Source organism: Herbaspirillum sp. NPDC101397 (assembly GCF_044767325.1).
Classification (GTDB): domain Bacteria; phylum Pseudomonadota; class Gammaproteobacteria; order Burkholderiales; family Burkholderiaceae_D; genus Herbaspirillum.
In genome coordinates this window covers 53,670-166,034 of sequence record NZ_JBIWNS010000006.1, presented here as the reverse complement: position 1 = coordinate 166,034, position 112,365 = coordinate 53,670, and the positions used below count along the sequence as shown (strand labels likewise).

The 112,365-nt window shown below is 61.4% G+C and carries 108 protein-coding genes, 1 tRNA gene and 1 riboswitch (2 of these 110 running past the window's edge); of the genes, 49 read left to right on the top strand and 60 right to left on the bottom strand.

Annotated features, from left to right (window positions below):
• Together ACIROW_RS15865 and ACIROW_RS15860 are read left to right on the top strand one after the other, a co-directional pair.
• Nucleotides 1-433, top strand: partial view of a LysR family transcriptional regulator gene (locus ACIROW_RS15865; RefSeq protein ID WP_402277269.1) — the 3' portion only. Its footprint begins 452 nt before the window's first position; only the last 433 of its 885 coding nucleotides appear in the window; its start codon lies off the left edge, out of view; the stop codon is at nt 431-433.
• Nucleotides 434-905: 472 nt separating this feature from the next.
• Nucleotides 906-2,774, top strand: a complete 1,869-nt coding sequence (locus ACIROW_RS15860; protein WP_402277267.1) for a phosphoenolpyruvate carboxykinase (GTP) — start codon at nt 906-908, stop codon at nt 2,772-2,774.
• 55 nt (nt 2,775-2,829) lie between these two features.
• Here ACIROW_RS15860 and ACIROW_RS15855 read toward each other — a convergent pair whose 3' ends face one another.
• Complete coding sequence (locus ACIROW_RS15855) at nt 2,830-3,270, bottom strand: acyl-CoA thioesterase (protein WP_402277265.1); 441 nt, start codon at nt 3,268-3,270, stop codon at nt 2,830-2,832.
• Nucleotides 3,271-3,599: 329 nt separating this feature from the next.
• Here ACIROW_RS15855 and ahpC point away from each other — a divergent pair, with 329 nt between their 5' ends.
• Nucleotides 3,600-4,163 (top strand): alkyl hydroperoxide reductase subunit C, encoded by a 564-nt coding sequence (gene ahpC, locus ACIROW_RS15850; protein WP_402277263.1) that lies wholly within the window; start codon nt 3,600-3,602, stop codon nt 4,161-4,163.
• 172 nt (nt 4,164-4,335) lie between these two features.
• A complete protein-coding gene (gene ahpF, locus ACIROW_RS15845) occupies nt 4,336-5,931 on the top strand; it encodes an alkyl hydroperoxide reductase subunit F (protein WP_402277261.1) in 1,596 nt (531 codons plus the stop codon).
• Nucleotides 5,932-6,061: 130 nt separating this feature from the next.
• On the opposite strand, the gene ACIROW_RS15840 is transcribed toward ahpF, so the two are convergent.
• The 4 genes from ACIROW_RS15840 to ACIROW_RS15825 form a co-directional block, all read right to left on the bottom strand.
• Nucleotides 6,062-7,207 (bottom strand): D-alanyl-D-alanine carboxypeptidase family protein, encoded by a 1,146-nt coding sequence (locus tag ACIROW_RS15840; RefSeq protein ID WP_265214746.1) that lies wholly within the window; start codon nt 7,205-7,207, stop codon nt 6,062-6,064.
• Nucleotides 7,208-7,406: 199 nt separating this feature from the next.
• The gene (locus ACIROW_RS15835) at nt 7,407-8,042 is read right to left on the bottom strand and encodes an alpha/beta hydrolase (RefSeq protein WP_402277259.1); all 636 of its coding nucleotides are present in this window, start codon (nt 8,040-8,042) and stop codon (nt 7,407-7,409) included.
• Between the two features lie 25 nt (nt 8,043-8,067).
• Nucleotides 8,068-8,406: a (2Fe-2S) ferredoxin domain-containing protein gene (locus tag ACIROW_RS15830; RefSeq protein WP_402277257.1), complete on the bottom strand. Its 339-nt coding sequence runs from the start codon at nt 8,404-8,406 to the stop codon at nt 8,068-8,070.
• A 42-nt stretch (nt 8,407-8,448) separates the two neighbouring features.
• Nucleotides 8,449-9,654: a VanZ family protein gene (locus ACIROW_RS15825; RefSeq protein ID WP_402277256.1), complete on the bottom strand. Its 1,206-nt coding sequence runs from the start codon at nt 9,652-9,654 to the stop codon at nt 8,449-8,451.
• 53 nt (nt 9,655-9,707) lie between these two features.
• Between ACIROW_RS15825 and ACIROW_RS15820 the strand changes: the two genes are divergently transcribed.
• The 4 genes from ACIROW_RS15820 to argB all read left to right on the top strand — a co-directional run bounded on the left by ACIROW_RS15820 (nt 9,708) and on the right by argB (nt 13,205).
• A complete protein-coding gene (locus ACIROW_RS15820) occupies nt 9,708-10,559 on the top strand; it encodes a biotin--[acetyl-CoA-carboxylase] ligase (protein ID WP_402277254.1) in 852 nt (283 codons plus the stop codon).
• Between the two features lie 4 nt (nt 10,560-10,563).
• On the top strand, nt 10,564-11,325 hold the full coding sequence (locus ACIROW_RS15815) for a type III pantothenate kinase (RefSeq protein WP_402277252.1): 762 nt from the start codon (nt 10,564-10,566) through the stop codon (nt 11,323-11,325).
• A 37-nt stretch (nt 11,326-11,362) separates the two neighbouring features.
• Nucleotides 11,363-12,157, top strand: a complete 795-nt coding sequence (locus tag ACIROW_RS15810; protein ID WP_402277250.1) for a hypothetical protein — start codon at nt 11,363-11,365, stop codon at nt 12,155-12,157.
• A 148-nt stretch (nt 12,158-12,305) separates the two neighbouring features.
• Complete coding sequence (gene argB / locus ACIROW_RS15805) at nt 12,306-13,205, top strand: acetylglutamate kinase (protein WP_016834869.1); 900 nt, start codon at nt 12,306-12,308, stop codon at nt 13,203-13,205.
• Nucleotides 13,206-13,292: 87 nt separating this feature from the next.
• Here argB and ACIROW_RS15800 read toward each other — a convergent pair whose 3' ends face one another.
• Nucleotides 13,293-14,210 (bottom strand): TraB/GumN family protein, encoded by a 918-nt coding sequence (locus ACIROW_RS15800; protein ID WP_402277248.1) that lies wholly within the window; start codon nt 14,208-14,210, stop codon nt 13,293-13,295.
• Nucleotides 14,211-14,235: 25 nt separating this feature from the next.
• Between ACIROW_RS15800 and ACIROW_RS15795 the strand changes: the two genes are divergently transcribed.
• The gene (locus ACIROW_RS15795; RefSeq protein ID WP_402277246.1) at nt 14,236-14,964 is read left to right on the top strand and encodes a pyrimidine 5'-nucleotidase; all 729 of its coding nucleotides are present in this window, start codon (nt 14,236-14,238) and stop codon (nt 14,962-14,964) included.
• Nucleotides 14,965-14,994: 30 nt separating this feature from the next.
• On the opposite strand, the gene ACIROW_RS15790 is transcribed toward ACIROW_RS15795, so the two are convergent.
• The 4 genes from ACIROW_RS15790 to ACIROW_RS15775 form a co-directional block, all read right to left on the bottom strand.
• Nucleotides 14,995-15,576: a Fur family transcriptional regulator gene (locus ACIROW_RS15790; protein ID WP_402277244.1), complete on the bottom strand. Its 582-nt coding sequence runs from the start codon at nt 15,574-15,576 to the stop codon at nt 14,995-14,997.
• Between the two features lie 128 nt (nt 15,577-15,704).
• Nucleotides 15,705-16,673: a tyrosine recombinase XerC gene (gene xerC, locus ACIROW_RS15785; protein WP_402277242.1), complete on the bottom strand. Its 969-nt coding sequence runs from the start codon at nt 16,671-16,673 to the stop codon at nt 15,705-15,707.
• A 26-nt stretch (nt 16,674-16,699) separates the two neighbouring features.
• Nucleotides 16,700-17,368 (bottom strand): DUF484 family protein, encoded by a 669-nt coding sequence (locus tag ACIROW_RS15780; RefSeq protein ID WP_402277241.1) that lies wholly within the window; start codon nt 17,366-17,368, stop codon nt 16,700-16,702.
• A gap of 234 nt (nt 17,369-17,602) precedes the next feature.
• Nucleotides 17,603-18,823: a porin gene (locus ACIROW_RS15775; protein ID WP_402277239.1), complete on the bottom strand. Its 1,221-nt coding sequence runs from the start codon at nt 18,821-18,823 to the stop codon at nt 17,603-17,605.
• 369 nt (nt 18,824-19,192) lie between these two features.
• Here ACIROW_RS15775 and ACIROW_RS15770 point away from each other — a divergent pair, with 369 nt between their 5' ends.
• Complete coding sequence (locus ACIROW_RS15770) at nt 19,193-20,785, top strand: hypothetical protein (RefSeq protein ID WP_402277237.1); 1,593 nt, start codon at nt 19,193-19,195, stop codon at nt 20,783-20,785.
• A gap of 80 nt (nt 20,786-20,865) precedes the next feature.
• On the opposite strand, the gene dapF is transcribed toward ACIROW_RS15770, so the two are convergent.
• From dapF to ACIROW_RS15755, 3 genes are read right to left on the bottom strand one after another with little or no spacing between them, the layout of a single operon-like run.
• Nucleotides 20,866-21,717, bottom strand: a complete 852-nt coding sequence (dapF, locus tag ACIROW_RS15765; protein WP_402277235.1) for a diaminopimelate epimerase — start codon at nt 21,715-21,717, stop codon at nt 20,866-20,868.
• A 23-nt stretch (nt 21,718-21,740) separates the two neighbouring features.
• Entirely contained in the window at nt 21,741-22,619 is an 879-nt protein-coding gene (locus ACIROW_RS15760) for a lipid A biosynthesis acyltransferase (RefSeq protein ID WP_402277233.1), read from the bottom strand.
• Nucleotides 22,616-23,500, bottom strand: coding sequence for a lysophospholipid acyltransferase family protein (locus ACIROW_RS15755; RefSeq protein WP_402277689.1), 885 nt, complete (start codon nt 23,498-23,500; stop codon nt 22,616-22,618). The genes ACIROW_RS15760 and ACIROW_RS15755 overlap by 4 nt, the downstream gene beginning before the upstream one ends.
• Before the next feature lie 138 nt (nt 23,501-23,638).
• On the opposite strand from ACIROW_RS15755, the gene metK reads away from it, so the two are divergent.
• The 4 genes from metK (at nt 23,639) to metF (ending at nt 27,823) form a co-directional block, all read left to right on the top strand.
• The gene (gene metK, locus ACIROW_RS15750) at nt 23,639-24,802 is read left to right on the top strand and encodes a methionine adenosyltransferase (protein ID WP_402277231.1); all 1,164 of its coding nucleotides are present in this window, start codon (nt 23,639-23,641) and stop codon (nt 24,800-24,802) included.
• Between the two features lie 108 nt (nt 24,803-24,910).
• Nucleotides 24,911-24,987: riboswitch (S-adenosyl-L-homocysteine riboswitch) on the top strand.
• 45 nt (nt 24,988-25,032) lie between these two features.
• Nucleotides 25,033-26,445, top strand: coding sequence for an adenosylhomocysteinase (gene ahcY, locus ACIROW_RS15745; protein ID WP_402277229.1), 1,413 nt, complete (start codon nt 25,033-25,035; stop codon nt 26,443-26,445).
• 136 nt (nt 26,446-26,581) lie between these two features.
• Complete coding sequence (locus ACIROW_RS15740) at nt 26,582-26,932, top strand: phage holin family protein (protein WP_402277227.1); 351 nt, start codon at nt 26,582-26,584, stop codon at nt 26,930-26,932.
• 48 nt (nt 26,933-26,980) lie between these two features.
• Nucleotides 26,981-27,823, top strand: a complete 843-nt coding sequence (gene metF / locus ACIROW_RS15735; RefSeq protein WP_402277225.1) for a methylenetetrahydrofolate reductase [NAD(P)H] — start codon at nt 26,981-26,983, stop codon at nt 27,821-27,823.
• Nucleotides 27,824-27,882: 59 nt separating this feature from the next.
• Here the strand turns inward: metF and ACIROW_RS15730 are convergent, their stop codons facing one another.
• Nucleotides 27,883-28,518, bottom strand: a complete 636-nt coding sequence (locus ACIROW_RS15730) for a 5-formyltetrahydrofolate cyclo-ligase (RefSeq protein WP_402277223.1) — start codon at nt 28,516-28,518, stop codon at nt 27,883-27,885.
• 26 nt (nt 28,519-28,544) lie between these two features.
• Here ACIROW_RS15730 and ACIROW_RS15725 point away from each other — a divergent pair, with 26 nt between their 5' ends.
• The 7 genes from ACIROW_RS15725 (at nt 28,545) to ACIROW_RS15695 (ending at nt 39,003) form a co-directional block, all read left to right on the top strand.
• Nucleotides 28,545-30,497, top strand: coding sequence for a transglycosylase SLT domain-containing protein (locus tag ACIROW_RS15725; protein WP_402277221.1), 1,953 nt, complete (start codon nt 28,545-28,547; stop codon nt 30,495-30,497).
• Nucleotides 30,498-30,538: 41 nt separating this feature from the next.
• On the top strand, nt 30,539-31,507 hold the full coding sequence (locus ACIROW_RS15720; RefSeq protein WP_402277219.1) for a complex I NDUFA9 subunit family protein: 969 nt from the start codon (nt 30,539-30,541) through the stop codon (nt 31,505-31,507).
• Nucleotides 31,508-31,531: 24 nt separating this feature from the next.
• Nucleotides 31,532-32,230, top strand: coding sequence for a glutathione S-transferase family protein (locus tag ACIROW_RS15715; protein WP_402277217.1), 699 nt, complete (start codon nt 31,532-31,534; stop codon nt 32,228-32,230).
• Nucleotides 32,231-32,237: 7 nt separating this feature from the next.
• Nucleotides 32,238-33,464 carry a multifunctional CCA addition/repair protein gene (locus ACIROW_RS15710; protein ID WP_402277215.1) on the top strand — a complete coding sequence of 409 codons (1,227 nt, stop codon included), beginning with the start codon at nt 32,238-32,240 and terminating at the stop codon, nt 33,462-33,464.
• Between the two features lie 12 nt (nt 33,465-33,476).
• Nucleotides 33,477-34,184 (top strand): GNAT family N-acetyltransferase, encoded by a 708-nt coding sequence (locus tag ACIROW_RS15705; RefSeq protein WP_402277213.1) that lies wholly within the window; start codon nt 33,477-33,479, stop codon nt 34,182-34,184.
• 96 nt (nt 34,185-34,280) lie between these two features.
• On the top strand, nt 34,281-35,168 hold the full coding sequence (phhA, locus tag ACIROW_RS15700; RefSeq protein WP_402277211.1) for a phenylalanine 4-monooxygenase: 888 nt from the start codon (nt 34,281-34,283) through the stop codon (nt 35,166-35,168).
• Between the two features lie 238 nt (nt 35,169-35,406).
• Nucleotides 35,407-39,003, top strand: coding sequence for an indolepyruvate ferredoxin oxidoreductase family protein (locus tag ACIROW_RS15695; protein ID WP_402277209.1), 3,597 nt, complete (start codon nt 35,407-35,409; stop codon nt 39,001-39,003).
• A gap of 87 nt (nt 39,004-39,090) precedes the next feature.
• Here ACIROW_RS15695 and prmC read toward each other — a convergent pair whose 3' ends face one another.
• The 17 genes from prmC to ACIROW_RS15610 all read right to left on the bottom strand — a co-directional run bounded on the left by prmC (nt 39,091) and on the right by ACIROW_RS15610 (nt 55,350).
• Nucleotides 39,091-39,942: a peptide chain release factor N(5)-glutamine methyltransferase gene (prmC, locus tag ACIROW_RS15690; RefSeq protein ID WP_402277207.1), complete on the bottom strand. Its 852-nt coding sequence runs from the start codon at nt 39,940-39,942 to the stop codon at nt 39,091-39,093.
• Nucleotides 39,943-39,948: 6 nt separating this feature from the next.
• Entirely contained in the window at nt 39,949-40,419 is a 471-nt protein-coding gene (locus tag ACIROW_RS15685) for a disulfide bond formation protein B (RefSeq protein ID WP_116434367.1), read from the bottom strand.
• 418 nt (nt 40,420-40,837) lie between these two features.
• Nucleotides 40,838-41,917 (bottom strand): peptide chain release factor 1, encoded by a 1,080-nt coding sequence (prfA, locus tag ACIROW_RS15680; RefSeq protein WP_402277204.1) that lies wholly within the window; start codon nt 41,915-41,917, stop codon nt 40,838-40,840.
• A gap of 102 nt (nt 41,918-42,019) precedes the next feature.
• Nucleotides 42,020-43,321: a glutamyl-tRNA reductase gene (gene hemA, locus ACIROW_RS15675; RefSeq protein ID WP_402277203.1), complete on the bottom strand. Its 1,302-nt coding sequence runs from the start codon at nt 43,319-43,321 to the stop codon at nt 42,020-42,022.
• A 119-nt stretch (nt 43,322-43,440) separates the two neighbouring features.
• Nucleotides 43,441-44,352, bottom strand: a complete 912-nt coding sequence (locus ACIROW_RS15670; RefSeq protein WP_402277201.1) for an alpha/beta fold hydrolase — start codon at nt 44,350-44,352, stop codon at nt 43,441-43,443.
• Nucleotides 44,353-44,358: 6 nt separating this feature from the next.
• Complete coding sequence (locus ACIROW_RS15665) at nt 44,359-45,042, bottom strand: DNA-binding response regulator (RefSeq protein ID WP_402277199.1); 684 nt, start codon at nt 45,040-45,042, stop codon at nt 44,359-44,361.
• A gap of 87 nt (nt 45,043-45,129) precedes the next feature.
• Nucleotides 45,130-45,396, bottom strand: coding sequence for a cell division topological specificity factor MinE (gene minE / locus ACIROW_RS15660; RefSeq protein ID WP_050476381.1), 267 nt, complete (start codon nt 45,394-45,396; stop codon nt 45,130-45,132).
• A gap of 1 nt (nt 45,397) precedes the next feature.
• Nucleotides 45,398-46,213 (bottom strand): septum site-determining protein MinD, encoded by an 816-nt coding sequence (minD, locus tag ACIROW_RS15655; protein WP_402277197.1) that lies wholly within the window; start codon nt 46,211-46,213, stop codon nt 45,398-45,400.
• Between the two features lie 52 nt (nt 46,214-46,265).
• Complete coding sequence (minC, locus tag ACIROW_RS15650; protein ID WP_402277195.1) at nt 46,266-47,057, bottom strand: septum site-determining protein MinC; 792 nt, start codon at nt 47,055-47,057, stop codon at nt 46,266-46,268.
• A gap of 140 nt (nt 47,058-47,197) precedes the next feature.
• A complete protein-coding gene (locus ACIROW_RS15645) occupies nt 47,198-47,599 on the bottom strand; it encodes an SRPBCC family protein (protein WP_402277193.1) in 402 nt (133 codons plus the stop codon).
• 124 nt (nt 47,600-47,723) lie between these two features.
• Entirely contained in the window at nt 47,724-48,869 is a 1,146-nt protein-coding gene (locus ACIROW_RS15640) for a BMP family ABC transporter substrate-binding protein (protein ID WP_402277191.1), read from the bottom strand.
• A 94-nt stretch (nt 48,870-48,963) separates the two neighbouring features.
• Entirely contained in the window at nt 48,964-49,884 is a 921-nt protein-coding gene (locus tag ACIROW_RS15635; RefSeq protein ID WP_402277189.1) for an ABC transporter permease, read from the bottom strand.
• Nucleotides 49,885-49,890: 6 nt separating this feature from the next.
• The gene (locus ACIROW_RS15630; RefSeq protein WP_402277687.1) at nt 49,891-50,979 is read right to left on the bottom strand and encodes an ABC transporter permease; all 1,089 of its coding nucleotides are present in this window, start codon (nt 50,977-50,979) and stop codon (nt 49,891-49,893) included.
• Between the two features lie 4 nt (nt 50,980-50,983).
• Nucleotides 50,984-52,558, bottom strand: a complete 1,575-nt coding sequence (locus tag ACIROW_RS15625; protein ID WP_402277187.1) for an ABC transporter ATP-binding protein — start codon at nt 52,556-52,558, stop codon at nt 50,984-50,986.
• A 112-nt stretch (nt 52,559-52,670) separates the two neighbouring features.
• The gene (locus ACIROW_RS15620) at nt 52,671-53,453 is read right to left on the bottom strand and encodes an ABC transporter permease (protein WP_402277185.1); all 783 of its coding nucleotides are present in this window, start codon (nt 53,451-53,453) and stop codon (nt 52,671-52,673) included.
• Between the two features lie 23 nt (nt 53,454-53,476).
• Nucleotides 53,477-54,271: an ABC transporter ATP-binding protein gene (locus ACIROW_RS15615; protein WP_402277183.1), complete on the bottom strand. Its 795-nt coding sequence runs from the start codon at nt 54,269-54,271 to the stop codon at nt 53,477-53,479.
• A 47-nt stretch (nt 54,272-54,318) separates the two neighbouring features.
• Nucleotides 54,319-55,350, bottom strand: a complete 1,032-nt coding sequence (locus ACIROW_RS15610; RefSeq protein WP_402277181.1) for an ABC transporter substrate-binding protein — start codon at nt 55,348-55,350, stop codon at nt 54,319-54,321.
• A 710-nt stretch (nt 55,351-56,060) separates the two neighbouring features.
• Here ACIROW_RS15610 and ACIROW_RS15605 point away from each other — a divergent pair.
• A complete protein-coding gene (locus tag ACIROW_RS15605; RefSeq protein WP_402277179.1) occupies nt 56,061-56,897 on the top strand; it encodes an outer envelope protein in 837 nt (278 codons plus the stop codon).
• Nucleotides 56,898-57,033: 136 nt separating this feature from the next.
• Complete coding sequence (locus ACIROW_RS15600; RefSeq protein WP_402277177.1) at nt 57,034-58,248, top strand: urate hydroxylase PuuD; 1,215 nt, start codon at nt 57,034-57,036, stop codon at nt 58,246-58,248.
• Nucleotides 58,249-58,316: 68 nt separating this feature from the next.
• Here the strand turns inward: ACIROW_RS15600 and puuE are convergent, their stop codons facing one another.
• From puuE to ACIROW_RS15585, 3 genes are read right to left on the bottom strand one after another with little or no spacing between them, the layout of a single operon-like run.
• Nucleotides 58,317-59,255 carry an allantoinase PuuE gene (gene puuE, locus ACIROW_RS15595; RefSeq protein ID WP_402277176.1) on the bottom strand — a complete coding sequence of 313 codons (939 nt, stop codon included), beginning with the start codon at nt 59,253-59,255 and terminating at the stop codon, nt 58,317-58,319.
• 29 nt (nt 59,256-59,284) lie between these two features.
• Nucleotides 59,285-60,016, bottom strand: coding sequence for a GntR family transcriptional regulator (locus tag ACIROW_RS15590; RefSeq protein ID WP_402277174.1), 732 nt, complete (start codon nt 60,014-60,016; stop codon nt 59,285-59,287).
• A gap of 17 nt (nt 60,017-60,033) precedes the next feature.
• Nucleotides 60,034-60,282 carry a hypothetical protein gene (locus ACIROW_RS15585; protein ID WP_402277172.1) on the bottom strand — a complete coding sequence of 83 codons (249 nt, stop codon included), beginning with the start codon at nt 60,280-60,282 and terminating at the stop codon, nt 60,034-60,036.
• A 220-nt stretch (nt 60,283-60,502) separates the two neighbouring features.
• Between ACIROW_RS15585 and ACIROW_RS15580 the strand changes: the two genes are divergently transcribed.
• The gene (locus ACIROW_RS15580; protein ID WP_402277170.1) at nt 60,503-61,759 is read left to right on the top strand and encodes a M20/M25/M40 family metallo-hydrolase; all 1,257 of its coding nucleotides are present in this window, start codon (nt 60,503-60,505) and stop codon (nt 61,757-61,759) included.
• A 68-nt stretch (nt 61,760-61,827) separates the two neighbouring features.
• Here the strand turns inward: ACIROW_RS15580 and ACIROW_RS15575 are convergent, their stop codons facing one another.
• Complete coding sequence (locus tag ACIROW_RS15575; protein WP_402277168.1) at nt 61,828-62,880, bottom strand: adenosine deaminase; 1,053 nt, start codon at nt 62,878-62,880, stop codon at nt 61,828-61,830.
• 271 nt (nt 62,881-63,151) lie between these two features.
• Here ACIROW_RS15575 and ACIROW_RS15570 point away from each other — a divergent pair, with 271 nt between their 5' ends.
• The 3 genes from ACIROW_RS15570 (at nt 63,152) to ACIROW_RS15560 (ending at nt 65,704) form a co-directional block, all read left to right on the top strand.
• On the top strand, nt 63,152-63,697 hold the full coding sequence (locus ACIROW_RS15570) for a hypothetical protein (RefSeq protein ID WP_402277166.1): 546 nt from the start codon (nt 63,152-63,154) through the stop codon (nt 63,695-63,697).
• 130 nt (nt 63,698-63,827) lie between these two features.
• Entirely contained in the window at nt 63,828-64,688 is an 861-nt protein-coding gene (locus ACIROW_RS15565) for a GyrI-like domain-containing protein (RefSeq protein WP_402277164.1), read from the top strand.
• Between the two features lie 5 nt (nt 64,689-64,693).
• Nucleotides 64,694-65,704: an alpha/beta hydrolase family protein gene (locus ACIROW_RS15560; protein WP_402277162.1), complete on the top strand. Its 1,011-nt coding sequence runs from the start codon at nt 64,694-64,696 to the stop codon at nt 65,702-65,704.
• 80 nt (nt 65,705-65,784) lie between these two features.
• Here ACIROW_RS15560 and ACIROW_RS15555 read toward each other — a convergent pair whose 3' ends face one another.
• From ACIROW_RS15555 to ACIROW_RS15530, 6 genes are all read right to left on the bottom strand, one after another.
• Nucleotides 65,785-66,513: an amino acid ABC transporter ATP-binding protein gene (locus ACIROW_RS15555; protein ID WP_402277160.1), complete on the bottom strand. Its 729-nt coding sequence runs from the start codon at nt 66,511-66,513 to the stop codon at nt 65,785-65,787.
• The gene (locus ACIROW_RS15550; RefSeq protein WP_402277158.1) at nt 66,494-67,150 is read right to left on the bottom strand and encodes an amino acid ABC transporter permease; all 657 of its coding nucleotides are present in this window, start codon (nt 67,148-67,150) and stop codon (nt 66,494-66,496) included. Before ACIROW_RS15550 ends, ACIROW_RS15555 begins: the two co-directional genes overlap by 20 nt.
• Nucleotides 67,147-67,818, bottom strand: a complete 672-nt coding sequence (locus ACIROW_RS15545; RefSeq protein ID WP_402277157.1) for an amino acid ABC transporter permease — start codon at nt 67,816-67,818, stop codon at nt 67,147-67,149. Before ACIROW_RS15545 ends, ACIROW_RS15550 begins: the two co-directional genes overlap by 4 nt.
• 89 nt (nt 67,819-67,907) lie before the next feature.
• Nucleotides 67,908-68,690: a transporter substrate-binding domain-containing protein gene (locus tag ACIROW_RS15540; RefSeq protein WP_402277156.1), complete on the bottom strand. Its 783-nt coding sequence runs from the start codon at nt 68,688-68,690 to the stop codon at nt 67,908-67,910.
• A complete protein-coding gene (locus ACIROW_RS15535; RefSeq protein WP_402277155.1) occupies nt 68,690-69,496 on the bottom strand; it encodes a GntR family transcriptional regulator in 807 nt (268 codons plus the stop codon). The genes ACIROW_RS15540 and ACIROW_RS15535 overlap by 1 nt, the downstream gene beginning before the upstream one ends.
• 295 nt (nt 69,497-69,791) lie before the next feature.
• On the bottom strand, nt 69,792-70,787 hold the full coding sequence (locus tag ACIROW_RS15530) for a 5'-nucleotidase (protein ID WP_233526637.1): 996 nt from the start codon (nt 70,785-70,787) through the stop codon (nt 69,792-69,794).
• 295 nt (nt 70,788-71,082) lie between these two features.
• On the opposite strand from ACIROW_RS15530, the gene ACIROW_RS15525 reads away from it, so the two are divergent.
• The 6 genes from ACIROW_RS15525 (at nt 71,083) to otnI (ending at nt 77,168) form a co-directional block, all read left to right on the top strand.
• A complete protein-coding gene (locus ACIROW_RS15525) occupies nt 71,083-71,778 on the top strand; it encodes a FadR/GntR family transcriptional regulator (protein ID WP_402277154.1) in 696 nt (231 codons plus the stop codon).
• Between the two features lie 107 nt (nt 71,779-71,885).
• Nucleotides 71,886-72,779, top strand: a complete 894-nt coding sequence (gene ltnD / locus ACIROW_RS15520; protein WP_402277153.1) for an L-threonate dehydrogenase — start codon at nt 71,886-71,888, stop codon at nt 72,777-72,779.
• Between the two features lie 21 nt (nt 72,780-72,800).
• Entirely contained in the window at nt 72,801-74,087 is a 1,287-nt protein-coding gene (gene otnK, locus ACIROW_RS15515) for a 3-oxo-tetronate kinase (RefSeq protein ID WP_402277152.1), read from the top strand.
• Nucleotides 74,088-74,094: 7 nt separating this feature from the next.
• The gene (locus ACIROW_RS15510; protein WP_402277151.1) at nt 74,095-74,733 is read left to right on the top strand and encodes an aldolase; all 639 of its coding nucleotides are present in this window, start codon (nt 74,095-74,097) and stop codon (nt 74,731-74,733) included.
• Between the two features lie 236 nt (nt 74,734-74,969).
• The gene (locus ACIROW_RS15505) at nt 74,970-76,295 is read left to right on the top strand and encodes an MFS transporter (protein ID WP_402277149.1); all 1,326 of its coding nucleotides are present in this window, start codon (nt 74,970-74,972) and stop codon (nt 76,293-76,295) included.
• A 66-nt stretch (nt 76,296-76,361) separates the two neighbouring features.
• On the top strand, nt 76,362-77,168 hold the full coding sequence (gene otnI / locus ACIROW_RS15500) for a 2-oxo-tetronate isomerase (RefSeq protein ID WP_402277148.1): 807 nt from the start codon (nt 76,362-76,364) through the stop codon (nt 77,166-77,168).
• A gap of 128 nt (nt 77,169-77,296) precedes the next feature.
• Here otnI and ACIROW_RS15495 read toward each other — a convergent pair whose 3' ends face one another.
• Complete coding sequence (locus ACIROW_RS15495) at nt 77,297-77,449, bottom strand: hypothetical protein (RefSeq protein WP_016834768.1); 153 nt, start codon at nt 77,447-77,449, stop codon at nt 77,297-77,299.
• 233 nt (nt 77,450-77,682) lie between these two features.
• On the opposite strand from ACIROW_RS15495, the gene arr reads away from it, so the two are divergent.
• Nucleotides 77,683-78,129 carry an NAD(+)--rifampin ADP-ribosyltransferase gene (gene arr, locus ACIROW_RS15490; protein ID WP_402277685.1) on the top strand — a complete coding sequence of 149 codons (447 nt, stop codon included), beginning with the start codon at nt 77,683-77,685 and terminating at the stop codon, nt 78,127-78,129.
• An 87-nt stretch (nt 78,130-78,216) separates the two neighbouring features.
• Here arr and ACIROW_RS15485 read toward each other — a convergent pair.
• A tRNA-Phe gene (locus ACIROW_RS15485) sits at nt 78,217-78,292 on the bottom strand.
• A gap of 195 nt (nt 78,293-78,487) precedes the next feature.
• Here ACIROW_RS15485 and ACIROW_RS15480 point away from each other — a divergent pair.
• Both ACIROW_RS15480 and ACIROW_RS15475 read left to right on the top strand, forming a co-directional pair.
• Nucleotides 78,488-79,756: an FAD-dependent monooxygenase gene (locus tag ACIROW_RS15480; protein ID WP_402277147.1), complete on the top strand. Its 1,269-nt coding sequence runs from the start codon at nt 78,488-78,490 to the stop codon at nt 79,754-79,756.
• A gap of 94 nt (nt 79,757-79,850) precedes the next feature.
• Complete coding sequence (locus ACIROW_RS15475; RefSeq protein ID WP_402277146.1) at nt 79,851-80,588, top strand: DsbC family protein; 738 nt, start codon at nt 79,851-79,853, stop codon at nt 80,586-80,588.
• Nucleotides 80,589-80,633: 45 nt separating this feature from the next.
• Here the strand turns inward: ACIROW_RS15475 and pth are convergent, their stop codons facing one another.
• A complete protein-coding gene (pth, locus tag ACIROW_RS15470; RefSeq protein WP_402277144.1) occupies nt 80,634-81,215 on the bottom strand; it encodes an aminoacyl-tRNA hydrolase in 582 nt (193 codons plus the stop codon).
• Between the two features lie 215 nt (nt 81,216-81,430).
• On the opposite strand from pth, the gene ACIROW_RS15465 reads away from it, so the two are divergent.
• Complete coding sequence (locus tag ACIROW_RS15465; protein WP_402277143.1) at nt 81,431-83,782, top strand: Tex family protein; 2,352 nt, start codon at nt 81,431-81,433, stop codon at nt 83,780-83,782.
• A 109-nt stretch (nt 83,783-83,891) separates the two neighbouring features.
• On the opposite strand, the gene ACIROW_RS15460 is transcribed toward ACIROW_RS15465, so the two are convergent.
• The 9 genes from ACIROW_RS15460 to pilM form a co-directional block, all read right to left on the bottom strand.
• On the bottom strand, nt 83,892-84,626 hold the full coding sequence (locus tag ACIROW_RS15460) for a DUF5610 domain-containing protein (RefSeq protein WP_402277142.1): 735 nt from the start codon (nt 84,624-84,626) through the stop codon (nt 83,892-83,894).
• A gap of 264 nt (nt 84,627-84,890) precedes the next feature.
• A complete protein-coding gene (locus ACIROW_RS15455) occupies nt 84,891-86,042 on the bottom strand; it encodes an ABC transporter substrate-binding protein (RefSeq protein ID WP_402277141.1) in 1,152 nt (383 codons plus the stop codon).
• A 154-nt stretch (nt 86,043-86,196) separates the two neighbouring features.
• Nucleotides 86,197-87,348, bottom strand: coding sequence for a deoxyguanosinetriphosphate triphosphohydrolase (locus tag ACIROW_RS15450; RefSeq protein ID WP_402277139.1), 1,152 nt, complete (start codon nt 87,346-87,348; stop codon nt 86,197-86,199).
• Nucleotides 87,349-87,423: 75 nt separating this feature from the next.
• Entirely contained in the window at nt 87,424-89,118 is a 1,695-nt protein-coding gene (aroKB, locus tag ACIROW_RS15445; protein WP_402277137.1) for a bifunctional shikimate kinase/3-dehydroquinate synthase AroKB, read from the bottom strand.
• Between the two features lie 160 nt (nt 89,119-89,278).
• On the bottom strand, nt 89,279-91,342 hold the full coding sequence (gene pilQ / locus ACIROW_RS15440; protein WP_402277135.1) for a type IV pilus secretin PilQ: 2,064 nt from the start codon (nt 91,340-91,342) through the stop codon (nt 89,279-89,281).
• Nucleotides 91,339-91,872, bottom strand: a complete 534-nt coding sequence (locus ACIROW_RS15435) for a pilus assembly protein PilP (protein ID WP_402277133.1) — start codon at nt 91,870-91,872, stop codon at nt 91,339-91,341. Before ACIROW_RS15435 ends, pilQ begins: the two co-directional genes overlap by 4 nt.
• Nucleotides 91,869-92,474 (bottom strand): type 4a pilus biogenesis protein PilO, encoded by a 606-nt coding sequence (locus ACIROW_RS15430; RefSeq protein WP_402277131.1) that lies wholly within the window; start codon nt 92,472-92,474, stop codon nt 91,869-91,871. The genes ACIROW_RS15435 and ACIROW_RS15430 overlap by 4 nt, the downstream gene beginning before the upstream one ends.
• Nucleotides 92,471-93,040: a PilN domain-containing protein gene (locus ACIROW_RS15425; RefSeq protein WP_402277130.1), complete on the bottom strand. Its 570-nt coding sequence runs from the start codon at nt 93,038-93,040 to the stop codon at nt 92,471-92,473. The genes ACIROW_RS15430 and ACIROW_RS15425 overlap by 4 nt, the downstream gene beginning before the upstream one ends.
• A complete protein-coding gene (gene pilM / locus ACIROW_RS15420; RefSeq protein WP_402277128.1) occupies nt 93,037-94,047 on the bottom strand; it encodes a type IV pilus assembly protein PilM in 1,011 nt (336 codons plus the stop codon). Before pilM ends, ACIROW_RS15425 begins: the two co-directional genes overlap by 4 nt.
• Nucleotides 94,048-94,519: 472 nt before the next feature.
• Here pilM and ACIROW_RS15415 point away from each other — a divergent pair, with 472 nt between their 5' ends.
• Nucleotides 94,520-96,835 (top strand): penicillin-binding protein 1A, encoded by a 2,316-nt coding sequence (locus ACIROW_RS15415; protein WP_402277683.1) that lies wholly within the window; start codon nt 94,520-94,522, stop codon nt 96,833-96,835.
• Between the two features lie 96 nt (nt 96,836-96,931).
• On the opposite strand, the gene queC is transcribed toward ACIROW_RS15415, so the two are convergent.
• The 3 genes from queC to ACIROW_RS15400 form a co-directional block, all read right to left on the bottom strand.
• Entirely contained in the window at nt 96,932-97,660 is a 729-nt protein-coding gene (queC, locus tag ACIROW_RS15410) for a 7-cyano-7-deazaguanine synthase QueC (protein ID WP_402277127.1), read from the bottom strand.
• 53 nt (nt 97,661-97,713) lie between these two features.
• Nucleotides 97,714-98,496 (bottom strand): DUF3108 domain-containing protein, encoded by a 783-nt coding sequence (locus tag ACIROW_RS15405; protein ID WP_402277125.1) that lies wholly within the window; start codon nt 98,494-98,496, stop codon nt 97,714-97,716.
• 145 nt (nt 98,497-98,641) lie between these two features.
• Entirely contained in the window at nt 98,642-99,724 is a 1,083-nt protein-coding gene (locus ACIROW_RS15400) for a DUF3108 domain-containing protein (protein WP_402277123.1), read from the bottom strand.
• Nucleotides 99,725-99,839: 115 nt separating this feature from the next.
• Between ACIROW_RS15400 and ACIROW_RS15395 the strand changes: the two genes are divergently transcribed.
• The 3 genes from ACIROW_RS15395 (at nt 99,840) to rfaE2 (ending at nt 102,131) form a co-directional block, all read left to right on the top strand.
• Nucleotides 99,840-100,565 carry a PhaM family polyhydroxyalkanoate granule multifunctional regulatory protein gene (locus ACIROW_RS15395; protein WP_402277122.1) on the top strand — a complete coding sequence of 242 codons (726 nt, stop codon included), beginning with the start codon at nt 99,840-99,842 and terminating at the stop codon, nt 100,563-100,565.
• Between the two features lie 140 nt (nt 100,566-100,705).
• Entirely contained in the window at nt 100,706-101,563 is an 858-nt protein-coding gene (locus ACIROW_RS15390) for a ferritin-like domain-containing protein (protein ID WP_402277120.1), read from the top strand.
• Between the two features lie 94 nt (nt 101,564-101,657).
• Nucleotides 101,658-102,131 (top strand): D-glycero-beta-D-manno-heptose 1-phosphate adenylyltransferase, encoded by a 474-nt coding sequence (rfaE2, locus tag ACIROW_RS15385; protein WP_116434312.1) that lies wholly within the window; start codon nt 101,658-101,660, stop codon nt 102,129-102,131.
• A gap of 87 nt (nt 102,132-102,218) precedes the next feature.
• Here the strand turns inward: rfaE2 and ACIROW_RS15380 are convergent, their stop codons facing one another.
• Together ACIROW_RS15380 and ACIROW_RS15375 are read right to left on the bottom strand one after the other, a co-directional pair.
• Entirely contained in the window at nt 102,219-102,725 is a 507-nt protein-coding gene (locus tag ACIROW_RS15380) for a copper chaperone PCu(A)C (protein WP_402277117.1), read from the bottom strand.
• A gap of 50 nt (nt 102,726-102,775) precedes the next feature.
• Complete coding sequence (locus ACIROW_RS15375; RefSeq protein WP_402277115.1) at nt 102,776-103,126, bottom strand: DUF2946 family protein; 351 nt, start codon at nt 103,124-103,126, stop codon at nt 102,776-102,778.
• A 278-nt stretch (nt 103,127-103,404) separates the two neighbouring features.
• Here ACIROW_RS15375 and ACIROW_RS15370 point away from each other — a divergent pair, with 278 nt between their 5' ends.
• The 4 genes from ACIROW_RS15370 (at nt 103,405) to ACIROW_RS15355 (ending at nt 107,282) form a co-directional block, all read left to right on the top strand.
• A complete protein-coding gene (locus ACIROW_RS15370) occupies nt 103,405-104,382 on the top strand; it encodes an ABC transporter substrate-binding protein (RefSeq protein ID WP_402277113.1) in 978 nt (325 codons plus the stop codon).
• A gap of 98 nt (nt 104,383-104,480) precedes the next feature.
• A complete protein-coding gene (locus tag ACIROW_RS15365; protein WP_402277111.1) occupies nt 104,481-105,455 on the top strand; it encodes an ABC transporter substrate-binding protein in 975 nt (324 codons plus the stop codon).
• Between the two features lie 137 nt (nt 105,456-105,592).
• Entirely contained in the window at nt 105,593-106,486 is an 894-nt protein-coding gene (locus tag ACIROW_RS15360) for an ABC transporter permease (RefSeq protein ID WP_265211753.1), read from the top strand.
• A 1-nt stretch (nt 106,487) separates the two neighbouring features.
• Nucleotides 106,488-107,282 (top strand): ABC transporter ATP-binding protein, encoded by a 795-nt coding sequence (locus ACIROW_RS15355; RefSeq protein WP_402277108.1) that lies wholly within the window; start codon nt 106,488-106,490, stop codon nt 107,280-107,282.
• A 61-nt stretch (nt 107,283-107,343) separates the two neighbouring features.
• On the opposite strand, the gene trmL is transcribed toward ACIROW_RS15355, so the two are convergent.
• Entirely contained in the window at nt 107,344-107,826 is a 483-nt protein-coding gene (trmL, locus tag ACIROW_RS15350) for a tRNA (uridine(34)/cytosine(34)/5-carboxymethylaminomethyluridine(34)-2'-O)-methyltransferase TrmL (RefSeq protein WP_402277106.1), read from the bottom strand.
• Nucleotides 107,827-107,851: 25 nt separating this feature from the next.
• Nucleotides 107,852-108,595, bottom strand: coding sequence for a phosphoribosyltransferase family protein (locus ACIROW_RS15345; RefSeq protein ID WP_402277104.1), 744 nt, complete (start codon nt 108,593-108,595; stop codon nt 107,852-107,854).
• Nucleotides 108,596-108,749: 154 nt separating this feature from the next.
• On the opposite strand from ACIROW_RS15345, the gene ACIROW_RS15340 reads away from it, so the two are divergent.
• From ACIROW_RS15340 to ctaD, 4 genes are all read left to right on the top strand, one after another.
• The gene (locus ACIROW_RS15340) at nt 108,750-109,685 is read left to right on the top strand and encodes a methyltransferase domain-containing protein (protein WP_402277102.1); all 936 of its coding nucleotides are present in this window, start codon (nt 108,750-108,752) and stop codon (nt 109,683-109,685) included.
• A gap of 241 nt (nt 109,686-109,926) precedes the next feature.
• Nucleotides 109,927-110,385, top strand: a complete 459-nt coding sequence (locus ACIROW_RS15335; protein WP_402277101.1) for a DUF2244 domain-containing protein — start codon at nt 109,927-109,929, stop codon at nt 110,383-110,385.
• Nucleotides 110,386-110,427: 42 nt separating this feature from the next.
• The gene (gene coxB / locus ACIROW_RS15330) at nt 110,428-111,600 is read left to right on the top strand and encodes a cytochrome c oxidase subunit II (protein WP_402277099.1); all 1,173 of its coding nucleotides are present in this window, start codon (nt 110,428-110,430) and stop codon (nt 111,598-111,600) included.
• A gap of 61 nt (nt 111,601-111,661) precedes the next feature.
• Nucleotides 111,662-112,365, top strand: the 5' end (the start) of a protein-coding gene (ctaD, locus tag ACIROW_RS15325) for a cytochrome c oxidase subunit I (protein WP_402277098.1). 916 nt of this gene lie beyond the right edge of the window; the window shows 704 of its 1,620 coding nt (coding positions 1-704); its start codon is at nt 111,662-111,664; the stop codon falls past the right edge of the window.

Sequence of the window (112,365 nt, the reverse complement as noted above, 5' to 3'; positions counted from 1 at the left end):
CAACCTGATCGCCAAAACCGTCTTCAAGACCAGCTACATGTGCTGCGCCTCGCCTGAATTCGTCGCGCGCCATGGCGTGCCGAAGACGCCGCAGGAGCTGGCCGATTTCCCTTGCCTGGGCTTCCTCAATCCGAAATCGCGCATGGTGCGGCCCTGGCAGTTCAGCAAGGGCAAGGAAAGCCATAGCTACGTGCCCAAGGGCGCGCTGGCGATGGACCACGTCGAGTCGCTCATCGAAGCGGCCAAGGCCGGTTGCGGCATCGTCCAGCAAATGTCGGTGTCGCTGATCCCGCCGGTGCGCAGCGGCGAACTGGTGCCGTTGTTGCCGGACTGGCTGGCGCCGGGGCCGGATGTCTCGGTGCTGGTCCAGCAAAAGAACCATCGCGCGGCCAAGATCAAGGCTTTTGTCGATTTCGTCGCCTGCGTGTTCTAAGGTGATCTCTACAGCGGAAAATTGTTGCCGGAGGTCCAACTTTCGGGGCTGCTGCGCAGCAATGTCGGTGAATTGCTGACGCCATGTCGGCCGTTTGTCCTGTGGCACTTTGACCCGCACGAAATGTCCATTCAGTAAGGCTCAGGCAAGCAAAGCCCTTTTGCTGCGCTGCTTCGTAATGAAAAAACACAATCGCGTTAAAAGCGTATTTCCTACTACATTAGTCGGTTACTTTTCACTACAAACAAGCAGGGTACGGGTGTACAATCGCCGCCTGATTTTCATAAAGTCGGCTGCTGCGGAACAATCTTTCGCGCCTGATTTTATGGATGGTTTCAGGCGAGGCCTGAAGCATTCGACAAGACCGCCGTACCACCGGCTGATGGCGCCACCCGCCTCGCCGGCTGCATGCAACGACGATCCTGCCGTGCCAACGAATTCGATTTAACTTTAGGCATTGGAGGTAGTGTTTATGAATCAACCTGTCATGGAAGGCGTCGCCGCATTGAACGCCCCCGCTTTCGTCAAACACCAAAAACTGATCAACTGGGTCGCCGAGATCGCCGCGCTGACCAAGCCGGAAAGCATCTACTGGTGCGACGGTTCGCAGGAAGAGTACGACCGCCTGTGCGCTGAAATGGTCGCCGCCGGCACCATGAAGAAGCTGAACCAGGACAAGCGCCCGAACAGCTATCTGGCCTGTTCCGATCCGTCGGACGTGGCGCGCGTGGAAGACCGCACCTTCATCTGCTCCAAGAACAAGGATGACGCCGGCCCGACCAACAACTGGACCGACCCTGCCGAAATGCGCACGACCCTCAACGGTTTGTTCGATGGCAGCATGCGCGGCCGCACTTTGTATGTGGTGCCGTTCTCGATGGGCCCGCTGGGTTCGCCGATCGCCCACATCGGCGTCGAGCTGTCCGATTCGCCTTACGTTGCGGTGAACATGCGCATCATGACCCGCATGGGCAAGGCCGTGTATGACGTGCTGGGCGCCGACGGCGATTTCGTACCTTGCGTGCATACCGTTGGTGCACCATTGCAAGCCGGCCAGAAAGACGTCGCCTGGCCATGCAACCCGACCAAGTACATCGTCCATTATCCCGAGACTCGCGAAATCTGGTCCTACGGTTCCGGCTACGGCGGCAATGCGCTGCTGGGCAAGAAATGCTTCGCGCTGCGCATTGCGTCGACCATGGGCCGCGACCAGGGCTGGCTGGCCGAACACATGCTGATCCTCGGCGTCGAATCTCCTGAGGGTAAAAAGCACTACGTCGCAGCGGCTTTCCCATCGGCCTGCGGCAAGACCAACTTCGCCATGCTGATTCCGCCGAAGTCCTTCGACGGCTGGAAAGTCACTACCATCGGCGACGACATCGCCTGGATCAAACCGGGTGAAGACGGTCGCCTGTACGCGATCAATCCGGAAGCGGGTTATTTCGGCGTGGCCCCAGGCACCAATGAAAAGACCAACTTCAACTGCATGGCTTCGCTGCGCGCCAACACCATCTTCACCAACGTCGCGCTGACCGACGACGGCGACGTCTGGTGGGAAGGCATGACCAAGGAAGCGCCTGCGCATCTGGTCGACTGGCAAGGCAAGGACTGGACACCGGAAATCGCCAAGGAAACCGGCCGCAAGGCAGCGCACCCGAACGCGCGTTTCACCGTCGCCGCGACACAAAACCCTGTGATCGACACAGCCTGGGATGACCCGGCCGGGGTGCCGATTTCGGCCTTCATCTTCGGCGGTCGCCGTTCGACCACCGTGCCGCTGGTGACCGAAGCGCGCAACTGGGTCGAAGGCGTCTACATGGCTGCGACCATGGGTTCTGAAACCACCGCAGCCGCGGTCGGCCAGCAAGGCGTGGTGCGCCGCGATCCGTTCGCGATGCTGCCGTTCGCCGGCTACAACATGAGCGACTACTTCCAGCACTGGCTGAACCTCGGTCGCAAGATCGCCGCTTCGCCCGCCGAACTGCCGAAGATCTACTGCGTCAACTGGTTCCGCACCGACGCCGACGGCAAGTTCGTCTGGCCAGGCTTCGGCGACAACATGCGCGTGCTGAAGTGGATGCTGGAACGCATCGAAGACCCGCAAGGCGTGCGCGTCGGCGGCGTTCCACACATCTTCGGCGTGTCGCCGCGTTACGAAGATCTGCAATGGGACGGCATCGATTTCACGCCGGAACAGTTCGCCACGATCACCTCGATCGACAAGGCGGCCTGGGCCAAGGAAGTCGAGCTGCACACCGAGCTGTTCGACAAGCTCAAGCACAATCTGCCGCGCGAGCTGGTGGAAGTGAAGGTGGCGCTGGAGAAGAAGCTGGCGGCGTAATCAGTGACGTTGTGCACCGCCAAGGAAAAACGGCCATCTTTCGATGGCCGTTTTTTTATGTCCGCAAGATAGTGTGCAGCACCGCGCGCATGTGCTCCGGCACCGTCACCGGTCGTCGTGTCGCCGCGTCGACGTAGACGTGGATGAAGTGTCCCTGCGCTGCGGCCGTGTCGTCGCCCTCGCGGAAAATTCCCACCTCGTAACGCACGCTGGAGTTGCCCACGCTGGCCACGCGCACGCCGACATGGACCAAGTCCGGGAAGCTGACAGGGGCGAAATAATTGCACTGGGTTTCAATGACCAGGCCGATGACGTCGCCGTCGGGAATGTCGAGCGCCTTGCTTGCCATCAGGAAATGATTCACGGCCGTGTCAAACCAGCTGTAATACACGACGTTGTTGACGTGGCCGTAGACATCGTTGTCCATCCAGCGCGTCTGCAGGGGGTGGAAATGAGGATAGTCGGCGCGGCGGGAAGCGGTCGGTTTGCTGGTCATCGTATTTTTGCCTCGGTGTTTTGCCAGGTCGCACGCATGTTGCCGTGCTGAAGTAATATTGCGGCGGGAACGAACCCCGTCTCCTGATTTCAATCGAACGGTGAGCCGGCAGTGTAAGCGATCAGCAGTGCCCATGCAGCAAGCCGGCGCTTGCATCCGGCGCTTTGGCGCCCATATGCAGCTTGTCCCTTGTCATACCGGCAAGCCGTTCTGTACGAATGCCGATAGTCAAATGCAATCAAAAGTATTAAACAAATAAATTTGATTAATATATAGAGGCGCTTTACTATGGCTTCACTCTCTTTCAACCCCAAGTAAAGGAAATAGCAATGTCCCTGATCAATACGACAATCAAGCCATTCAAGGCAACTGCTTACCACGACGGCAAATTCGTCGACATCTCCGAAGCAACCCTGAAGGGCAAGTGGTCCGTGTTCGTGTTCTACCCAGCTGACTTTACTTTCGTCTGCCCGACAGAATTGGAAGACCTGGCCGACAACTACGCTGAATTCAAGAAACTGGGCGTGGAAATCTACGGCGTGTCGACCGACACCCATTTCGCGCACAAGGCATGGCACGACACTTCGGAAGCCATCAAGAAAGTCCAATACCCACTGGTCGGCGACCCAACCACAACACTGGCTCGCAACTTCGAAGTCCTGATCGAAGAAGAAGGTCTGGCGCTGCGCGGTACTTTCGTGATCAATCCGGAAGGCCAGATCAAGATCCTGGAAATCCATGACAACGGTATCGGCCGCGACGCTTCCGAACTGCTGCGCAAGGTCAAGGCAGCGCAATACGTTGCTTCGCACCCAGGTGAAGTTTGCCCAGCAAAGTGGACTGAAGGCGCTGAGACCCTCAAGCCATCGCTCGACCTGGTCGGCAAGATCTAATTAAATCGCAGCGCGATTTAATGCAGTGATCATGCAGTGATCAAGAAGTACAGAAACAAAAACTGAAGCACCCGTCCGGATTCGGCGCAAGCAACGCCGCAGAGCTCACGAGGCCGAGCGGCGGAGTCCGGACAATATTGAAGTCTCACATCAGAGGAAAGTGGAAATCATCATGTTGGATGCCAATCTCAAAGCCCAATTGAAAGCCTACCTGGAAAAGGTCACGCAGCCTATCGAGATCGTCGCGTCGCTGGATGATGGCGCCAAGTCCCGTGAGTTGCAGGAGCTGCTGCAGGAAATCGTTACGCTGTCCGAGCGCATCACGCTCGTTGAACGCAACGATCACGCCGCGCGCAAGCCATCCTTTTCATTGAATCGCCCCGGTACCGATATCAGCGTGCAATTCGCCGGTATCCCGATGGGCCACGAATTTACGTCGCTGGTGCTGGCGCTGCTGCAAGTCGGCGGCCACCCCATCAAGCTCGACGACAAAGTGATCGAACAGATCCGCAACCTGGATGGCGATTACAGCTTTGAAACCTATATCTCGCTGACCTGCCAGAACTGCCCGGAAGTCGTGCAGGCGCTCAACGTGATGTCGATCATCAATCCGCGCATCCGCTCGGTGACGGTGGACGGCGCACTGTTCCAGGACGAAGTCGAAAAACGCCAGATCATGGCCGTGCCGACCGTCTACATGAATGGTGAAGTGTTCGGCCAGGGCCGTACCGGCGTGGAAGAAATCCTCGCCAAGCTCGACACCGGCGCCGCCGCCCGCAAGGGAGAGGAACTGAGCGCGAAAGAAGCTTATGACGTGCTGATCGTCGGCGGCGGTCCTGCCGGCGCCGCAGCGGCGATCTATGCAGCGCGCAAGGGCATCCGCACCGGCGTTGTCGCCGAACGTTTCGGCGGCCAGGTGCTGGATACGCTGGCGATTGAAAACTTCGTCTCCGTCAAGGAAACCGAAGGTCCGCAATTCGCCACCGCGCTGGAACAACACGTGCGCAGCTACGACGTCGACATCATGAACACGCAACGCGCCGAAGCACTCGTGCCGGGCAATGGCCTGATCGAAGTCAGGCTGGCCAACGGCGGCGTGCTGAAGGGCAAGACTGTGATCTTGTCGACCGGCGCACGCTGGAGGCAAGTCAACGTGCCGGGCGAGGACGAATATCGCAACCACGGTGTGGCGTACTGCCCGCACTGCGACGGTCCGCTGTTCAAGGGCAAGCGCGTGTCGGTGATCGGCGGCGGCAATTCCGGCGTCGAAGCCGCAATCGACCTGGCCGGCATCGTCAGCCATGTCACGCTGCTGGAATTCGCCGCGGAACTGAAGGCCGATGCCGTGCTGGTGCGCAAGCTCAAGAGCCTGCCCAACGTTACCGTCATCACTTCGGCGCAAACCAGCGAAATCACCGGCGACGGCAAGAAGGTCAACGGCATCAGCTACAAGGAGCGTGTCAGCGGTGAAGTGAAGCACATCGAGCTGGAAGGCGTCTTCGTCCAGATCGGCCTGGTGCCGAACACCGAATGGCTGAAGGGTACAGTGGCACTGTCCAAGCATGGCGAAATCGAAATCGACGCCAAGGGCCAGACATCGATTCCCGGCGTGTTTGCTGCCGGCGACGTGACCACCGTGCCGTACAAGCAGATCGTGATCGCGGTCGGTGAAGGTTCCAAGGCGGCATTGAGCGCCTTCGATCACCTGATCCGCAGCTCGGCGCCGGAAGAAGCACCGGTCGCCGCCAAGGAAGCAGTGACAGCGTAATCAATCAGTTGAAAATCAGTAGTTGCAAGCCGGTCATCCGTCGCCCCTTCGGCGGACGGCCGTAAAAAAAGCCACCTCGCGGTGGCTTTTTTTTATGGACGCAACCCGCAGGTCACGCCCGGCCGAATGTTCACTTGAACAGCAAACGCAGCGAATCCCAAGCGCGGCCGAAGATGCCGGCCGGACCCACCGATTCCAGCGCCACCAGCGGCAATTCGGTGACGGCCTTGTCGTCGATCATGATCTTCAATGTACCGACCTTGGCGTTTTCCGAAATCGGCGCGATCAGCGGATCGTTGCGTTCAACGCGCGGCTTGATCTTGTCGGCGGTGCCCTTCGGCACGGTCACGTAGACGTCGCGCATGAAGCCGATCTTGATCTTGCCTTGCGAACCCTTCCAGACGTCAGGCGTATCGACGGCCTGGCCCTTGCTGTACAGCTTCACGGCGTCGAAATTCTGGAAGCCCCAGTTCAGCAGCTTCTGGCTTTCCTGCGTGCGGACCTGGTCGGACACGGTGCCGATGACCACCGAAATCAGGCGGCGCTCGCCGTTGGCGACCGGACGCTTGGCCGAGGTGATCAGCGAATAGCCGGCGCTGTCGGTGTGGCCGGTCTTCATGCCGTCGACGGTCGGGTCGAGCCACAGCAGGCGGTTGCGGTTGGGCTGGGTGATGTTGTTATAGGTGAACTTCTTGACCGAGTAATAGGTTTTGTAGAAGTCGGGGAAGTCGTTGATCAGGTTGCGGCACAGGATCGCCAGGTCGCGCGCGGTCGTGTACGTATCCGGGCTCGGCAAACCGTGCGGGTTGCTGAAGTGAGTGCCGGTCAGACCTTGGCGTTGCGCTTCGCGGTTCATCAGCACGACGAAGGCGTCGGTGGTGCCGGAGACGGCTTCGGACAGCGCCACGGCGGCGTCATTGCCGGAGACCGAGATCAGGCCGTACAGCAGGTTGTTGACCGAGACCGGCTTGTTCGGCTCGATGAACATCTTGGAGCTGCTCGGATCGACTTTCCAGGCGTTGACCGAGACGCTGATTTCCTGGTTCAGGTCGAGGCGCTTGTCGCGCACGGCGGCGAACGCCAGGTAAGCAGTCATCAGCTTGACCAGCGACGCCGGTTCGACGCGCGTGTCGGCTTCCTGCGACGCGATGATCTGGTTGCTCGACGCATCCAGCAACAGCCACGATTTGGCGGCGACGCTAGGAGGTGGAAGGCTCTGGGCGGCTGCCGAGAAGCTCAGGACGGTTGCGGCAATGGCCGCGAGTAGTTTTTTCATCTTCGGGTGTAAAAAATGTGTCCCGCCGGACTGCATGCGGGACTGTCGTTTGAAAAGAGATGAGTGAACATCGCACCGGGATTATAAACGCCGAGCCTGACAACAAGGCTGTGCGGCGTCGGCTTGCAGAGTATTCCGGTCTCATGGTCCGTAGCGAGAGGCCGGCTGACGACCTCGCGGTAGGACCATGGGGCTGGAATCAGCGATGCCAGAGTTGGACTATCAGGTTCTTGATATGTTGCAACTTGCGGTGAAAAAAGTGATCCGCGCCGGGAATCACGATGACGGGCAGCTCTTGCGGGCGCGCCCAGTCCAGCACCGCCGTGAGCGGAATCGTGTCATCCAGCTCGCCGTGGATCAGGATGGTGTCGGCCGGGACCGGCGGCATCGGCCACTTGCCGGCGGCGGTGCCGACCAGGGCCAGCCGCTCGGCCGGTGTGCCTGCTGCGATCAGACGCTGCTGCAACTGCGCCTGCACGAAAGTGCCGAACGAGAAACCGCCCAGCGCCAGCGGCAGATCGGGATATTGCGTGCGCATGTGCGCCAGCAGCAGCGCCATGTCGTCGGTTTCGCCATTGCCGTGGTCATGCACGCCTTCGGACTTGCCGACGCCGCGGAAATTCATGCGCACCGTGGCGTAACCCAGCGCCAGGAACGAGCGCGCCAGCGTCTGTGCAACCTTGTTGTCCATGGTGCCGCCATACAACGGATGTGGATGGGCCACCAGTGCGAGGCCGCGCGGCGCGGCGAACTGCTCGGGATCGGGCAGGTCCAGTGCGCATTCCAGCTGGCCGACGGCGCCGGGGATCAGAAAGGCTTGTGTTTGTGCGTTCATGCGTTTAAGCGTCTAGGGGGCGTATTCAGATTTTGAGGCGGTCGACGATCTTGCCGTCGACGATGTGCGAGTCGATGATTTCATCGATGTCTTCGTTGTCGACGTAGGTGTACCAGGTGCCTTGCGGATAGATGACCACGACCGGGCCTTCCTCGCAGCGTTCCAGGCAACCGGCCTTGTTGATGCGGACCTTGCCTTCGCCTGCCAGGCCGAGTTGCTTGATGCGTTTCTTGGCGTGTTCCTGTGCGGCTTGCGCACCCTTGTCGGCGCAGCAGGTACGCTCGCCCGGCTTGCGCTGGTTCAGGCAGAAGAAGACGTGATGTTCGTAGAACGGCTTGTCGGCGGTGTCAGGAGTATCTGCCATGGCGAGGTTCCGAGTGGATCAAAGGCGTCATGATACACCTCGTCATTTAGGCGCGCCCGGGCCGCCGGCCCGGCGATGCACCGGGTGATACAGGAACCACAGCGCCAGGAAAGGCCATAGCACCGAGAGGAATTGCGCGGCGCCGTCGAAATTGAGGAATTTTCCCTGCACCCAGGTCTGCAGCGTCGAGACGAAATACGGATTGGCGGGCACCGCATTGGTCGCCAGCAGGCTGAAGATCAGCGCCAGTCCGGCGATGCGCCGCTGCGCCACCAATGGCGCGAACGACAGGCCGGCCAGCATCAGGCCGCCGACGATCATGCCGCCGGCGGCGCCTGGCGTGAACCAGGCGAAGGCGTTGTCAGGCGCGAAAAACAGCGCGCAGGACAGCGACTTGATGAACACCGCGCCGAGCAGGTAGACCGCCATCAGCATGTTGCGCGGCGCCGCCTTGCGCAGCAGCAGGAGCATGGTCAGCACGGCGCCGGTGAGGCCACAGGCGGTGACGATGATTTCGGCCAGCCAGTATTGTTCGGCGCTGAGCTGGGCGCTGTTGGTCCACCAGGTGGCGAGGTCGATCGGCGTATCGAGCAGGTCCGACAGCAGGCTCGATAGCGGTGGCACCACGTGGCCAAGGCCGAACAGATGGTTCTGCGGATAGATCAGCGCCAGCGGCCACAGTCCGACCACCACCAGGCCGCGGCTGGCTTCGCGCGAGAACCAGCTGCGCCGCACTTCCAGCAAGCGGCTCTGGCGCAGGAAGTAGCGGCTGGTCCAGGCGCCGATCAGCGCGCCCAGCAAGGTGCCGCAACTGTTGGTGATGAGGTCGAGGTTGGAGGGAATGCGCGTGGGCAGGTAAGTCTGCACTGCTTCCATGACGGCCGACAGCGCGACGCCGGCCAGCGCGCTGAGCAGCACCGCCCACAGCGAGCGCACGCGCGGATACAGCGCATACACCACCAGCGCACCGAACGGCGCGTAGCCGACCACGTTGGTCCAGAGGTCGAAACCGGTCCAGTAATACGGCAGCCGCGCCCACAGGTAATCGTAGGGCAGCAATCCCATGTCGCGCCAGCCCGAAAACGGGTACCAGCTGGCATACACGATCAGCAGCGTGTAGATCAGTAAACTGACGCGTGCAAAGGAGGAAGCCGCCGGCCTGGCGACTGCGGTTGCGATGGAGGCGGAGGCAGGGGCAGGCGGGGCGGCTGGTGCGGGCGATTGTGGCGGTCGGTAAGGCGCGTCCATGCCAGCGAGGGTAACCGATTTCTCCTTCGCTTGCACCTTGGACAACCGTTACAATGTGCGCCATGCACGCCACCGAAACTTCACTCGCCACGACGATTTCCGCCCAGCGCATCGCCGCATTGATCGCCAGTTCCAGCAACGATAACGCCAAGACCGTCGCGGTCGAAGTGGTTGCCGAAACCGGCTCGACCAATGCCGATCTGCTGGCGCGCGTCACCGCTGCCGATGGCGACAGGCTGGTGGCGCCGGTGCTGCTGGTGGCCGAGTCGCAGACCGCCGGGCGCGGGCGCGCGGGACGGCCGTGGCAGACCACCAAGACGTCGGCGCTGACGTTTTCGCTGGCGTGGAGATTCAATCGTCCGCTGCATGCGCTGATCGGATTGCCGCTGGCCGTCGGCGTTGCGCTGGCCGAGGCGCTCGGGATTTTCGGTATTGATGTCGAATTGAAATGGCCCAACGACGTCCTGCGAGACGGCGCCAAGCTGGCCGGCATCCTGATCGAGACGGCGCAAGACAAAGGCACGGGCGCGACCGGAACCTGGACCGTCATCGGCATTGGCGTCAACCTGACCATGCCGCCGGATCTGCAGCAACGCATCGGCCGCGCCGTGGCCGACGTGTCTGAACTATTGACCCAAGATCGCGAGCGCCTGTTGGCGATTTTGCTGAGCGCCTTGTCGGATGCGCTGGCCGATTTCGATGCGCGCGGATTCAGGTATTTCGTGGCGCGCTGGAATCGTTTGCACGCCTACGCCGGCCGTACCGTGCGCATCCTCGACGATGGCCGCGTGCTGCACGAGGGCGTTGCCGTCGGGGTCGACGAGCAGGGCTGTTTCCTGATGGATACCGTGAACGGGCGCGTGGCAGTCACCGCCGGCGACGTGTCCTTGCGTTTGCAGGAGTAGCGCCATGTTGCTACTGATTGATGTTGGCAATACGCTGATCAAATGGGGTGTTCCGGCGGAACAAATTTTCTCCGTTACCGGTGCGGGCAGCTGGCGTCACGTCGGCGCAGTGGCGCGCGGTGAGGTCGCTGCATTGACACAGGCCTGGCAGGGTTTGCCGGTGGTACGCGTGCTGGTTTCAAACGTCGCGGGTCCGGTCGTCAGGGAGGCTTTGCAGGCGGTGCTGCAGGCGGCCTTCGGAGGCGACCTGCGCATCGACTGGTTCGCATCGCAGCCGCAACTGGCGGGCGTGCGCAATCGCTACAAGAATCCCGGCCAGCTAGGCTGCGACCGCTTCGCTTCGGCCATCGGCGCGCATGCGCTGTTTCCGCAGCGTGCGCTGATCGTGGCTACTTGCGGCACCGCCACCACGGTTGATGCAGTCACGCCGGACGGCGATTTCCTGGGTGGCATGATCTTGCCGGGGCTGGGTGTAATGGCGACGTCGCTGGCGCTCAATACCGCGCAATTGCCACAGATACAAAGCATCAGTGCAGTCGCCACGCCGTTCGCCGACAACACCACGGACGCCATCATCGCCGGCTGCATTTCAGCGCAGACTGGCGCCATCGAGCGCGCCGTCGCGGCGCACCAGCAAGCCCATGAAGAAGTCCTGTGCGTGCTGGCGGGCGGCGCCGGGCCTGTGTTGGCGCCTTATTTGTCAACGCCCTGCGAAAAAGTCGATAATCTGGTGTTGATCGGCCTGCATGCAGCGGCCGCAGAATGAAGGCGATGACTTCAATAAATCGAACTGACGGTTCATCATGCTGAAATTGTTTTTTTGGCTACTGTTGATCGGCAATACGGCCCTGTTCGCCATGCAGCGGGGCTATCTCGGCGCGACCGCCTCCGAGCGCCACGAGCCCAAGCGCCTGGCGCAGCAGCTACATCCCGAAACATTGACCATCCTGCCGGCCAACAGCGAAAAACTGGTGGCACCGGCCAAGGCCGATGCGCCGGCAGGTACGGTTGCCGCGGTCACGACGGCCGATGCCGCCAAGGACGCGAAACAAGGCAAGCCGGATGCGACACCGCCGGAGGTCAAGGCGCCCGCCGCTGATCCTGTCCCTGCTGTTGCTGCCGCTCCGGTCGTCGCCTGCACCGAAATCGGCAATTTCAACGCCGTCGAGGTGCGCAAGTTCGACGCCCAGCTGAGCAGTCTCAACCTGACCGTCAAGCCGACCACGCGCAGCGTGCAGGAAGCCGCCAGCCACATGGTCTATATCCCCACGCAGGACGGCAAGGACGGCGCCGACCGCAAGGCCGCTGAACTGCGCCGCCTCGGCATCCAGGACTTCTACGTGATGCCGGAGTCGCAAGCCAATCCGGCGTTGCGCTGGGCCATTTCGCTGGGCGTATTCAAGACCGAAGAGGCCGCCAAGGCTTACATCGGCCGCTTGATCCCGCAAGGGGTGCGCAGCGCTCGCATCATGGCGCGCAACGTCACGTCGAACAAGCAGGCTTATCAATGGCGCAATGTCGATGCGGCAAGCAAGACGGCGCTGGACGGCCTCAAGGCCAAATTCCCCAATCAGGAAATGCGCAGCTGCCCGAGTTGAGCCTCGCCCATGCATGGCCGGTGCGGCTTGGCGGGCACAGGCCGATTTTGCATAGGGGCGATAAAACGTCAACTCCGCCGCAATCGAAACGCGCTTTCCATGTAAAATCGCGGACATTCCGAATATCTCTCCTGCCCAGGAATTGCACATGACCGATTTGACCGACCTGACCGACGTTGACCCTATCATCAAGGCTGAAATCCTGGCCGAGGCGTTGCCGTATATCCGCAAGTTCCACGGCAAGACCATCGTCGTCAAATACGGCGGCAATGCGATGACCGAAGAGCGTCTCAAGCACGGCTTCGCTCGTGATGTGATCCTGTTGAAACTGGTCGGCATGAATCCGGTGGTGGTGCACGGCGGCGGTCCGCAAATCGACAACGCACTCAAGAAAATCGGCAAGCAAGGCACCTTCGTGCAGGGTATGCGCATCACCGATGAAGAAACCATGGAAGTGGTGGAGTGGGTGCTGGGCGGCGAAGTGCAGCAGGATATCGTGATGCTGATCAACCACTACGGCGGCCAGGCAGTCGGCCTGACCGGCAAGGATGGTGGCCTGATCCGGGCGCGCAAGATGCAGATGCCGGACAAGGAAAACCCGGGTCAATTCCTCGATATCGGTTTCGTCGGTGAAATCGAGGCGATCAACCCGGCGGTGGTCAAGGCGCTGCAGGATGACGCCTTCATCCCTATCATTTCGCCGATCGGCTTCGGCGACGACGGCCAGGCCTATAACATCAATGCCGACGTCGTGGCCGGCAAGATCGCCGAGATCCTGCATGCGGAAAAGCTGATCATGATGACCAACATTGCCGGCGTGCAAGACAAGAAGGGCAATCTGTTGACCGATCTGTCGGCGCGCGAGATCGACGAAATGTTCGAAGACGGCACCATTTCCGGCGGCATGCTGCCAAAGATTTCGTCGGCGCTGGACGCCGCCAAGTCGGGCGTGAATACCGTTCACATCATCGACGGCCGCATCGAACATTCGCTGTTGCTGGAAGTGCTGACCGAACAGGCATTCGGCACCATGATCCGCTCGCACTGAACATCGCTAGCGTATTGCGCAAAAAAGGCGCCCCGGGAAATCGGTGGCGCCTTTTTTATTGAAGCGTATATACGTATATGAGGACGTTCAGTAAATCCGTTCGACCTTGAAGCCGCGCTGTTGCAGCAAGGCAGGCACGCCCGTCGGGCCGACCAGATGCAGGATGCCGATGGCGGCGAAGATACGGTCGCGGCTCTTGAGCAGACCACCGATGCGTTCTGCCAGGGCTGGGTTGCGCTGGTCCAGCAAGACCTCCCTGGTGAAGCGGCCGACGAAGCTGCCGTCGCCGGCCATCTCATCGAGCAGGCCTTGCAGGCCGGACAGGTTGGCCGTGCGCCAGAATTCGGCCAGCTCCACGACACGGACCGCGCTGTCGGGATCGTCGAGTTCCTTGAGAGTGTCTTCGAGCAGCAGGCTTTGCTGTTGCCGGCTCAGCGCGCCGAACAGTGCCAGCTGGGTTTCGGCGCCTTCCAGTTCGATCACGGGCTTGTTGCGCTTGGCGACGAAGTCGGCCAGGTGGCTGTCGACCGCGAGGTCGGCGCGATAGCCTTTGCTGCCGAACTCCTGCACGGTGAGCAGGCTGGCGATCATCCAGGGGCGAAAGCGTACGACTGCCTCGGGTGGGACATTGTATTTTTTCAGCGCGGCCTGCACCTGCTGCTGCAGTTGCGGGCTGAGGTCGGTCTGGTAGCTCTGGCCTTCGGGATAGAAGCCGTAGCGCAGCACGGCCGCCTGCATGGCGGGTGTCTTCTTCGGATCGATTTCGAGGGCGATTGCCGGGGCCTGTTCCAGCGCTTGCATCACGCGTGGTTCAAGCGGATAGAAGTTGGCGGCGCCGACGTGGATGGTGCCGAACAAATACAGCGTGTGATGCGCGTCCTGCACCTTGAACAAGGCGCCGCGGTGTTCCGTGCGGGCAGGTGCCGACGTGGTTTCTGCTGCATTTGCCAGCGGCAGATAAAGGCAGAACAGCCAGCTGAATGTCACTATAATCAGGCGTCGCATCGTTGCGCTTTCATCATTATTTACCGTGCCGAATACTACACCGCTCTGGCTTTTCGATCTCGACAACACGCTGCACAACGCGTCGCACGCGATTTTTCCGGCGATCAACGCCAACATGAATACGTTCATGGAGCGCGTACTCAGGGAGCAGGGATTGCCGGCCGATCAGGACGCCGTCAACGCGATGCGGCAGCGCTATTGGCGCCTGTACGGTGCAACCTTGCTGGGAATGGTGCAACATCATCACGTGCGGCCGGAAGATTTCCTGCGCGACGCGCACGATTTCGCCGATCTGTTTGGCATGATCCGCGCCGAGCGCGGCCTGCTGAATCTGCTGGAGCGCTTGCCGGGACGCAAGATCCTGCTGACCAATGCGCCGTTGCGCTACTCGCGCGACGTGGTGCGACATCTGGGCCTGCATCGCCATTTCGACAAGCACATCTCCATCGAATCGATGCGCGTGCACGGCAAGCTCAAACCGAAACCGTCGCGGCAGATGTTGCAACAGTTACTCGCGCGTGAACGTGTCCCGGCGCATCGTTGCATTCTGGTGGAAGATACCGTGGTCAATCTGAAGTCGGCCAAAGAGCTGGGTGTGCGTACGGCGTGGATTACCCAATACCTGGCCGGCAATCCGCATTTTTCAGCGGCCGGCGTGCGCAGGATGCAGACCATGCATCCGTCTTATGTCGATGTGAAGGTGCGTTCGGTACGCCAGCTGACCAGCCATCTGCGTCGCCTGGCCGGCGCGTAGGCGGGAATTAGCCGTCTATTCAGTCGGGACTCAGTCGTCCGCGCAATCAGCGCACCAACCCTTGATGGTCAGTTCGATTTCATGACTGCGAAAGCCTTTGCCGAGGGATTTTTGCAGGGCGGTCTGCAACTGCGCCGCGGTGGTCTGGCGCTTGCCCGATGAGGGCAGCACACTCTCAAGAAAGCCTGCTTCGCCGCTGCCATCCAGGCAAAACACCCGGGCGCAGCGCGTGCATTTGAAATGGCCGTGCTGATGCTGGGCATGGCCGTGTGCGTGTTGATGGCCGCCATGGCTGCCGTGATCGTGATGTTCGGCGCCGGTGCCGGCGTTATAACGGAAGATGCGGTCGTCGCTGGCGATCTTGTGCGCCAGCCCGGCCTCGGTCAGACAATCGAGCGCGCGATACAGCGTGACGCGATCCATGTCGACCAGCTTGTCCTGGATATCCTGATGCGACACCGCGCTGCGTGCGCTGAGCAGCGCCGCCATGACGCTCACGCGCGCCTGCGTGACGCGCACCGACGCGTCGCGCAATTGCAGCTCGGCCAGAGCCTGCGCAGCGGCGGGGTCGTGGGGCAAAGCGTTGGCGGTGATGTCGGCTTTGGATTTCATGGCATATCGCTAATGTGACTGGTGCGGCTGGTGTGAGGGCGGCCCGCCGATGCGGCGCCCGGTCAAAGACCTACCCGAATTATGCCGCAATTCGCCGATGGCGGCTTTGTCAGGGCCCAAGGCAAGGCTTATTTACCGGCAATCTTCTTGGCGCGCGGATGGGCGGCGTCATAGACTTGCGCCAGGCGCTGGAAATCGAGCGAGGTGTAGACCTGAGTCGCCGTGATCGAGGCGTGGCCCAGCATCTCCTGCACCGCGCGCAGGTCGCCCGAGCCTTGCAAGACGTGGGAGGCGAAGGAATGACGCAACACGTGCGGATGGACGTTGGTGGCCAAACCCAGCGCCTGGCCGTGCGCCTTGAGCCGCAATTGCGCCACCCGCGGCGACATGCGCGCACCGCGCTCGCTCAGGAACAGCGCACGCCGCTCGGCGTCGGCATGCCCCGCGATGACGGTCTCGCGTGCCGTCAGCCAGGCTTTCAGCGCTTCCATGGCCGGTTTGCCGACCGGCACGCTGCGCATCTTGTTGCCTTTGCCGGTGACGGTCACTTCATTGCTGTCCATATCAATCCATCCGGCCGATACATAACCGGCTTCCTGGCGATATTGCACATCCAGACCCACCAGTTCGGAAATCCGCAAGCCGCTGGAGTACAGCAACTCGAACATGGCGCGATTGCATAGCTGGGCAGGTGCGGCGGCGTCCTTGAGCGGATTGGGCTGCGACACCAGATGAACGGCGTCATCGGCGGCCAGCGCCTTGGGCAGCGGCTTGGCTTTCTTGGGCGCTTTGACGCCGTCGACGGGATTCGATTTCAGCCGGCCCTGTTCGGACAGCCAGTCGTAGAAGCCGCGCCAGGCCGACAGTTTGCGCGCGATGGAGCGCGCATTGAGGCCGCGGCCGTGCAATTGCGCGGCGAACTTGCGTATCTGGAAATGGGAAACTGCATCCAACTCCGCGCCGGCGGCTTGCGCCAGCTCGGATAACTCGGCCAGGTCGCGGCCGTAATTGCTCACCGTATGCGGCGACAGCATGCGCTGGCTCAGCAGGGTGTCGAGATAACGGTCGATTTCGGCTTGGTTGGCGTCGGCGCTCACACGGTCGGGAGGGAAGTCGGGATAAATCAGTGTAGCAGGCAGGCCAGCGCTGCGCTGGCGGTTTCACTGATGCGGCTGAGGAAATCAGTGGCCATGTCGGCGCTGAAGCGGCTGGGGTCGGGCGAGCCAAGCACCAGCAAACCAAAGGCTTCCGGCGCGGCGCCGACGCGTAGCGGCAGCATCGCCAGCGACTTCACGGAAGCTGCATCTTCCAGCCAGCTGGCGGCTTCGAAATCGTTGTTGGCGCCGCAGAACGGCGTCGTCAGGCCATTGGCAAAAATGCGCGCATCTTCCGATACGGTCGCGGTGTACCAGTTGTCGTTGCGGCTTTCGGTGACGTTCCACAGGCGCAAGGTGACCTGCGGGACGTTGAAGATTTCCTGCAGGTTGCGGGTCAGCGCCTGCGGCAGGTCGCCGTCATTGCGCGCCAGCAGCAGGGCGCGTGTCCAGGCCTGGAATTTTCCGGTGATCTCGTCGTTTTCCTGGGCGATGCGCATCAGGTCGGCCATGTGCAATTCCTGCACCTTGATCTTTTCACGCAGGATTTCCATCTGGCGCTCCTGCAAGGAGATGGCCCGACCGAGCAAAGGGCTGGTCAGCTTGATCCGGCCAAGCAATTCGGCGTGTTCCTCGAAGAAGTGAGGGTGGTCGAGCAGATAGTCGGCGATCGAATCGGAATCCAGGTGGGAGGTCATGTGCGTTTTTTGAGTTTGGTTGTTCCGGAAAGTCGCGCGGGCGCGCCGGATTGCATTACCGCAATATCGCGAGATTATCTACGCTATCGGTAGTGCTGACAACTTTTTAATCAGGCCGAGAAGGCTTGGCATCGCCAATAAAAACGGGCTTACATGATTGCTCATGTAAGCCCGAATCGTTCAAGCTAAGTTTCTGATTCTGACGTTTGCACGCCAGAGGTTCAGAGACTTAAATTAGAACTTGTGACGGATACCAACAGTAACTGCTGTTTGGCTAGCGTCGTTACCAGTTGTGTCACCAACCACGCCTGGGTTCTTCATGTCTTTAGCACGCAGATTCGACACGAATGCGTACAGGTCAGTACGCTTCGACAGCCAGTAGTCAGTACCCAAGTTGATTTGGGTCAGCTTGCCCTTGCCGTCAACGTTAGCGAAGTCTGCACGAGTGTACTGAACGCTACCCAGCAGCTTCAACGAAGGAGTCAGGGAGTAAGCAGTACCGATTTCGTACATGTCAGCCTTTTGCGACAGGCCCAGAGTAGCGGCAGTCAGGCGTGTTGCGTTCGACAGACCAGTAACTGCAGCAGTGTTCAGATCTTGCTTGACGCGCGAGTAGTTACCGTACACGCGTGCAGGACCGAACTGATAGCTGGCGACAACGTTCAAGACTTTAGCTGCTGTGTTACCAGCATTAGCTGCGTTCAGTGCAGTTGCATTGTTGTAGGCAGTCACTGCTGCAGCCGAAGCGGCAGCAGTAGGAGCGACACCCTGGATCAACGATGTATCGCTAGGAGTTGCACCTTGCTTCGATTGGTAGTAGTTGATACCCAGACCCAGTGGGCCGTTGTCGTACTTGGCACCCAGACCGAACGATTGACCAGCCGAAGTCTTGCCAGCTGTTTCGCCGAAACCGTACATCAGGTTACCAGTGAAGCCACCCAGGTTGTTGGTGGTGTAGCTGACCGAGTTGTTGGTGCGAACACCTTGCAGACGGTTCAGGTTCGAACCGGAGTTCTGGGTAACGCCACCGAAATCTGCAACCGCAGTGTAGGCGCTGATTGTGTCAGCCCAGTCAGTTTGACGACCGACCAGAACCGAACCGAAGCCGCCGGCCAGACCGACAACCGATTTACGGCGGAACAGGTTCGAACCGGTAACAGCGTCAGAACCTTGCAGGCCGCCGTTGTCGTTGGTGAAACCAGTTTCCAGGTTGAACACTGCGCTCAGACCGCCGCCCAGATCTTCAACGCCCTTGAAGCCGATGCGCGAACCTTGAACAACGCCGGAGTTGACTGCAAACTTGCTACCGGTGTTAGTGCCGCCAGCTGGAGTTTGAGCCTTGCTTGTGTAAGTAACGCCGGTATCAACGATACCGTAGATAGTGACGGAGCTTTGTGCTTGTGCAGCACCTGCAAACGCGCCGAGAACGGCCAGTGCAAGCAGAGATTTTTTCATTTGACATCCTTCTATAAAAATAGTCTTGAGGATCCGTACATCTAGTCGGATGGTGAGACATTAAGGGTTCTCATTAGCGCTGGCCTCAGATTGGTCGTTTGGCGGACGAAGTTTTGGTTGAAATTCCGAAACTCCTACACGACTGTTGTTTTTTTCTAACGCTTTCGAGGTGAGTCTCCCACAATGAGGATTTTCCGGGGTTCCCAAGGGCCTCCGGAGATTCGATTGTTTTTGTGATAACAAATGACGTATTAAAGACTTGAATTGTTGTTTTAAAGCTCCAATTTGATCTCTTAAAGATTGGATTAAAAAAATATCATGATTTATAGGGGATAATTTTTTCCTTCGAAAGAGTGCTTGGATTGATTTATGGCGAGTCGGGAAGATTTGGCAATTATTCGCGCGGCGCGTGCCGGACAGGCAGAGGCGCAACTGGCGCTGGGCCGGCGCTACTTATTCGGCGGCAACGGATTGCCGCAAAGCTTCGCCACGGCGCTGCACTGGCTTGACCGCGCGGCACGTCAGGGGGTGCCGGATGCCTGGACGCTGATTGGCGAGCACATACCCTATGAGGTGGTGGCGCAGGCGCCGAAGCCGCTTGAATATGTGCTCTGGTATGAGCGCGCTTTCGAGGCTGGTCGCAAGCTGGCCGGGCTGAGTTTCGCGCGGCTGGTGCTGGCGCATCAGGCACAACCCGAGGCGCAGGCAATGCTGGGCAAGGCCGTCAAGGCGCTGGAATCGGAGGCCAATGCCGGTACGGCTGAAGCGCAATGGTTGCTGTCGCAGCAACAGGGCGGGCGAAAGCCGGCCGACGTCGCTACCGCCACCGGCGAACAACGCGCGGCAGAGCAGGTCACTGCAACCCAATGGGCGCAGAAAGCTGCCGACGCCGGCATCGGTCAGGCGCAACTGGCGCTGGCCGATGCCGCCTGGCTGCGCTTGGATCGTGCGGACTTCATTCGGCGCGCCTTGCCGCTGGCGCGTTCCCTGCTGGCGCAATACGGTGCGGATTTGCCGCAGCTGAACGCACCCTCCGAAGGACTGGCCCGGCATCTGGGTGAGGGAAACATCGTCTTGTTGTCGCGGCTTGCGCAAGTACTTGCCGAAATCAACGAGGTTGATGCTGACGAAGCGCAATTAATGCTGGAGCTGGCGGCCTATGCCGACGACAAGTCGGCGCAGCTGTCGCTGGGGTTGTTCTTTGCGCGCATGAAGGAGAATGGCGGGCGCGCCTTCCCCGGTTTTGGTTCTGCTAATTATAAGAAGGCGATTCGCTGGTTGACCCTGGCCGGCGAACGGGGCCTCGCAGCAGCGTGGTATGCCTTGTCGCGTATTTATCTGAAGCCGGAGTTTTCCCAGCGCAATCTTGCCGATGCGCAGCATTACCTGGAGCGCGCAGCCGAAATGGGGCATGTGTTGGGGCAGCTGGAATGCGGCAGCAGCGCATGGCGCAACCGCAGGGAAGATCCCGCCAACGATGTGCGCGCAGTGTACTGGCTGCAAAAGGCGGCAGCGCAAGACAATGCCGATGCGCGGGACTTGCTGGCCAAGATTGCCGATCGTCCGGCCGCTGCTGCCTGGGCTGTGGAGGCCCGCAGCCAAATGACGCGCGATTTCCTGAGCGCCTATCCGTTCCTGGCGGCGCGGCTGGAGCTGGCGATCCTGTTCGGACTGACCCGGCCCGAAGCCTTGTTGATCGATCTGAAACAGGCTGACTGCGGCCATTGCCTGGTGGTGGACATCCGCGACTACTATGCACGTAGCAAGCGGCGCCTGATATTAATAGAGACCGGCGACGAGCGGCAGGTGCTTAATCGCATCGGCCGCCTGTTCGAGGACGTCGATTGCAGCCTGAGCGGTCCGGAAGGCAACTACCGGCAGCGGTTGTACCGGCTGAAGACCGCGTTGCCGCTGGATGACGATGAGCAGGAAGAAGAGGGTGACCTGGCTGAAGAGTCTTAGGTCGGATTCCCGCCAGGCAAAATAAAAAGAGATGGCCGAAGCCATCTCTTTTTTTATTTGTGCATCCTTGTCTGCGATGTTCAGATGTCAATTTCGCCTTCGAACACCGACACCGCCGGCCCGGTCATCATGACTGGCTTGCCCGGTCCCGCCCAGGCGATCACCAGTTCGCCGCCGTGGGTTTGCACCGCCACCGGTGTATCCAACAGGCCGCGACGGATGCCGGCGACCACGGCCGCACATGCTCCGGTGCCGCACGCCAGGGTTTCGCCGACGCCGCGTTCGAACACGCGCAGGTTGACGTTGTGGCGGTCCACCACCTGCATGAAGCCGGCGTTGACGCGCCTGGGGAAGCGCGCATGGCGCTCGATCAGCGGGCCGTCAGTCAATACCGGCGCCGCCTCAGTATCGGCAACGATCTGTACTGCGTGAGGGTTGCCCATCGACACCACCGAAATCCAGGTCGTCTTGCCGTCAACGTCGAGCGGCCATAGCGTGTCATCTCCTTCGGTCTTGCTGCCAAGGCCCGATGGATCGAACGGCACCTGTTCCGGGGCCAGTACGGGCGCTCCCATGTCAACGGTGACGCGACCGTCGTCTTCCAGCGTGGGTTCGATGACGCCGGACATTGTTTCCACACGGATAACGCGCTTGGTCGTGAGGCCCTTGTCGCTGACGAAGCGTGCAAATGCGCGCGCGCCGTTGCCGCACTGTTCGACTTCGCCGCCATCGGCGTTATAGATGCGGTAACGAAAATCGATGCCCTCGGACGCCGTCTTTTCCACCACCAGCATCTGATCGGCACCGATGCCGAAGCGCCGGTCGGCAATGAACTTCCATTGCGCAGGCGTCAGCGCGATGTCCTGGTGAATGGCGTCGACGACAACGAAGTCGTTGCCGGCGCCGTGCATTTTGGTGAATTTGATTTTCATGGCATTAATTATAGACGGCCGCACTAATCGTGGCCGTATACATTAGGTGTGCCCGGAGGGTGTGTTTTAAAGCGTTTGTGCGCCCAAAAATATTCTGCCGGCGCCTCCCGCACGCGCTCTTCGATAAAGGCATTCATGCGGCGGGTCGCCTCGACGATATCGTCGCCGGGATAGTTTTCCCAGGCGGGATAGAACGTGGTTTTCCAGCCTTTGTAATTGGGAAGGAAGGTCGTGATCATCGGCACCACGTTGGCGTGCGTCGCCGCGGCAATGCGCGCGGTGGCCGTCAGCGTTGCGGCAGGCACGCCGAAGAAGGGGATGAATTCAGCATCGCGCAGGCCGAAGTCCATATCCGGCAGCATGATGAACGGCAAGCCGTCGCGCATGGCGCGGATGATGGGCTTGACGCCTTTTTCGCGGGACAGAAGGGTTACCGGGCGAAAGCGCGAGCGACCTTTGAGCAGCGCCTGGTCGACGACTTCATTTTGTTGTTTGGAGTAAATGGTGCAAATCGACAGGTCGGAATTGAGCACCAATGCAATACCGGGGATCTCCAGGCAAACGAAATGCGGGCAAAGCAGGATGGTCGGGCCGGATTTGATGACCTCCACCGGTACCCTCGGTTCGACCTGGATCAACCGTTTCAGGCGTGCCTCCGAAGCCCACCAAAGGATGCCGCGTTCCAGCGCGCTGCGTGCGTATGCCTGGAAGTGTTGACGGGCAAGAGTCTCTTGTTCGGCTTCTGTTTTCTCGGGGAAGCACAGGCGGAGATTGGTCAGTGTGATGTGTCGGCGCGGCTTCATGATAATGAACAGCAGCGAACCGAGTGCTTCTCCAAGACGGCCGAGGATGGGCAACGGCAACCAGTGCAGCAGCCACATCAACGCAATCAGCGCCCTCACGATTGCGCTCCGGGAGCGGTCACGCCGGGCGGCGTCTTGTAGCGGTTGTAGCTCCAGATATATTGTGCCGGACAGCGTGCGATCAGTTTTTCCATTGCCGCGTTGATCGCGCGCGCCTGTTGTTCAGGCGTTTCGCCCAAGGTCTCTTCAAACGCCACGAAGCGGATGACGAAGCCACGTCCCCATGACAGGCGCTCGGCATAGGACAGGATGATCGGCGCGCCGCTCATCTGGTGCATCTTGGCCGACAGCGTCATGGTGTATGCCGGTTTGCCGAAGAAGTCGGCCCAGACGCCTTCGCCGTGCTGCGGCACCTGGTCCGGCAGGAGGCCGATCGCTAGTCCCTTCTTGAGCGCCTTGAGCAAAACACGAACGCCCGACAGATTGGCTGGCGCCAGATGGAGGTTGGGACGTGAGCGCGCGCCTTCAATCAGGGGCTTCAGCGCGGCCTTGCGCGGCGGACGATAGAGCGCGGTCAGCGAGGTTTTCTCAGCAATGGCCTGGGCGATGATTTCGAAGCAGCCGAGATGAGGGGTCAGGAACACCACGCCGGTTTTTGCGTCCAGCGCCTGTTGGGCCAGGTCCCAATTTTCGATGCGGGCGGTGCGCAAGACGCGCTTGGGGTCGGCACACCAGATGAACGGCAATTCGAAGATGCCCTTGCCCGCTTCGTTGACAGCGGACAACAAATGCTGTCCATGGCCGGCACGCGTCAGGTTGCTTTTGAGGCGCTTCCGATAGGAAGGCGATGCCAGGTAAACAAGCCATCCCATCGCGATCCCGATGAGGTGCAACAAGGGTAGCGGAAGAAATGACAACAGGCGGAATAAAGAAAAAAGCATACTTGCCGTTACCGTGAATAATGCTGTGAAATTGCGAATTTTTGCAAGACGCGTAAAATAGCATGAAAGCCGTCGAGTTAATGACAACTTGCGAGACGGGATATAAATTTCGCTAAAGCGTCGCAGGCTGGAGATAGGCCGCGACACCGGTTAAATCTCTATATGCAGGAGCCTGTGATGTCCAACGAGTATCTCTTTACTTCCGAATCCGTCTCGGAAGGTCACCCAGACAAAGTAGCCGACCAGATTTCCGATGCGATTCTGGATGCCATCTTTGCACAAGATCCCCTCTCCCGCGTCGCCGCCGAAACCCTGTGCAACACAGGCCTGGTCGTGCTCGCCGGTGAAATCACTACACGCGCCAACGTTGACTATATCGACGTCGCTCGCCAAACCATCAAGCGCATCGGTTACGACAACGCCGACTACGGCATCGACTACAAGAGCTGCGCCGTGCTCGTCGCCTACGACAAGCAATCACCGGACATCGCCCAGGGCGTTGACGAAGGCAAGGGCCTCGACCTCGACCAGGGCGCGGGCGACCAAGGTCTGATGTTCGGCTACGCCTGCGATGAAACACCGGAACTGATGCCTGCTGCCATCTACTACGCGCACCGTATCGTCGAACGCCAGTCGCAACTGCGCAAGGATGGCCGCCTGCCATGGCTGCGTCCCGATGCAAAATCGCAAGTGACGCTGAAGTATGTCGATGGCCGTCCGGTCGCCATCGACACCATCGTGCTGTCGACCCAGCATGCGCCTGAAATGGAACACAAGGCCATCGAAGAAGCCGCGATCGAAGAAATCATCCGCCCGGTCGTGCCGGCAGAGTGGATCAAGAACACCCGTTACCTGATCAACCCGACCGGTCGCTTCGTTATCGGAGGTCCGCAAGGCGACTGCGGCCTGACCGGTCGCAAGATCATCGTCGACACCTACGGTGGCGCAGCACCACACGGCGGCGGCGCGTTCTCCGGCAAGGATCCCTCCAAGGTTGACCGTTCGGCAGCCTACGCCGGCCGTTACGTCGCCAAGAACATCGTGGCCGCCGGCTTGGCGTCGCGTTGCCAGATCCAAGTGTCGTACGCCATCGGTATCGCCAAGCCGACTTCGGTCATGGTCACCACCTTCGGCACCGGCAAGATCAGCGACGAAAAGCTGGCGGAACTGGTGCTGGAACATTTCGACCTGCGTCCGAAGGGCATCGTGCAAATGCTGGACCTGTTGCGTCCGATTTACCAGAAGACCGCTGCTTACGGCCACTTCGGCCGCGAAGAGCCGGAATTCTCGTGGGAACGCACCGACAAGGCGGCTGCATTGAAGGCTGCTGCGGGCTTCTAAAAAAGAACAAGGATCGCTGTTTGCTGCGATCCTGCCGATAAGCCGGCGTGAGCCGGTTTATCGATGTACGATGGCATTTCGTACATAAACTGATTTACAATGCCTTTCCGTATCAAGGAGCGTTGCGACAAGACATCGATCTTGCCAGGCTTGATACCGTCAATATGCAACTGCGCTCACGTTACTTTTTTTCTGATTTTTCGAAAGGAGGGCGTGAGAACGCCGCAGCCATGACTACCAATTCCAACAAAGATTATGTGATCGCCGATATCAGCCTGGCGCAATGGGGCCATAAAGAGATCAAGATCGCTGAAACCGAAATGCCAGGCCTGATGGCCATCCGCGAAGAGTTCGCCGCGGCCCAGCCGTTGAAGGGCGCGCGCATCACCGGTTCGATCCACATGACCATCCAGACCGCCGTGCTGATCCAGACGCTGGAAGCACTGGGCGCCAAGGTCCGTTGGGCATCCTGCAATATCTACTCGACTCAGGACCATGCTGCCGCGGCAATCGCCGACAAGGGTACGCCGGTGTTCGCGTTCAAGGGCGAATCGCTGGACGAGTACTGGGAGTTCACGCACCGCATCTTCGAATGGCAAGGCGGCGACAACGAACAAGCCAACATGATCCTCGACGATGGCGGCGATGCAACGCTGCTGCTGCATCTGGGTACACGCGCTGAAAAAGATGCATCGGTGCTGAACAATCCGGGTTCGGAAGAAGAAATCTGCCTGTTCAACTCCATCAAGAAAAAGCTGACGACTTCGCCAAACTGGTATTCGACGCGTCTGGCGCAAGTCAAGGGCGTGACCGAAGAAACCACTACCGGCGTGCATCGTCTGTATCAGATGTTCAAGGACGGCAAACTGGCTTTCCCTGCGATCAACGTCAACGACTCCGTCACCAAGTCCAAGTTCGACAACCTGTACGGCTGCCGTGAATCGCTGGTCGACGGCATCAAGCGCGCCACCGACGTCATGATCGCCGGCAAGGTCGCCGTCATCGCCGGTTACGGCGACGTCGGCAAGGGCTCGGCGCAAGCCATGCGCGCGCTGTCGGCACAAGTCTGGGTCACTGAAATCGATCCGATCTGCGCACTGCAAGCGGCAATGGAAGGCTATCGCGTCGTTACCATGGATTACGCTGCTGAACACGGTGATATCTTCGTGACATGTACCGGCAACTACCATGTGATCACGCACGACCACATGAAGAAGATGAAAGACCAGGCCATCGTCTGCAACATCGGCCACTTCGACAACGAAATCGAAGTCGCCGCACTGAAGCAATACACCTGGGAAAACATCAAGCCGCAAGTCGACCACATCATCTTCCCTGACGGCAAGCGCATCATCCTGCTGGCCGAAGGCCGCCTGGTCAACCTCGGTTGCGGCACCGGCCACCCGTCCTACGTGATGAGCTCGTCGTTCGCCAACCAGACCATCGCCCAGATCGAACTGTTCGTGAACACCAAGAACTACCCGGTCGGCGTCTACACGCTGCCGAAGCATCTGGACGAAAAGGTTGCACGTCTGCAGTTGAAGAAACTCAATGCCCAATTGAGCACACTGACTGCGGAACAAGCTTCTTATATCGGCGTGAAGGCGGATGGCCCTTACAAGCCTGAACACTATCGTTATTAATCAGCGTTAAGGGCGGCGGCTATGCCGTCGCCTGGTTGTTTGTCCACTGCTAGTTCACTATTTGTTCGTCGTTTTGTCCGCCGCCTGCCGACTATATTGTTGGTGCCGGTCGGCGCACCGCCTGAAAGGAAATTACATGCGTCTGCTCATCCTCTGGCTGATCAATGCGCTGGCCTTGCTGGCCGTGCCTTACCTGTTGCACTCGGTGCAGGTCGACAGCTTCGGCGCCGCCCTGATCGCGGCCCTGATCCTCGGTTTCGTCAATACACTGGTGCGTCCGGTGCTGGTGGTGCTGACCTTGCCGGTGACCCTGCTCACGCTGGGTTTGTTCATCCTCGTGATCAACGGGCTGATGTTCTGGGTGGTGGCGCAACTGGTGGGTGGTTTCCATGTGGGCGGCTTCTGGTCCGCAGTGGGCGGCGCGCTGTTGTACAGCATTGTTTCGTGGGCCCTGTCGACGCTGCTGCTGAAGTCCACACGCGGCTGATCAGCAGTTGCAACGACCAGGCCCTGATCGTTTTCGGATCGAATTCTCATGACACAACATAATTTCAGCATCGAGTTTTTCCCGCCCAAGACACCTGAAGGCATGGAAAAGCTGCGCGTCACGCGCGCCAAGCTGGCCGAGCTGCAGCCGAAGTATTTTTCGGTCACTTTCGGCGCCGGCGGTTCGACCCAGCAAGGTACGCTCGACACCGTGCTGGAAATCATCAGCGAAGGCCACGTGGCCGCGCCGCATCTGTCCTGCATCGGCAGCTCGCGCGACGCCTTGCGCGCTATTCTGACCGAGTACAAGTCGCACGGCATCAAGAAGCTGGTCGCCTTGCGGGGCGATTTACCGAGCGGCTTCGGCGCCGCTGATTTTTCGTCCGGCGAATTCCGCTATGCCAACGAGCTGGTCGAGTTCATCCGCGCCGAAACCGGCGATTGGTTCCACATCGAAGTCGGCGCCTATCCGGAAATGCATCCCCAGGCCAAATCGCCGCAGGACGACGTGCAGAACTTTGCGCGCAAGATCAAGGCTGGCGCCGATGCCGCCATCACGCAGTATTTCTACAATCCCGACGCTTACTTCAACTTCGTCGACGAGGCGCAAAGGCTGGGCGTCAACGTGCCCATCGTGCCGGGCATCATGCCGATCACGAACTACACCCAACTGATGCGTTTCTCGGATATGTGCGGCACTGAAATCCCGCGCTGGATCCGGCTCAAGCTGGCCAGCTACGGCGACGATGCCGATTCGATCCGGGCCTTCGGCCTCGACGTGGTGACGCAGCTGTGCGAACAATTGCTGGAAGGCGGTGCGCCGGGTCTGCATTTTTACACGCTGAACCAGCCTGCCGCGACAATGGCAATCTGGCAACGACTGGTGGATTGATACAGCTGCAAGCAATAAAAAAGCCGGCTTCGAGCCGGCTTTTTTATTGCGCTGCCCTTTCACGCATCGGTAAGAATCACATCCAGCGCAATGTCATGCGGCTGCCCTCCGAATTCCGCCAGCGCCCCGGCATAGGCGACGCCGATGGCCAGCGGCCGCGGAGCCTGCGCCAGCGTACGGTCGTAAAAGCCGCCGCCATAGCCCAGCCGCAGGCGCGCCGCATTGAAGCCCAGGCACGGGATCAGCAGCGCCTGCGGGCGCACGGTCTCGCCTCCCTCAGGCGCCGAGGTGCCCATGGCATCTTTCACCAATGGTTCGCCCGGCGTCCAGCGGACGAATTCCAGCGGCGCATCTTTTCCGCGAATTATCGGCAAGGACAGGTGCACGCCTTGGGCCGCCAGCGCGTTATAAGCCGGATGCAGGTCCGGTTCCTGGCGGATCGGGTGGTACACCCCGAGGCTGGCGACCGGATTCTTTTGCAGCCAGTCCAGCAGACGGCTGCAGATCATCGCTTCAGCCGCGGCCCTGGCGGCCGGCGTCATGGCTCTGCGGGCGGCGAGCAAACGCGTGCGCAGGACCGATTTTTCCGACGCGGCGGCTGTTGTTGCCGCTGTTGCCGCTGTTGCCGCTATTTGCGGCGTGCGCCCGACAGCGTCAATGTGCGCAGAACCGCGTGCTATCCTTGAAGTCGTCATTTGTTTCAATCGAAGGTTGTATAAGAATGCAATTAAAGAAATGCGTGGTCGTGATCACATGCGCTGCTGCGGCGGCAATGAGTTTTTCTCTGCCGGCCCAGGCGCAGAAACGGCCCTCCGCCGCTGCGTCGCAGGATGACGTTTTCCTTGCGCTGCGCGACGCCTCACGGGTCGACGACTCGGCCACGGCGCTCAATCTGGCGGCGCGTTTGCCCGATTATGTCATTCCTTCCTACGTTGACTATTATCGGCTGAAACCACGCGTGCGCGACTTCACCGCGCCAGTGTCGGAAATCCGCGATTTCCTGGCGCGCTACGATGGCACCGCGATCGGCGATCGCCTGCGCAACGACTGGCTGTTGGCGCTGGGCAAGACCGGCGACTGGACTACCTTTGATGAGCAATACCCGTTGTTCGTGCTGAACGATGACGTACAGGTCAAATGCTTCGCGTTGAATTCGCGCGCGCTCAAGGGACAGAACGTCGCCGATGAAGCGCGCGCCTTGCTCACCAGTCCCAAGGATTACGGCCAGGGCTGCAGTGACCTGATTGGTACGCTGGCGCAAAACCATCAATTCGGCGAAAGCGACATCTGGGCGCAGATCCGCCAGGCGGTTGAAGCCGGCAGCATCATGGTGGCGCGCCGCGCCGCGATCTTTACCGACAACGGCGACGTCACCCTGCAGCAGGTAATCGACAAGCCGGCGCCGTTGCTGGCGCGCGGGCCGGGTCAGGGCCGCACCGCGCACGAGCTGTACATCATCGCCATCGGCCGGGCCGCCAAGAACAACCCGCAGCAGGCCGCCGCGTTCCTGAGTGGCGCCTCCGGCCTGACCGCGCAGGAACAAGCCATCGCCTGGGCCCAGATAGCCTTGCCGGCGTCGATGAAGCTGATGCCGGAAGCGATCGACTACTGGCGCAAGACCAAGGACGCGCCGCTGTCCTACGAAGCGTATCAGTGGAAAGTACGCATCGCCCTGCGCGCCGGCGACTGGAAGCTGGTGAAGTCCACCATCGACGCCATGCCGGCTTCGCTGCGCAGCGACATCACCTGGACTTACTGGCTGGCGCGCGCGCAAAAGGAAGACGGCCAGACCGAATCGGCCCAGCGCCTGTTCCAGTCGATCGCCTCGAACGTCAGCTTCTACGGCCAGCTGGCCACCGAAGAACTGGGCCAGAAAATCGTGATCCCTGCCGGTCCGACGCCGCCGACGCCGGCCGAGATCGCACCGATGGCGCAGAACAGCGGCTTCAAGCGCGCGCTCAAGTTCTATGACCTCAACATGCGCTACGAAGGCATCCGTGAATGGAACTGGGAGTTGCGCCGCATGAGCGACCGCCAGTTGCTCGCCGCCGCCGAGTTCGCACGTCAGAGCGATGTGCTCGACCGCATGGTGAACACCTCCGACCGCACCAAGCAGGAAATGGATTTCACCCAGCGCTTCCCGGCGCCGCACCTGAGCGAAATGACCGCCAACACGCGTCCGCTCGGCCTGGAAAATGCCTGGGTCTATGGCCTGATCCGCCAGGAATCGCGCTTCATCAAGAACGCCAAATCCTATGTCGGTGCTTCCGGCCTGATGCAGCTGATGCCGTCGACTGCGAAATACGTCGCCAAGAAAATCGGCCTGACCGAGTTTTCGCAGGACCAGATCAACGACATCAACACCAACCTGCTGCTGGGCACCAGCTACCTGAACATGGTGCTCAACAACCTCGACGGTTCGCAGGCCTTGGCGACCGCTGCCTACAACGCCGGTCCCGGACGTCCGCGTACGTGGCGCTCGACGCTAAACCGCAGTGTTGAAGGTGCGATTTTCGCTGAATCAATCCCATTCAACGAGACGCGCGGCTACGTCAAGAACGTGATGTCCAATGCTACTTATTACGCCGCCCTGTTCGAGAACAAGCCGCAGTCGCTCAAGCAGCGTCTCGGCACGGTGGCGCCGCGCACCAATACCCCGACCGACCTGCCTTGATACCGCGTGGCGGCCCAGAAGCAAAGAAAGCGATGACGGCCATGGCGTACAAAAACATCTTGATCATCGGCGGCTCCGGATTCATCGGCAGCCAGCTGGTCGCCCAGTTGGCGCGCAGCACGGCGGCCAGAATCACGGTGCCGACCCGGCGCTACGAGCGCAGCAAGCATTTGCTGGTGATGCCGACGGTGCGCACCACGATCGCCGACGTGCACGACGATGCCGCACTGGATCGCCTCGTGTCTCAGGCCGATGTCGTCATCAATCTGGTCGGCATCCTGCATTCGCGCAGCGGACCGCGCGGTAGCGCCTGGGGTCCCGATTTCGAACGCGCCCACGTCGAATTGCCGCGCAAGATCGTGGCCGCCTGCGCCAGGCATGGCGTGCGACGTTACCTGCACATGAGTGCACTGGGCGCGTCGGCGCAGGCGCCGTCGATGTATCAGCGCTCCAAGGCGGCGGGCGAAGTTGCGGCCTTCTCGGACGCCGCTGTCGCGACCACGGTGTTCCGGCCTTCGGTGGTGTTCGGCGAACACGACAATTTCCTCAACCTGTTCGCCGCGCTGCAAAAGCGTTTCCCCGTCATGCCGCTGGGCGGCGCCGAGGCGCGCTTCCAGCCGGTATACGTGGGCGACGTGGCGCAGGCTTTCGTCAGTGCCTTGCAGAATGATGCCACGCAAGGCAGGAGCTACGAGCTGGCCGGGCCGCAGGTCTACACGCTGCGCCAGTTGGTGCAGCTGGCCGGATTGTGTTCCGGCCATCCGCGTCCGGTGTTCGGATTGCCGCCGGCGTTGGCGTCTTTGCAAGCTTTTTTGCTGGAACATTTGCCAGGACGCATGATGAGTCGCGATAATCTGGCTTCCATGCAGGTGGACAATGTGGCGAGCGCGCCGATGGCGCCCGAGTTGCACATCATGCCGACCGCACTGGAAGCGATTGCACCGCGTTACCTTGCCGGCGTGCACATGCAGCAGCAGATGGACGCCCATCGTCGCGGCGCACGGCGCTGAAGCCAACCATTTTTAAGGATAGCCATGCAGAACACCGAACTTGATCCGACCCTGTCGGCGACGTTGGAAAAGGCCGGCAAGAACGCCATCACGCTGGTCATCGGCAACAAAAATTATTCCTCCTGGTCGATGCGCCCATGGGTGGTGCTGACGGCATTCGACATTCCGTTCCGCGAAATCCGCATCTGCCTCGACCAGCCCGACACCGCCAGCAAGATCGCCGAATATTCCGCCGCCGGCCGCGTGCCGGTGCTGCTCGACGGCCAGACCCATATCTGGGACTCGCTGGCCATCTGCGAATACCTGGCCGAACAATTCCCGGACCGCAAGCTCTGGCCGCAAGAGACCGCTGCGCGCGCCGTCGCGCGCAGCATCACGGCCGAAATGCATTCCGGCTTCACCGGCCTGCGCAGCGCCATGAGCATGGACATCCGCGGCAGCTATCCGGGCAAGGGCCGCACGGCCGAAGCGCAGGGCGACATCGGCCGCATCTGCGAAATCTGGGAAGACTGCCTGGCGCAGTTCGGCCATCACGAATTCCTGTTCGGCGACTTTTCGATCGCCGATGCCTTCTATGCACCCGTGGTGATGCGCTTCCGCAGCTACCACGTGTCGCTGGCGCCGGCGCTGCAAGCTTACGTTGACCGCGTGGTGGAACATCCCGCCGTGGCCAAGTGGATCGCCGAAGCGCTGGTCGAAAAAGAAGTCTTGCCCGACCATTGAGCCGCTGATGAAGATCTACGTCGTCGGCGGCGCGGTGCGCGATGAACTGCTCGGCTTGCCGGTGCAGGATCACGACTACGTGGTCGTCGGCGCCACGCCCGAAGACATGCTCGCACAGGGGTTCCGTCCGGTCGGGAAGGACTTCCCGGTGTTCCTGCATCCCGACACCCAGGAGGAATACGCGCTGGCGCGCACCGAACGCAAGACGGCCCCGGGCTACAAGGGATTCGTGTTCCATACCGACAGCGCTGTCACGCTCGAGCAGGACCTGGCGCGGCGCGACCTCACCATCAATGCCATCGCCAAGGGCGAAGACGGCGTGCTGGTCGATCCCTATCACGGCCAGGAAGATATCCGCCGACGCGTGTTCCGGCACGTCTCCGACGCGTTCGTCGAAGACCCGGTGCGCATCCTGCGCCTGGCGCGTTTCGCGGCGCGCTTTCCTGATTTCACGGTTGCGCCGGAAACCAATGCGCTGATGCAGAAGATGGTCGCCGCCGGCGAGGTCGACGCGCTGGTGCCTGAACGCGTGTGGCAGGAATTGGCGCGCGGCATGATGGAACAGACTCCCTCGCGCATGTTCGCCGTGCTGCGCGACTGCGGCGCCCTGGCGCGCATCCTGCCCGAACTGGACGCGCTATGGGGCGTGCCGCAACCGGCCAAATACCATCCCGAAATCGACACCGGCGTGCACGTCATGATGGTGCTCGACTATGCCGCCGGCCGCGGGTATTCGCTGGGCGTGCGCTTCGCCGCGCTCATGCACGATCTCGGCAAGGGCACCACGCCGCCCGATCTGTGGCCCAGCCATCACGGCCATGAAGGCCGCAGCGTCGAGCTGGTGCAAGGCATCTGTGACCGCCTCAAGGTGCCCAACGATTGCCGCGACGTGGCCGTGATCACCGCGCGCGAACATGGCAACGTCGGCCGCGCCTTCGAACTGCGCCCGGCCACCATCGTCAATCTGCTGGCGCGCTGCGACGGCTTCCGCAAGCCGGGGCGTTTTCACGACATGCTGCAGGCGTCAGAGTGCGACCGGCGCGGCCGCACCGGTTTTGAAGACGTCGCGTTTCCGCAGCTGGATTACCTCATGGGCGCTCTCAAGGCGGCCCAGGGTGTGGATGCCGGCGCCATCGCCGCAAAGTTCAAGGAGCAGCCGCAACGCATCCCGGAGGCAATCATGGCCGCGCGCACGGAAGCGGTGGCGGAATATGCCGCCACCAACGCGAGTTAAGCCGCCCCGCCCATGTCACCCTTCATCACGCAACTGCGCGCCAGGCTGGACCGCCTGAAGCACACACTCAGCGCCCTCGCCGAGGCATCGGAAAAGCCGATGATCCTGGTCAAGGAGCTGTCGCCGCGCGCGCGTCGGCATCTGCTGCGGCATTTCCTGGCGCTGGAAGAAAAAGACCGGCTGCTGCGTTTCGGCAGCAAGCTGTCCGATGAGCTGGTCACGCGCTATGTCGAAAACATCGATTTCTCCCGCGACACGATTTTCGGCGTCTACGATCGCAAGCTGCGCCTGCTGGGGGCCGGTCACCTGGCTTTCGCGCCGCGCGAGACATCCCCCGTCAGCGGCGCCACGCTCAAGGCGCGCGTCGCCGAGTTCGGCGTGTCCGTCTCGGCGGCAGCGCGCGGCATGGGCGTCGGCACCAAGCTGTTCGTGCGCGCCGCGATCCGTTGCCGCAACGCCGACGTCGACACGCTGTACATGCATTGCCTGTCGTCCAACAAGGTCATGATGCACATCGCCAAGAAAGCCGGCATGGAAATCCATCGAGACTACGGTGAAGCGGACGCCTACCTGAAGCTGCAGCCGGCCAATCCGGTCACGTTGTTCCAGGAAGCCATGGAAGAGCAGGTCGCCATGCTCGACTACATCATCAAGGCCAACATGCGCGCGCTGTTCAAATGGATCAGCAGGGTCTTCGGCATCGGCAAGCCGAAGGCCTGAACAGCGCCTGAGCCCGCCCGCCAACCGCGCAAGCATGCGGCCGCCGGAGCGAAATCGGCGATAATGGCGGCTTACAGGCATTTTCCAGCAGAACACATGAACAACTCCGCCAGCACCGACGACTTCTTTGCCAGCGTGGCCGCCAAGTCGGACAGCGGCGCCTTGCGCGGCGACTACAGCAACGCCGACAAGAACTTCGTCGTAGACCAGAACTGGGCCGCTTACACGCCCGCCCAACACGCGCTGTGGCGACGCCTGTACGAGCGCCAGGCAAAACTGATTCCGGACCGCGCCTGCGACGTCTTCCTCGACAGCATCAAGGCGCTCGACGTCTCGCAAGGCATTCCGCAATTCAACCGCACCACCGAGGCGCTGTACAAGGCCACCGGTTGGCAACTGGTCGCCGTGCCCGGGCTGGTGCCGGACCATACTTTCTTCGAGCATCTTGCCAACCGTCGCTTCCCGGTCACCGTGTGGCTGCGCGAAGAGAGCGAGTTCGACTACATCGTCGAACCGGACGTGTTCCACGATTTCTTCGGTCATGTGCCGCTGCTGTTCAATCCGGTGTTTGCCGATCATCTGCAGGAATACGGCAAGGGCGGCCTGAAAGCACTCAAGCTCGACGGCCTGGCCTTCCTGGCGCGCTTGTATTGGTACACGATCGAGTTCGGCCTGATCCAGAGTCCGGAAGGCTTGCGCATCTACGGCGCCGGCATCCTGTCGTCGGGCGGCGAGGTCGATTACGCTCTGCGCGGTTCACAGGATCAGCAGCCGAACCGCATCCCGTTCCAGGTCGAACGCGTCATGCGCACGCTGTACAAGATCGACTCCTACCAGGAAACCTATTTCGTCATCCGCGACTTCCAGCAATTGTTCGACGATACCGCGCCCGACTTCACCGCGCTGTACGAGCAACTGAAGGCGCAGGACGCCCTGCCGGCCAGCACCCTGTTGCCGGGCGAGCAAAACCTGCCCATAACCTGATCCGCAGCAACCGAACGCCGCCCCTGCCTTCCCGCAGGGGCTTTTTTTTCGCTGTCAGCGCATCGTCAGCCCCGCGTCCGCCATGCTGCGCCGTGCGTAGCGGCAATACGCCGCTTGTGCTACTGTAGCCGCATCAAAAGAACAGAACCATTCGCCCACAAGGCGGACGAGTTTTAAGCAGGATCTCGAACAGATCCATGTGCAAACAAAGACACGATTTTTGGCACGGAGACAATGCATGAACGCACCCCTACCTTCCAGTGAACGCCTGTTGCTGGATGACATTTCCCTGGACGACAAATATTCGCTGGAGCGCGGTCGCGTTTTCATGACCGGCATCCAGGCGCTGATACGGCTGCCGATGCTGCAGCGACAGCACGACCTCCAGGCCGGATTGAACACCGCCGGTTACGTCACCGGCTATCGCGGCTCGCCTTTGGGTACGGTCGACCAGACCGCCGCCAAGGCCAAGAAATATCTCGACGCCGCCCACGTCAAATTCCACCCCGGCATGAACGAAGACCTGGCCGCCACCGCCGTGTGGGGGACGCAGCAGGTCAACCTGTTCCCGGGCGCGCAATACGACGGCGTGTTTTCGCTGTGGTACGGCAAAGGCCCCGGCGTGGATCGCTGCGGCGACGTCTTCAAGCACGCCAACATGGCCGGCACCTCGCAGCACGGCGGCGTGCTGGTGATCGCCGGCGACGACCACGCCGCCAAGTCGTCCACCACCGCGCACCAGAGCGAACACATCCTCAAGGCTTGCGGCATCCCGGTGCTGTATCCGTCGTCGGTGCAGGAATACCTCGACTACGGCCTGCACGGCTGGGCCATGAGCCGCTACACCGGCCTGTGGGTGTCGCTCAAGTGCGTGACCGACATTGTCGAATCCGGCATGTCGGTGGAGATCGATCCGCAGCGCGTGCAGCCGATCATTCCCACCGATTTCGAATTGCCGTTGGGCGGCCTCAATATCCGCCAGCCCGACACCGTGCTTGAGCAAGAGACGCGCATGAACGTCTACAAGTGGTACGCCGCATTGGCCTATGCCCGCGTCAACAAGCTCAACCAGATCATCTGGGACAGTCCGCAGGCGCGCATCGGCATCGTCACCGCCGGCAAGTCCTATCTCGACACGCGCCAGGCGCTCTACGATCTCGGCATCGACGAGCAAGTCGCGCGCGACATCGGCATCCGCCTCTACAAGATCGGCATGACCTGGCCGCTGGAAGCCGAAGGCGTGCGCGAGTTCGCGCAAGGCCTCGATGAGATCCTGGTGGTCGAAGAGAAGCGCCAGATCCTCGAATACCAGATCAAGGAAGAGCTCTACAACTGGCGCGACGACGTGCGTCCGCGTGTGGTCGGCAAGTTCGACGACACCGGCGAATGGAGCGGCTCGCCGCGCGAAGGCCACGGCAACTGGCTACTGCCTGCAACTTACGAACTGAGCCCGGCGCAGATCGCACGCGCCATCGCTACGCGCATTTCCAAGTACTACGCCGGTCATCCGATCGAGCAGCGCGTCAAGGCGCGCATCGCTTTCCTCGAAGCCAAGGAAGCCACGCTCAACGTCAGCACCAAGCCCGATCCGAACAAGGACCGCATCCCGCATTTCTGTTCGGGTTGCCCGCACAACACCTCGACCAAGCTGCCCGACGGCAGCCGCGCGCTGGCCGGCATCGGCTGCCATTACATGGTGACCTGGATGGATCGCGAATCGACCATCTTTTCGCACATGGGCGGCGAGGGCGTGACCTGGGTCGGCCAGGCGCCGTTCACCAGCGAGAAACACGTCTTCTCCAACCTCGGCGACGGCACCTATTTCCATTCGGGTTTGCTGGCCGTGCGCGCTGCGGTGGCGGGCAAGGTCAACATGACTTACAAGATTCTGTACAACGATGCGGTCGCCATGACCGGCGGACAGGAGTTCGACGGCCCGCTCGATCCGGCCATGATCTCGCGCCAGCTGGCCGCCGAGAACGTGCGTCCGATCATCGTCGTCACCGACGAGCCGGATAAGTATCCCGCCGGCACGCCGTGGGCCGAAGGGGTGACTGTCCGTCATCGCAGCGAACTCGACGCCGTGCAGCGCGAATTGCGCGAAGTGCAGGGCGTGTCCGCCATGATCTACGACCAGACCTGCGCCTCGGAAAAGCGCCGCCGCCGCAAACGCGACGCCTATCCCGATCCGGCCAAGCGCGCCGTGATCAACGAAGCCGTGTGCGAAGGCTGCGGCGATTGCAGCGTGCAATCCAACTGCCTGTCGGTGGAGCCGCTGGAAACCGAATTCGGCCGCAAGCGCCAGATCAATCAATCGTCGTGCAACAAGGACTATTCCTGCGTGAACGGCTTCTGCCCGAGCTTCGTCACGGTGGAAGGCGGCAAGCTCAAAAAGGCCAAACGCGTGGCGGTTGAAAAGACCGAAGCCGCAGCGCAGGGACCATCCCTGCCCGAACCGCAATTGCCCTCCATGGGCGACACCTACGGCATCGTCGTCACCGGCATCGGCGGCACCGGCGTGATCACCATCGGCCAGATCCTGGCGATGGCGGCGCACGTCGAAGGCAAGGCCTGCTCGGTGCTCGACATGAGCGGCCTGGCGCAAAAGGGCGGACCGGTGATGTCGCACGTGCGTCTGTCCGAACGTCCCGACGATTTGTATTCGACGCGCGTGGGCACCGGTGCGGCGGATCTGGTGATCGGCTGCGACGTCATCGTCACCGCCAGCCGCGACGCCTTGTCGCGCATGGGCGAGGGACGCACGCACGCGGCCGTCAATTCCACCCGCATGCCGACCGCGGCTTTCGTGCGCAATCCGGACTGGCAGTTCCCGGCGGAGTCAGCCGAGGGCAGCATCCAGAGCGCCTGCGGCACGGAACGCGTGGCCCTGATCGACGCCGGCAACATCGCCACCGCACTGATGGGCGACGCCATCGCGACCAACATGTTCATGCTCGGTTATGCATGGCAACGCGGCTGGGTGCCGCTGTCGGAAGGCGCGCTTCTCAAGGCCATCGAACTGAACGCCTTGTCGGTCGAGTTCAACAAGCAAGCCTTCGGCTGGGGCCGCGCCGCCGCGCACGACGCCGACATGGTGGCGCAAGCCGCCCGTCGCAACGGGATGACGGCGCAGGTGATCGACTTCAAACGGCCGCCTTCGCTGGAGGAAGTGCTGGCCAAGCGGATCGACTTCCTCACGCAATACCAGAACGCCGCTTATGCGCGCCAGTACAGCGATTTCGTCGCGCAGGCGCAGCATGCGGAAGCCGCACTGGGCGAAGCCGGCAAGGCGATGAAGCTCAGCACGGCGGTGGCGACTTACCTGTTCAAGCTGATGGCGTACAAGGATGAATATGAAGTCGCGCGCCTCTACACCGCGCCTGCCTTCCGCGAAAAGATCGCCGCCATGTTCGAGGGCGACTACCAGTTGAAATTCCACCTGGCGCCGCCGCTGCTGGCCAAGCATGACAACAACGGTCATCTGATCAAGAAACAATACGGCCCATGGATGATGCGCGCCTTCGGCGTGCTGGCCAAGCTGCGCTTCCTGCGTGGTACGCCGCTGGACGTGTTCGGCTACACCGACGAGCGCAAGCAGGAGCGTGCGCTGATCGCCGAATACTGCAAGACGGTCGGCGGTTTGTTAAGCAAACTCAGCGCCGACAACCTGGCGCAGGCTGTGGCGATTGCGCGCATTCCGGAAGATATCCGCGGCTATGGCCATGTCAAGGAGCGCCACCTGAAGGCGGCGAAACAGAAGGAGGCGGATCTGCTGCGCATGTTTGACGCAGGGCAAAAGCCGAAGACGCCGGAAGGCGGGCAGAAGGCGGCGTAAGCCTTTACGCCGACGCTGTCGCAACACTCGCCGTCGTCCCGGGCAATGCCGGGACGACGGCGTTTTTATTTCGCGGCTTGGAAGAGATTAGGAAGTGGCAGTGAGCCTGCCGCCGCTGACACGTTCGATCCCGGCCAGGTCGCGCCAGCTTTGCACTTCGGCGAAACCGCGCTGCTCCAGCAGCTTGCGCACGGCCTCTGACTGATCGTAGCCGTGTTCCATCAACAGCCATCCGTCCGCTTTCAGATAAGTCGCCGCACCGTCGATGATGATGCGCAGCGCCGACAAGCCGTCAGCGTGATCGGTCAATGCGCTGATCGGTTCGAAGCGCAAATCCCCCTGCGACAAGTGCACGTCGCCGGCGACGATGTAAGGCGGATTGGAAACGATCAGGTCGAGATACGGAGCCGTGGCGTCGCCCAGCGCGGCGTACCAGTCGCTGCGCAAAAACTCTACCTTTGCATCATGCCGTTGCGCATTCCCTGCAGCGACCTTCAGCGCGCCTTCACTGACGTCGAGCGCTGTCATGGAGACATCCGGCCGCGTGTGCGCAATGGCCACCGCGATGGCGCCGGAGCCGGTGCCCATGTCGAGCGCCCGGCCGTGTTGCGGCAAGCGCTCCAGCGCCAGCTCCACCAGCAATTCGGTGTCGGGACGCGGGATCAGGACATCCGCTGTGACCTGCATCGCCAGGCCGAAGAACTCGCGCTCACCGACGATGTAGGCGATCGGCTCGCCTTGCAGGCGACGACGGAACAGCGCGCTCAGTTGCGCCGCTTCATCGGGTGTAAGTTGACGTTCGGATTGGGTGATCAGCTGGATGCGCGTCAGTTGCAGCGCATGGCCGATCAGGATGCGATTTTCCAGCGAGTCGAGCGGGGCGTTGCGCAGCGCCTCGGCCAGGCTGACGCCTGGCCGGATGTCCGGAAAATCAGTCACGGAAAATCAACCGCGCTTGACGATGCGACGCACCAGCACGATCGCGATAATGGCGAACCAGATCAGCGACCACTGCGGAATCGATAGCCCGAGGAAAGGATACGGATTGGCGCACAGACCGTCAGCCTTGAACAGCGTCGGGAACAGCGTCGCCGTCGGGATGGTGTTGAGCGACGTTTCCAGCGGATCGATGCCGCAGGATGTGCCCGGATGCGCCTGCACCCACAGGTGCCAGCCGGCGGTGGCGATACCGCCCAGCGCAGCCAGCGTGCCGAGGCCGGCGCCAAGCTTGGCAGAGCCGGGTGGCAGGAAGGCGAAGATGATGCAGATGATGGCGATGGCGACGAAGATGTAGCGCTGGATGATGCACAGCGGACACGGCATCATCTCTTCGACGATTTGCAAATAGAGAGCGGCGCCGAGCAGGGCGATGCACAACAGGGCGACTGACAGGAACAGGGATTTGGACGATTTCATGGGCGTTTGATTTTGATGTTGTTCGGAATTAGAACTCATTTCCTGAATATCCGCGAGTGCGAACGATCCTGTTTGGGAGGTAGTGCAAGGCGTGTCGCGCAGCCAAGGGTGGTTCCCTTGGCAAGCGGCGCAACGCAGCAATACACCCAAACAGGACGTTCCCGAAGGGTTTGCTCCAGAAAGGGCACTGGCTGCGTTGCGCTCCTTGCGCGTGGCACCGCCACGCGACGCGTCGCACGCCTTGCCAGCGCCCTTTCTGGCGCAAACGCATCTCACGGATATTCAGGAAATGAGTTCTATAGCCTAAGCTGTACCCTCAGAGGGGGCCTGGTGAAATTGGTTCCGGCGCTGCTGCATTGTGCCACAGCCCGCGACAATGCTGGGTTACTGGACGATCGTGCTGAACAATCGTCACTGTTTATTCGTCGCCCAGTTGCGCCAGCAATTCAGCCTGATGCTCGGTAATGAGCGCATTGGTCAGCTCTTCCAGATCACCGTCCATGATGAAATCCAGCTTGTACAGCGTCAGGTTGATGCGGTGGTCCGTCATGCGGCCCTGCGGGAAATTGTAGGTGCGGATGCGCTCGCTGCGGTCACCTGAGCCGATCAGCGATTTGCGCGTGGCGGCTTCCTTGGATTGCTGTTCACGCAGTTGCACGTCCTTGATGCGCGCCGCCAGCACCTTCAGCGCCGAGGCCTTGTTCTTGTGCTGGCTGCGGTCGTCCTGGCATTCCACCACGATGCCTGTCGGCATGTGCGTGATACGCACCGCCGAGTCGGTCTTGTTGATGTGCTGACCGCCCGCGCCCGAGGCGCGGTAAGTGTCGATGCGGATATCGGCCGGATTGATGTCGACGTCTTCGACTTCATCGGCTTCCGGCATCACGGCCACGGTACAGGCCGAGGTGTGGATGCGCCCCTGGGTTTCGGTGGCCGGCACGCGCTGCACGCGGTGGCCGCCGGATTCGAACTTCAGGCGTGAATATGCGCCGAAACCGGCGATGCGCACGATCACTTCCTTGTAGCCGCCGACTTCCGAATCGGAGGCCGACATCATCTCCACCTGCCAGCGATTGCGCTCGGCGAAGCGCGTGTACATGCGCAGCAGGTCACCGGCGAACAGCGCCGATTCGTCGCCGCCGGTGCCGGCGCGGATTTCCAGGAAGATGTTGCGCTCGTCGTTGGGATCCTTCGGCAGCAGCATCTTTTGCAGGTCCGTCTCCAGCGCGTCCATGCGCGCCTTGGCGCCGTTGATTTCTTCCTGCGCGAATTCCTTCATGTCTGGATCCGACAGCAGCTCCTGTGCCGTGACGATGTCGTTCGCGGCCTGTGAATAGGTCAGGTACAGCGCCACCAGCGGACCGAGCTCGGCGTGTTCGCGCGTCATCTTGCGATAGTTGTCTATGTCGGACGTGGCTTCCTGCTGCATCAGCAGGTTGTTGAGTTCTTCCAGCCGTTCGGCGAGCTGGTCGAGTTTGGCGAGCATGGAGGGTTTCATGGACTGACTTTACTAAATGAGGGGGTGATGCGATGCCCGCGTTACAAGCAGGGGGCAGAGAATGCCGGCGATCGCAAGGATGCCGGCCGGCGAACGAAGTCGCTAACGTTTGGTGCGGAACAGTTGCGGCAGCAGCTGGACCAGATGTGCGCGCTCGTCGCCTTGCGCGTGATGCAGGGCCTGTTGCGGGCCATGCAGGAATTTGGCGGTGAGTCCCCGGGACAGCGCATCGAGCACGGCGTCCATGTCTTCGCCCTTGGCCAGCAGCTTGCGCGCGCGTTCGAGCTCGGCCAGGCGCAGCGTTTCGCCGGCGTCGTGCAGGTCCTGGATCACCGGCACCACGGCGCGGGTGTCGATCCAGTGCATGAAGGACTGCACGCGGGTTTCGATGATGGCTTCAGCTTGCGCGACGGCGGCCTGGCGGTTTTCGACGCCGCTCTGCACGACCGAGGCAAGGTCGTCAACGGTGTACAGGAAGACGTCGTCGAGGCGGCCGACTTCGGATTCGATATCGCGCGGCACGGCCAGGTCGACCATGAAAATCGGTTTGTGGCGGCGCGCCTTGACGGCGCGCTCGACCAGGCCGAGGCCGATGATCGGCAGCGACGAGGCAGTACAGGACACCACAATGTCGAACTTCGACAATTGCGTCGGCAGATCGGCCAGGCGCAGCGCCGCGCCGTTGAAGCGATGTGCCAGCGTCTCGCCGCGTTCCAGCGTGCGGTTGGCAACGGTCAGCGATTTCGGATTCTGCGCGGCGAAGTGGGTGGCGCACAATTCGATCATTTCACCGGCGCCGATGAACAGCACGTGCTGGCCCGAGATTGAATCGAAAATCCGTTGCGACAAGCGCACCGCAGCGGCGGCCATCGACACGCTGTGCGCGCCGATCTCGGTGGTGCTGCGGACTTCCTTGGCGACCGCGAAGGTGCGCTGGAACAGTTGATGCAAATAGGTGCCGAGCCCGCCGGCGGCGTCCGCCTGGCGCACGGCGTCCTTCATCTGGCCGAGGATCTGCGGTTCGCCCAACACCATCGAGTCGAGCCCGGAGGCGACGCGGAAGGCGTGACGCACGGCATTGTCCTGCGGCAAGGCATACAGGAAGGGGCGTAGTTCGGCGTAGGAAAGCTTGTGGTAATCGGCGAGGAAATGCGCGGTACTGTCGATGGCGGCATCGACGCCGCCTGCGGCAGCGGTGCTGGCGGCGTACAGCTCGGTGCGGTTGCAGGTCGACAGGATCGCCGCTTCGCCGGTCTGCGCCAGATTGGCGCTCAGGTCTCCGCGCCCGAACCAGGCCCGCGCAGACGCCACCGCCTGGCCGATCTGGTCGGCCGGGAACGCCACTTTTTCGCGCAGGGAAACCGGCGCGGTAGTGTGGTTCAGTCCGACGGCAAGCAAGTGCATGGCGACTCTAGGGTTGTCGAGCTAATACAGCGCGAAAAATGGGGGAATATCAACTCGATATTATACCCGCTGCGGGTAAAGGGGTTTTGAAGTGTATCAATAATGACTATTTATGCACGCTATGAGCCGACGCGGGCGTGTATGGTCAATTTTTGCATGTGGGAAACAATTTCCAGGGCGTAACGCTCCGGCTGTTCCAGGTCGGGAAAATGCCCGCAATCGCCGAACTGCACGATCTCCGCTTGCGGCAGGCAATCGCGCAGCGATTCCGGCGGCGTGGCGCGGTGAGATCGATCAAGATTGCCCCAGACCAGCGTGCAGGGGGTGTCCGGCAAGGTGCCGAGCGAGGTTTCGCGCAACAGTCCCTGCACCACGCCCGCCAGGCAGAAGCAGCCGCCGGCATCGAACGAGCGGCGTGCAATTTCCTGAAGCGCGCCGGCATCCGCGCCGGCCGACAAGGCGCTGCGATACCACAGCTGCGCCAGTTTGCGACGGGCCAGCCAGGTGATCAATTGTCCCGCTATTGGCACGCGCAAGGGTCGTGGAATCATCCGGTAGGCCCACACCTGCATCGCCGCCAGCGCGGGCGTTTGCGTCAGCATCAGGCTGGCGATGCGCGCCGGCGCCAGCTGCGCCGCGCGGATCGCATACAGGCCGTTGGCGCAGCTGAAGGCCAGCGTGGCGCGCTCAATCTGCAATTGATCCAGCACTGCCAGCACCACGCGCGCGCCATGGTCCAGCGAGTGGGTGTAATCCGGGGCCGGCAATGAAAAGCCGAATCCCGGCATGTCGAAGCAGACCACGCGGAAATGCGGCGCCAGCAAGTCGACCAGGCGTTGATAGTGGGCCACGACATTGGGGCCATCAGGCGTGAAGACGATGCAGGGGCGGTCGTCGTCGCCGCAAGCCGAGTCGGTCAGGTGCACGCGTCCGGCAGCGGTGTCGACAAAGCGGCCGTGGCGAAGCGCAGGATCGCGCGCCACCGATGCCGCAATACGGGTGAGGAGATGATCGGTGCGCGCGCCGGACACGGTCTGCTATTTCCTTGGCGCTGGCGCGTCCAGCCGCTCCAGCTGGTAGCCATAGCCGTACACGGTGCTGAGCCGGTAGCCGTTCTCCGGCTTGAGCGCGAGCTTGCTGCGCACGCGCGAGATGTGGGTGTCGATGGTGCGGGTCGGCACGGCGTTGTCGTCCTCCGCGCCCCAGACGCTTTCCTGCAGGGTGACGCGCGACAGCGGCCGGCCGAGGCCGGCGAACAGCAGCAGCGCCAGCGCGAATTCCTTTTGCGTCAACGTGACCGGTACGCCCGCGTGTGTGACCAGATTGGCCGGCGTTTCAAAGCGGTAATCGCCGAATTGCTGCACCTGCCGCTCGTCGTGACCGGGATAGGCGCGCTGCAGCAGCAAGGCCACGCGCGCGGCAAGGGCGTGGCGGCGCAAGGGCTTGAACTCGCTCTCGACCAGCCGCCGGCCGGCGTATTCGGATAACGCCGCCCGCTCGGCAAGCGCGTCGCCTGCCAGCAGCAGCACCGGCAGCGTCGTCGCCGCTTGCACGATTTCAGCCAGATGTTCCCCGGCGTCGGCTACATCCACGATCAGCAATTGCGCCTGCGCACGGCGCAGGTCCGCGCGCTGCTGCACGGCTTCGCAGTCGTGCGCAGGCAGGCTGCGTGCGATCAGGGCGAGGTCGTCGGCGGAGCGGCTGAAGATGGAAATGTGCATGGCATGCAGGGAGAAGTTTTCGGCGGCGATGAATCCGGCCCCCGAAAAGCACCGCGCCGGATCAAGTCCGGCGCGGTGAGAAGGAGCTTAAGGCGCGTCGGCGTCCGGCAGCACCACGTTCACGTCGAGCACTTCCAGGTTGCCCTGGCGGTCGAGCGAGATCTTGATGTCGTCGGCGTTGACCTTGGTGTACTTGGAAATCACCTCGATCAGTTCCTTGTGCAGCGCCGGCAGGAAGTCATAGCCCTGGCCCTGGCGACCGCCGCGCTCGCGCGCGATGATGATCTGCAGGCGTTCCTTGGCGGCCGTGGCGCTTTTTGCCTTGGGCGGAAACAGGAAGGAAAGCAAAGCCATGTCATTTACCTCCGAAAATACGCTGGAGCAGGCCCGGCTTTTCATAGCTGATGAAGCGCAGCGGCAGGTCTTCACCGAGGAAGCGGCTGACCAGGTCCTGGTAGGCCTCGGACACGTCGGTCTCTTTCAGATGAATCGCAGGATTACCCTGGTTGGACGCGTGCAGCACCGACTCCGATTCAGGAATGATGCCGATCAGCGGGATGCGCAGGATTTCCTGCACGTCGGTGTACGACAGCATTTCGCCGGCTTCGACGCGCTTGGGCGAATAGCGGGTGATCAGCAGGTGTTCCTTGACCGGCTCGCCGCCGCTCAGGGCGCGGCGCGACTTGGCCTGGATGATGCCGAGGATGCGGTCCGAATCGCGCACCGAGGAGACTTCCGGATTGGTCACGATGATCGCTTCGTCGGCGAAGGTCAGCGCCATCACGGCGCCGTGTTCGATCCCGGCCGGCGAATCGCAGATGATGTACTCGAAGTCCATCTTTTGCAGGTCGCCCAGCACGCGTTCCACGCCTTCTTCCGACAGCGCGTCCTTGTCGCGGGTTTGCGAGGCCGGCAGGATGAACAGGTTGTCGCAGTGCTTGTCCTTGATCAGGGCCTGGTTCAACGTGGCTTCCTGATTGACGACATTGATCAGGTCGTACACCACGCGGCGTTCGCAGCCCATGATCAGATCGAGATTGCGCAGGCCGACGTCGAAGTCGATGACGACGGTCTTGTGTCCGCGCAGGGCCAGACCCGATGCGAAACTGGCGCTCGACGTCGTTTTGCCGACGCCGCCTTTACCGGATGTCACAACGATGATTTTTGCCACAAAAGACTCCTTAGAAGATCAGATTTGAATACTTGATGATGCGAATACTAAATTATTTGCTGGTATTGATCGGCAGCACGTCGATGCGGTCACCGGTCAGGCGCACCTGCACCTGTTTCTGCGCCAGTTCGGGCGGATGACCGTTCTCGAAGGTACGGTAGACGCCGGCAATCGACACCAGTTCCGCTTCCAGGCTCGCCGCGAAGATGCGGGCGCCGGTATTGCCGCTGGCGCCGGCCAGGGCGCGGCCGCGCAGCGGGGCGTAGACGTGGATGCTGCCGTCGGCGATGATCTCGGCGCCGTTGTTGACCGCCGCCATGATCACCAGGTCGGCGCCACGGGCGTAGATGCGCTGGCCTGCACGCACCGGCGTGTCGATGATCATCGTGGCGGCCGTCGGTGCAACCGGCGCGGCCTGAACTTGCACAGAAGCGGCAGCCGGAGCCGCGGCCGCAGCTACAGCAACCGGCTTGGGCGCTTCCTCTGCAACAACAGCGGTTTCGGTTTCCTGCTGCTGTGGCGGACGTGGTGCGCCGCCGTCGATGGACAGTCCCTGCGCGGCGATCTCGGCGTGCAGTTCTTCCGGCGCATTGCGCACGGCCACCGCGTTGAGGCGATAGCGCTTGAACAAAGCCACCAGCGCAGTCCAGTCGATGCCCGCAGCGCCGCTGTCCAGCGCGCCGATGTCGATCACGGCGAATTCGTCTTCAAAGAAGTCGGACACGCCGCCGGTCATGTCCTTGAGGGCCTGGTCCAGCGCCGCCGGATCGGTTTCGTGCAGGATCGCGGAAATGGCGACCACCGTGGATATCTTGATGTCGATCGGTTTACGAGCTTTTTGCATAAGTTGTTCAGTGCCCGCGTTTTCCCGGTGGGAAAACTGCAGGTTCATTGCGTTCGGGGAGGTTCCGTCTGGCGCGAGGCCGGTGTTGGTTTGGCATTATACAGTCAGCGCGCCGGCGCGATAGAGGCCATCGGCGGCACTCAGGCCTCCAGCAAGGTCTTGAGGGCCTCCAGGTCGCGCGTCACCCAGGCGGTGTCGTCATTGAACCTGGCGTCATCCATCTCCGGCTGGCGGAACAGGGTGAAAGTCAGCTCGCAGCCGTCGCCGTTGGCCACCGCGCGCATCGGGATGGCCACGCTCTGGCCGGAAGCCAGCACCACCTCATGATCGAGCACGCCGAAGTCGTTGGCCGGTGCAAAACGGACTTCCAGCTTGCCTTCCGGGGTGTCGGCGAACCATTTTCCATCGACTTGCTGTATGCCCTTGCCGAGGCCGGAAGCCCATTTCGGCATGTTTTCCGGATTGGCGACGAAGCGGTAGACGTCCTGTACGGGACGTTCGATGGTGACGTGCAGGAGGCGGGTGGGAAGCGGCTTGGGCATGGCGAATCTCCTTGGACAAGGAGGCCATTATGCAGCGCAGGAGATAAAACAAGCAGACAAAAAAAAGCCGGGGACGGTAAGTCCCCGGCAGCTTGCTACATTGGCAAGTCAGGTGGGCGGACGATCAGCCCGGTACCTTGCCTTCCACGCCTTCGACGTAGAACTTCACGCCGTGCAGGAAGCCGTCATCGGCAACCGCATCCTTGGCGACTTGTTCCTTGCCGGTGTTGTCCTTGATCGGACCCTTCCAGATCGGGGCGGAGCCGTCGGCGATGCCCTTCTTGCGCTCTTCCACCAGTGCCTTGACGTCGGCCGGCAGTTCAGGATTGAAGCCGCCCAGGTCGATGCCGTTTTCCTTCAGGCCGAGCCAGGTCGTGCTGGTCTTCCACGAACCGTCCAGCACCGCTTGCACGCGCGCCGTGTAGTACACGCCCCAGTTGATCATCGATGCCGCCAGATGGGCCTTCGGGCCGAAGCTGGTCATGTCGCTGTCCCAGCCGAATGCGTAGACGCCTTTTTCCTGCGCGGTCTGGACCACGGCGGCGGAGTCGGTGTTTTGCATCAGCACGTCGACGCCCTGGCCGATCAGCGTGGTGGCGGCTTCACGTTCCTTGCCCGGATCGAACCACTTGTTGACCCAGACCACGCGCGTGGTGGCTTTCGGATTGATCGAGCGCGCACCCAAGGTGAAAGCGTCGATGTTGCGGACCACTTCAGGAATCGGCACCGAAGCGACCACGCCCAATTTGCCCGACTTGCTCATCTTGCCGGCGACCACGCCTGCCAGGTAAGCGCCTTCATAGGTGCGCACGTCGTATTGCGCCAGGTTGTCGGCGGTCTTGAAGCCGGTGGCGTGTTCGAACTTGACGTCCGGGAATTCCTTGGCGACCTTCAGCATCGCTTCCATGTAGCCGAAGGTGGTGCCGAAGATCAGCTTGTTGCCGTCGGTGGCCAGCTGGCGCATCACGCGCTCGGCGTCGGCTGCCGACTCAGGGACGTTTTCCACGAAGGTGGTCTTGACCTTGTCGCCGAACTTGGCTTCGACCGCCTTGCGGCCGTTGTCGTGGGCGAAGGTCCAGCCGGCGTCGCCGACCGGGCCGATGTAGACGAAGGCAACCTTCAGCGGTTCGGCCGCGGCCGGCGCTGCAGCGGCAGGCGCAGGTGCGGCTGCTGCTGCGGGAGCTGCTTCTTCTTTTTTGCCGCAGCCGATCAAGGTGGCGGCTGCCAGTGTGGCGAGCATCGCAATCGATGCCCTGCGCGAAATCTTCATACTTTCTCTCCCTGGTGAAAAATCAAAATCGATTCAATTAAAAATGCGCTACACAAATTCACTGCAAAACGAACTGTAAAAACCAACAACAAAATCAGGATGCTCCCGGGCGGAACGGCTTGCCCAGCGAGGCCGGCATGTTCAGGCGGATCCAGTCCGGATTGCGCGAGATCAGCGCCAGCACCACGATGGTGGCGACATAGGGCAGCATCGACAGGATCTGCGACGGAATCGTCACGCCGACGCCCTGCAGATAAAACTGCAAAATCGTCACGCCGCCGAACAGCAGCGAACCCAGCAAGACCCGTGCCGGACGCCAGGTGGCGAAGGCGGTCAACGCCAGCGCGATCCAGCCGCGACCGGAGACCAGGCCTTCGACCCACATCGGTGTATAGACCAGCGACAGATACGCGCCGGCCAGGCCGCAGCAGGCGCCGCCGAACAGCAGCGCGAGGAAGCGGATGCCGCGTACCGAATAGCCCAGTGCATGGGCCGACTCCGGCGACTCGCCGACCGCGCGCAGGATCAGGCCGGCGCGCGTGCGGTACAGGAACCAGGCAATCGCCGCGCACAGCAGCAGCGCGACATAAGCCATCCAGTGCTGGGTGAAGAAGGCGGGGCCGACGAACGGAATATTGTTCAGGCCGGGAATGCCGGTGCTTTGCGACGGCAGGGCGAGGCCGACGAAACGCTGGCCGATGAATGCCGACAGTCCGGCGCCGAAGATCGACAGCGCCAGCCCGGTGGCGACCTGGTTGGTCGCCAGAATCAGCGCCAGCCACGAAAACAGCGTCGCCATCAGCATGCCGCACAGCGCGCCGGCGAGGAAGCCCAGCAGCGGGCTCTTGGTGGTGTAGCCGACTGCGAAACCGGCGATGGCCGCGACCAGCATCATGCCTTCCGCGCCGAGGTTGAGCACGCCGGCGCGTTCGTTGATCAGCAGGCCGATGGCCGCCAGCAGCAGCGGCGTGCCGGCGTTGATCGAGGCCGCGATGAGAGGAGCGAGTTGGTCCATGTTTGCTTATCCTTTTTGTTTCCAGCGCAGGCGGTAATCGATCAGCGTGTCGCACGCCAGCAGCAGGAACAGCAGCATGCCCTGGAACACACCCGTGATCGCCGACGGCAGGCCCAGGCGCGATTGCGCCAGCTCGCCGCCCAGGTACAGCAGCGACATGATCAGTCCGCCGAACACCGCGCCGATCGGATGCAGGCGGCCGATGAAGGCAACGATGATCGCCGCGAAGCCATAGCCCGGCGACACCGACGGCAACAGCTGGCCGATCGGTCCGGCGATTTCGAACGCCCCCGCCAGCCCGGCGAAACCGCCTGAAATCAGCAGCGACACCCACAAGGCGTTGCGACTGGAAAACCCCGCGTAGCGCGCCGCATGAGGCGCAACGCCGCCGACCATCAGCGAGAAGCCGCGGAAGCTGCGCATCATGAACACCGCCATCACGATCGCCGCCACGATGGTCACCGCGAAGCCGATGTGCAGGCGCGTGCCGCTCATCAGCATCGGCAGCATGAACTCGCTGGAGAAGACCTTCGACTGCGGGAAGTTCATGCCGTTGGGATCCTTCAGCGGACCGTTGACGGCGTACATCAGCAGCAGCTGCGCGACATAGGTCAGCATCAGCGACACCAGGATTTCATTGGCGTTGAACTTGTCGCGCAAGAGCGCCGTGATGCCGGCCCAGAGCGCGCCGCCGATCACGCCGGCGACGATCATCAGGATCAGTCCGAGGCCGCCCGGAATCGCATGGTCGGGCACGTCAATCCACACCAGCAGCGCCCCCGCGCATAAGGCGCCGACGGTGAACTGGCCTTCCGCGCCGATGTTCCAGATGCTGGCGCGGAAGCACACGGCCAGGCCCAGCGCGCACAGGATCAGCGGAATCGATTTGAGCAGCAGTTCGCTGATGGCGCGCTTGCTGCTGAACGGATCTACCAGGAAGACCTTGAGGCCGGCAATCGGATCCTTGCCCAGCGCCAGGAACAGCAACGCGCCGAGCAACAGCGTCAGGATGATGGCGATGACCGGCGACAGATACGTCATGCGGCGCGACGGCACGCCGCGCAGCTCGAGCCTGAAAGGGAGCGAGGTGAACATAGACTTAACCATGTGCAGCCTCCGCAGCATTGTTCGGCGCAGGCGGCGCGTCATTGTTCCACAAGCCGCTCATCCACAAACCGACCTGCTCGCGCGTGGCCTGTTCAATCGGGACGGAAGGCGACAAACGTCCCTTGGCGATCACATGCAGGCGATCGCACAGCGCGAACAACTCATCAAGTTCTTCGGAGATCACCAGCACGGCACAGCCTTCTTGTTTGAGCGCCAGGATTTCGGCATGGATTTGTGCGGCGGCGCCGACATCGACGCCCCAGGTCGGTTGCGCGACGATGAAGACACTGGGTTTGCGCTCCATCTCGCGGCCGACGATGAATTTTTGCAGGTTGCCGCCGGACAGGCTTTTTGCCAGCGCGTCGGGGCCGCTGGCCTTGACCTTGAAACGTTCGATGATGGAGGCGGCGATCTTGCGCGTGTAGGCGAAATCGATCATGCCGTGTTTGACGTACGGCACTTTCTGGTGCGACAGCAGCATGTTGGCCGACAGGCTCAGCGTCGGCACGGCGCCGCGGCCGAGACGTTCTTCGGGCACCAGGCCGAGGCCCTTGGCGCGGCGCGGATTGGGCGCCAGATGACCGACGGCGGCGCTGCTCAGCATGATCATGTTGGGCGCGGCACGCTGGTCTTCCCCGGACAGCGCCGCCAGCAATTCCTGCTGGCCGTTGCCGGACACGCCGGCGATGCCGACGATCTCGCCGGCGCGCACTTCGCATTCGATGTCTTGCAGTTCGGTGGCGAACAGATGCGCTTTCGGCAGGCAGAGGCGATTGACGTGCAGCTTGCGCTCGTTGCGTTGCATGCCGGAAAACTGCGGATTGCGTTCGCGGCGCAGCCGCACCAGCTCTTCGCCGATCATCATGCGCGACAGGCCGGCGCTGGTTTCATTGCGCGGATCGCAGGTCCCGGTCACGCGGCCGCCGCGCATCACGGTGGCGCTGTGGCACAGTGCGCGGATCTCGTCGAGCTTGTGGCTGATGTAGAGGATGCTGCAACCTTCGTCGGCCAGCAGGCGCAGCGTGACGAACAGCTTCTCGACCGCCTGCGGCGTCAGCACCGAAGTCGGTTCGTCAAGGATCAGCAATTGCGGATTGGTCAGCAGCGCACGCACGATTTCCACGCGCTGGCGCTCGCCCACCGACAACGTGTGGACGTGACGATTGGGCTCCAGCTCGAGACCGTATTTTTCGCCGGTCTGGCGGATGCGCGCGACCAGGTCCTGCATGTCGGTGTCGGCGTCGAGACCCAGCGCGATGTTTTCCGCCACGGTCAGCGTGTCGAACAGAGAAAAGTGCTGGAATACCATGGCGATGCCGAGCTTGCGCGCGATCTGCGGATTGGCGATATGCGCCAGCGCCCCGTTCCAGTAGATTTCACCGGCGTCGGGTTTGACGGTGCCGAAGATGATCTTCATCAGCGTCGACTTGCCGGCGCCGTTCTCGCCAAGGACGGCATGGATCTCGCCGGGCGCGACGCTCAGGTTGATGTCGTCGTTGGCCAGTACTCCTGGATAGGCCTTGCGGATATGCGCTATTTGCAGGCGCGCAGGCGACGTTGCGGTCACGGATTTCCCCTCGCAGGAACCGCGCCTTCCCGCGCGCGTTCCAGGTTATTCAAATGATCTGCGGAATTTACCATAGCCAAATTGTCGACAATCGGGAAAATTGCAAAAAATATCACGAACGGTTGCCGCCGCGGTGGGCCCAGCGCGTGGTGCGTTTTTCGATGATTGCAAACAGTTCGTACATAGCCATCGCCATCGCGCCGATGACCACCAGTCCGGCAAAGGCCAGCGGCATCTTCATTGACGAGCCGGCCGACACCAGCAGGTAGCCGATGCCTTCGTTGGAGGCGTTCATCTCCGACACGGTCGAGCCGACAAAGGCCAGCGTGATGGCGACCTTCAACGAGGCAAAGAAGTAGGGCAGCGAGCGCGGCATGCCGACCTTGAGCAGGATGTCCATGCGTTTGGCGCCGAGCACGCGCAAGACGTCTTCCAGTTCCGGCTCCAGGGTCGCCAGACCCGTGGCGATGTTGACCATGATCGGGAAGAAGGAAATCAGGAAGGCCGTCAGGATCGCCGGCCCGGCGCCGATACCGAACCACACCACCAGCACCGGCACGAAGGCGGCCTTGGGCAGCGCGTTGAACGCCGTCATCAACGGATACGCCGCGGCATACAGCAGCGGCGAAGAACCGATCAGGAAGCCCAGCGACACGCCGACCGCGACCGCAATCGCGAAGCCCACCATGGTGACCCAGAAGGTCGACAGCGCGTGATGCGCGATCGGGCCGGCGAATTCGATCATGGCCTCGATGATCGCCATCGGGCTCGGAAAGATGAACTCGGACACGTCCAGCGCGCTGCAGATGATTTGCCAGACCACCAGGATCGCCAGCAGCAGTATCCACGGCGCCAGCGTGCGGGCGGCTTGGTTCATTGAGGAAAGTTTTTTCATGGGCGCCTTGGTTCAGGTGGTTCTCAGGTGTTGCGCACGCGGCCGATATGCTCGCGCAGCTCGTGCACCAGGGCGTTGAAGGGATCGGTGTAGGTGAGCTCCAGCTCGCGCGGACGCGGCAGCGGATTTTCCTTGCGCGCCACGATGCGGCCGGGGCGTTTGCTCATCACGTAAATAGTGTCGGCCAGGAAAGCAGCCTCGCGCAGATCGTGGGTCACCAGGATGACGTTGAACTGGCGCTCGGTCCACAGTTCGCGCAGCACGCACCACAGTTCTTCACGGGTGAAGGCGTCGAGCGCGCCGAAGGGTTCGTCCAGCAGCAGCATCTTCGGCTCGTGGATCAGCGCGCGGCAGATCGACGCGCGTTGCTGCATGCCGCCCGACAGTTCCCACGGAAACTTGTCGGCATAGCCGTCCAGGCCGACGGTCTTGAGCAACTTCAGCGCGCGCTCGGTGTACTGCGCCTTGTTCTTCTTGAAGTCGTGGCGATACGGCTCGACGATTTCCAGCGGCAGCAGAACATTGTCGAGCGTGGTGCGCCACGGCAGCAGGGTCGGCGCCTGGAAGGCCATGCCGACGAATTTGAGCGGACCGGTTACCTCGGCGCCGGCGATGGCGACGCTGCCGCGCGTGGGGCGTTTCAAGCCCGTTGCCAGCTTCATGAAGGTCGACTTGCCGCAACCGGACGGACCGACGATGGCGATGAATTCCCCTTGCCTGGTTTGCAGGGAAATGTCTTCGACCGCAAATTCGTCGGAGCCGTCATAGGACAGGAAGACGCGACGGAAGTCGACGAAGGTGTCCGAGGTGTCCGTCATGGCAGCCACATCAGCCAAGCCTGCTTCAATAGTGTCAGCTTGCAATGTCATTTCCCGAACACGTTGAGCAATTCCTTCGACGGCAGGTAGGCCGGTGTCCAGATCTTTTCCGCGTTGACGCGGGTCTTGGTGCCGTAGGCGTCCGACACCTGCGAAGCCATCAGCGTCAGGCGCGGCAGGAACACCTGGCCGTAACCTTCGGCCTTGGCATGCGGCGTGGCGATGGCGCTGGAGATGGCCAGCTTGAGACGGCGCAGTTCCAGCTTCTCGTCAATCAGGCCGTCGCGTTCCTTGAGTACCTTGATGGCGGCTTCGGGATTGGCCAGCACATCCTTGGTCGCCTTGGCGAAGGCGCGCAGGAAGCCCCGGAGCGCTTCCGGATTGGTCTTCATCAGACTCTCGTTGGCGATGATGGCGTTGCCGTACAGCTTGACGCCGTAGTCGGGATACATCATCACGTTGATGTCCTGATCCTTGATGCCGCGTGCGTTCAGGTTCAGCAGCGAGGTGAAATAAAAACCGGTGATGGCGTCGACGTCGCCGCGCGCCAGCATGGTTTCACGCAGCGGCGGATCCATGCTGATCCAGTTGGCTTTGGACGCATCCAGGCCGTTGGCCTTGGCGAAGATCGGATAGCCGCGGCGACCGGCGTCGAACACCGGCGAGCCGAGCTTCTTGCCGACCAGATCGGCCGGTGTCTTGATGCCGGTCTTCTTGAGCGAGAAGATCGCCGCAGGGGTGTCGTTGTAGACCATCATCACGGCCATCGGCTTGCCCGGCGAAGCCGGATTGTTGGCGGTGAATTCCATCAGCGCCGCCATGTCGGCAAAGCCCATGTCGTAAGTGCCCGAGGCCACGCGATTGACCGCGTTGCCCGAGCCGCTGCCGGCGTCGATGACGACGTCCAGTTTCTCCTGCGCGAAATAACCCTTGGACTTGGCCACCAGGAACAACGCAGACGGACCTTCAAAGCGCCAGTCGAGCTGAAACTTGATTTTGGTTTCTTGCGCGAAGGCGGCCGAACAGGCGGCGCTGAGCAGCAGGGCGGCGGTGAACTTGAAGAGCTTGTTGGCGTGCATGGTGGGCTTCCCGTTGGAATCGGTTGATCGGTTGGCCGGGCGCAGGCGGCGGTGAAGCGATGTCGCCAATGCGGCCCGGTTTTGTTGTCCGGTTTTTATAAACGATGTCCGATGAAAAGCATTTACTGTGCCAAGAACGTCGGATGGCGGCGACAGCGAAGGCAGCGCTGCAGTCGGCTTTCAAGTCAGCTTTATTTTGTCGACAATCCAAAATTTCATTTGCGACAATTTGGTGCTTTGCTGCACCGCTCTAGCAAGAGTTGCACTAAAAACAGTATTCTTTCGGCCGCGTAAGCCTTGTAAATAGAGGTGTGCGTCGATGAGCGGGTTTAGTACTGTCGTTCTATATCTTGTCGACAATCTTCCGTCGCAACCTTCTCGGCGGCATGGTGGGATGGGCTGTTTTCATTCTGTGCAGCGGCGCCGGCTGGCGTGCGGACATCGGCTTCGCCGGATCCATTTTTTCGCATTGCCGATGCACGCGCCGGCGCATTGTCGACAGTTTTTTGACGACTTGTTTTCGGCTGGCATGACGTTTGCATTGATGGACCCGGCGGATTGCGCAGCGACGGTTGTTGGGTGCGATGCCAGACCTGATTGGATATGGGTGAGCAAATGAAGGAGCGCGCGTTGCAGGTTGCAGCAAGCAGCCAGTGACGAGCGATGGGATCCGGATTTATTTTTCAATGAAACGCAAAGGGAGAAAACGCATGAAGAAGAGTGCAATGGGGATGTGCTTGACTACCGCAGCGCTGGCCGTCTCGGCCATGGGCAGCATGTCGGCCAACGCTGCCGAGTGGGCCGACAATTCGATCGGTATTCGCTACGGTACGCAATTTGCCGAGCCGTTCAATTCGCAAGACATCGCGAAAAAAATCGTCAATTTTACGCATGCCAGCGGCTACAAATACGGCACCAATTTCCTGAACGTCGACTTGCTGATGTCGGATAGCAAAGACAACGAATCGCAAGAAGCGTATATCGTCTATCGCCATACACTGGATATCGGCAAGGTCGCCGGCAAGGACCTCTCTTTCGGCCCTGCGCGCGGTTTTGGTCTGACTGCCGGTTTTGACTGGAACACCAAAAACGATCCAGGCTACAGCTCGCGCAAGCGCATGATCGTTGCCGGCCCGACGGTGATGCTGGATGTTCCAGGCTTCCTCAACATCAGCCTGCTGGCGCTGTGGGAAAGCAATCAGCCGCTCAACAACGGCGTGCGCATGAGCAGCCGCTATTCCTACGACACGCACCCGATGCTCAACGCCGCCTGGGGTATCCCGTTCGGCACCAGCGGCTTCGCCTTTGAAGGCTACGTGAACTACATCGCCGCCAAGGGCAAGAACGAATTCGGCGGCGGCACTGCCCCTGAACTGAATTTCGACGGCCAGATCATGTATGACGTCGGCATGCCGATGGGCATGGGCAAGAACACCTTCCGCGTGGGCCTGGAATATCAATACTGGCGCAACAAGTTCGGCAATCCTAGCAATGTCCCCGGTTCGCTGGCCAAGACGCCGATGATCCGCGCCGAATACCACTTCTAAGCGTTTCTGCGGATCGGCCGGTGTGGGCGTCACGCCGGTCGATCCAGTTCCTTCGGTGCCGGGTCTTTTGATCCGGCATTTTTTTCGGCAGTAATGGTATAAACAATTCCGGTATCGACTCACTACGCGGGGCGCAATGGAAGCATATATTTTCGACTGGCTCAATCTCTTGCTGCGCTGGCTGCACGTCATCACGGCGATCGCCTGGATCGGCTCCTCGTTCTACTTCGTCTGGCTCGACAACAGCCTGACCCGGCCGGACGATCCTGAACTGCTGGAGAAGGGTGTCGGCGGCGAGCTGTGGGCGGTCCACGGCGGCGGCTTCTACAATCCGCAGAAATACCTGCTGGCGCCGAAGACGCTGCCGCAAAACCTGCACTGGTTCTTCTGGGAGTCGTACAGCACCTGGCTGTCCGGCTTCGCACTGTTCTCGGTGCTGTACCTGTTCAATGCCGGCACCTTCCTGGTCGACAAGCACGTGCTCGACATGAGCGCGACGACGGCGGTGTTTGCCGCGCTGGCCTACCTGGCTGCGGGCTGGCTGGTGTATGACGCCATCTGCCGTCTGTTCGGCGACAAACCGGGCGGCGACCGCGTGGTCGGCGTGCTGGTCACGCTCTATGTCGTCGCTGCGGTCTGGGTGGCGTGCCATGTGTTTTCAGGACGCGCGGCGTTCCTGATGACCGGCGCCTCGCTGGCCACCGTGATGAGCGCCAACGTGCTGTTCTGGATCATTCCCGGCCAGCGCAAGATGGTGGCATCGATGCGCGCGGGGCAGAGCCCCGATCCCATCCACGGCAAGCGCGGCAAGCAGCGCAGCGTGCACAACACCTATTTCACGCTGCCGGTGATCTTCGCGATGCTGTCGAATCACTACAGCATGACTTACAGCGCCGGCAACAACTGGCTGGTGCTGCTGCTGATCATGCTGGCGGGCGTGCTGATCCGGCAGTTCTTCGTGCTCAAGCACAAGGGCGTCATCAAGTGGCAGTATCCGGCTGCAGCGGTGGTGATCCTTGCCGGCGTGGCCGCGTGGATCGTGCCGAAGTCGGCGCTGCAGCCTGCGCCTCCACCTTCACAGCAAAACGCACCGGCCGTTTCGTTCGCGCAAGTACAACACGTGATCGAAACGCGCTGCATCCAGTGCCATGCGGCCAAGCCGACGCTGATGCCGGTGCCTGGCAAGGGCATCCTGCTCGACAGCAAGGATGGCGTGTTGCAGCATGCGCAGCAGATCTACCAGCAAGCGGTGGTGCAGAAGGCCATGCCGCTGGGGAACATGACCAATATTACGGATGACGAGCGGGCCTTGTTGGGCAAGTGGTTTGAAGCAGGCGCCAAGGGCGAATGATCAGATAGCAGGCGCCAAAGCAAAAAGGCTGAACACAACGTTCAGCCTTTTTCTTTTCGACGGTGCATTCAGCCGGGGTAAGGATGCTGCTCGCGCCAATGGTTGGCGATGTCGATGCGGCGGCAGATCCATACGCGCTCATGCGACTGCACGTAATCGAGGAAGTGTTGCAGCGCGGCGAAGCGGCCCGGGCGGCCGAGCAGGCGGCAATGCATGCCGACCGACAGCATCTTGGGCGCCTCTTCTCCCTCTGCGTACAGCACGTCGAAGCTGTCCTTGAGGTATTGAAAGAACTGCTCGCCGGTGTTGAAACCCTGCGGCGTGGCGAAGCGCATGTCATTGCTGTCGAGCGTGTAGGGAACGACCAGGTGGGGCTGCTGACTGCCGTCGGCCAGCGCCACCCGCGTCCAGAACGGCAGGTCGTCGCCGTAGTAATCGGAGTCGTAGGCGAAGCCGCCATGCTCGACCACCAGCCGGCGAGTATTGGGCGAATCGCGACCGGTGTACCAGCCTTGCGGATCAGCCCCGGTCAGCTGGCGGAAGATCTCAACGGCGGCGCGCATGTGTTCGCGCTCGGTCTCGACATCCATGTTCTGATAGTGAATCCAGCGCAGGCCGTGGCAGGCGATTTCGTGGCCCAGCTCGACGAAGGCCTGGGTGACTTCGGGATGTCGCTGCAACGCCATGGCGATGCCGAATACCGTCAGTGGCAGCTGCCGCTTTTCGAACTCGCGCAGGATGCGCCAGACGCCGACCCGCGAGCCGTATTCATAAATCGATTCCATCGACAGATGACGCGCCGGATAGGCGGCCGCGCCGATGATTTCAGACAGGAACTGTTCCGAGGCCGGGTCGCCGTGCAGCACGGAATTCTCTCCGCCTTCTTCGTAATTCAGTACAAACTGCACCGCGATCCTGGCTTGGCCAGGCCAGCTGGCGTGAGGAACGTGGCGGCCGTAGCCGATCAGGTCGCGTGGATAGTTGCCATCTGGTCGTATGTGTTGCATGTGTTCTTTTGAAATGTGGAAGACGGTGTTCAGGAACTCTTTCCCAGCACCGATCGCAAATCGAAGTGATCGTCGTCGCTGGGGCGGACGCGGTCTTCGCACAAGTGCAAATGGTGTGCCATGTGTTCCTGCGCCAGCGCGATGTCGCCGCTTTCGAGCGCCGCCAGTACGGTGTCGTGTTCGTCGAAGGAGCAGGCATTGTGTCCCGGCGCTTCGGTCTTGGCGATCATCAGCGTGGTGCGCGAGACCAGCTTGCGCAGGGTGTCGACCAGCAGCGCGTTGCCGGTCAGCTCGGCCAGCGCCAGGTGAAACTGCGCCGAAAGACGGATCCAGCGCGGTCGGTCGCCGGTCAGGTAGGAGTGGCGTTCTTCTTCGACCATCTTGCGCAGGCCGGCGATCTGGCGCGTGCTGGCTTCGCGGCCGACCTTGTCGAGCACCGCGTATTCGATGATGTTGCGCAGCTCGAACATGTCCTTGACCTCGGCGTGCGAGGGACTGGCGATGAAGGCGCCGCGATTGGCTTCGAGATCGACCATGCCTTCGGTGGCCAGGCGCGACAGCACCTTGCGCACGGTGTGCCGGGCGGTATCGTAAATCTGGCACAGGACCTGCTCAGTAAGCTTGGTGCGCGGCGGCAGGCGATGTTCCATGATGGCGTCGTAGATGTCCTGGTAAAGACGCTCTTCGACGGCCGGCGAATGATCGCGGACGGCGGGATGCGAAGCCAGGGGCGAGCGGGATGTCTTGCTTGGTTTGGTCATGGCGGGAATAGACGGCATCAAGGGTTGGACGGAAGCGAAAGCTTGTTTGCGATCATGCAGGAGTCATACCGGCGGTCGGCATTGTCGACAATGGAAAAAATAATCTGCAACAATTTGGTGAAATTGCGCACCAAAAGCGACGCGGCGGCGCGCGGCGTGCACCACAGGAATCGCTCTGCATTTATTGTTCCGCAGCACATTGCGGGCGCCATTGCCGCAGCAACGGTGTGATGGAGATTGTCGACAATCATTTGTGTATTTTTCATTGGATATTGCCCATGCATTTTGACAACGACTTTCCTTCTTATGCAAGAAGCGTACTTGCTGCGCGTTTTTGTCGGATGCGGGCGATGGCCAGGGAATAAACAAGAAGTAAGCAAGGAACAAGCAAGGGCCGAACACCCGCGCGGCAAGTCTTCTACAATCACGTATGCAGTTTTTACAGCAGTCTCCAGTTCTCCTCAGTTTTCTTTTACAGGTCATCTCATGCCGTCTTCATTGCAACAATCCGTAGTTACCTTCCTTGATGCGGAACACGCCGCGCAAACACGTTTCCTGCAGGAACTGGTTCGGGTGCCGTCCGACAATCCGTCCGGCGATTGCGCCGCGCATGGCGCATGCGCCCAAGCCCTGCTGGAGCAACTGGGTTTCGATGTGGAAGTGCACGCGGTGCCGGATGATCTGGTCAAGGCCAACGGCATGATCTCGGCCGTCAACCTGATCGTGCGCAAGCGCTTCGGCAGCGGCGGTCCGACCATCGCGCTCAACGCTCACGGCGACGTGGTGCCGCCCGGCCTCGGCTGGAGCAAGGATCCCTACGGCGGCGAGATCGTCCAGGATGCCGAACACGGTCCCGTCATGTACGGTCGCGGCGTAGCCGTGTCGAAGTCCGATTTCGCCACCTACACCTGGGCGTTGCTGGCCTTGATCGCGGCAGAGAAACAAGGCGCCGTCCTCAACGGCGCCATCGAACTGCAATTCACCTATGACGAAGAAGCCGGCGGCGACATCGGTCCCAAATGGATCCTCGAGCAAGGCCTGAGCAAGCCCGACTACGCCGTCTCGGCCGGCTTCGCCTATGGCATCACCTCCGCCCACAACGGCTGCCTGCATCTGGAGGTGACGGTCAAGGGCAAGCAGGCGCACGCCGCCATGCCGCACACCGGCATCGATGCCATTGAAGCGGCGACCGGCATCTTGCAGGCGTTGTACGCTTACCGCGCCGAACTGGCGAAGAAGAAATCCGCCGTCAGCGGCATCGACCACGCCACGCTCAACGTCGGCCTGATCAAGGGCGGCATCAACACCAACGTGGTGCCGGACCTGGCGAGTTTCCGGCTCGACCGCCGCATGATTCCGGAAGAAGCCGGATTCGACGCCGAAGGCGATCTGCGTCGCGTGATCGACGCCGCAGCAGCGCGTTATCCCGGCATCCAGGTTAGCGTGCAACGCATCCTGCTGGCCGAGCCGTTGGCCGAATTGCCGGGTGTGGAAAAGCTGATCGGCGCCTTCAGCCGCCATGCCGAAGCCATCCTGGGCGAGCCGGTCAAGGCCCATGGCGTGCCGCTCTACACCGACGCGCGTCACTATACCAAGCAAGGTATTCCGACGATTTTGTACGGCGCCGGTCCGCGTACGCTGATGGAGGCGCGCGGCCACAATTCGGACGAAAACCTGCGCCTCGACGACTTGTTCAAGGCCACCAAGGTGGTCACGCTGGCGCTGGCGGAGCTGCTGCAGTAATTTTCCTCGCTGAAAAGAAAAACGGCGCCGCGACCTGATGGTCGCGACGCCGTTTTTATGTGCTCGAATTAATGCGCTGCGGCGTACTGATCGAGCTCGGCAGTCAGACGGCCTTTGTCGGCAGCCGGCAGGAAGCTGGCATCGATGCCGTTGCGCGCCAGCTGCACGATCTCGGCGCGCGAGAGATCCAGCGCCGACACGACGGCCAGGTAGTTATCGTTCATGTAACCGCCGAAATAAGCCGGATCATCGGAATTGATCGTCACCGCCAGGCCTGCGCGCAGCAGTCGCGCCAGATTGTGCTTGGCCATGTCGTCAACCACGCACAGCTTGAGGTTGGACAGCGGGCATACCGTCAGCGGCATCTTCTCGCGCGCCAGGCGCTCCATCAGCGCCGGGTCTTCTTCGCTGCGTACGCCGTGGTCGATGCGTTCCACCTTGAGCACGTCGAGCGCACCGATGATGTAGGCCGGCGGGCCTTCTTCGCCGGCATGGGCGACCAGGTGGAAGCCGAGCTCCTTGCAGCGCGCGAACACCTTGGCGAATTTTTCCGGCGGGTTGCCGCGTTCCGATGAGTCCAGGCCGATGCCGTTCCACAGGTCGCGGTATTGCTCGCGCAGCGGCAGCGCCGCCTCCAGCGTGGCGAAGGCGTCCTCTTCGGAGAGATGACGCAGGAAGGACATGATCATGGCGCTGGAGAAGCCATGTTCATCGCGCGCCGCGCGCAGCGCGCGGGCGATGCCGGCGAACACCACGTCGATGCCGATGCCGCGCTCGGTATGGGTCTGCGGATCGAAGAAGATCTCGGCATGGCGCACGTTGTCGGCGCGAGCGCGCGCGATGTAGGCGGCGGTCATGTCGTGGAAGTCCTGCTCGGTCTGCAGCACGTTGGCGCCGGCATAGTAGAGATCGAGGAAGGATTGCAGGTCGGTGAAGTCGTAGGCCGCGCGCAGGGCATCGACCGACGCATAGGGCAGCGCCACTTTGTTGCGCTGCGCCAGGGAGAACAGCAATTCAGGCTCCAGCGTGCCTTCGATGTGCAGGTGCAGCTCGGTCTTGGGCAGGGCTTCGACGAAGGAGCGCATTGCTGCGGGCAGGGGGAGGGTGGCGGAAGTAGTCATGGCGGCCTTTGGTGACGAACTGGAACAAGGGCGTATTTTCTCAGAAAGCACCGCCGGACCTCGGAAAAACATTCATAAATTCCCGGCCGTTGGGAAAACTAAATCGTGTGGACGTTGACTAAGAGGCAGCGTCCCATCGCAGAAGGGCACAGGAAAAATGTAAAGTTTCCGTGAAATGCGGCGTATCCCCGGCAATGCATGTTTTAATGCTGGGCCGTCAGGCGGACCAAAAAGAAATTGCATAAGCAAAACAGGAGCGGTCGGATCAGGTATGAAGAAGATTATTGCGACGACAATGACATGCAGCATGCTGGCGGGAGCAAGCGTGGCGCTGAGCGGCTGTTCGCTGTTTTTTTGGAAGAAGAAGGAAGACACCAGCCTGGTGCCGTTCTCGACTATTCCGAGCAGCGCCTACCAAAGTTTTGTCAAAACCTGGGACGACAAGGCGCAGCCGGTGCTGTGCGCGCTGATCCGCTCCCAGGCCGATTGGAATTACTGGTTCCAGCCGGCGGCGACGATGCGCGCGCAACGCGCATTGACCCCTTCGGAAGAATACTTCGAGACGCGCCAGCTGTTGCTCGCCACGCGCGTGATCCAGGCGCCCGACGCCGCCGAGCGCAGCCAGATTTTCAGCGCCGACAAGGTCACGATGAAGGACGGCGTGCTGAAGCTGGAATATCGTTTCGTCAAGCCGCTGTCCGGCGCCACCTACAAGGTCAAGGATTTTCTCCTGGTGGAAATCCCCAAGGAGCGCTACACCACCGGTCCGGTGGAATTCATCGAGAACGGTTCAAAAGTCTGCCAGATCGCGCGCTGAATTATTCCTCGCACTGCACCAAAGAAAAAACCTGAATGAAAAGCCTGAGTTCGTCGCTCAGGCTTTTTTTTGAGCTCCGTTCAGCAAAAACGGCTAAGTTTGCCGCCGCCGGGCCAGTTAAACTGGCGCCATGAAACCTGATCGCTCAGAGAAAAACTATCGGAGTCGCATGGCGCGCGTGGTGGCGGCAATTGCGGCCGACCCGATCGCTCCGCATCGCCTTGAAAAGCTGGCGGCGCTGGCGCATTTTTCGCCGTTTCACTTCCATCGCCTGTACCGCAGCCTGATCGGCGAGACCGTGGCGGACACCGTGCGCCGCGTGCGGCTGGCGCATGCCGCCACGCTGCTGGCGGAGATCCGGCGCAGCGTGACCGACATCGGCCTGGAAGCCGGGTACGAAAGCCCGCAGGCATTCACGCGCGCGTTTCGCCAGTATGCCGGCTTGTCGCCGCGCGAATTCCAGAAAAAAATCCATGTCATCGCCGACAAGGAACGCGCCGCCGGCGAGCGCTCGGTATCGGCCGGCCCGCAGGTGCAACTGATCGAGCAGGGCGCCATGCGGGTCCAGGCGCTCAGGCATCACGGACCGCTCGGCACCATCCCGCATACGCATCGCCATCTGCACCAACTGGTCGGCCCGCGCCCGTTCAGGCAGTGGCTCGGCATCGCTCATGGCGATCCCGACGCGGGCGATGATTTTTCCTATTTTGCGGCGGCGGAGCTGATCGAAGAGCCGCTTATTTCTACGGACGTCGAGCTGATCGACATCCCGGCCGGTTGTTATGCCTCGCATGCGCTGATTGGTCCCTACACCCAGATCAACGCCACCATTTCTGCACTGTATTCGCTGTGGCTGCCGTACAGCGGCTACGAGCCGGATGATCGTCCATTGCTGGAGGTCTATCGCAACAGCCCGCGCGACACTGCGCCGGAGCAACTGCATACCGACTTGCTGATTCCCGTACGTCCCATCGACCCTTTTGCCGACTGACCTCCATGAAAACAATATCGCTGTTGCGCGCCGTGCTGATTTCCGCGACGGGAGTGTTGTTTTGTCTCGTTGCGGACGTCGGCGCGGTCGGCTTTCAGCATGTCACGGCGCCGGATCCCGAGGGTGCGCCGCTGGAAGTCGGAATCTGGTATCCGAGCACCGCGACGCCCGTTGTGCTGCGGACTAGAACCGTCTCGCAGACTGTGGCCGCCGATGCGCCGGTCGACGGCGAGACGCTGCCGCTGATCGTCATTTCCCATGGCACGGGCGGTTCCTATCTTGGGCATTACGACACCGCCATTGCACTGGCCGAAGCCGGCTTCGTGGTGGCCGCCGTCACGCATACGGGAGACAACTATGCCGACCAGAGCCGCAGCCTGTTCATCCTCGAACGTCCGCGGCATATCAGCCGCGTGATTGACTACATGCTGTCGGGCTGGAGTGGACACGAGCGCATCGATGCGCAGAAGATCGGCATGTTCGGTTTTTCTGCGGGAGGATTCACGACGCTGGTCAGCATCGGCGGCCGGCCCGACATGGCGAAGATCGCACCGTTTTGCGAGACGCACAAGACGGACTTCGCCTGTCAGCTGATCGCACGCAATCGTGACGTGCTCAGTACGGCAGCTGCAGCCCCGCCGGCCAGAGACGGCGCAAAGGACGGGCGCATCAAGGCCGTCGTGGTTGCCGCGCCGGCCATCGGCTTCACATTCTCGCCTGGCGGGCTGCACGACGTCACGATGCCGGTACAGCTGTGGCGCGCCGAAGACGACGTCATCCTGCCGCATCCATCGTATGCGGAAGCAGTGCGACTGGCCCTGCCCAAGCCGCCGGAATATCACGTCGTTCCCAACGCCGGGCATTTCGACTTTTTGGCGCCTTGCAACGAAGCGCTGGCCGCACGCGTGCCGGAAATCTGCAGCAGCGCCCCGGGTTTCGACCGTCGCGCGTTTCATGCAAGCATGAATCAAGCGGTGGTGGAATTCTTTCGCCGGACACTGAACGCCGGCGGATAAAAAAAACCCCTGAACGTCGCGATGACGGGCAGGGGAGGTGCAGAAAAGAACAGGTGTTGCCGTTGTTGTTATCTAGATTATTAGTGCGTCATGCCAAGGAACTGCTGTAACTCTGGTGTCTTCGGATTGGCGAACAACTCTTCCGGTGGTCCGATCTCGTGGACCTTGCCCTGGTGCATGAACACCACGCGGTCACACACTTCGCGCGCAAAGCGCATTTCGTGCGTGACCATGAGCAGGGTCATGCCGTCGTCGGCCAGGCTGCGCACCACGGCCAGCACTTCATTGACCAGTTCGGGATCAAGCGCCGAGGTGATTTCATCGCACAGCAGGGCTTGCGGCTGCATGCTCAGCGCGCGGGCGATCGCCACGCGCTGTTGCTGGCCGCCGGAAAGCTGGTCGGGGAAGGCATCGAACTTCATGCCCAGGCCGACGCGCTCCAAATTCTTCTTGGCCAGCTCGCGCGCTTCGGCTTCCGAGGTGCCCTTGACGATCATCGGCGAGATCATCACGTTGCGCCCCACGCTCAGGTGCGGGAACAGGTTGAACTGCTGGAAGATCATGCCAACCTTCAGGCGCAGCGTCTTCAGTTCCAGTTCGCTTTTGCCGAGATAGGCGCCGGCCACGCTGATCGAGCCTTCGTCAATGGTCTCGAGGCCGTTGATACAGCGCAGCAGGGTGCTCTTGCCGGAACCGCTCTTGCCGATGATGGCGATCACTTCCCCGGCGTCGACGGACAGGCGAATGCCCTTGAGCACTTCGTTGTCGCCGTAGCGTTTTTTGACATCCTCAATGGCGATGAGCGGCATTGAATTTCCTTTCCAAGAATTGGCTGTACTTCGACAGCGGCCAGCACAGGGCAAAGTAAAAAAGTCCGACGACGGCAAACACGGTGAACGGCATGAAGGTGGCGTTGGTGATCACGGTGCCGGCCTTCGACAGTTCGACGAAGCCGATGATCGAAGTCACCGCAGTGCCCTTGATCACCTGCACGCCGAAGCCGACGGTGGGCGGAATCGCGATGCGCAGCGCCTGCGGCAGGATGATGTGGCGCATCTGCTGCATGTGGCCCATGGCCAGCACCGAGGAGGCTTCCCATTGGCCGCGCGGAATCGCATCGACACAGCCGCGCCAGATTTCGGCGAGGAAGGACGCGCTCCACAAGGTCAGCGCCAGTCCCGCCGCCAGCCAGGCCGGCACTTCCAGCCCGAACAGCGCGAGCCCGAAGAAGATCAGGAATAATTGCATCAGCAGCGGCGTGCCCTGGAACACTTCGATGTACAGCTTGGCGGCGCGTTGCAGGGCAGGGCGTTTGGAGATGCGCGCGAACAGGATGATCATGCCGACCACGCTGCCCAGCACGAAGGTCGCCAGCGACAGCAGCACGGTCCAGCGCCCCGCCAGCAGCAGGTTGCGGACGATGTCCCACAAGGAAAAGGAGATCATGAAGCCCTCCGCGCAAAGATGAACTTGTCGCCGATCAGGCGCAGCAGTTGCCGCAGCAGGATCGCCATCACGAGGTAGATGGCGGTGGCCAGCAGGTAGGCTTCGAAGGCGCGGAAGTTGCGGCCCTGGATGAAGTTGGCGGCGAACGACAGCTCTTCCACGGCGATCTGCGAACACACCGCCGAACCCAGCATGACGATCACGATCTGGCTCGACAGCGCCGGCCAGATTTTTTGCAGGGCCGGACGCAGGATGATGTGGCGGAACGCCTGCACGCGCGACATCGACAGGCTCAGCGCCGCTTCCATCTGGCCGCGCGCAATCGCATTGACGCCGGCGCGGATGATTTCCGTGCTGTAGGCGCCGAGGTTGATGACCATGGTCAGGATGGCCGCCTGCATTTCGCTGATCTGTATGCCAAGGCTGGGCAGGCCGAAGAAGATGAAGAACAGCTGCACCAGGAAGGGCGTATTGCGGATCAGCTCGACGTAGCCGCTGACGATGGGCTTGAGCCAGCGCGGTCCCTGCGTGCGCGCCCAGGCGCCGAAGATGCCGACGGCGATGCCGATGACGCCGCCGACCGCGATCAGTTCGACCGTGGTCAGCACGCCCTTGACCAGCACGTCGGTGTAATCGAACGCCGCGAGGAAATCAAAGTGATAGGCCATGTGGATGCATTTTCCGAGTATGGGTGGTGTGAATCACTTCAGCTTGCAGCAGCGCCGGACCCCGTTGTGCGGGATCCGGCTTGCAGGTATTACAGGTTTGCCGGCAGCGGCAGGCCCAGCCACTTGACTGTCAGTGCGCTCAGTTCGCCGTCCTTCTTGATTTCGGCGAGGATGGCATTGACCTTGTCCTGCAGTTTCTTCTCGTCCTTGTTCAAACCGATGAAGCATGGCGAATCCTTGATCAGGAACTTGGTTTCGGGCTTCTTCGGCGGGTTCTTGGCGATGATGGCGGCGGCGATCACGTTGCCGGTCGCGACCAGTTGCACCTGGTTCGACAGGAACGAGCTGATGGTGCCGTTGTTGTCTTCATAGCGCTTCACGGTGGCGCTGGCCGGCACGATCTTGGACAGTTCCAGGTCTTCGACCGAACCGCGCGTGACGCCGATGGTCTTGCCCGCCAGGTCGGCAGGGCCGCTGACCTTCTGGTCGGCCGGACCGAACACGCCGTTGAAGAACGGTGCGTAGGCGGCGGTGAAGTCGATCACTTTTTCACGCTCGGCGTTCTTGCCCATGCTGGAGATGACCAGGTCGACCTTCTTGGTTTGCAGGTAAGGCACGCGGTTGGCGCTGGTGACCGGGATCAGTTCGACTTTCACGCCGAGCTTCTTGGCGATCAGCGAGGCGACGTCGATGTCCAGGCCTTGCGGTTTCAGGTCGGAAGTGACCGAGCCGAACGGCGGGAAATCCTGCGGCACGGCCACGCGCAGCACGCCGGCCTTCTGGATGTCGTCAAGCGCATCGGCGCGGGCGACCGAAGTGGAAATCAGCAGCGCGCCAGCCATCAGGCCAAGCAACAGTTTCGAGAGTTTCATCATGATTCTCCAAGTTGAGATGAAGTGAGGGAAATGGCTGAAGCAGCCTGTTTTTTGACGGAGCGCGAAGCCGTCTTCTTGCGCTTCGCGGGTGCTGCAAAAGCATTGCCGACCGCCGATACTGCTGAAACCGGCGCCAGCGCCTGGCGCAGGGGCGCCAGCGGATCGTTGACTTCGGCCTTGTTGAGGCCGGCTTCGACGTGTTGCAAATGGTCGTGCATCAGTTGCTCGGCTGCGGCCAGGTCGCCGCGTTCCAGCGCCGCGACGATGTGGACGTGTTCGGCGCAGGAGTCTTCGGCTTGTTCGGACGACTGATGCAGCATCGCAGTCAGCGTGGTGCGCGCGGTGAGGTCGCGCAGCGTGTCCGACAGCAGCGTATTGCCCAGGCATTCGCACAGGGCCACATGGAAGTCGCCGAGCAGGTAGGCGCGCGCGCCGACGTCGTCGCCTTCGATGGCCGCTTGTTCGCGGTTGATGTGATCGCGCAGTTGCTCGATGGCGCTTTTGGTAATCGGTCGTGCGTGGCGCAGCAGGCCGAGTTCAATCACGCGGCGCGCCTCGAAGGCTTCACGCGCATCGCTCGGCGACGGTTCGATGACGAACCAGCCGCGCCGGGCGCTGACGGTGACGATGCCGCGCGTGACCAGGCGCGTCAGCGCTTCGCGCACCAGCGTGCGGCTGACGCCGAACAATTCGGACAGTTGCTGCTCGCCCAGGCGCGTGCCGGGGGCAAGCTGCTTGGCGAGGATCGCTTCCATGATGCGGTTGGCGATCTGGATCGAGGATTTGATGGCGTCGGTGCTCATATCCGCTATCTGAGCAATATGCATGCCAATCTTGTATATCAGATTGACGTACAGAAATAACACCTTGGGCGGCAGAGGGAAAGCGGCGGCAAAGTCTTTGCTGACGTGATATTTCGTGATGGAGAGGGGCGGCTGCGGGGCAGGGCGGTGATTGAATTTGGCGCGTTGCTATCCCTGCCTTGGTGCGTTTTTTGCGAGACCTTGTATATCAGATCACCGCGGCTCACCGCTGCGGCGCAAAAAAAGGCCGCCGGTACGATCCGGCGGCCTGATGTCCTGCAGGCGAGAGGGCGCTTCAGTTCTTCGATGTTTCCAGCGAGGCATCGCTGTCGGCCGCTGCCGGCGGCGTCAGCAAGATCGGCTTGGCGCTCTTGCGCGCATTGCGCACGCCAAGCGCGCCGCCTTCATACGGCACGCGGCCCGACGGCACCACGGCGGAAGCCAGTTCCACATGGCCTTCCTGGTCGTCGAAGAACATGTGCGCGCCGAAGGCGTGCAGCACGTCCGCCTTGGGCAGGCCGCCAAGGAAGAAGGCCTCGTCGACGGTGACGTTCCAGGTGCGCAGCGTGTGGATGACGCGCTTGTGCGCCGGACTGTTGCGCGCGGTGACGATGGCGATGCGCACCGGGCAGGTCTCAGGCGTGAATTGCTTCTGGATTTCAGCCAGGGCGAACAGCAGCTTGGCCAGCGGGCCTTCCTTCATGGCCTTGTTGCGGTGGCGCTGCTCGTGGCGCACGAAGGCTTCCAGGCCTTTTTCGGCATAGATCTGTTCCGATTCGCGCGAAAACAGCACGGCGTCGCCGTCGAAGGCGATGCGGATCTGGTTTTCCGGGGCGACGTAATTGGTTGGCGCGGTATACAACTGCGCTGCGGCGACGCCGCCGTCGATGGCGGCCTGTACGTCGCTCTTGTCGCGCGACAGGAACAGGTCGATCTTGAATGCGTCGAGGTAATGCACGATCGGTTCGCCGCCGGTGAAAGCCGCGCGGCTGATGTCGAGCTTGTGCGCCTCGATGGCGTTGAAGGCGCGCAGGCCGGTGTCGGGCGAGTTGCGCGAGATCACCACCACTTCCACCAGGCGGCGGTCGGGGATCAGCGTATTGAGGCGGAGCAGGGCCTTGACCAGCGGGAAGGCCGTGCCCGGCTCAAGCGGGTCGTTTTCATGCTGGCGCTGGTAGTCGCTATAGGCGTCCACGCCCTCGGTGTCGTAGATGGCGTTTTCGTGTTCGAGGTCGAACAGCGCGCGCGAGGAAATGCCGATGACCAGCATGCCGGAAAGATCGTAAGCCATGTCTTTATATATAAGCGATTGATGTGCGGTTGCGCCGCAAAACAGATCTGCGCAGTGTGCCACAGATGGCATTTGCCCCCTAGTTTTGTCGCGATTTGGCTGCATGCAACATCGGCATGGGATCTGCAGGGCCGGCTTTTCCTGGATATTTGCTCCTTTCATCAACCAACGTCGCGCATGTTGCTTGCTTCTTTGTTAAATATTGCTGAAAAGTATTTTGTGGTCACGGATTGCATGGCGCTACATAAATTTGTATGATGACCGTATAACTTACTTAAAAGACCCAGAGACAAGCATGTTTCAGAAGATCCCGGTGCAGGCGCTCAGCGACACGGTAGCGCGGCAATTGCTGGAAAAAATCGACCTCGGCGCCTTTCCGCGCGGCGGCAAGCTGCCGACCGAAGCGGTGCTGGCGCAGGAGTTCGGCGTCAGCCGCACGGTGGTGCGCGAGGCGATTTCCCGGCTCAAGCACGAAGGCCTGGTCGAGCCGCGCCAGGGCAGCGGCGTGTTCGTCACCGAGCAGGCCGGCATCAAGCCGCTGCGCATCGATTACACCGAGGTCAGTTCGCCCGAGGCGGTCTTGCAGATCGTCGAATTGCGTCGCGCCATCGAAGCCGAAGTCGCCGCGCAGGCCGCCAAGCGCCGCACCGACGCCGACATGGTGGCCATTGATAACGCGCTGGCGCGCATCGGCGAAGATGTGCGTGCAGGCAGCGACGGCGTCGCCGCCGACGTCGCCTTCCATCGCGCGCTGGCGAGCGCCACGCGCAACCCGTATTTCATCAAGACGCTGGAATTCCTCAGCCAGTATCTCGAAGCGGCTACCGCCGTCACGCGCGGCAACGAAGCACGGCGCGACGATTTTTCGCGGCAGGTGCGCGAAGAGCACGAAGCCATCGTCGCGGCGATTCGCGCCGGCGACGAAATGGCGGCGCGCGCGGCGGCGCAGACCCATATGTTCAACGCGGCAAGGCGCCTGGGTCAAGCTTGAAAGTCAGGCCTGAAGATTTCAACGATTCACTTATTCCCAACCAGGCGCAGCCAGACGAGAGGCCATCCGGTCCCCAGCCAGCGCCGCCAAATTTATCGGAGTCGACAATGTCAAAAAATGTAGGTGTGATCGGTTTGGGGGCCATGGGCCTGGGCGTCGCCCGCTCTTTGCTGCGCGCTGGCTTCAACGTGCATGCCTGCGACGTACGCAAGGAAGTGCTCGACAAGTTCGCCGCCGACGGCGGTGTCGCCTGCGCTTCGCCGGCGGAGATGGGCAAGGCCGTCGACGTGATCATCACGCTGGTGGTGAACGCCGCGCAAACTGAAACCGTGCTGTTCGGCGAGAACGGCGCCGCCGCGACCTTGAAGCCGGGCAGCGTGGTGATCTCGAGCGCTACCGTGGCGCCGGATTTCGCCGTCACGCTGGGCCAGCGCCTCGCTGAAAAAAATCTGCTGCTGCTGGATGCGCCGGTGTCCGGTGGCGCCGCACGCGCCGCATCCGGCGAGATGACGATGATGACTTCCGGCCCCGCCGACGTCTACGCCAAGATCGAAGACGTGTTGAAAGGCATGGCCGGCAAGGTATATCGCCTCGGCGATGCGCACGGCATCGGCTCCAAGGTCAAGATCATCAATCAGCTGCTGGCCGGCGTGCACATCGCCGCGTCCGCCGAAGCCATGGCGCTGGGCCTGCGCGAAGGCGTCGACCCCGATGCGCTGTATGACGTGATCACGCACAGTGCCGGCAATTCGTGGATGTTTGAAAACCGCGTGCCGCACATCCTCAAGGGCGACTACACGCCGTTGTCGGCAGTCGATATCTTCGTCAAGGACCTGGGCCTGGTGCTCGATACCGCACGCCGCAGCAAATTCCCGCTGCCGCTGTCGGCCGCCGCGCATCAGATGTTCATGATGGCGTCCACCGCCGGCCATGGTGGTGAAGACGATTCCGCCGTGATCAAGATTTTCCCTGGCATCGACCTGCCGCCGTCGAAACAGTAATCCAGCAATCCGGAGTTCATCATGTCTCAAGCCAAACCTCTGCTCGGCTGCATCGCCGACGATTTCACCGGCGCCACCGACCTGGCCAACATGCTGGTGCGCGGCGGCATGCGCACCGTGCAAACGATCGGTATCCCCGAACAGATCCCCGGCGTGGACGCCGATGCGCTGGTAATCGCGCTGAAGTCACGCACGATTCCCGCCGCCGAAGCCGTCGAACAATCGCTGGCTGCGTTGCGCTGGTTGCAGCAGCAGGGCTGCACGCAATTCTTCTTCAAGTATTGCTCGACCTTCGATTCCACCGACGCCGGCAACATCGGCCAGGTGACCGACGCGCTGCTGAAGGAATTGGGCGCCGACTTCACCATCGCCTGCCCGGCCTTCCCGGAAAACGGCCGCACGATTTATCGCGGCTACCTGTTCGTGGCCGATGGCTTGCTCAATGAATCGGGCATGGAAAACCATCCGCTCACGCCGATGACCGACGCCAACCTGGTGCGCGTGCTGCAGCGCCAGACCGAATCGAAAGTCGGCCTGGTGCGCTACGACACCGTCGCTAAGGACGCCGCCGCCGTGACCGAGCGCTTCACCGCGCTGCGCACCGACGGCGTCAAGATGGCGATTGCCGATGCCGTGTCGGATCGCGATTTGTACGTGCTGGGCGAAGCCTGCGCCGAACTGAAACTGGTCACCGGCGGCTCCGGCATCGCGCTCGGCCTGCCGGAGAATTTCCGTCGCGCCGGCTTGCTCCACGCCAGTGCCGAAGCCGCACAATTGCCGCAGGTCGGCGGCTTGTCGGCGGTGCTGGCCGGCAGCGCATCGAAGGCCACCAATGCGCAAGTCGCCGAATGGAAATCGCATCATCCGGCGCATCGCATCGACCCGCTGGCCCTGGCGCGCGGCGAAGCCGTGGTGGCGCAGGCGCTGGCGTTCGCCGATGAACACATCAACAAGGAGCCGGTGCTGATCTACGCCACCGCCACGCCGGACGAAGTCAAGGCGGTGCAAAAGGAACTCGGTGTCGCCAAGGCCGGCCATCTGGTTGAACAGGCGCTGGCCGATATCGCCAAGGGCCTGCGCGAACGCGGCGTGCGCCGCTTCGTGGTGGCCGGCGGCGAGACCTCCGGCGCCGTGGTGCAGGCGCTCGATGTGCGCGCCTTGCGCATCGGCCCGCAGATCGATCCGGGCGTGCCGGCGACCGCGACACTCGACGACCAGCCGCTGGCGCTGGCGCTCAAGTCGGGCAATTTCGGCAGCGTCGATTTCTTCGAGAAGGCCTTGCGCTTCCTCGGCGGCGCCAAGGAGTGAGTTGAACATGAGCACGGAAAACCAACTGCGCGAAGAGATCTGCCGCACCGGCGCCAGTCTTTACCAGCGCGGCTACACGGTCGGCTCGGCCGGCAACATCAGCGCGCGTCTGGACGATGGCTGGCTGATCACGCCGACCGATGCCTGCCTCGGCTATCTCGATCCGGCCAAGATTGCCAAGGTCGACGCCGCCGGCAACTGGGTCTCGGGCGACAAACCGTCGAAGACGCTGGCGCTGCATCGGATGGTCTACGACAACAATCCGGAGATGCACGCGGTGGTGCACACGCACTCGACCTACCTGGTCAAGCTGACGATCTCGGGCGTGTGGTCGCAGGACGATGTGCTGCCGCCGATCACGCCGTACTACGTGATGAAGGTCGGCCACATTCCCTTCATCGCCTATCGCCGTCCGGGCGATCCGCTGGTGGCGGAGCAGGTGAAGCAACTCGCCAACAAGGTGCGCGGCGTGCTGCTCGAGCGACTCGGTCCGGTGGTGTGGGAAAGCTCGGTTTCCAAGGCGGCCTACGCACTGGAAGAGCTGGAAGAAACGGCCAAGCTGTGGCACCTGGCGGGCGGCGATGTCGCACCGCTGGACGACGCTGCGCTGACCGAATTGCGCGAGGTATTCAACGCGCGCTGGTAGGCATTCAGCGCTTCGGTCCGGCTTCAACAAAACAAAAAAATGACGCGACAAGGACGCCGGCTCACGCCGGTATCCCGGCCGCAGCATTCACTTTTTTCGCCAGCCACGCGCCAGCCGGTTTGTATCAGCACGTCAGATTTTTAAATTGCCTGCACATGTCTTTCAAGCGGGCGCTATAAACCAACGGCCGTGGGAGCGGCCGTATATCAACATAATCAACAGGAGATTGTCGTAGCATGACTGCATCAACCAACATCGGCGCCGCACCGGGTGTCAACACCAGCGCCAACGAACAAGAACAGAACCGCGTCTATGCCAAGGTATTCTGGCGCATCATGCCTTTCCTCATGCTGTGTTACGTGATCGCCTATCTCGATCGCGTCAACGTCGGCTTTGCCAAGCTGCAGATGTCGGTCGACCTGGGTTTCAGCGAAACCGTGTTCGGCCTCGGCGCCGGCGTGTTCTTCCTCGGCTACTTTCTGTTCGAAGTGCCGAGCAACATCCTCATGCACAAGGTGGGCGCGCGCGTCTGGATCGCCCGCATCATGATCACCTGGGGAATCCTGTCGGCCGCCTTCATGTATGTTGAAACACCGCTGCAGTTCTACGTGCTGCGCTTCCTGCTCGGTCTGGCGGAGGCCGGTTTCTATCCCGGTATCATCCTGTACCTGACCTACTGGTATCCGTCGCATCGCCGCGCCAAGGTGATCGCCGTCTTCATGTCCGGCATCCCGGTCGCCGGCATCCTCGGCAACCCGCTGTCGGGCTGGATCATGGACGCCTTCCACGGCACCACGGGCATGCACGGCTGGCAATGGATGTTCGTTATCGAAGCGATTCCCGCCGTGCTGATCGGCCTGGCCACGCTGGCCTACCTGGACAACGGCATCGCCAAGGCGAAATGGCTGACTGACGGTGAAAAGAAGCTGCTGGAAGATGAAATCGCCGCCGATCAGAAGGGCAAGGAAAGCGTGCATTCCTTCGCGGACATCGTCAGCGACAAGCGCGTCTGGCTGATGTGCCTGATCTACTTTTGCTTCGTCATGGGCCAGTACGGCCTGACGCTGTGGATGCCGACTCTGGTGAAAGCCACCGGCGTCACCGGCAACCTGCACATCGGTCTGCTCAGCGCGATTCCGTTCGGCTGCGCCATCATCGCGATGAACCTGATCGGCCGCAGCGCCGACGCGCGCCGCGAACGCCGTTGGCATCTGATCGTGCCGGCCCTGATGGGCGCAGTCGGTTTCGTCGGCGCGGCGCTGTTCGCCGACAACACTGCGGTCTCAATCGCCGCACTGTCCCTGGCTGCTGCAGGCGTGCTGACTTGCGCACCATTGTTCTGGTCGCTGCCGACTTCGTTCCTGTCGGGCGCTGCAGCCGCTGTCGGCATTGCCGCCATCAACTCGGTCGGCAATCTGGCCGGCTTTGTCAGCCCCTACCTGATCGGTTACCTGAAGGACCTGACCCACAGCGGCGCGACCGGCATGTACATGCTGGCGATCATGCTGTTGATCGGTTCTGCTGCGGTGTTGAAGACTTCGCCGAAGCTGGTGAACAAGTAAGTTTCACACTAGACTTATCCGGCGCGCACTGTAACAAGTGCGCGCCACTATTCCAAGGAGATCACGATGCTGCGTTTCGCCGCCAACCTGAGCATGATGTACAACGAACATGCTTTCCTCGATCGCTTCGCCGCTGCCGCCAAAGATGGCTTCAGCGGCGTCGAGTTCTTGTTTCCCTATGATTTCCAGCCGGAAGAAATCCGTTCGCGCCTCGACGCCAACGGTCTGACGCAGGCGCTGTTCAATGCGCCGCCGGGCGACTGGTCCGCCGGTGAACGCGGCATCGCTTCGTTGCCCGGCCGCGAAGACGAATTCAAGCGCAGCATCGAGACCGCGCTGAAATACACCGAAGTCATCGGCAACAAGACGCTGCACGTGATGGCCGGACTGATCCGTCCCGACCAGGATCGCGCCAAGCATCGCGCGGTCTACCTGGACAACCTGTCGTACGCGGCCCATCACGCCGACCTGGCCGGCGTGACCGTGGTGATCGAGCCGATCAACACGCGCAACATCCCCGGCTTCTTCCTCAATCGCCAGGACGACGCGCAAGCCATCTGCGCCGAGATCGGCGCCGAGAACCTCAAGGTGCAGTTCGATTGCTACCACTGCCAGATCGTCGAAGGCGACGTCGCCGTGAAGCTGAAGCGCGACATGGCCGGCGTCGGCCACATCCAGGTCGCCGGCGTGCCGGAGCGTCATGAGCCGGATGTTGGCGAGCTGAACTATCCCTACCTGCTCAAACTGATCGACTCGCTGGGCTACAAGGGCTGGATCGGTTGCGAGTATGTCCCGGCGGCGGCGACCTCGGACGGCCTCGGCTGGCTCAAGGCGCTGGCGGCGCAGGGACTGACGGAACTGAAGCCGCGCTGATCGTATCGGCGGGGTGAAAGGACTGTTCTTCACGGATGGAGGTGAAGAACAAAAAAGCGGGGCGCTCCTGACGGAACGTCCCGCTTAATTTTTATTCTTGCCGAATTTCTGCTGACTGCTCTCGCCAGCTAATCGTTCGGATGGATTTGCTTGGTGACGCTGCTTTTATCGTGGCATTTGATGCAGGTCGCGTAATGCCAGATTGCAGGGAGCGGAATCTTGTAGCCGTGTTTCTGGCCACAAGCCAGACATACCAATTCGCCTTGCTCGGGGATGTTCATGTTGTGCTGCTACGTGATGAAGGTTGCTCGAAGTCGCGGAGCCGTCCGGCTTTTAGTTGATAAAAATCAATTTTTGACGGCAATCTGCTGACTGTTGCTGATTTTACCCGGTAACGGGAAAGTACGCTGGCGGGGGACGTTTTGGTATCGCTCGGTTTGCCGGGTTCCGCTTTCAAAAATTACAGGATAAGATTTCATCTCACTCATCGGCACCAGTGCACAAGTAAATGACCATGCAAAAAGACAGACCTGAGAACAAACCGATCCTTCAAAAGCCATTCGCTCAGACCTATTTTCACGGCACTAAAGCGGACCTGAAATTGGGGGATTTCATCGAAGCGGGTTTCAACTCCAACTTCGGACAAAGAAAAAATGCGAAATACATTTTCCTGACGGCGACACTGGACGCCGCCATCTGGGGCGCCGAGCTCGCGATCGGGGAAGGACGCGAAAGAATTTACCTGGTGGAACCGATGGGAGAGATTGAAGACGATCCGGATCTGACCGACAGAAAATTCCCCGGCAATCCGACGCAATCGTTTCGTTCCATGCAGCCGTTCAAGGTGGTCGGCGAAATCACGCTGTGGCAGGGACATCCTGCGGAGCAAGTGCAGGCAATGAAGGATGGATTGACGAAACTCAGGGAGCAGGGCGTCAACTCGCTGAACGACGAGGACTAGTCCGACGCGGGTCTGAACTATTCAGAAAGAATTTCAGGACCACAGAACGTAAAAAAGGCCTAGCCGAAGCTAAGCCTTTCATATTCTTGGTGGCCCGGGGCGGAATCGAACCACCGACACAAGGATTTTCAATCCTCTGCTCTACCGACTGAGCTACCAGGCCAAGAGGCCGAATTATAGCAAGATAATTTTAGAATGCAAAGGGTGCTTCCACTTTTTTATCAAAAAGTTCGCCGGCCCTCTGTGGAGTGCGCTTTGCAGTAATTATTTCCGGTGTTTCCTTTTCGCTTCCGATGAGTCCTTCCTGTGATGGAGATCAAAGAAGGGCCTGCGGGGAAGGCGTTTATAATGCTTTCCCATGAACGGCATCTCATCCCATCCTTCTTCCAACGCCGCCGCGCGCAAAATTGCGGGTGCGTCTTCTCCATCCGATATCTGCATCGTCGGCAACGGCGCCATCGGCAAGACCGCTGCGCTGGCATTGGCGCAAGCCGGACTGCGCGTAAGCTTGCTGGCGCCGGCTTCCGCATCTGCCGGACCTTCTGTGGCATCGGCTACGGAGCAAGCCAGCTGGGATGTGCGCGTCTACGCCGTCAACCAGATCGCGCGCGACCTGCTGTCGTCGATCAAGGTCTGGGATGCGCTCGACGCCGAGCGCGTGGCAGCGGTCGACGGCATGAACGTCACCGGCGACGATGAAAACCATCCGGGCCATCTGGTGTTCGACGCCTATTCGGCGCACGTCGATGCGCTGGCGTGGATCGTCGAGGACCGCAACCTGAATGCCGCGCTCGATGCGGCACTGAAATTTTCTCCCAACGTGCGCGTCGTCAACGGCCGCGCCGTGTCCATGCGCAGCGACCTGCACAGCGTCACTCTGCAGCTGGAAAGCGGCGACACGCTCGAAGCCTCCTTGCTGGTCGGCGCCGACGGCGGGCAATCGTGGGTGCGCGGCCAGTGCGATATCGGACTGGACTACCGCGCCTATGGACAGCGCGCCATCGTCACCAATTTCTCCTGCGAAAAAGCGCATCAGGGTGTGGCTTATCAATGGTTCACCGCGACCGAGGGCATTGTCGCGCTGTTGCCGCTGCCGGGGCAGCGCGTGTCGTTGGTGTGGTCGGCGCCGGATGCGCTGGCCGAGACGCTGATGCGCCAACCGGCTGCGCAACTGGCGCAGCATCTGGGTAAATACGCTTCTCATGCGCTAGGTGCCTTGACGCCGCTGGAGCCGGAAGTGGTGCGCGATTTTCCGCTGACGCTGGTCAAGCCGCACGCCATGACGGCGCCGCGCGTGGCGCTGATCGGCGACGCTGCGCACGTGATCCATCCGCTGGCCGGTCACGGCATGAATCTCGGTTTCGCCGACGTGGTCGCCTTGCTGAAGGTCATCAATGAGCGCGAGCAGCAACGCGATTGCGGCGATGCCCGCGTGCTGAGCCGCTATGCGCGTGCGCGCAAGGAAGAAGTCCTGCTGATGCAACTGGCCACCGACGGCCTGGCGCGCCTGTTCGGCACCGGCCTCGAGCCGCTGCGCATGGTGCGCAATATCGGGTTGAACTTGGTGAACAACCTGCCGGTCTTAAAGCGGCGTCTGATGGCGCATGCCCTCGGCAAACGGATTTGACCGATTTACTTTATAGTTTGACGACTTTGCGTCGGGCTCCATCCGACGAGGTCTCAAAACGATTCCGAACATCGCCTTACTATTGGAACAGAACATGAAAAAGATTTTTGCACTCCCCGCCTTCCTGGCTGCAGCCGGCCTGCTGCTGGCATGCGTGGGCGGCTCGGCCTGCGCGGCCGACGCTACTGAAGCCGCCATCAAGAAGGCGATCGAACCGCGCCTGGGCGAAGGCGCCAAGGTCGAGTCGGTGAGCAAGACGCCGTATGCGGGATTGTATGAAGTGCAGGTCGACGGCGACGTGATCTACACCGACGCCAAGGCGCAGTACCTGTTCATCGGCCGCGTGGTCGATTCGCAGACTTACCGCGATTTCACCAAGGAAAAGATCCAGGCCATCAACAAGGTCAAGTTCTCCGACCTGCCGCTGGACCTGGCGATCAAGACCGTCAAGGGCAACGGCAAGCGCACCATCGCCGTGTTCGAAGATCCGAACTGCGGCTACTGCAAGCGTTTCCAGAAGACCTTGCTGGACGTCGACAACGTGACCGTGTACACCTTCCAGTACAACATCCTGGCGCAGGATTCGATCGAGAAGTCGCGCAATATCTGGTGCTCGTCCAACCCGGGCAAGGCCTGGAGCGACTGGATGCTGAACGGCAAGGAAGCCTCGGCTGCGCCGGCAACCTGCAACGCGCCGCATGACCAGGTGCTGGCGCTGGGCCAGAAGATGAAGATCACCGGCACGCCGACCATCATTTTTGCGGACGGCTCGCGTATTCCCGGTGCCATCGATACCAAGGGTCTGGAACAGAAGTTCGCTACGCTGAAGTAAGCCCATCCGCCGTCAGCATTTTTGCTGCGGCCGTCAGGTTGAAATTTACTTGGCGGCCGTATGCAACTGCATCATTCCTGCTTCAAACTTCCCCTCGCACAACAACGGAATCGCATCGAGACTCTTCTCGATGGCGTCGTTGATGAGCGCCTGTTCTTCCTTGCGCGGACGATGCAGCACGAAGTCGGCCACCGGTTGCTGCAGGCCCATCGTGCGCGGATGGCCGATGCCGATGCGCAGGCGCCAGTAGTCTTGCGTGCCGAGCGCGGCGGTGATGTCCTTGAGGCCGTTGTGACCGCCGGAAGAGCCGCCTTTCTTGATCTTGGCGCTGCCGGGCGGCAGGTCCAGTTCATCGTGCACCACCAGCACTTCATCGGGGGCGATCTTGTAGAAGCGCGCCAGTGCGCCGACCGACTGACCGGAGCGGTTCATGAAGGTCTGCGGTTCCAGCAGCCAGACTTCCTGACCGGCGACGGAGGTCTTGGCAGCCAGCGCATTGAAGCGCGTCTCGCGTGCGAGACGAATGCTGCCGGCGAGATTGTCGACCAGCCAGAAGCCGGCGTTGTGCCGGGTCTGCTCGTATTCCGGGCCGGGATTGCCGAGGCCGACGATAAGGCGTATGGGCATGCTGATAAGAAGTTAACAGGAAAGCGCCGATTATCGCGGATAACGAATCGACCCGTCCAATTCCGCTCAGTTTCTGCTCCGTTTCCATCCCGGATTGCCGTGTTTATTGCTGCAAATCCATTTATTTCGTGCATTTGGGGGCTGTCAAGATTGGCGCGTCCCCCTGAATTGCGTATCATCCAACGCTTGTTTTTCAATTCCCGGATTTCATTGTCATGTTGCCTTCCATCGAACAACGTTTAGCTCTCGAACTCGTCGCCAAGCCGGTGCAGGTTGCCGCCGCGATCGCCTTACTCGACGAAGGCGCGACCGTGCCTTTCATCGCGCGCTACCGCAAGGAAGCCACCGGAGGCCTGGACGATACCCAGCTGCGCCTGCTGGAAGAGCGCCTGCGTTACTTGCGCGAGCTGGAAGACCGCCGCGCCGCGATCATCTCGTCCATCGAAGAGCAGGGCAAGATGACGCCGGTCCTGCTGGACGCCATCGTCCACGCCGAAGACAAGACCCGTCTGGAAGATCTGTACCTGCCCTATAAGCTCAAGCGCCGCACCAAGGCCCAGATCGCCGCCGAAGCCGGCCTCACCGAACTGGCCGACGCGCTGCTGAACGACCCGATGCTCAATCCGGAAGAAGAAGCGGCGAAATACCTCAAGCCCGCCTTCACCACCGACAGCGGCGACAATCCCGGCGTGGCCGATGCCAAGGCGGCATTGGACGGCGCGCGTCAGATCCTGATGGAACGTTTCGCTGAAGATGCGCAGCTGTTGCAGGCGCTGCGCGAATACATCACCGAACACGGCATCGTTGAATCGAAGGTGATCGAAGGCAAGCAGGACGCCGGTGAAAAATTCGCCGACTATTTCGACTACTCCGAAACCATCGGCACGATTCCATCGCACCGCGCGCTGGCCTTGTTCCGCGGTCGCCGCGAAGAGATGTTGACGGTGGTTCTGCGCCTCGACACCGAAGAAGAAAAACCGAAGTGGGACGCGCCGCACAACCCGTGCGAAAACCGTATCGCCGGGCGCTTCGGCGTCAGCAGCAAGGGTCGTCCCGCCGACAAGTGGCTGGCCGATACCGTGCGCTGGGCATGGCGCGTGAAGGTCTTCATGCACCTCGAAACCGAACTGATGACGGGCCTGCGCGAGCGCAGCGAAGCCGAAGCGATCAACGTCTTTGCCCGCAACCTGAAGGATTTGCTGCTGGCCGCGCCGGCCGGTCCGCGCGCCACCATGGGCCTGGATCCGGGACTGCGCACCGGCGTCAAGGTGGCGGTGGTTGACGCCACCGGCAAGGTGGTCGACACGACCGCCATCTTCCCGCATCAGCCGCGCAATGACTGGGAAGGTTCGCTGCACACGTTGGCCAAGCTGGCTGAAAAGCATAACGTCTCGCTGATTTCCATCGGCAACGGCACCGCTTCGCGCGAAACCGACAAGCTGGCGCAAGACTTGATCAAGATGCGTCCGGAACTGAAGCTGACCAAGATCGTCGTGTCGGAAGCCGGCGCATCGGTGTATTCGGCCTCTGAATTCGCCTCGAAGGAATTGCCTGATCTGGACGTGTCGATCCGCGGCGCGGTGTCGATTGCACGTCGTCTCCAAGATCCGCTGGCCGAGTTGGTCAAGATCGATCCGAAGTCGATCGGCGTTGGTCAATACCAGCATGACGTCGGCCAGTCGCAACTGGCGCGTTCGCTCGACGCCGTCGTCGAGGATTGCGTGAATGCCGTCGGCGTTGACGTCAACACCGCTTCCGCGCCGTTGCTGGCGCGCGTGTCCGGCCTCAACGCCAGCGTCGCGCAAAGCATCGTGTCGTATCGCGACATGAAGGGCATGTTCACCTCGCGCGCCGGTTTGCGTGAAGTGCCGCGCCTGGGCGACAAGACCTTCGAACAGGCGGCCGGATTCCTGCGCGTGATGAACGGCGACAACCCGCTCGACGCTTCGGCGGTCCACCCGGAATCGTATCCGCTGGTGGAAAAAATCCTGGCCGACATCAAGAAGGACGTGAAGGGCGTGTTGGGTGAAAGCGCCTTGCTGAAATCGCTGAGCCCGGCCAAATACGCCGACGAAAAATTCGGTGTGCCGACCGTCACCGACATCCTGAAGGAGCTGGAAAAGCCCGGCCGCGATCCGCGTCCTGAATTCACCACCGCAACCTTCAAGGATGGCGTTGAAGAAATCAAGGACCTGCGCCCCGACATGATCCTCGAAGGCGTGGTGACCAACGTCGCCGCCTTCGGCGCCTTCGTCGACATCGGCGTGCATCAGGACGGCCTGGTGCATATCTCGGCCCTGTCCAACACCTTCGTCAAGGATCCGCACACCGTCGTCAAGGCCGGTCAGGTGGTCAAGGTCAAGGTGCTGGAAGTCGACGAGAAGCGCAAGCGCATTGCACTGACCATGCGCCTGTCCGACAGCGCACCGGTTGCCGGCAGCAAGCCGGAGCAACGCGGCGACCGTAACGATGCACGTCGCCTGTCGCAGCACCAGGGCCAGCAGTCGCGTCAGCCGGCGCCGGCGAACAACGCCATGGCGGCGGCGTTCGCCAAGCTCAAGGGCTGATGCGGAGCGGTTGAATAAATCGATGGACAAAAAAAGACGCGGCTTGCCGCGTCTTTTTTTACGCCTGCAGCGTGGCTGCAGGGGCGTTGCTCCGATGCCGGTTGCGGAATCAGTAGTTGGTGACGGTGGTGCGGCTGGCCGTGATCGAGACCGACACCGAGACGCTGGTGGTGGTCGAGCTGCCGTCCGTCGGCGTGGAGCCATCATCGGTCGTCGGGTTCTTCAGCGAAGCGACGAAATCGGCGATGCCCTTCTTCAGGATTTCATAGGTCTTGTCGATGTTACTGGCGATGTCGCCGTTGAGGACCTTGAGGCTGGACAGGATGCCGCGCGCTTCATCGAAGCCCTGGTCGACGCCCTTCTGGATCAGGCTCATGAACTTGTCGATGTTGGCGTCCCGCTTGCTGGTGTCCGCGGCGCCGTCGGCGCTGTCGGCACCGTCCGTGCTGTCGCCGGTCTTGCTGTTTTGGCTGAACAAGCCGAACGCGCTCTTGATGAACGACAGGATGCGGCCGGCGGTGGCTTCCGGGCTGTTGTCTTGCGAAGCGGCGTTCTGGATGGCGTTGTCGCCGAGTTCCGGCTTCAGTATGTCGTTGAGGTTTTCGATCGCCGACTTGTAGACCAGCGACAGCGGGTCGTTCTGCGAGGACAGCGACACTTCCAGTGACGATTGCAGAATGGCTGCGTTGAGCTGTTGCTTGGCGATGGCCGGCGTCAGTTTGACATCTTTCGCACCGGTCGCGCCGTCCGTCTTGGTGGCGTCGTCAGTGGTGGAGGCATCGGTGGTCGCGGGCAGGCTGGTGGCCGGCGTGTTGGTATTGATCGTGTTGGTGCTGATAGACATGGCAGGTCTCCTGTACAAGGACCGCACGCAAGAAGGAGGGGAAATGGCAGTCCATCCTCAACTTACGGCATGCTGACCGAAATCTGAAGGTCACAATGCCAACTTCGTTTGTAAGAATTTATGACCAGAATCGAGACAATACGTATCGTTTTCACTGAAATTGCGGTAATTATTGTTTTTTGGAAACGTCCTTTTGCAGCTATCGTGCATCTCAGTTCATGAGAGCGATGATCCTGTCTCTCAAATCGCTTACGGCGAAATTATCTAAGGTTGGATGACACCGCTCTTGTCCACTGTCGTCACGTCGACATAGGTGGAGCCCTGATGGCTGGACGGTGAAAAATTGATTTGATAGCCCGCGTGGTCGTAGGTTTTGTCGTTGACTGTTTCCAGCGCGACAATCAATTTCTCGTGCGTCAGCCGGTGGCTTGCGCGACTGAGGCCTTCGGCCAGCACTTTTGCGGCGATATAACCTTCGAGTCCGAGATAGCTGAATTGTCCGATCCTGGCGACGCGCATCGCCTTTTGGTATTCATGCACGATGGGCATGCGCGCCTTCCAGGGATGCGGCACGACTTGCGAAATGATCAGGCCGCTGGCCGCTTCTTCAAGCTCGCTGGTCAGCAGCGGGCTGCACACCAGCGAGGCGCAATAAAAATAACCGAGATAGCCCTTGGCGCGCAGGTTGCGTATCAAGGCACTGTTGACGTTTTGTGAAATGCTCATGATTAGCACCACGTCGGGTCGGCTTTCCAATAGTTTGTCGGCGATCTTGTCGACGTTTTGTCCCATGATGCTTTCCGACGCGACCAGCTGTGCGTTTGCATTGCTGATCTTGGCTTTCATCATGACGTTGTGCGGCAGTCCCGTAGCGTCATTGAAGATCGCCAGCCGTTTCAGTCCCATCTGCGTGAAGCGCGAAAACAGATAGTCGTATTCGTTGGCATAGCTCGCGCGTATCGTGAAGACGTGCCGGTTGAACGCGGCGTACACAATCCAGGAGCCCGTCACAGGGGCGAAATACGGCACCTTGCGTTCGTTGATCAGCGGCAATACGGCGGCGGTGGTTTGTGCGCCGATATAGCCGAACAGCGCGATGGCCTTGTGCTCGTCGAGCAGCTCCTGCGTGTTCTTGAGCGCCAGGGTGGGATCGTTCTGGTCATCCAACGTCATCAACCTGACCCGGCGACCCGCTATGCCGCCGCGACTGTTGAGCTGGGCGAAGTAGACGTTTGCTCCGGTGATGAACTGGCGTGTGATCTTGGCATAGGGGCCGCTCAGATCCGCAGACTGGCCGACAACAATGTCGTTGTTGCCGGCAGGTTCGGGGGAATTGAATTGTCCATGGGCATGGCAACACAAAAAAAACAGGGTCAGCGCAGCGATGCGCCGCACGGGAAGGAATGGTATTCGCATGGTCTCGACACCTCCACCAGTTGTTGGCCGTAGAGATGGTTTTGTCGTGCTACTCAGAGTAGCAACGATGCACGAGGAGGCAATGCTTTTATGCGAATCGGACCCACAAACCGGCTGAATCTTGACGATGTACGAACCTCGTCAGAATCTTTTTCTACAGTTCTTCCACCATGAACAAACGCCGGTGTTCGCGCATGGCGTAACGGTCAGTCATGCCGGCAATGTAGTCGGATACCTGGCGCGCCTGGCGGCGCTGGCCTTCGTCGTCCTGTTCGGCAACCACGTAGTCGGGCGGCAAGAGCGTTGGTTGCGCCAGGAACGCCTGGAACAATTCGGCGATGATGCGGCGCGCCTTGGCGGTCATGCGATTGACCTGGTAGTGGCGATACAGGTTCTGGCGCAGGAAGCGCTTGAGCACGGCGGCTTCCTGCTGCATCGGTTCGGAGAAGGCGATCAGGGGCGCGGCGTTGCGTACGTCCTCGATGCTGAGGGGCGCTGCGGCGGCGATGTTTTCCTGCGAGGTGCGGATGAGGTCGACGATCAAGGTATTGATCATGCGGCGCACGGTTTCGTTGATGGCGCGGCGACCGGTGATGCCGGGATAGGCCAGTTCCGCTTCGCGCTGATGGCGTGCGAAGAAATCCACTTCACCCAGCTGCGCAATCGTCAGCAGGCCGGAACGCAGGCCGTCGTCGATGTCGTGGTTGTTGTAGGCGATCTCGTCGGCCAGATTGGCCAGCTGTGCTTCCAGGCTAGGCTGCTTCTTGTCGATGAAGCGCTGGCCGATAGCGCCGAGCTGGCGCGCGTTGGCCAGCGAGCAGTGCTTGAGGATGCCTTCACGCGTCTCGAACATCAGGTTGAGGCCATCGAAGGCACCATAGTGCTGTTCGAGGTCGTCGACCACGCGCAGGCTTTGCAGATTGTGCTCGAAGCCGCCGAAGTCCTTCATGCAGGTGTTCAGCTCATCCTGGCCGGCGTGGCCGAACGGCGTGTGGCCGAGGTCATGGGCCAGCGAGATGGCTTCCACCAGGTCTTCGTTGAGGCGCAGATTGCGTGCGCAGGAGCGCGCAATCTGGGCGACTTCGATGCTGTGGGTCAGGCGCGTGCGGAACAGGTCGCCCTCATGATTGACGAAGACCTGAGTCTTGTATTCGAGGCGGCGGAACGCGGTGGAGTGAATGATGCGGTCGCGATCGCGCTGGTATTCGGTACGCGATCCGGGAGCAGGTTCGGAGAAGCGCCGCCCGGTCGATGTTGCTGCATGGGCGGCATAAGGTGCAAGGTGGAGCGGCGCGTCTTGGGTCATGTCAGGAACTCATTCAGGTGCTTCAATGCAGATCTTCAATCGACGGCGACGCAATGACTTCTGCAACCGTCGTCCTCAGCTCGGGGTTTGTACGCAGGCCGCCAGCGTCTGCAGCAAGATATCCTGCGGCACGTTGGTGATCAGCGGCTGACCCAGCGGCTTGATCAGGATGAACTTGATCGCGCCGCCTTCATTCTTCTTGTCGACTTCCATCAGTTCCAGCCAACGCTCCGTCCCGAGGTCTGGCGCCACGACAGGCAGGCCCGCTGCCTTGACCAGTGCAGTCAGGCGATCCTTCGAGACGGCGTCGATGTAGCCCAGCCGATGCGACAGGTCGGCCGCCATCACCATGCCGCAGCCGACCGCTTCGCCGTGCAGCCATTGGCCGTAGCCGAGGCCGTTCTCGATCGCGTGGCCGAAGGTGTGGCCGAAGTTGAGGATGGCGCGCAGGCCGCCTTCGCGTTCATCCTGGCGCACTACCTCGGCCTTGATTTCGCAGGAACGCTGGATCGAATAGGCCAGCGCGGCGTTGTCCTTGGCGACCAGCTTGCCGATATTGACTTCGATCCAGTCGAAGAACGGGGCGTCGATGATGGCGCCATGCTTGATCACTTCGGCCAGGCCGGCCGCCAGTTCGCGCGATGGCAGCGTGTGCAGCGTGGCGGTATCGGCGATCACGGCTTGCGGCTGGTAGAACGCGCCGATCATGTTCTTGCCGAGCGGATGATTGATGCCGGTCTTGCCGCCGACCGAGGAGTCGACCTGCGACAGCAGCGTGGTCGGGATCTGCACGAACGGCACGCCGCGCATGTACGACGCCGCTGCGAAACCAGTCAGGTCGCCGATGACGCCGCCGCCGAGCGCGACCAGCGTGGTCTTGCGATCGCATTTTTCGGCGAGCAGGACATCGAACACTTTCATCAGGCTGGCCCAGGTCTTTTGTTCTTCACCGTCGGGCAGCACGATTTCGGTGACTTGCTTGCCGGCGTCTTCGAGCAGCTTGCGCACGCGCGGCAGGTACAGCGGACCGACCTTGTCGTTGGTGACGACGGCGACGCGCTTGCCGGCGACGTGGCGCGTGAGCAATTCGGGGTTCGACAGCAGATCGTGGCCGATGGTGATCGGGTAGCTGCGCTCTCCCAGTTCGACTTGCAGGGCGACGGGGGCGAAGGTGGAAGCGGTCATGGCAGGTTCGGCGGAGGCGGCTGGTGGTGTGGAGGAGGTGGCCGGCGCAAAGGCGGCATCGGCAGTCTGTTTGGGTGTCAGTTCGAGCTGGCTCAGGATGGCCTGCACCAGGAACTGTACGTTGGGGCGGCCGGTCTCGATGACGAAATCGGCTACTTCGCGGTAATACGGATCGCGCTGGCGCGACAACTCTTCGAGCTTGCGGCGCGGATCGGCGGTTTGCAGCAACGGGCGATTCTTGTCGCGCCCGGTGCGCTGCAGGATCTGGTTGATGCCGGCGCGCAGATAAATCACGGTGCCGCGCTGCTTCAGGTAGGCGCGGGTTTCGGCGCGCAGGATGGCGCCGCCGCCGGTGGCCAGGACGATGTCTTGCTGGGCGCTCAGTTCGCGGATGACGTCGGCTTCGCGCTTGCGAAAACTTTCCTCGCCTTCGATTTCAAAAATCACGGGAATGGTTGTGCCGGTGCGCGACTCGATCTCGTGATCGGAGTCGACGAAGCGCTTGTTCAGTTTTTTCGCCAGGGCACGCCCTATCGTTGTCTTGCCGGCGCCCATCAGGCCGACAAGAAAAATGCTTCCACTCATATACGATTTTTCACTGCGGGATTGTCCGGATAGCTGGTCGCTGGAGGCCTCTGTTGTTGGTTTTTCGGCCTGCCGTGCGCAACCAGCTGCAACAGACGATTTTACCGTCTGTTGCGCCGTTGTCGGGGAAATATCGGGAAAAACATGGATTTCGAGATGATTAACGCAGGAAATTGCGGTCGGCGACGATTTTCGGCGTGAGGAAGATCAGCAGTTCCGTCTTGTGGTCGATGCGGGCGCTATGTTTGAACAGGTTGCCGATCACCGGGATGTCGCCCAGCAGCGGCACCTTGGAAACGGTGTTCGATTCGGTCTGCGTGTAGATCCCGCCGATGACGACGGTGCCGCCATTTTCCACCTGCACCAGCGTCTTGACGTGTTTGGTGTTGATTGCCAACCCGCCCGGCGTGGCGGTGCCGCGGCTGTCCTTGTTGATGTCGACATTGAGGATGACGTTGCCGTCCGGTGTGATCTGCGGCGTCACTTCGAGCTTGAGGTTGGCCTTCTTGAAGGCAGTCGAGGTGGCGCCGCTGCTGGTGGCTTGCTGGTAGGGAATTTCCTCGCCCTGTTCGATCAACGCAGGTTGCTGGTCGGCAGTGACCACGCGCGGGCTGGAAACGATCTTGCCTTTGCCGTCGGCTTCCAGCGCCGATAGTTCTAGCGTAAGGAAGCGGTTGGCGGCGGCGTTGAACAGGCTCAGCGCGAAACTGCCTGCAGCTGCGCCGCCGATTCCTTGCGCCGGCAGGTTGACGGCGTGGTTGGCGGAATATGAACTGGCGGCAGCCTTGGTCAGACCCGCCGCTTCGCCCACCTGGTTGTAGGTGCTGCCCGCGGCGAAGCCATTGGCCCGGGCGGAAAATCCGAGGCGCGCGCCGAGATTGCGGCTGAAGCTGTCGTCGGCTTCGACGATGCGCGCTTCGATCAGCACCTGGCGAGCGGCGACGTCGATCTTTTCCAGCAGCTTGCGGATGTTGTCGAGCACCGATGGCGTATCGGTCACGAACAACTGGTTGGTGCGCTGATCCACCACTGCGCTGCCGCGGCGCGACAGCAGTGTGGGGCGGCGTTCGCCGTGCGGGTTGATGCCGGCGGCGATGTCTTCGCCGAACACTTTGCGGAAGGCTTCGGCCTTCTGGTAGTTGAGCTGGAATACTTCGGCGCGCAACGGTTCGAGTTCGGCGATCTGGGCGCGTTGCTCCAGTTCAAGCCGTTCGCGCGTCAGCAGCTCTTCGCGCGGCGCCACCCACATGACGTTGCCGTTGCGCCGCATGTCCAGCCCGCGCGTCTGCAGCACGATGTCCAGCGCCTGATCCCACGGCACGTCTTTCAGGCGCAAGGTCAGCGCGCCGCCGACGCCATCGCTGGCAATGATGTTGATGCCAGTGAAATCGGCCAGCACCTGCAGGATGGCGCGCACCTCGATGTTCTGGAACTGCAGCGACAGCTTGTCGCCGCGGTAAGGCTGATGGCGTTGCGCCGGCCCCTTGCCGGCGTCGGCCGGGGCGCGCACTTCGATCACCAGTTGCGCCTCCTTCTGATAGGCGTGATATTCCGCCAGCGGTTCGGCGTCGATCAGCAGCCGTACAGCCGCACCGCGACGGCCGGCGTCGATGGCGTTGACCGGCGTGCCGAAATCGCCGACCTCAAGGCGTCGCGGCAAACGCGCGGGCAGGTCGGCGTTGAGGATGTCGGCGATGATCTGCCGTCCTTGCCGGCGGATGTCGAGCGCGGTCTCCGGTCCCGGCAGATCGACGATGACGCGGCCCTCGCCTTGCGTGCCGCGGCGGAAGTCGATGCCGCCGATCAGGGGCCTGCCGGCCGCCGGCAACACCTCATTGCCGGAAATGGCGACGACGATGGCGCCGGCTTCGGTGCGCACGGAGTAGGGAGACATATGCCGCAGGTTGAGCACCACGCGGCTGCGTCCGGCAGAGGACGCGACGGAATGGTTGCGCAACGGCCCGGTGTCGAGGTTTTTTTGCTGGGTGTCGATGGCGTTGTCTGTGTCGGCAAGATCGATCACGATGCGGGCCGGCGAGACGGTGGAGAAATGCACGGGCGCGGTTGTCGGCGGGTAGCGCAGTGTCAGGCGTACTTCGACACGGCTGTCGAGTTGCTCCGCGTCGATGGCGAGAAGGGCGTTGCGCTGCTGTGCCTGCACGCCACCGCAAATCAGTGGCGAGAACGCCGTCCACAATGCGAGCCGGTACAGCGTTTTGATCATTTCCCGCTTCCTTGCAATTCGAGCGCCGTCATGCGCTTTTCCCAGTTGCCGCCGTTGCGGACCAGTTCTTCCAGTTCGATGCGTCTGTCCTTGATGCTGCGGATGACGCCGAAATTCTGGCCCAGGTAATCGCCCGCACGCGCGGGATAGACGATCTTGTCGACCTGCAGCAAGGCATCCGAGCGACCGTCGCGCGACAGTGTGCCGACCAGGCGTATCGATTCCAGCGGGACGCCCTCGAGCGGTTGTCTGGCGCCGCGCTGGGGTGGACGTTCATTGCTATCGATCTCGTCCGGCAGGGTGGCCGGATGGCCGAACGGGGTAACGGCATCTCCATCGTCTGCGATGGGGTACGCCTGGGGAATGAACTCATTTGCCGGCTGGATGACGGGCTGCGTCGATGGCGTGTCAAGGCGAATGGCGTCGAGCTGCGCGCGCAGTTGCTCCGGCGTGTCGCGTTCGGCACAACTCGTCAGGAGCAAGGCAAACAGGATCGCCGGCGAAAACGGTCGGACCGATTGCCGCGTCATGGCTTTTCCTCATCGCCTGTTTTACTGCGATAGGCCAGGGCGAGCGCTTCCAGCGTCACGCGGCCGGGCCGCTCGGCGTTGCTTAGACGCAGGTCGCTCAGGATGACGAGATGCGCCGTTGCCGCCATGTCGGCGGCAAAACGGCCGATGTCGTGGTAGTTGCCGCTCAGCCAGATGGCGATGGGCGCTTCGACGTAGCCGTTTTTTGTCTCTGGTCGCCCCGGCCTGGCGAATTCGAATTGCAGCCGGTTTTGCAGCGCGGCATCGCCAATGGCGTCCAGCACCGGATCGATGCCGGCCTGCGGTTGCAGTTGCTGTTCCAGTGTCGCGACAATGTGCTCCAGATGTTGAGCGCGTCGGGCGGAATGGGTGAAGGTCATGGCCCGGCGGTACTTTTCCCGATAGCTGGATTTCAGTGCGGCGTAGTCGAGTTCGCTGAGGTCCAGCGCGTCGATTGCAGGTCGCAAGCAGAGCTGCCAGCCGGACAGCAGCACCGCCAGCAAGAGCATCAGCAGCAAGGCGCCGCGCCATGCGCGCGGCCAGGTCGACGGATGGCGGCCGTTGAGTTCACGCCATTGCAACAGGAGTTCCGCCGCGTTCATCGCGCCGCCACGACACGATGGCCGGCCGTGATCACGAAGTCATGGAGTCGGCCGGGATCGGTCGATGCGGGTTTTGTGTTGACCGCGCTGCGTGCTTCTTGCAGCTCAATGTGTGTGAATGCGCCGTCGGCGTCGCGCAATGCTTCCAGCAGTTGCATCACATGCCGGTGCGACGGCGCGGAACCCTTCAAGGTGAAGCTACGGCCTTGCTGGACCAATGTGGTGAGGAAAACTTGCGGCGGCATGCGGCGCGCCAGTTCTGCCAGTAATCGCGTTGCCTCGTTGCGCTGCTGTTGCAGCGCTTCAAGGTGACGTCGTTGGTTTTCAAGCGCGGTACTCTTTTCGTCCTGTGACTTACCCGCCTCGATGGCGGTATCCAGTCGGCCGTGCTCGGCGCGCAACAGATCGAGCAGTTGCTGCTGCCGTGTCGCTTGCCCCGAGATATGCCATGACAGGAACATTACGACGGCAAGTCCGGCGGCCACCGTCGCGGCCAGCAACAGGTAAAAGCGGCGATGCGCTCCCGCTGCGGGATTGCGCTGTGCCAGGAAATTGATGCCGCTCATCGGTCGAAGCGCCGCAAGGCCAGGCCGCACGCAGTGGCGCAGGCAGGGCCGTTCACCGCCAGCTTCCCGCGGTCAATGCCGGGCGTCAACGCCACGCCGGCGAAGGGAGCGGCCACCAGGGTGCTGACGGCCGTGTGCCGGTGCACGGCCTCATCCAAGCCGGGAATGCTCGCCCCCGGTCCCGCCAGCACGATGTGTGCAGGCGCGCACGACGACTGCTGCCGCAATGTTTGCAGCGCCTGCGCAATATGCCTGGCTGCGTGTGCCAGGTAGGTCGCCAGGACATCGTTCTGGTCGCCATCATATTGCTGCAAGTCGCCCTGCAATTGCCGGTGGCCGATTGCCAGTTGCCGTTCGCCGGCAACGCAGCCGTCGCAGCACAACGACAGGAGTGCGCCGTGTGTTTCCAGGTTCACCAAAGCGAAGGTGGAAGAAGTCTGTGCAGCAGGCAGTGTCCTCGCCACGGCCGTTAGTGCCGCATGGCTTTCGATGTCGGCGACCACTGCCTGCAGTCCAAGGGACTCCGTCACGGCGACGCGGTCTTCGACGTCGTCGCGGTGCGCTGCGGCGATCAGCATGTCGAGCTGTCCCGGCGTATCGCGCGTTGGTCCGATGATGCGAAAATCGAGCAGGGCTTGCGCCAGCGGATAGGGCAACACGCCTTCGGCATGCTTGCCGGCCAGGGCCGCCTGCTGCTCCCGGCTGCTGCCGGCAGGGACTGCGAGTATGTGCGTGATCGCCTGTGCGGACGGGATGGCGATGGCGACTTGTCTGGTCTGCGATCCGCTTTTCTCCCACAGACGGGACACGGCCTCCATCACCTGGCGCAGATTGTCGATGCCGTCCTCGCCGATGGCGCCGTCGGGCAGCGCTTCGCGCGCGCAATATGCCAGTTGCGCCACCTGCGCGCGATCTCCGGAGAATTCGACCATCCTGACTTCGGATCGGCCGATGTCCAGGCCGACCATTGACGGCGGGCTGCGGTGGAAGAAGCTGGACAGATTCAACAAAATTGCATTCTGGACATGAGAGGAAGCGACGATGTTTGCCTGCGCGCGGTCGCGGGTTATCGCGCCAGGCAGTTGAAATGATTGTCATTAAGACAATATGCGGCATCCTAGCAACAACATTTGTTGTCTGTAAAGCAATTTTCCTGTCGGCATGAATGCCAACGTCGAACCAGCCCGGCGAAACTTCCCGGCGCAAACGGTTTCTGAGCAACGATTGCGCTGCGACGCGTTGCCGTCACGCGACCCGCGCTGCCGTATTTCAGCCTTGTTCCGGAGAATTGCCGGAATTCACCTTCCCGCAAGTCGTTATAATGCGGGGATTGTCTTTCTCACCAGTCTCACGCGCATGACCACCCCAGAAAACAACGGCAAAGCGCCAGCTTCGCAACCCGCTGACGCAACACCGAACCCTGCGAGTGCCTCCGCACCTGCAGCTACTCCCGCCGCCGCCAAGACAGTCAAAAAACGCCTGCATCCGATCCTGCGCGTGCTGCTGGGCAGCGTCGGCCTGCTGGTGGCACTCGTGCTGATGGCGGTGCTGGTGCTGGGGTTTGTGGTCACGCTGGCGTATCCCAAGCTGCCTGACCTCGACACGCTGACCGACTATCGTCCCAAGATTCCGCTGCGGGTGTTCTCCGCAGATGGCGTGCTGATCGGCGAGTTCGGCGAAGAGCGCCGCAACCTGGTGCACATCAAGGACATCCCGGACATCATGAAGAAGGCCGTGCTGGCGATCGAAGATGACCGCTTCTACGAGCACGGCGGCGTCGACTATCAGGGCATCGTGCGTGCCTCGGTGGCCAACCTGTCGGGCGGCAGCGGCGGCGCCAGCACCATCACGCAGCAGGTGGCGCGCAATTTCTTCCTGACCAGCAACGAGCCGACCTTCCTGCAAAAAGCGTCGCGCAAATTCCTCTACGAAATTCCGCTGGCCTGGAAAATTGAACGCAACCTGACCAAGGACCAGATCCTCGAGGTCTACATGAACCAGATTTATCTGGGGCAGCGCGCTTACGGATTTTCCTCGGCGGCGCAAATTTACTTCGGCAAGCAGCTCAAGGAGCTGACCATCGCCGAATCGGCCATGCTGGCCGGTTTGCCAAAGGCGCCGTCGGCCTACAACCCGGTAGTCAACCCGAAACGCGCTCACGCGCGCCAGCAATACATCTTGCTGCGCATGCGCCAGCTCGGCTACATCACCGACGCGCAATATACCCAGGCCAAGGATGAGGAACTGAAGGTCAAGACCGACAGCACGGCCTTCGGCGTGCATGCGGAATACGTTTCGGAAATGGCGCGCCAGCTGGTCTATGCGCAGTTCAAGGACGACACCTACACGCGTGGCCTGAACGTCTTCACCACCATTACCAAGGCCGACCAGGACGCCGCCTACCTGGCGCTGCGCCGCGGCATCATCGACTACGAACGTCGCCACGGCTACCGCGGTCCGGAAGGCTACATGGAGATTCCGACCGCCTCGAAGGAAGAAGCCGACGACGCCATTGAATCCGAGCTGGCCGATCACCCGGACAGCGACGACCTGATCGCCGCCGTCGTGCTGGAAGCCACCACCAAGGAAATCACTGCCGTGCTGGCCACCGGCGACGAGATCAAGATTTCCGGCAGCGGCCTCGGCTTCGCCGGCAACCTGCTCAGCGAAAAAGCGCCGCCGCAGAAGAAGATCAAGCGCGGCGCCATCATTCGCGTGTTCCAGGACGGCAAGAACTGGATCGTCACGCAAATGCCGGAAGTCGAATCGGCGTTCATTTCGCTCGATCCCAATGACGGTTCGATCCGTTCGCTGGTGGGCGGCTTCGACTTCAACCGCAACAAGTTCAACCACGTGATCCAGGCATGGCGCCAGCCGGGCTCGTCGTTCAAGCCGTTCATCTATTCATCGTCGCTGGAAAAAGGTTTGTCGCCGGCCACCATCATCAATGATGCGCCGCTGACGTTCACCCAGACCGGCGGCCAGGTATGGCAGCCGAAGAATTACGGCGGCAAGTTCGAAGGTCCGATCTCGATGCGCCGCGCACTACAGAAGTCGATCAACCTGGTGTCGATCCGCATCCTCGAACGCGTCGGCGTCAAGTATGCGCAGGAATACATCACGCGCTTCGGCTTCGACGCCGACAAGAACCCGCCTTACCTGACGCTGGCGCTGGGCGCCGGCGCGGTGACGCCGTTGCAGATGGTGGGCGCCTATTCGGTGTTCGCCAACGGCGGCTACAAGATCAATCCCTACCTGATCTCGAAGATCACCGACAACAACGGCAACACGCTGTCCGAAGCGCATCCGGCACGTTCCGGCGACGAAGCCAACCGCGTCATTGATGCGCGCAACGCCTTCGTGATGGACAGCATGCTGCGCGACGTCGTGCGTCACGGCACTGCGGTCAAGGCGCTCTCGCTCAAGCGCACCGACCTGGCCGGCAAGACCGGCACCACCAACGATTCGATGGACGCCTGGTTCGCCGGTTATCAACCGAATCTGGTAGGTATCGCGTGGATGGGCTACGACCAGCCGAAGAGCCTGGGCGACCGCGAAACCGGCGGCGGCCTGGCGTTGCCGATCTGGATCAGCTACATGCAGAAGGCCCTCAAAGATGTGCCGATGGTCGACCGTACGGTGCCGACCGGTCTGATCGAGTCGGGCGGCGAGTATTACTATTCCGAATATCCGCCGAGCTCCAGCGTGCGCGATCTGGGTCTGGGCGAACATGGCGCGGCGGCGTCGCCGGAAGAGGAAAAAGCCAAGAACCAGATGAAGAACGAATTGTTCTGACGGCCGCAATATCGGCAATCTGATGGCGCAAAAGAAAACGGCAGGGTGATCGAACCCCTGCCGTTTTTTTACGTCTGCAATATCGTCGTCAGATTGTCAGGCCGTCTGCGCGTATTGCTGATAACCGCGCGCCCGCAGATCACAGGCCGGGCATTTGCCGCAGCCGTAGCCCCAGTCGTGCAAGGCGCCGCGCTCACCCAGATAACAGGTGTGCGTGTCCGAGCGGATCAGGTCGACCAGCGCCTTGCCGCCGAGGTCTTCGGACAGGCGCCACGTTGCGGCCTTGTCAATCCACATGAGCGGCGTTTCGACTTTGAGATGCGTCGCCATGCCCAGGTTGAGCGCGACCTGCAAGGCCTTCATGGTGTCGTCGCGGCAATCCGGATAACCCGAGAAATCAGTCTCGCACATGCCGCCCACCAGAACATCCAGCCCGCGTCGATAGGCCACCGTCGCCGCTACTGTCATGAACAGCAGATTGCGGCCCGGCACGAAGGTGTTGGGCAAGCCGTTTTCTTGCATTGAGATGGCGACGTCCCGCGTCAAGGCGGTGTCGGAAATCTTGCTGATCAGGGACAGATCGATCATATGGTCTTCGCCAAGCTTGTTGTTCCACTCGTCCGAAAAGCCGCGCATTTTTTCCAGCAGCGCGGGGCGCACTTTCAGTTCGATGGCGTGACGCTGGCCGTAGTCGAAGCCGATGGTTTCGACTTTGTCATAGCGCGAAAGCGCCCACGCGAGGCAGGTGGTGGAGTCCTGGCCGCCGCTGAACAGGACCAGCGCGCGGTGCGGCAAGGAGGGACGTGGCGTTGTTGCGATGTTCATGTTTCTGTCTTCTTATTGATGGGTCGTGAGGCTTGTTGTTGCTACCGCTGTTTCTATTTCTTGCTGACGTTGTCAAGCGTCTGTTCAATGAAGTCGCCGTCCGGATCGGTAAAACGCAGGCGCACCGGATACCAGTCCGACGACGGCGCCAGCCAGATGTCAAGCTTCTGGCTCTTGTCGTCCGGCGGCGGCGCGCGGAAGATGTGCACGGCGTTGACCTCGCCCTGTTTTGTCTTGATCTTTTCGCGGCCGACCACCTTGAAGCTCCATTGTTCGGCGTCGCGCGGACCGGCCACGAAGAACAGCCATTCGGAACCGTTGGTGAACTTGTCCGGCGCGCCGCGCGCCACCGAGATCAGTTGCCAGATGATGCTGGTGCGATCCTGTTCACCGCCCTTGAGCGGATAGGTCTCGGTCGATTGCGTGAAGTTGATGGCGTGGGTTTCGCGATTGAAGGTGGTGGTGGACGCTTCGCGGCGGAAGCGCTTCTCCACGAAGCGCGCCGGCGCCAGTCCGTACTCGTCAATGTCGCCTTCGCTGGTGGCTTCAAGGATTTTACCGACCAGCATGGCGCGCGTTTCGGCGTTGACGCTGTATTTGCCGTTGGCGTTGCTCCACTTGACCGTCGATTCGCCGGTGACTTGCAGGCCGCTTTGCTTGGCTTCGATGTTGTAGTGGAGGTCGACCGACGGCGGCAGGCTGACCTTGCGCTTGAGCACGGGATGTTCAGCCGGATCGGCGGCCAGGGCCAGAGGTGAAATGGTGGCTGCACTCAGCAGCAGGACGCCAAGCAGGCGCGACAGGTGCGAAGAGATGTTGTCGGTTTGACTATGCATGTGAAATCACTTGAAAATTCGGCAACTGCCCGGCGGCGATGCGTGTGCCGGGACGGTCCATGCCTACGGTTTTTCGGAGCGTTGCAGATTTGTTCGACCACGCTCGATGGCGCTAGTTTATAGAGTTTTTATTGCAGAGTTTTTGTCACGAGGTTTTGATGCTGGACAGCGACAGTTCCAGATAGTCGCCGTTGGTTTCGGTAAAACGCAGCCGCGCCGGATACCACTGCCGTCCCGGCTCGAGCCAGATGTCGAGGCGTTGCTCGTAAGAGCCCGGGCGCGGCTGGCGCACTACATGCCAGACCTGGGCAGCGCCGGTGATGAGGCGGATTTCTTCCTGCCCGAGCACCTGCATGCGCCACACTTCGCCGTCGCGTACGCCCGCCACGAACATGTCGATGACCGCGCCGGGTGCGAATTTTCCGCTGTCGCCGCGACCTATGGCGGCCAGTTGCCAGATCAGACTGGCGCGATCCTGCTCGCCGCCGGCGCGCGGATAACTGGTGGTCGAGGCGGAAAAGCTGACAACGTTGCGTTCGCGGTTGAAATGCGTGTTGGTGGCGGGGCGGTTGCGTTTCTTCTCGGTGTACAGCTCGGGCTCGACGCCGAACGCGCCGATCTCGCCGCTGCTGGTGAAGTTGAGGAAGGCGATCTTGGCAAACAGGCGCGTGTAAACCTCGCCGTCGACCGTGTAGCGGCTGCGGTCGGTTTTCCAGTCCAGCGTGCTGGTGCCGCGCCAGGTAAGGTTGTCGGAAAACGCCACCACGTCGTATTCAAGTGCGGCCGATGGCGGCGGATCGATGCGATATTGCGTGCCCTGGACGAGGGGCGGGCTGTCCTCTTTCGGCGCCGCGGGTTCGGCGACGTCGTGAGTCTGTAAGGGCTGCGGCGCCGGCGCATCGCTTGTCGGCGGGCTGTCGCCGGCGGCGGCGAGGGTTGCAACCGAATCTGCTGGTGGTTGCGCCGGGGAGGCCGGCGGGCGCGGTTTTTTGAGAACAGGTTTCGGCGATTTGGGTGCAGCAGCGGCCGGCAGAGACACCGGTTGCGTGGGCAACGCCAGCGGGCGCAGCGTCACGCTCACGCTGGAGGCGGCGCGCTCATCGGCAGTCGCCGCGTTGAAATAGTTCTTGCCCCAGTGGATGGCCAGCACGTGCAGCACGATGGTGAGCAGGATCAGCGCGGCAATGCGCCGGCGCCTGGTGGGTGGAAAAGCGGTTGCTTCTGTCATGGCGCAAGTGTATCGCGGCCTTGCGATCCGAAGGCGAGGAATGCGTTGCCCGCGCCTGCAAACCACGTACAATCATCGCAAGCTTAGTGTACGTTTTTACCGATGGGAGACTGCAATGCTGAACCAAAACAACATGCCCGGCGCCGGATCGATTTCCGACACCATGGAATTCATGCGCAAGATGTGGGGCAGCATGGGCGCGCCGGCGATAGGCATTCCGTCGCTCTCGGTAGACGAAATCAACAAGAAGATCTCGGACCTCAAAACGGTCGCTTCCTGGCTCGAACTCAACATGAACATGTTGCGCGCCACCATACAGACGCTGGAAGTGCAAAGCGCCACGCTGACGACGCTGCAGGCAATGGGCGCGATTCTGTCGACGCGTGAAGGCGACGGTGCCGCCGCGAAGACCGGCTCGCCGTTCGGCTTCCCGGCATGGCCGCCGCAAGGCAAGCCGGCGGCGGAATCCGCACCTGCGCGTGCGCCGGAACCTGAGCCGGAACCGGAGCCTGAAGTTGAACCGGAAGAGGCCCCGCAGCCTCAAGCCGCTGCACCGTCCGCTTCCGGCGACAAGCCCGACCCCGCCGCGCCCGACTTCCAGGCGTCGATGGCCAATCCGACGGCATGGTGGAACTTGCTGCAGGAACAATTCCAGCAGGCGGTCGGCAACGTGCTGGCGGATCAGCCGCCGGTCGGAAAAGATGTCAAAACACCATCTCCCGGGGCTCAGAAAAAAACAACAAAAGCCAAACCTGCGGCCAAACCGCGAACACGCGCTAAATCGACTGTTGTACAATCTGGCAAACCCAAGCCAGCCTCCCGCAAGCCAAAATCCCCTTGATCGGCGCAAAACAACAACATTTGTCCGCATAATTTGCGAGACTTTGCCGCTTGTCATCATTCTGAAATGAAGCCGTTTTAGTATGGGGACGGGGAAAATTCTTGGTAAAATCAACAAGTTAAATCATAGGCAAGGTCAGAATGCTGTACCCAGAACTGTTTAAATCGCTCGAGCAAGTCCGCTGGAACATGGATAAAGATATTCCTTGGGACAAATTCGACGCGTCCATGCTCTCCGACGAGCAAGCCCAGACCATTCGCATGAATGCGATCACTGAATGGTCGGCGCTGCCTGCGACGGAAATGTTTCTGCGCGACAACCGCGGCGACAGCGACTTCTCCGCATTCATGTCGGTGTGGTTCTTCGAAGAGCAAAAACATTCGCTGGTGCTGATGGAATATCTGCGCCGCTTCAAGCCCGAGTTCGCGCCGACCGAAGAAGAATTGCACAATGTGCGCTTTGAGTTCGATCCGGCGCCGCCGCTGGAAACGCTGATGATGCACTTCTGCGGCGAAATCCGTCTGAACCACTGGTACCGCTGCGCCTCCGACTGGCACACCGAGCCGGTCATCAAGCAAATCTACAAGATCATCAGCCAGGACGAAGCGCGCCACGGCGGCGCTTATCTGCGCTACATGAAAAAGGCTCTGGTCGAAGTCGGCGATACTGCGCGCGCAGCCTTCGCCAAGATCGGCGTGCTGATGGCTTCGGCCCGCCGCACCGAAAAGCCGCTGCATCCGACCAACCTGCATGTCAATCAGGCGCTGTTCCCGAACGATACCGTGCAAAGCCGTTTGCCGGATCCGGAGTGGCTGGAGCACTGGCTAGACACGCAGATCAAGTTCGACAGCGAGTGGGAAAAGAAGGTCGTCGACCGCATCCTGCACAATATGTCGCTGCTGTTTGAGCGTACGTTCGAGACCGTGCAGGAGCTGAACCGCTACCGCAAGGAAGTCGTCACGCGCATGGCGCCGCCGGCACATCCCGCCGCCGCCTGACCGGGTCGCTTCCGAATCGGCAAAGCCGCACTCAGGTGCGGCTTTTTTACATGCGAATGCAAGCTTGCAACGCAAACGTTATCTGGAATTGTCCATGAGTGATTTCGAGAAAAAAATCTGCAGCCGCGCCGACCTGCAAGCGCGCGTCGCCGCCTTGCCGCAGCCGGTAGTGCTGACCAACGGCGTGTTCGACATCCTGCATCGCGGCCATGTGACCTACCTGGCGCAGGCGCGCGCCGAAGGCGCATCGCTGGTGGTCGCGGCCAATACCGATGCCTCGGTAAAACGCCTCGGCAAGGGCGATGATCGTCCGATCAACACCTGCGAAGACCGCATGGCCGTACTGGCCGCGCTGGAGTCGGTGTCGCTGGTGGTGCCCTTCGATGAAGACACTGCACTGGAAGTGGTGCAGGAAGCGCGCCCGCAGATTTACGTCAAGGGCGGCGATTACGACATGGCGGCGATTCCGGAAGGGCAGGCAGTTGCGGCCTACGGCGGAAAATCCGTGGCGATTGCGTTCGAACACGACCGTTCGACGACCAAGCTGCTGGCCAAGGTGCGCAAGTAGGCCGTCAGCCTCGGCGCCTGGAGCGCAGATGAAAAAAGCGGCCCGCGGGCCGCTTTTTTTCTGCTCACCTTCAGTGGGCGAGACACCTCAGTGATGCATGTGTTCCATCCCACCCTTGGCGTCTTTCGCATCCTTGCCGGCGGTCTTGTCTTCGACGTAAATCGATACCTCCAGCTTGCCGGCCTTCTCAAACGTCAGCGTCAGCGGAATCTTGTCGCCCAGCTTGAGCGGCTGGCTCAGGCCGATCAGCATGATGTGATAGCCGTTGCCGGGCTGCATGGCGATCTTTTCGGATGGCTTGATGTCGATGCTGCCGACTTCGCGCATCTTCATGACGTTGCCGTCCATGGACATGGTGTGGATTTCGGAGGATTTGGCGACCGGCGAACTGACCGACACCAGCTTGTCGCCGGTCTTGCCCTTGTTTTCGATGCTCAGGTAAGCGCCGCCGGACGGCTGGCCCGGGACGGTCGGACGCGCCCACGGGTGGCCGACCTGCAGGTCGCCGGCTTTGTAATCATGGGCGGAAGCGGCACCGCTCAGCGCGATGCCGGCGATCAGGGCCAGGCGGGAGAATAAATGACGGTGGAACATGGATATCCTTGGAAAAATGGGAGAGGGAGGTCGATCTTGCGGTACATCCCTCAAACCGGTGGCGCGCGCGCCCAGCTGTCTTCGCGCAACCGCTGCAGTTGCGATACCCGTTGCGGTGCCGGCGTCGTGATGTAGACCAAGGCGGCGTGGAAGGCGTCGACATTGCTGTCCGGAAAATCCAGGTGAAACGGCTGGCCCCCGCTGCAGTACAGGCAATGCGCATGCGCCATCTGGCCCGGTGCGCCCGTAGGGCTTTGCCACGATGCCGAGGTCGAGCAGATCCCCATGGCCATCTCGGACGACGATTTGGCCGCCGCCTGCGATGCCAGCGGCAACAGGCTGCCGATCACCAGGCAGGCGATGGCGATCCAGGTGGCGACGGGACGGAGAAGGCTCGGCATAGGGCGCAGATTATAGCAAGCGGGTTTTTCTTGCACGCCTGCAGCAAGTCGTTTTACCGTGGATAATGCCGCGCCGGGCCGAATTTCGGTGAAATACGAACGGATGTGCCAAAGATCGCACCGGATGAAGTCTTTTGAACGAATCGGCCCGCTTTTATGTGATTTCATGCGATTTTGCCGCAGCATCGAAATCGCCGACGCAAATTGATTGTTGGCAGGCGCTAGGCTAGACTTACCGTCTTTTGCCGGTTTCATCTAATAATTTTGAGGAGACATTCATGTCCAGCATGAAAAAACTGTCGTTGCGCACCTTGGTCAGCACCCTCGTATTGGCAGCAGTCTGTTCCGCGCCGGCCCTGGCTGCGGACAAGGCAGTTCTGGTTACCGCAATCGTCGAACATCCTGCCCTGGATGCCGTCCGCGACGGCGTCAAGGACGAACTGAAGGACGAAGGCTTCGAAGCCGGCAAGAATCTCAAGTGGGAATACCAAAGCGCCCAGGGCAACACCGGCACCGCTGCGCAGATCGCCCGCAAATTCGTCGGCGACAAGCCTGACGCCATTGTCGCCATCGCCACACCATCGGCCCAGGCCTTGGTCAGCGCCACCAAGACCATTCCGGTCGTCTATTCCGGCGTGACGGATCCGGTCGCTGCGCAACTGGTCAAGGACTGGAAGCCTTCCGGCACCAACGTCACCGGGGTGTCCGACCTGCTGGAACTGGAAAAGCAAGTCGACCTGATCAAGCGCGTCGTGCCCAACGTCAAGCGCGTCGGCATGGTCTACAACCCCGGCGAAGCCAATTCCGCCGTGGTCGTCAAGGCGATGAAGGAATTGCTCGGCAAGTCCGGCATCACGCTGGTTGAAGCCGCTGCGCCACGTACGGTCGACGTCGGTTCCGCCGCCAAGAGCCTGATCGGCAAGGTCGATGTGATCTACACCAACACCGACAACAACGTCGTGTCCGCCTATGAAGCGCTGGTCAAGGTCGGCAACGACGCCAAGATTCCGCTGGTGGCCTCCGATACCGACAGCGTCAAGCGCGGTGCGATTGCTGCGCTGGGCGTGAACTACTATGACCTGGGCCGTCAGACCGGCAAAGTTGTCGCACGCATCCTGAAGGGCGAAAAGCCGGGCGACATCGCCTCGGCCACCAGCAGCAAGCTGGAATTGTTCGTCAATACGACCGCTGCGCAAAAACAAGGCGTGACCTTGTCGGCTGACCTGATCAAGTCGGCCAAGACAGTCATCAAATAATCAGTCATCAACGAAAAAGCAAGCGCCCGCCTAGAGGCGCTTTTTGCGCCTCCCCCCTAGAGGCGCTTTTTCATACACAGCATCACAGAGGAGAGGGTATGTTCACACTGAGTAAAACTTTGCGCGCCGTCACCGGCGCACTCGCGCTGGCGGCCGTTTGCGCCGCGCCGGCCATGGCCGCGGACAAGAGCGTGATGGTCACGTCGATCGTTGAGCATCCGGCGCTGGACGCCGTACGCGACGGCACCCGCGACGAACTCAAGGCTGAAGGTTACGAGGCCGGCAAGGGTTTCAAATTCGAATTCCAGAGCGCCCAGGGCAATGCCGGCACAGCCGGTCAGATCGCCAAGAAATTCGTCGGCGACAACCCTGACGTGATCGTCGCCATCGGCACCCCGTCGGCGCAGCCGCTGGTGGCGTCGACCAAGACCATCCCTATCGTGTACTCCGGCATCGCCGACCCGATCGCCGCGCAACTGGTCAAGGACTGGGGCCCGTCCGGCACCAACGTGACTGGCCTGTCGCACATGCTCGACCCGGTCAAGCAAGTCGAGATCATCAAGAAGGTCCTGCCGACCGCCAAGCGCATCGGTATCGTCTACAATCCGGGCGAATCCAATTCGGTGTCGGCCTTGAACGCCATCAAGGCCGTGCTGGAAAAGCAGGGCATGACGCTGGTGGAAGCCGCCGCGCCGCGCTCGGTTGACGTCGCGCCGGCCGCCAAGAGCCTGATCGGCAAGATCGACCTGATGTACACCACCACCGACAACGTGGTCGTATCGACCTTCGAGTCGCTGGCCAAGGTCTGCAACGATGCCAAGATCCCGCTGCTGGCTTCCGACACCGGCAGCGTCAAGCGCGGCGCCGTGGCGGCACTGGGCGTGAATTTCTACGACCTGGGCCGCCAGACCGGTAAAATCGTGGCGCGCATCCTCAAGGGTGAAAAGCCGGGCGACATTCCATCGTCGACCAGCAAGAACCTGGAGCTGTACATCAACACCTCCGCCGCACAGAAACAAGGCGTGACGCTGTCGCCCGAGTTCCTCAAGTCGGCAACCAAGGTCATCAACTGATCGGAGCAATCCGCTCGGCGCAGTAATCTTGAAGCACGGCATGCGGCGTTACCGACGGCGCATGCCGTGATTTTCAGAGGACATTCGGCATCGGCCAGCAGCCGATGCCGAATGTGTTTTTTTAGAAAGACCTTTTTATGTCGCTGTATACGTTGTTGGGCGCACTGGAAATCGGCCTGATTTTCAGCCTGGTCGCCCTCGGGGTGCTGATTTCTTTCCGCATCCTCACCTTCCCTGATCTGACCGTCGACGGCAGTTTTCCGCTCGGCGGCGCCGTTGCGGCCACCATGATCGCCGCCGGCTACAACCCGTTCCTGGCCACCGGCGTGGCCATCCTGGCCGGCGCGCTGGCCGGTTTCACCACCGCGTGGCTGAACGTGCGCCTGAAGATCATGGATCTGCTGGCCAGTATCCTGATGATGATTGCGCTGTATTCCATCAACCTGCGCGTGATGGGCAAGCCGAACGTGCCGCTGATCAACGAACCGACCATTTTCAGCATCCTGCTGCCGGACTGGATGCCCGACTACGTCGAGCGTCCGCTGGTGCTGCTGGTCGTGGTGATTGTCGCCAAGCTGCTGCTGGACTGGTTTTTCTCTTCCGAAATCGGCCTGGCCATGCGCGCCACCGGCGCCAACGCCCGCATGGCGCGCGCCCAGGGCATCGCCACCGGCCGCGCCACGTTGGCCGGCATGGCGCTGGCCAACGCGCTGGTCGCATTGGGCGGTGCGCTGTTTGCGCAGACCCAGGGCGGCGCTGATATCTCCATGGGTATCGGCACCATCGTGATCGGCCTGGCGGCCGTCATCATCGGTGAAAACATCCTGCCGGCGCGACGCCTTGTGCTGACCACGCTGGCCGTGATCCTCGGCGCGATCCTGTACCGCTTCTTCATCGCGCTGGCGTTGAACAGCGATTTCATCGGCCTGCAGGCGCAAGATCTGAACCTGGTCACCGCCGTGCTGGTCATGCTGGCGCTGGTGCTGCCGATGGGCAAGCGCAAGCTGAAACTGCTGCGCAAGGGAGCCTGACATGTTGAAGGCCAAAGAACTCAAGATCACCTTCAATCCGGGCACCCCGATTGAAAACCCAGCCCTGCGCGGCCTCAACCTGGAAATCCCGACCGGCCAGTTCGTTGCCGTGATCGGCTCCAACGGCGCCGGCAAGTCGACCTTCCTCAATGCGATTTCGGGTGACCTGCTGGTGGACTCCGGCAGCATTGAAATCGACGGCGTCGACGTCACGAAGAAACAAGCCTGGGATCGCGCCGGCATGGTGGCGCGCGTGTTCCAGGATCCGATGGCCGGCACCTGCGAAGCGCTGACCATCGAAGAAAACATGGCGCTGGCGATGGCGCGCGGCAAGCGTCGCGGCTTTGGTTTCGCGATCAAGCGCAACATGCGCGAACTCTTCCGCGAGAAGCTGTCGATTCTGAACCTGGGTCTGGAAAAGCGCCTGACCGACCGCATCGGCCTCTTGTCCGGCGGCCAGCGCCAGGCCGTCAGCCTGCTGATGGCGTCGCTGCAACCGTCGCGCATCCTGCTGCTGGATGAGCACACCGCCGCGCTGGATCCGAAGACTGCCGCGTTTGTGCTGCAGCTGACCGCCAAGATCGTTGCCGAAAGCAAGCTGACCACCATGATGGTGACCCACAGCATGCGCCAGGCGCTCGATTACGGCGACCGCACCGTGATGCTGCATCAGGGGCAGGTGGTGCTGGACGTTTCAGGTGAAGAGCGCGCCGGTCTCGACGTGCCTGACTTGCTGAAGATGTTCGAGCGTACGCGCGGCGAAGTCTTGTCCGACGACGCATTGCTGCTCGGCTGAGGTTGGTCTCTGCACAATGAAAAAGGCCGCAATCGCGGCCTTTTTTATTTGGCGTCACATTCTATGCGCCGCCGGCAAAGCCATTCTGCCGCCATGCTTCATAGACCACCACGGCCACCGTGTTGGACAGGTTGAGGCTGCGGTTGTCGGGCCGCATCGGCAGGCGGATGCGTTGCGTGGTCGGGAAGGATTCGCGCAGTTCCGGCGCCAGGCCGCGGGTTTCGGCGCCGAACACGAACACGTCGCCGGGGCGGAATGCCACGCTCGCAAACGGCGTCGAGCCGTGCGTGGTCAGCGCGAACATGCGCCCTTCATCGAACTGCGGATCAGCACGGCGCTTGGCGATGAAGGCATCCCAGTCCGGATGCACCTGCATGCTGGCATAGTCGTGGTAATCCAGCCCGGCGCGCCGCATCTTGGCGTCGTCAAGCGGAAATCCGAGTGGTTCGATCAGATGCAATTGCGCACCGGTATTGGCGCACAGACGGATGATGTTGCCGGTGTTGGGCGGGATTTCCGGCTCGACCAGGACGACGTGGAACAAATGACTCTCCTTGATGATGATGTGACTACTTCGCCACGGTGCGGGCGAACACGATGTTGGTCACGCGTCGCGCACCGAAGCGCTTGAGCGTTTCGGCAATTTCATTGAGCGTTTCGCCGGTGGTGATGACGTCATCGACCACGCCGATGTGCGCGCCGCGCACGTGGTTCATGGCGCTGGTGGGTACCACGAAGGCGCGCCGCATATTGCGTTTGCGCTCGTCGTTGGGCAGCGTCGCCTGCGCCTGGGTATCGCGCAGGCGCACCAGCAATCGCGGCTCCAGGCGGATTTCCAATGCGCGCGCCAGCGGCCTGGCGATCTCCAGCGACTGGTTGAAGCCGCGCTCCTGCAGGCGTGCCGGGCCCAGCGGTACTGCTGCCATCAAGGTCGGCAGCGGCAGGCCGCGTTCGGCGTGATGACCAAGCGCTTCGCGCAGCATGTCGGCCAGCAGCGGCGCCAGTGGCAAGGTCGCGCCGAACTTCAGCGTCAGCACCAGCTGGTCGGCTGGCGCGGCATAATCGCCGGCGACTACGGTGGCGTCGAAGGCGGGCTTGTGCCTGAGGCAGTCGCCGCAGCGGATCTCCCTGGCGGTGGTTGGGATAGGGATCGCGCACTGCACGCAGCGCCGCGGCCGGATCGAAAAATAGCGCGTCCGGCATGACTGGCACAACGCGTCACTGTCGGTCTGTCCGCACAGCACGCAAGATGACGGCAGCAGGCGCCCGAAGGGGAGCAAGCGGCGGGAAATCGTCAGCAGGCGCGAGAGCATGGATGATGGATGCGTAGGTGAGTGGGTGCGCAGGTGCGCGTAGGTACGAGAAGTCGGTCCGGATTTTCGGCCGCGTCGCAGCGGCGGCGCACCCGAAAAGAGGAATTGGACTAAACTAGCGCCGATTATCTCATCTTGTCCGCCCGAATTTTTCATGTCTTTGCCACCGCCTAACGCCAGCGCCAAATTGAGCGCGCCCATCGATTTGCCCCTGGTGCGCCGCCTGTTCTCGGCGCCGGCGCGCGTGGCGGAATCCGATTTCCTGCGCCGCGAGGTGTCGGCGCGCATGCTGGAGCGCCTGCTGCTTGTCAAGATCGACCCGCAACGCGTGCTGGACGCGGGTTGTGGCGAGGGCGCCGACATCGCCGCGCTGCAAAAGCGTTTCACGGACGCCCAGATCGTCGGTCTTGACGGCGCCTTCAACATGGTGGCGCTGGCCCGTGAGCACCAGATCGCCGCACAGTCCGCCGTCAACCGCCTGCTCAACAAATGGCTGCCCGCGGCCAATGCCGGCGGCGGCGCCAGCCTGGCCTGCGCCGATTTTGCGCAGCTGCCGTTTGCGCCCAATGCGCTCGACATGGTCTGGTCCAATCTGGCGCTGCACTGGCATCCGCAGCCGGACCGGGTCTTCGCCGAGTGGCGCCGGGTCTTGCGGGTCGAGGGTTTGCTGATGTTTTCGTGCTTCGGGCCGGATACCTTCAAGGAGCTGCGCACGGCCTTCGAGGCAGTCGACGCCGATCCGCACAGCTTGCCCTTCGTCGACATGCACGATTTCGGTGACATGCTGGTCAATGCCGGTTTTTCGACGCCGGTCATGGACATGGAAGCCATCACAGTTACGTATGACACGCCGCAGCGCCTGCTGGCCGACCTGCGCGCCTGGGGCGGCAATCCGCTGGAAAGCCGGCGGCGCGGCCTGCTTGGTCGCAAGGCCCACGCCCACCTGTTGCAGGCACTGGACCGGCAGCGCGGTGCCGACGGCAAGATACCGCTGAGTTTTGAGGTGATTTACGGCCACGCCTTCCGACCTGTACCCAAGACCACAGCCGGTGGTGAGGCCATCATCCGCTTCGATTTGCCCAGAAAGTAGCAGGACCGTCGCCCAAGGAGCCGCCGATGAATGCCGCGCAGCCGAACCGCCGAGTTGTCGCAATGCGCGCCAAAGGCGGTTTTCCAGACGCGGAAGTGGTTGTTTCAGGGCCTGAAAAGGCATTGTGTCAAGAGCGAAAAAGCGACTTTATTCCGCTTGATAACATTTATGGTTACCCCTTATACTCCGAGGGTTTTAGCTTGTGCGGACGTGCTCGGCCCAACGGCCTGGAGAATGTCCGATGGTAAAGCGGGAGTGGCTGTTGAAGCGCAACTGTTCGATTGCGCCGCGCCAATTGGGGCAGGTTTTCGCGATCCTATGCGCGGTTTCGCTGGCAGTAGCGTTCGTTTTCACTTTGCGTGGAGCCTGGTACATATTGGTTTTTTCTGTACTTGAGTTGTCCGCAGTCGGTTTTGCTTTTCTGATTTATGCACGTCATGCGACTGATCGCGAATATATCGCGCTGGTCGAAGATTGTTTGCTGGTCGAATTCGTACAGGCAGGAAAAACGAGTCATTACAGGCTCGATCTGCAGCACGTACGCATTGGTCCGGCAGGGTCTCACTCAGCTGGGAAACTGGTGAGGCTTGAGTCCTCTGGAATACGAGTCGATGTAGGTCGGTACCTGACGGAATGGAAGAGACGCGAATTCGCACTGGAGCTGGAACGCGAGTTATCAGCAAGCAGTAACGTCAGGTAGTCGGCACAATTCTTATAATTATTTTGGGCTTTTGAGGAAATCATGATAATTGCGAAGCGCCTTCACTCTTTGCTACTTGGTGCATCGCTCCTGGCGGCTTCCGTGCCGTCATGGGCATGGGGTGATAAAGTCGTCGACAGCCAGGGTGGTCCGGCCGTGTTGCAGACCAATTTCCAGCCGCCGGTCACGCAGATCGCCGAACAGATCTACGATCTGCATCATCTGATGCTGATCATCTGTCTGGTGATTTTCGTCGCCGTGTTCGGCGTCATGTTTTACTCCATCCTCAAGCACCGCAAGTCCCTCGGCCACAAGTCGGCCAGTTTCCACGAAAGCACCACCGTTGAAATCGCCTGGACCGTGATTCCGTTCCTGATCGTGATCGGCATGGCGCTGCCCGCCACCAAGACCGTGGTCGCGATGAAAGACACCTCCAACGCCGACCTGACCATCAAGGCCACCGGCATGCAATGGAAGTGGGGCTACGACTACCTCAAGGGCGAAGGCGAAGGCATTTCGTTCCTCGCCAACCTGGCCACCCCGCGTGAACAGATCACCGATCCTTCGCTGAAGAAAAACGACAATTACCTGCTCGAAGTCGACAACCCTGTCGTCGTGCCGGTCAACAAGAAAGTTCGCATTATCACCACCGCCAACGACGTGATCCACTCGTGGACTATCCCGGCGTTCGGCGTGAAGCAGGATGCGATCCCCGGTTTCGTGCGCGACACCTGGTTCAAGGCTGAAAAGATCGGCACTTACCGCGGCCAATGCGTTGAGCTGTGCGGCAAGGACCACGCCTTCATGCCTATCGTGGTCAACGTCGTCAGCGACGCCGACTACAAGACCTGGGTCGACGGCAAGAAGAAGGAAATGGCCGCCAAGGCCGACGATCCGACCAAGGTCTGGACCATTGACGAACTCAAGCAACGCGGCGAAAAAGTCTACACCTCCAATTGCGTGGTCTGCCACCAGGCCAACGGCAAGGGCGTGCCGGGTGCATTCCCTGCACTGGACGGAGACCCGGTTGTGAACGGTCCGCGCGCTGCGCAGATCGCGGTCGTGCTGAACGGCAAGAACGCCATGCCGGCATGGAAATCGGTCCTGAACGACACCGAGATCGCCGCCGTGATCACCTATACACGCAACAGCTGGTCCAACAAAGCACAAGAAAACATCGTCCAACCGGCCGAGGTCCTGGCTGCGCGCAAGTAATTGAACTAAGTGAGAACCTGCGCGCCGGGAAGGTGCGCATGTATCGAATTGGGAGACTGAAATGAGCACAACAGTAGTCGATCACGGCCACGATCATTCGCATGACCACGCACACGGCCATGATGATCACGGACATCACGATCATCCGCACGGCTGGCGCCGCTGGATCTTTGCAACCAACCACAAGGACATCGGTACGCTGTACCTGTGGTTCTCGTTCACCATGCTGCTGTCCGGCGGCGTGCTGGCGTTGTTGATCCGCGCCGAACTGTTCCAGCCCGGCCTGCAATTCTTCCGTCCTGAATTCTTCAACCAGCTGACCACGATGCACGGCCTGGTGATGGTGTTCGGCGCGATCATGCCGGCCTTCGTCGGCTTCGCCAACTGGATGATCCCTCTGCAGATCGGCGCCTCTGACATGGCGTTCGCCCGCATGAACAACTTCTCGTTCTGGCTGCTGCCGCCTGCGGCGCTGCTGCTGGCTGGTTCCTTCCTGGTGCCGGGCGGTGCGACTGCCGCCGGCTGGACCCTGTATGCGCCGCTGTCGACGCAAATGGGCCCGGGCATGGACATGGGTATTTTTGCGATGCACATCATGGGCGCGTCGTCGATCATGGGCTCGATCAACATCATCGTCACCATCCTCAACATGCGCGCTCCCGGCATGACGCTGATGAAGATGCCGATGTTCTGCTGGACCTGGCTGATCACCGCCTACCTGCTGATCGCCGTGATGCCGGTGCTGGCAGGCGCGATCACCATGAC

Coding starts and splice junctions, on each gene's coding strand:
- ACIROW_RS15605 (WP_402277179.1), top strand. CDS start 56,061: ATGAAGAAGAGTGCAATGGGGATGTGCTTGACTACCGCAGCGCTGGCC.
- ACIROW_RS15450 (WP_402277139.1), bottom strand. CDS start 87,348: ATGACCCAAGACGCGCCGCTCCACCTTGCACCTTATGCCGCCCATGCA.
- ACIROW_RS15335 (WP_402277101.1), top strand. CDS start 109,927: ATGGTAAAGCGGGAGTGGCTGTTGAAGCGCAACTGTTCGATTGCGCCG.
- ACIROW_RS15715 (WP_402277217.1), top strand. CDS start 31,532: ATGCAGAACACCGAACTTGATCCGACCCTGTCGGCGACGTTGGAAAAG.
- ACIROW_RS15560 (WP_402277162.1), top strand. CDS start 64,694: ATGAAAACAATATCGCTGTTGCGCGCCGTGCTGATTTCCGCGACGGGA.
- ACIROW_RS15820 (WP_402277254.1), top strand. CDS start 9,708: ATGTGCGCCATGCACGCCACCGAAACTTCACTCGCCACGACGATTTCC.
- ACIROW_RS15395 (WP_402277122.1), top strand. CDS start 99,840: ATGCTGAACCAAAACAACATGCCCGGCGCCGGATCGATTTCCGACACC.
- ACIROW_RS15770 (WP_402277237.1), top strand. CDS start 19,193: ATGGCGAGTCGGGAAGATTTGGCAATTATTCGCGCGGCGCGTGCCGGA.
- ACIROW_RS15460 (WP_402277142.1), bottom strand. CDS start 84,626: ATGTCTATCAGCACCAACACGATCAATACCAACACGCCGGCCACCAGC.
- otnK (WP_402277152.1), top strand. CDS start 72,801: ATGTCTCAAGCCAAACCTCTGCTCGGCTGCATCGCCGACGATTTCACC.
- ACIROW_RS15615 (WP_402277183.1), bottom strand. CDS start 54,271: ATGACGGACACCTCGGACACCTTCGTCGACTTCCGTCGCGTCTTCCTG.
- ACIROW_RS15340 (WP_402277102.1), top strand. CDS start 108,750: ATGTCTTTGCCACCGCCTAACGCCAGCGCCAAATTGAGCGCGCCCATC.
- ACIROW_RS15405 (WP_402277125.1), bottom strand. CDS start 98,496: ATGCATAGTCAAACCGACAACATCTCTTCGCACCTGTCGCGCCTGCTT.
- ACIROW_RS15535 (WP_402277155.1), bottom strand. CDS start 69,496: ATGAGCACCGACGCCATCAAATCCTCGATCCAGATCGCCAACCGCATC.
- coxB (WP_402277099.1), top strand. CDS start 110,428: ATGATAATTGCGAAGCGCCTTCACTCTTTGCTACTTGGTGCATCGCTC.
- ACIROW_RS15575 (WP_402277168.1), bottom strand. CDS start 62,880: ATGACTACTTCCGCCACCCTCCCCCTGCCCGCAGCAATGCGCTCCTTC.
- metK (WP_402277231.1), top strand. CDS start 23,639: ATGTCCAACGAGTATCTCTTTACTTCCGAATCCGTCTCGGAAGGTCAC.
- ACIROW_RS15790 (WP_402277244.1), bottom strand. CDS start 15,576: ATGAAATCCAAAGCCGACATCACCGCCAACGCTTTGCCCCACGACCCC.
- ACIROW_RS15830 (WP_402277257.1), bottom strand. CDS start 8,406: ATGGCAGATACTCCTGACACCGCCGACAAGCCGTTCTACGAACATCAC.
- ACIROW_RS15775 (WP_402277239.1), bottom strand. CDS start 18,823: ATGAAAAAATCTCTGCTTGCACTGGCCGTTCTCGGCGCGTTTGCAGGT.
- ACIROW_RS15425 (WP_402277130.1), bottom strand. CDS start 93,040: ATGAGCGGCATCAATTTCCTGGCACAGCGCAATCCCGCAGCGGGAGCG.
- ACIROW_RS15645 (WP_402277193.1), bottom strand. CDS start 47,599: ATGCCCAAGCCGCTTCCCACCCGCCTCCTGCACGTCACCATCGAACGT.
- ACIROW_RS15860 (WP_402277267.1), top strand. CDS start 906: ATGAATCAACCTGTCATGGAAGGCGTCGCCGCATTGAACGCCCCCGCT.
- ACIROW_RS15555 (WP_402277160.1), bottom strand. CDS start 66,513: ATGCCGCTCATCGCCATTGAGGATGTCAAAAAACGCTACGGCGACAAC.
- ACIROW_RS15375 (WP_402277115.1), bottom strand. CDS start 103,126: ATGCCGAGCCTTCTCCGTCCCGTCGCCACCTGGATCGCCATCGCCTGC.
- ACIROW_RS15345 (WP_402277104.1), bottom strand. CDS start 108,595: ATGCTCTCGCGCCTGCTGACGATTTCCCGCCGCTTGCTCCCCTTCGGG.
- ACIROW_RS15510 (WP_402277151.1), top strand. CDS start 74,095: ATGAGCACGGAAAACCAACTGCGCGAAGAGATCTGCCGCACCGGCGCC.
- ahpF (WP_402277261.1), top strand. CDS start 4,336: ATGTTGGATGCCAATCTCAAAGCCCAATTGAAAGCCTACCTGGAAAAG.
- ACIROW_RS15565 (WP_402277164.1), top strand. CDS start 63,828: ATGAAACCTGATCGCTCAGAGAAAAACTATCGGAGTCGCATGGCGCGC.
- argB (WP_016834869.1), top strand. CDS start 12,306: ATGACCGATTTGACCGACCTGACCGACGTTGACCCTATCATCAAGGCT.
- ACIROW_RS15730 (WP_402277223.1), bottom strand. CDS start 28,518: ATGACGACTTCAAGGATAGCACGCGGTTCTGCGCACATTGACGCTGTC.
- puuE (WP_402277176.1), bottom strand. CDS start 59,255: ATGCAACACATACGACCAGATGGCAACTATCCACGCGACCTGATCGGC.
- ACIROW_RS15355 (WP_402277108.1), top strand. CDS start 106,488: ATGTTGAAGGCCAAAGAACTCAAGATCACCTTCAATCCGGGCACCCCG.
- ACIROW_RS15725 (WP_402277221.1), top strand. CDS start 28,545: ATGCAATTAAAGAAATGCGTGGTCGTGATCACATGCGCTGCTGCGGCG.
- ACIROW_RS15585 (WP_402277172.1), bottom strand. CDS start 60,282: ATGAAAAATACACAAATGATTGTCGACAATCTCCATCACACCGTTGCT.
- ACIROW_RS15435 (WP_402277133.1), bottom strand. CDS start 91,872: ATGACGCGGCAATCGGTCCGACCGTTTTCGCCGGCGATCCTGTTTGCC.
- ACIROW_RS15505 (WP_402277149.1), top strand. CDS start 74,970: ATGACTGCATCAACCAACATCGGCGCCGCACCGGGTGTCAACACCAGC.
- ACIROW_RS15600 (WP_402277177.1), top strand. CDS start 57,034: ATGGAAGCATATATTTTCGACTGGCTCAATCTCTTGCTGCGCTGGCTG.
- ACIROW_RS15705 (WP_402277213.1), top strand. CDS start 33,477: ATGTCACCCTTCATCACGCAACTGCGCGCCAGGCTGGACCGCCTGAAG.
- ACIROW_RS15720 (WP_402277219.1), top strand. CDS start 30,539: ATGGCGTACAAAAACATCTTGATCATCGGCGGCTCCGGATTCATCGGC.
- ACIROW_RS15630 (WP_402277687.1), bottom strand. CDS start 50,979: ATGTTCACCTCGCTCCCTTTCAGGCTCGAGCTGCGCGGCGTGCCGTCG.
- ACIROW_RS15370 (WP_402277113.1), top strand. CDS start 103,405: ATGTCCAGCATGAAAAAACTGTCGTTGCGCACCTTGGTCAGCACCCTC.
- ACIROW_RS15710 (WP_402277215.1), top strand. CDS start 32,238: ATGAAGATCTACGTCGTCGGCGGCGCGGTGCGCGATGAACTGCTCGGC.
- ACIROW_RS15545 (WP_402277157.1), bottom strand. CDS start 67,818: ATGGCCTATCACTTTGATTTCCTCGCGGCGTTCGATTACACCGACGTG.
- ACIROW_RS15525 (WP_402277154.1), top strand. CDS start 71,083: ATGTTTCAGAAGATCCCGGTGCAGGCGCTCAGCGACACGGTAGCGCGG.
- ACIROW_RS15840 (WP_265214746.1), bottom strand. CDS start 7,207: ATGAAAAAACTACTCGCGGCCATTGCCGCAACCGTCCTGAGCTTCTCG.
- aroKB (WP_402277137.1), bottom strand. CDS start 89,118: ATGAGTGGAAGCATTTTTCTTGTCGGCCTGATGGGCGCCGGCAAGACA.
- ACIROW_RS15815 (WP_402277252.1), top strand. CDS start 10,564: ATGTTGCTACTGATTGATGTTGGCAATACGCTGATCAAATGGGGTGTT.
- ACIROW_RS15580 (WP_402277170.1), top strand. CDS start 60,503: ATGCCGTCTTCATTGCAACAATCCGTAGTTACCTTCCTTGATGCGGAA.
- arr (WP_402277685.1), top strand. CDS start 77,683: ATGCAAAAAGACAGACCTGAGAACAAACCGATCCTTCAAAAGCCATTC.
- dapF (WP_402277235.1), bottom strand. CDS start 21,717: ATGAAAATCAAATTCACCAAAATGCACGGCGCCGGCAACGACTTCGTT.
- ACIROW_RS15665 (WP_402277199.1), bottom strand. CDS start 45,042: ATGCACATTTCCATCTTCAGCCGCTCCGCCGACGACCTCGCCCTGATC.
- ACIROW_RS15685 (WP_116434367.1), bottom strand. CDS start 40,419: ATGAAATCGTCCAAATCCCTGTTCCTGTCAGTCGCCCTGTTGTGCATC.
- phhA (WP_402277211.1), top strand. CDS start 34,281: ATGAACAACTCCGCCAGCACCGACGACTTCTTTGCCAGCGTGGCCGCC.
- ACIROW_RS15480 (WP_402277147.1), top strand. CDS start 78,488: ATGAACGGCATCTCATCCCATCCTTCTTCCAACGCCGCCGCGCGCAAA.
- ACIROW_RS15475 (WP_402277146.1), top strand. CDS start 79,851: ATGAAAAAGATTTTTGCACTCCCCGCCTTCCTGGCTGCAGCCGGCCTG.
- ACIROW_RS15695 (WP_402277209.1), top strand. CDS start 35,407: ATGAACGCACCCCTACCTTCCAGTGAACGCCTGTTGCTGGATGACATT.
- ahcY (WP_402277229.1), top strand. CDS start 25,033: ATGACTACCAATTCCAACAAAGATTATGTGATCGCCGATATCAGCCTG.
- ACIROW_RS15610 (WP_402277181.1), bottom strand. CDS start 55,350: ATGCACGCCAACAAGCTCTTCAAGTTCACCGCCGCCCTGCTGCTCAGC.
- ACIROW_RS15400 (WP_402277123.1), bottom strand. CDS start 99,724: ATGACAGAAGCAACCGCTTTTCCACCCACCAGGCGCCGGCGCATTGCC.
- ACIROW_RS15590 (WP_402277174.1), bottom strand. CDS start 60,016: ATGACCAAACCAAGCAAGACATCCCGCTCGCCCCTGGCTTCGCATCCC.
- ACIROW_RS15550 (WP_402277158.1), bottom strand. CDS start 67,150: ATGATCTCCTTTTCCTTGTGGGACATCGTCCGCAACCTGCTGCTGGCG.
- ACIROW_RS15825 (WP_402277256.1), bottom strand. CDS start 9,654: ATGGACGCGCCTTACCGACCGCCACAATCGCCCGCACCAGCCGCCCCG.
- ACIROW_RS15390 (WP_402277120.1), top strand. CDS start 100,706: ATGCTGTACCCAGAACTGTTTAAATCGCTCGAGCAAGTCCGCTGGAAC.
- ACIROW_RS15800 (WP_402277248.1), bottom strand. CDS start 14,210: ATGCGACGCCTGATTATAGTGACATTCAGCTGGCTGTTCTGCCTTTAT.
- ACIROW_RS15495 (WP_016834768.1), bottom strand. CDS start 77,449: ATGAACATCCCCGAGCAAGGCGAATTGGTATGTCTGGCTTGTGGCCAG.
- ACIROW_RS15620 (WP_402277185.1), bottom strand. CDS start 53,453: ATGAAAAAACTTTCCTCAATGAACCAAGCCGCCCGCACGCTGGCGCCG.
- ltnD (WP_402277153.1), top strand. CDS start 71,886: ATGTCAAAAAATGTAGGTGTGATCGGTTTGGGGGCCATGGGCCTGGGC.
- metF (WP_402277225.1), top strand. CDS start 26,981: ATGACACAACATAATTTCAGCATCGAGTTTTTCCCGCCCAAGACACCT.
- ACIROW_RS15810 (WP_402277250.1), top strand. CDS start 11,363: ATGCTGAAATTGTTTTTTTGGCTACTGTTGATCGGCAATACGGCCCTG.
- ACIROW_RS15430 (WP_402277131.1), bottom strand. CDS start 92,474: ATGAACGCGGCGGAACTCCTGTTGCAATGGCGTGAACTCAACGGCCGC.
- minE (WP_050476381.1), bottom strand. CDS start 45,396: ATGGCTTTGCTTTCCTTCCTGTTTCCGCCCAAGGCAAAAAGCGCCACG.
- ACIROW_RS15380 (WP_402277117.1), bottom strand. CDS start 102,725: ATGTTCCACCGTCATTTATTCTCCCGCCTGGCCCTGATCGCCGGCATC.
- ACIROW_RS15855 (WP_402277265.1), bottom strand. CDS start 3,270: ATGACCAGCAAACCGACCGCTTCCCGCCGCGCCGACTATCCTCATTTC.
- pth (WP_402277144.1), bottom strand. CDS start 81,215: ATGCCCATACGCCTTATCGTCGGCCTCGGCAATCCCGGCCCGGAATAC.
- ACIROW_RS15465 (WP_402277143.1), top strand. CDS start 81,431: ATGTTGCCTTCCATCGAACAACGTTTAGCTCTCGAACTCGTCGCCAAG.
- hemA (WP_402277203.1), bottom strand. CDS start 43,321: ATGCACTTGCTTGCCGTCGGACTGAACCACACTACCGCGCCGGTTTCC.
- pilQ (WP_402277135.1), bottom strand. CDS start 91,342: ATGATCAAAACGCTGTACCGGCTCGCATTGTGGACGGCGTTCTCGCCA.
- prfA (WP_402277204.1), bottom strand. CDS start 41,917: ATGAAACCCTCCATGCTCGCCAAACTCGACCAGCTCGCCGAACGGCTG.
- minC (WP_402277195.1), bottom strand. CDS start 47,057: ATGCAAAAAGCTCGTAAACCGATCGACATCAAGATATCCACGGTGGTC.
- otnI (WP_402277148.1), top strand. CDS start 76,362: ATGCTGCGTTTCGCCGCCAACCTGAGCATGATGTACAACGAACATGCT.
- ACIROW_RS15780 (WP_402277241.1), bottom strand. CDS start 17,368: ATGACCTCCCACCTGGATTCCGATTCGATCGCCGACTATCTGCTCGAC.
- ACIROW_RS15360 (WP_265211753.1), top strand. CDS start 105,593: ATGTCGCTGTATACGTTGTTGGGCGCACTGGAAATCGGCCTGATTTTC.
- queC (WP_402277127.1), bottom strand. CDS start 97,660: ATGAACATCGCAACAACGCCACGTCCCTCCTTGCCGCACCGCGCGCTG.
- ACIROW_RS15365 (WP_402277111.1), top strand. CDS start 104,481: ATGTTCACACTGAGTAAAACTTTGCGCGCCGTCACCGGCGCACTCGCG.
- ACIROW_RS15570 (WP_402277166.1), top strand. CDS start 63,152: ATGAAGAAGATTATTGCGACGACAATGACATGCAGCATGCTGGCGGGA.
- ACIROW_RS15530 (WP_233526637.1), bottom strand. CDS start 70,787: ATGGCTTACGATCTTTCCGGCATGCTGGTCATCGGCATTTCCTCGCGC.
- ACIROW_RS15640 (WP_402277191.1), bottom strand. CDS start 48,869: ATGAAGATTTCGCGCAGGGCATCGATTGCGATGCTCGCCACACTGGCA.
- rfaE2 (WP_116434312.1), top strand. CDS start 101,658: ATGAGTGATTTCGAGAAAAAAATCTGCAGCCGCGCCGACCTGCAAGCG.
- ahpC (WP_402277263.1), top strand. CDS start 3,600: ATGTCCCTGATCAATACGACAATCAAGCCATTCAAGGCAACTGCTTAC.
- ACIROW_RS15740 (WP_402277227.1), top strand. CDS start 26,582: ATGCGTCTGCTCATCCTCTGGCTGATCAATGCGCTGGCCTTGCTGGCC.
- ACIROW_RS15835 (WP_402277259.1), bottom strand. CDS start 8,042: ATGAACGCACAAACACAAGCCTTTCTGATCCCCGGCGCCGTCGGCCAG.
- ACIROW_RS15635 (WP_402277189.1), bottom strand. CDS start 49,884: ATGGACCAACTCGCTCCTCTCATCGCGGCCTCGATCAACGCCGGCACG.
- ACIROW_RS15455 (WP_402277141.1), bottom strand. CDS start 86,042: ATGCGAATACCATTCCTTCCCGTGCGGCGCATCGCTGCGCTGACCCTG.
- ACIROW_RS15540 (WP_402277156.1), bottom strand. CDS start 68,690: ATGAAACTCTCGAAACTGTTGCTTGGCCTGATGGCTGGCGCGCTGCTG.